General features: G+C 59.2%; 107 protein-coding genes (1 of these 107 only partly in view). 43 read left to right on the forward strand and 64 right to left on the reverse strand.

The window, feature by feature from the left end; all coding sequences use genetic code 11:
- Positions 1-921 carry the 3' portion of a benzoate 1,2-dioxygenase electron transfer component BenC gene (gene benC, locus GT753_RS11145; RefSeq protein ID WP_015378324.1) on the forward strand. 105 nt of this gene lie to the left of the window's left edge, so only the last 921 of its 1026 coding nucleotides appear in the window; its start codon lies beyond the left edge, outside the window; the stop codon is at positions 919-921.
- A gap of 2 nt (positions 922-923) precedes the next feature.
- Entirely contained in the window at positions 924-1706 is a 783-nt protein-coding gene (gene benD, locus GT753_RS11150) for a benzoate diol dehydrogenase BenD (RefSeq protein WP_015378325.1), read from the forward strand.
- 22 nt (positions 1707-1728) lie between these two features.
- On the opposite strand, the gene arsC is transcribed toward benD, so the two are convergent.
- The 3 genes from arsC to GT753_RS11165 all read right to left on the reverse strand — a co-directional run bounded on the left by arsC (position 1729) and on the right by GT753_RS11165 (position 3860).
- The gene (arsC, locus tag GT753_RS11155; protein ID WP_015378326.1) at positions 1729-2160 is read right to left on the reverse strand and encodes a glutaredoxin-dependent arsenate reductase; all 432 of its coding nucleotides are present in this window, start codon (positions 2158-2160) and stop codon (positions 1729-1731) included.
- 14 nt (positions 2161-2174) lie between these two features.
- Positions 2175-3464 (reverse strand): arsenic transporter, encoded by a 1290-nt coding sequence (locus GT753_RS11160; protein ID WP_015378327.1) that lies wholly within the window; start codon positions 3462-3464, stop codon positions 2175-2177.
- A gap of 69 nt (positions 3465-3533) precedes the next feature.
- Positions 3534-3860 (reverse strand): metalloregulator ArsR/SmtB family transcription factor, encoded by a 327-nt coding sequence (locus GT753_RS11165; RefSeq protein ID WP_015378328.1) that lies wholly within the window; start codon positions 3858-3860, stop codon positions 3534-3536.
- A 151-nt stretch (positions 3861-4011) separates the two neighbouring features.
- Between GT753_RS11165 and GT753_RS11170 the strand changes: the two genes are divergently transcribed.
- From GT753_RS11170 to GT753_RS11185, 4 genes are all read left to right on the forward strand, one after another.
- A complete protein-coding gene (locus GT753_RS11170; RefSeq protein WP_004935083.1) occupies positions 4012-5121 on the forward strand; it encodes a YbdK family carboxylate-amine ligase in 1110 nt (369 codons plus the stop codon).
- 95 nt (positions 5122-5216) lie between these two features.
- Positions 5217-5396 (forward strand): hypothetical protein, encoded by a 180-nt coding sequence (locus tag GT753_RS11175; RefSeq protein WP_004935085.1) that lies wholly within the window; start codon positions 5217-5219, stop codon positions 5394-5396.
- A gap of 213 nt (positions 5397-5609) precedes the next feature.
- Positions 5610-6206, forward strand: a complete 597-nt coding sequence (locus GT753_RS11180; protein WP_015378329.1) for a hypothetical protein — start codon at positions 5610-5612, stop codon at positions 6204-6206.
- 2 nt (positions 6207-6208) lie between these two features.
- Positions 6209-6982 carry a DUF3307 domain-containing protein gene (locus tag GT753_RS11185; protein WP_015378330.1) on the forward strand — a complete coding sequence of 258 codons (774 nt, stop codon included), beginning with the start codon at positions 6209-6211 and terminating at the stop codon, positions 6980-6982.
- Positions 6983-7030: 48 nt separating this feature from the next.
- Here GT753_RS11185 and mgtA read toward each other — a convergent pair whose 3' ends face one another.
- On the reverse strand, positions 7031-9730 hold the full coding sequence (mgtA, locus tag GT753_RS11190) for a magnesium-translocating P-type ATPase (RefSeq protein WP_015378331.1): 2700 nt from the start codon (positions 9728-9730) through the stop codon (positions 7031-7033).
- A 244-nt stretch (positions 9731-9974) separates the two neighbouring features.
- Positions 9975-10673 (reverse strand): MgtC family protein, encoded by a 699-nt coding sequence (locus tag GT753_RS11195; protein WP_004935097.1) that lies wholly within the window; start codon positions 10671-10673, stop codon positions 9975-9977.
- A gap of 435 nt (positions 10674-11108) precedes the next feature.
- On the opposite strand from GT753_RS11195, the gene GT753_RS25710 reads away from it, so the two are divergent.
- Positions 11109-11270 (forward strand): hypothetical protein, encoded by a 162-nt coding sequence (locus tag GT753_RS25710; RefSeq protein ID WP_015378332.1) that lies wholly within the window; start codon positions 11109-11111, stop codon positions 11268-11270.
- 61 nt (positions 11271-11331) lie between these two features.
- The gene (locus tag GT753_RS11200; protein ID WP_015378333.1) at positions 11332-12717 is read left to right on the forward strand and encodes a CoA transferase; all 1386 of its coding nucleotides are present in this window, start codon (positions 11332-11334) and stop codon (positions 12715-12717) included.
- Here the strand turns inward: GT753_RS11200 and GT753_RS11205 are convergent.
- Positions 12714-13589: a LysR substrate-binding domain-containing protein gene (locus GT753_RS11205; RefSeq protein WP_075684965.1), complete on the reverse strand. Its 876-nt coding sequence runs from the start codon at positions 13587-13589 to the stop codon at positions 12714-12716. The two genes, GT753_RS11200 and GT753_RS11205, sit on opposite strands and share 4 nt — an antisense overlap.
- A 101-nt stretch (positions 13590-13690) precedes the next feature.
- On the opposite strand from GT753_RS11205, the gene GT753_RS11210 reads away from it, so the two are divergent.
- Positions 13691-15106, forward strand: a complete 1416-nt coding sequence (locus tag GT753_RS11210; protein ID WP_015378335.1) for a pyridoxal-dependent decarboxylase — start codon at positions 13691-13693, stop codon at positions 15104-15106.
- Positions 15107-15119: 13 nt separating this feature from the next.
- Here the strand turns inward: GT753_RS11210 and GT753_RS11215 are convergent, their stop codons facing one another.
- A complete protein-coding gene (locus GT753_RS11215; RefSeq protein WP_079007628.1) occupies positions 15120-15761 on the reverse strand; it encodes a GNAT family N-acetyltransferase in 642 nt (213 codons plus the stop codon).
- Between the two features lie 796 nt (positions 15762-16557).
- Between GT753_RS11215 and rcsA the strand changes: the two genes are divergently transcribed.
- On the forward strand, positions 16558-17187 hold the full coding sequence (gene rcsA / locus GT753_RS11220; RefSeq protein WP_004935115.1) for a transcriptional regulator RcsA: 630 nt from the start codon (positions 16558-16560) through the stop codon (positions 17185-17187).
- Between the two features lie 217 nt (positions 17188-17404).
- Here rcsA and dsrB read toward each other — a convergent pair whose 3' ends face one another.
- Both dsrB and cspE read right to left on the reverse strand, forming a co-directional pair.
- Positions 17405-17605 (reverse strand): protein DsrB, encoded by a 201-nt coding sequence (gene dsrB / locus GT753_RS11225; RefSeq protein WP_004935117.1) that lies wholly within the window; start codon positions 17603-17605, stop codon positions 17405-17407.
- A gap of 320 nt (positions 17606-17925) precedes the next feature.
- Positions 17926-18138 (reverse strand): transcription antiterminator/RNA stability regulator CspE, encoded by a 213-nt coding sequence (gene cspE, locus GT753_RS11230; protein ID WP_004935122.1) that lies wholly within the window; start codon positions 18136-18138, stop codon positions 17926-17928.
- 377 nt (positions 18139-18515) lie between these two features.
- On the opposite strand from cspE, the gene GT753_RS11235 reads away from it, so the two are divergent.
- The 3 genes from GT753_RS11235 (at position 18516) to GT753_RS11245 (ending at position 20774) form a co-directional block, all read left to right on the forward strand.
- Positions 18516-18893: a hypothetical protein gene (locus GT753_RS11235; RefSeq protein WP_015378337.1), complete on the forward strand. Its 378-nt coding sequence runs from the start codon at positions 18516-18518 to the stop codon at positions 18891-18893.
- A 510-nt stretch (positions 18894-19403) separates the two neighbouring features.
- Positions 19404-19613: a hypothetical protein gene (locus tag GT753_RS11240; RefSeq protein ID WP_004935132.1), complete on the forward strand. Its 210-nt coding sequence runs from the start codon at positions 19404-19406 to the stop codon at positions 19611-19613.
- A gap of 153 nt (positions 19614-19766) precedes the next feature.
- Positions 19767-20774, forward strand: coding sequence for an NAD(P)H-quinone oxidoreductase (locus tag GT753_RS11245; RefSeq protein ID WP_015378338.1), 1008 nt, complete (start codon positions 19767-19769; stop codon positions 20772-20774).
- A 44-nt stretch (positions 20775-20818) separates the two neighbouring features.
- On the opposite strand, the gene GT753_RS11250 is transcribed toward GT753_RS11245, so the two are convergent.
- Entirely contained in the window at positions 20819-21871 is a 1053-nt protein-coding gene (locus GT753_RS11250; RefSeq protein ID WP_131164871.1) for an SDR family oxidoreductase, read from the reverse strand.
- A 110-nt stretch (positions 21872-21981) separates the two neighbouring features.
- On the opposite strand from GT753_RS11250, the gene GT753_RS11255 reads away from it, so the two are divergent.
- The gene (locus tag GT753_RS11255; protein WP_160125586.1) at positions 21982-22914 is read left to right on the forward strand and encodes a LysR family transcriptional regulator; all 933 of its coding nucleotides are present in this window, start codon (positions 21982-21984) and stop codon (positions 22912-22914) included.
- Positions 22915-22917: 3 nt separating this feature from the next.
- Here GT753_RS11255 and GT753_RS11260 read toward each other — a convergent pair whose 3' ends face one another.
- From GT753_RS11260 to GT753_RS11270, 3 genes are all read right to left on the reverse strand, one after another.
- Complete coding sequence (locus tag GT753_RS11260) at positions 22918-23310, reverse strand: YidB family protein (RefSeq protein WP_004935144.1); 393 nt, start codon at positions 23308-23310, stop codon at positions 22918-22920.
- Positions 23311-23405: 95 nt separating this feature from the next.
- Positions 23406-23654 carry a GlsB/YeaQ/YmgE family stress response membrane protein gene (locus GT753_RS11265; RefSeq protein ID WP_004935146.1) on the reverse strand — a complete coding sequence of 83 codons (249 nt, stop codon included), beginning with the start codon at positions 23652-23654 and terminating at the stop codon, positions 23406-23408.
- Positions 23655-23668: 14 nt separating this feature from the next.
- Positions 23669-23866, reverse strand: a complete 198-nt coding sequence (locus tag GT753_RS11270) for a hypothetical protein (protein WP_004935148.1) — start codon at positions 23864-23866, stop codon at positions 23669-23671.
- A gap of 628 nt (positions 23867-24494) precedes the next feature.
- On the opposite strand from GT753_RS11270, the gene GT753_RS11275 reads away from it, so the two are divergent.
- Both GT753_RS11275 and yjdN read left to right on the forward strand, forming a co-directional pair.
- Positions 24495-25415, forward strand: coding sequence for a Kdo(2)-lipid IV(A) acyltransferase (locus tag GT753_RS11275; RefSeq protein ID WP_075685127.1), 921 nt, complete (start codon positions 24495-24497; stop codon positions 25413-25415).
- 176 nt (positions 25416-25591) lie between these two features.
- On the forward strand, positions 25592-26011 hold the full coding sequence (yjdN, locus tag GT753_RS11280; protein ID WP_021505787.1) for a VOC family metalloprotein YjdN: 420 nt from the start codon (positions 25592-25594) through the stop codon (positions 26009-26011).
- Between the two features lie 15 nt (positions 26012-26026).
- Here yjdN and GT753_RS11285 read toward each other — a convergent pair whose 3' ends face one another.
- Positions 26027-26221, reverse strand: coding sequence for a hypothetical protein (locus GT753_RS11285; RefSeq protein ID WP_015378344.1), 195 nt, complete (start codon positions 26219-26221; stop codon positions 26027-26029).
- A gap of 160 nt (positions 26222-26381) precedes the next feature.
- Between GT753_RS11285 and GT753_RS11290 the strand changes: the two genes are divergently transcribed.
- Positions 26382-27935, forward strand: a complete 1554-nt coding sequence (locus GT753_RS11290) for a sensor domain-containing diguanylate cyclase (protein WP_160125587.1) — start codon at positions 26382-26384, stop codon at positions 27933-27935.
- Between the two features lie 479 nt (positions 27936-28414).
- The gene (locus GT753_RS11295; RefSeq protein ID WP_015378346.1) at positions 28415-29308 is read left to right on the forward strand and encodes a Kdo hydroxylase family protein; all 894 of its coding nucleotides are present in this window, start codon (positions 28415-28417) and stop codon (positions 29306-29308) included.
- A 43-nt stretch (positions 29309-29351) separates the two neighbouring features.
- On the opposite strand, the gene paaZ is transcribed toward GT753_RS11295, so the two are convergent.
- A complete protein-coding gene (paaZ, locus tag GT753_RS11300; protein ID WP_015378347.1) occupies positions 29352-31418 on the reverse strand; it encodes a phenylacetic acid degradation bifunctional protein PaaZ in 2067 nt (688 codons plus the stop codon).
- A 317-nt stretch (positions 31419-31735) separates the two neighbouring features.
- Between paaZ and paaA the strand changes: the two genes are divergently transcribed.
- From paaA to paaY, 13 genes are all read left to right on the forward strand, one after another.
- A complete protein-coding gene (gene paaA, locus GT753_RS11305) occupies positions 31736-32674 on the forward strand; it encodes a 1,2-phenylacetyl-CoA epoxidase subunit PaaA (protein WP_015378348.1) in 939 nt (312 codons plus the stop codon).
- Between the two features lie 21 nt (positions 32675-32695).
- Positions 32696-32983 (forward strand): 1,2-phenylacetyl-CoA epoxidase subunit PaaB, encoded by a 288-nt coding sequence (gene paaB / locus GT753_RS11310; protein ID WP_004935173.1) that lies wholly within the window; start codon positions 32696-32698, stop codon positions 32981-32983.
- 8 nt (positions 32984-32991) lie between these two features.
- Positions 32992-33750 (forward strand): 1,2-phenylacetyl-CoA epoxidase subunit PaaC, encoded by a 759-nt coding sequence (gene paaC / locus GT753_RS11315; protein ID WP_015378349.1) that lies wholly within the window; start codon positions 32992-32994, stop codon positions 33748-33750.
- A gap of 9 nt (positions 33751-33759) precedes the next feature.
- Positions 33760-34257 carry a 1,2-phenylacetyl-CoA epoxidase subunit PaaD gene (gene paaD, locus GT753_RS11320; protein WP_015378350.1) on the forward strand — a complete coding sequence of 166 codons (498 nt, stop codon included), beginning with the start codon at positions 33760-33762 and terminating at the stop codon, positions 34255-34257.
- A gap of 13 nt (positions 34258-34270) precedes the next feature.
- Positions 34271-35329 (forward strand): 1,2-phenylacetyl-CoA epoxidase subunit PaaE, encoded by a 1059-nt coding sequence (paaE, locus tag GT753_RS11325; RefSeq protein ID WP_021505789.1) that lies wholly within the window; start codon positions 34271-34273, stop codon positions 35327-35329.
- Between the two features lie 8 nt (positions 35330-35337).
- Positions 35338-36111 (forward strand): 2,3-dehydroadipyl-CoA hydratase PaaF, encoded by a 774-nt coding sequence (gene paaF / locus GT753_RS11330; protein WP_015378352.1) that lies wholly within the window; start codon positions 35338-35340, stop codon positions 36109-36111.
- 3 nt (positions 36112-36114) lie between these two features.
- Entirely contained in the window at positions 36115-36906 is a 792-nt protein-coding gene (gene paaG, locus GT753_RS11335) for a 2-(1,2-epoxy-1,2-dihydrophenyl)acetyl-CoA isomerase PaaG (protein WP_015378353.1), read from the forward strand.
- Between the two features lie 2 nt (positions 36907-36908).
- Positions 36909-38441, forward strand: coding sequence for a 3-hydroxyacyl-CoA dehydrogenase (locus GT753_RS11340; RefSeq protein WP_103085442.1), 1533 nt, complete (start codon positions 36909-36911; stop codon positions 38439-38441).
- Entirely contained in the window at positions 38438-38878 is a 441-nt protein-coding gene (gene paaI, locus GT753_RS11345; RefSeq protein WP_015378355.1) for a hydroxyphenylacetyl-CoA thioesterase PaaI, read from the forward strand. Before GT753_RS11340 ends, paaI begins: the two co-directional genes overlap by 4 nt.
- Positions 38875-40080 carry a 3-oxoadipyl-CoA thiolase gene (pcaF, locus tag GT753_RS11350; protein ID WP_021505792.1) on the forward strand — a complete coding sequence of 402 codons (1206 nt, stop codon included), beginning with the start codon at positions 38875-38877 and terminating at the stop codon, positions 40078-40080. Before paaI ends, pcaF begins: the two co-directional genes overlap by 4 nt.
- A 15-nt stretch (positions 40081-40095) precedes the next feature.
- Positions 40096-41403, forward strand: a complete 1308-nt coding sequence (gene paaK / locus GT753_RS11355) for a phenylacetate--CoA ligase PaaK (RefSeq protein WP_015378357.1) — start codon at positions 40096-40098, stop codon at positions 41401-41403.
- A 78-nt stretch (positions 41404-41481) separates the two neighbouring features.
- Positions 41482-42420, forward strand: a complete 939-nt coding sequence (paaX, locus tag GT753_RS11360) for a phenylacetic acid degradation operon negative regulatory protein PaaX (RefSeq protein WP_042784929.1) — start codon at positions 41482-41484, stop codon at positions 42418-42420.
- 12 nt (positions 42421-42432) lie between these two features.
- Positions 42433-43029: a phenylacetic acid degradation protein PaaY gene (gene paaY, locus GT753_RS11365; protein WP_004935205.1), complete on the forward strand. Its 597-nt coding sequence runs from the start codon at positions 42433-42435 to the stop codon at positions 43027-43029.
- A 38-nt stretch (positions 43030-43067) separates the two neighbouring features.
- Here the strand turns inward: paaY and GT753_RS11370 are convergent, their stop codons facing one another.
- The 5 genes from GT753_RS11370 to GT753_RS11390 all read right to left on the reverse strand — a co-directional run bounded on the left by GT753_RS11370 (position 43068) and on the right by GT753_RS11390 (position 47961).
- Positions 43068-44465, reverse strand: coding sequence for an amino acid permease (locus GT753_RS11370; protein ID WP_004935209.1), 1398 nt, complete (start codon positions 44463-44465; stop codon positions 43068-43070).
- A 20-nt stretch (positions 44466-44485) separates the two neighbouring features.
- On the reverse strand, positions 44486-45673 hold the full coding sequence (locus GT753_RS11375; protein WP_075685139.1) for an amino acid aminotransferase: 1188 nt from the start codon (positions 45671-45673) through the stop codon (positions 44486-44488).
- A 58-nt stretch (positions 45674-45731) separates the two neighbouring features.
- Positions 45732-46103 carry a RidA family protein gene (locus GT753_RS11380; RefSeq protein WP_021505797.1) on the reverse strand — a complete coding sequence of 124 codons (372 nt, stop codon included), beginning with the start codon at positions 46101-46103 and terminating at the stop codon, positions 45732-45734.
- A 1-nt stretch (position 46104) separates the two neighbouring features.
- Positions 46105-46902, reverse strand: coding sequence for an alpha/beta hydrolase (locus GT753_RS11385; protein WP_160125588.1), 798 nt, complete (start codon positions 46900-46902; stop codon positions 46105-46107).
- Positions 46903-47049: 147 nt separating this feature from the next.
- Positions 47050-47961, reverse strand: coding sequence for a LysR family transcriptional regulator (locus GT753_RS11390; protein ID WP_049240732.1), 912 nt, complete (start codon positions 47959-47961; stop codon positions 47050-47052).
- A 98-nt stretch (positions 47962-48059) separates the two neighbouring features.
- On the opposite strand from GT753_RS11390, the gene GT753_RS11395 reads away from it, so the two are divergent.
- Together GT753_RS11395 and GT753_RS11400 are read left to right on the forward strand one after the other, a co-directional pair.
- Entirely contained in the window at positions 48060-48677 is a 618-nt protein-coding gene (locus GT753_RS11395; protein WP_075685143.1) for a glutathione S-transferase family protein, read from the forward strand.
- 4 nt (positions 48678-48681) lie between these two features.
- A complete protein-coding gene (locus GT753_RS11400) occupies positions 48682-49596 on the forward strand; it encodes a pyridoxamine 5'-phosphate oxidase family protein (protein ID WP_015378363.1) in 915 nt (304 codons plus the stop codon).
- A gap of 37 nt (positions 49597-49633) precedes the next feature.
- Here the strand turns inward: GT753_RS11400 and GT753_RS11405 are convergent, their stop codons facing one another.
- A complete protein-coding gene (locus tag GT753_RS11405) occupies positions 49634-49849 on the reverse strand; it encodes a glycogen synthase (RefSeq protein ID WP_004935234.1) in 216 nt (71 codons plus the stop codon).
- 211 nt (positions 49850-50060) lie between these two features.
- Here GT753_RS11405 and gabD point away from each other — a divergent pair, with 211 nt between their 5' ends.
- The 3 genes from gabD to GT753_RS11420 all read left to right on the forward strand — a co-directional run bounded on the left by gabD (position 50061) and on the right by GT753_RS11420 (position 52431).
- Positions 50061-51536: an NADP-dependent succinate-semialdehyde dehydrogenase gene (gene gabD, locus GT753_RS11410; protein ID WP_088381726.1), complete on the forward strand. Its 1476-nt coding sequence runs from the start codon at positions 50061-50063 to the stop codon at positions 51534-51536.
- Between the two features lie 90 nt (positions 51537-51626).
- A complete protein-coding gene (locus GT753_RS11415; RefSeq protein WP_021505800.1) occupies positions 51627-52040 on the forward strand; it encodes a GyrI-like domain-containing protein in 414 nt (137 codons plus the stop codon).
- A 22-nt stretch (positions 52041-52062) separates the two neighbouring features.
- Positions 52063-52431, forward strand: coding sequence for a glyoxalase/bleomycin resistance/extradiol dioxygenase family protein (locus tag GT753_RS11420; protein WP_025159860.1), 369 nt, complete (start codon positions 52063-52065; stop codon positions 52429-52431).
- Positions 52432-52437: 6 nt separating this feature from the next.
- Here the strand turns inward: GT753_RS11420 and GT753_RS11425 are convergent, their stop codons facing one another.
- Positions 52438-52833 (reverse strand): cupin domain-containing protein, encoded by a 396-nt coding sequence (locus tag GT753_RS11425; RefSeq protein WP_015378368.1) that lies wholly within the window; start codon positions 52831-52833, stop codon positions 52438-52440.
- 173 nt (positions 52834-53006) lie between these two features.
- Between GT753_RS11425 and GT753_RS11430 the strand changes: the two genes are divergently transcribed.
- Positions 53007-53900, forward strand: coding sequence for a LysR family transcriptional regulator (locus tag GT753_RS11430; protein WP_160125589.1), 894 nt, complete (start codon positions 53007-53009; stop codon positions 53898-53900).
- Here GT753_RS11430 and GT753_RS11435 read toward each other — a convergent pair.
- Entirely contained in the window at positions 53897-54886 is a 990-nt protein-coding gene (locus GT753_RS11435) for an aldo/keto reductase (RefSeq protein ID WP_160125590.1), read from the reverse strand. The two genes, GT753_RS11430 and GT753_RS11435, sit on opposite strands and share 4 nt — an antisense overlap.
- A 305-nt stretch (positions 54887-55191) precedes the next feature.
- On the opposite strand from GT753_RS11435, the gene pqqU reads away from it, so the two are divergent.
- From pqqU to GT753_RS11455, 4 genes are all read left to right on the forward strand, one after another.
- Positions 55192-57330, forward strand: a complete 2139-nt coding sequence (gene pqqU / locus GT753_RS11440) for a TonB-dependent receptor PqqU (RefSeq protein WP_370456263.1) — start codon at positions 55192-55194, stop codon at positions 57328-57330.
- A gap of 147 nt (positions 57331-57477) precedes the next feature.
- Positions 57478-59850 carry a glucose/quinate/shikimate family membrane-bound PQQ-dependent dehydrogenase gene (locus GT753_RS11445; protein ID WP_004935255.1) on the forward strand — a complete coding sequence of 791 codons (2373 nt, stop codon included), beginning with the start codon at positions 57478-57480 and terminating at the stop codon, positions 59848-59850.
- Positions 59851-60075: 225 nt separating this feature from the next.
- Entirely contained in the window at positions 60076-60261 is a 186-nt protein-coding gene (locus GT753_RS11450; RefSeq protein ID WP_049240746.1) for a hypothetical protein, read from the forward strand.
- On the forward strand, positions 60258-60437 hold the full coding sequence (locus GT753_RS11455; protein WP_015378373.1) for a hypothetical protein: 180 nt from the start codon (positions 60258-60260) through the stop codon (positions 60435-60437). Before GT753_RS11450 ends, GT753_RS11455 begins: the two co-directional genes overlap by 4 nt.
- 30 nt (positions 60438-60467) lie before the next feature.
- On the opposite strand, the gene GT753_RS11460 is transcribed toward GT753_RS11455, so the two are convergent.
- The 19 genes from GT753_RS11460 to GT753_RS11550 form a co-directional block, all read right to left on the reverse strand.
- Positions 60468-61901: an EmmdR/YeeO family multidrug/toxin efflux MATE transporter gene (locus tag GT753_RS11460; protein ID WP_021505806.1), complete on the reverse strand. Its 1434-nt coding sequence runs from the start codon at positions 61899-61901 to the stop codon at positions 60468-60470.
- A 114-nt stretch (positions 61902-62015) separates the two neighbouring features.
- Complete coding sequence (gene gspS / locus GT753_RS11465; RefSeq protein ID WP_160125591.1) at positions 62016-62414, reverse strand: type II secretion system pilot lipoprotein GspS; 399 nt, start codon at positions 62412-62414, stop codon at positions 62016-62018.
- Positions 62415-62490: 76 nt separating this feature from the next.
- A complete protein-coding gene (locus tag GT753_RS11470) occupies positions 62491-62691 on the reverse strand; it encodes a hypothetical protein (RefSeq protein WP_015378375.1) in 201 nt (66 codons plus the stop codon).
- Positions 62692-62807: 116 nt separating this feature from the next.
- Positions 62808-64943: a peptidase domain-containing ABC transporter gene (locus GT753_RS11475; protein ID WP_021505808.1), complete on the reverse strand. Its 2136-nt coding sequence runs from the start codon at positions 64941-64943 to the stop codon at positions 62808-62810.
- The gene (locus tag GT753_RS11480) at positions 64930-66225 is read right to left on the reverse strand and encodes an HlyD family secretion protein (protein ID WP_075686604.1); all 1296 of its coding nucleotides are present in this window, start codon (positions 66223-66225) and stop codon (positions 64930-64932) included. Before GT753_RS11480 ends, GT753_RS11475 begins: the two co-directional genes overlap by 14 nt.
- Positions 66226-66298: 73 nt before the next feature.
- Entirely contained in the window at positions 66299-66658 is a 360-nt protein-coding gene (locus GT753_RS11485; RefSeq protein WP_004935280.1) for a hypothetical protein, read from the reverse strand.
- A 138-nt stretch (positions 66659-66796) separates the two neighbouring features.
- Positions 66797-67738 (reverse strand): fimbrial protein, encoded by a 942-nt coding sequence (locus GT753_RS11490; RefSeq protein ID WP_004935283.1) that lies wholly within the window; start codon positions 67736-67738, stop codon positions 66797-66799.
- A gap of 42 nt (positions 67739-67780) precedes the next feature.
- Positions 67781-70357: a fimbria/pilus outer membrane usher protein gene (locus GT753_RS11495; protein WP_160125592.1), complete on the reverse strand. Its 2577-nt coding sequence runs from the start codon at positions 70355-70357 to the stop codon at positions 67781-67783.
- A gap of 54 nt (positions 70358-70411) precedes the next feature.
- Positions 70412-71095 (reverse strand): molecular chaperone, encoded by a 684-nt coding sequence (locus tag GT753_RS11500; RefSeq protein WP_160125593.1) that lies wholly within the window; start codon positions 71093-71095, stop codon positions 70412-70414.
- Between the two features lie 56 nt (positions 71096-71151).
- Positions 71152-71691 carry a fimbrial protein gene (locus GT753_RS11505; RefSeq protein ID WP_004935293.1) on the reverse strand — a complete coding sequence of 180 codons (540 nt, stop codon included), beginning with the start codon at positions 71689-71691 and terminating at the stop codon, positions 71152-71154.
- Between the two features lie 302 nt (positions 71692-71993).
- Positions 71994-72170, reverse strand: a complete 177-nt coding sequence (locus GT753_RS11510; protein ID WP_154612866.1) for a hypothetical protein — start codon at positions 72168-72170, stop codon at positions 71994-71996.
- Between the two features lie 160 nt (positions 72171-72330).
- The gene (locus GT753_RS11515) at positions 72331-73839 is read right to left on the reverse strand and encodes a PhoPQ-activated protein PqaA family protein (protein WP_160125594.1); all 1509 of its coding nucleotides are present in this window, start codon (positions 73837-73839) and stop codon (positions 72331-72333) included.
- A gap of 70 nt (positions 73840-73909) precedes the next feature.
- Positions 73910-74308, reverse strand: a complete 399-nt coding sequence (locus tag GT753_RS11520) for a hypothetical protein (protein ID WP_160125595.1) — start codon at positions 74306-74308, stop codon at positions 73910-73912.
- 84 nt (positions 74309-74392) lie between these two features.
- On the reverse strand, positions 74393-74626 hold the full coding sequence (locus tag GT753_RS11525) for a hypothetical protein (protein ID WP_004935304.1): 234 nt from the start codon (positions 74624-74626) through the stop codon (positions 74393-74395).
- A gap of 131 nt (positions 74627-74757) precedes the next feature.
- Complete coding sequence (locus GT753_RS11530) at positions 74758-75585, reverse strand: Cof-type HAD-IIB family hydrolase (RefSeq protein ID WP_004935307.1); 828 nt, start codon at positions 75583-75585, stop codon at positions 74758-74760.
- Between the two features lies 1 nt (position 75586).
- Positions 75587-81373: a non-ribosomal peptide synthetase gene (locus tag GT753_RS11535; protein WP_160125596.1), complete on the reverse strand. Its 5787-nt coding sequence runs from the start codon at positions 81371-81373 to the stop codon at positions 75587-75589.
- A 34-nt stretch (positions 81374-81407) separates the two neighbouring features.
- Positions 81408-82277, reverse strand: coding sequence for a hypothetical protein (locus GT753_RS11540; RefSeq protein ID WP_004935313.1), 870 nt, complete (start codon positions 82275-82277; stop codon positions 81408-81410).
- A gap of 108 nt (positions 82278-82385) precedes the next feature.
- Complete coding sequence (locus tag GT753_RS11545; protein WP_004935315.1) at positions 82386-82961, reverse strand: LuxR family transcriptional regulator; 576 nt, start codon at positions 82959-82961, stop codon at positions 82386-82388.
- A 706-nt stretch (positions 82962-83667) separates the two neighbouring features.
- Positions 83668-83958, reverse strand: a complete 291-nt coding sequence (locus GT753_RS11550; RefSeq protein ID WP_088381730.1) for a hypothetical protein — start codon at positions 83956-83958, stop codon at positions 83668-83670.
- A 245-nt stretch (positions 83959-84203) separates the two neighbouring features.
- Between GT753_RS11550 and GT753_RS11555 the strand changes: the two genes are divergently transcribed.
- The gene (locus GT753_RS11555) at positions 84204-84431 is read left to right on the forward strand and encodes a hypothetical protein (protein ID WP_004935320.1); all 228 of its coding nucleotides are present in this window, start codon (positions 84204-84206) and stop codon (positions 84429-84431) included.
- 265 nt (positions 84432-84696) lie between these two features.
- Here GT753_RS11555 and GT753_RS11560 read toward each other — a convergent pair whose 3' ends face one another.
- From GT753_RS11560 to GT753_RS11645, 18 genes are all read right to left on the reverse strand, one after another.
- Positions 84697-85050, reverse strand: a complete 354-nt coding sequence (locus GT753_RS11560) for a DUF6277 family protein (protein ID WP_033632662.1) — start codon at positions 85048-85050, stop codon at positions 84697-84699.
- Positions 85051-85075: 25 nt separating this feature from the next.
- Positions 85076-88555: a type VI secretion system membrane subunit TssM gene (gene tssM / locus GT753_RS11565; protein ID WP_031300672.1), complete on the reverse strand. Its 3480-nt coding sequence runs from the start codon at positions 88553-88555 to the stop codon at positions 85076-85078.
- A 35-nt stretch (positions 88556-88590) separates the two neighbouring features.
- Positions 88591-90102: a type IVB secretion system protein IcmH/DotU gene (icmH, locus tag GT753_RS11570; protein WP_004935328.1), complete on the reverse strand. Its 1512-nt coding sequence runs from the start codon at positions 90100-90102 to the stop codon at positions 88591-88593.
- Positions 90099-91457: a type VI secretion system baseplate subunit TssK gene (gene tssK, locus GT753_RS11575; RefSeq protein ID WP_044030911.1), complete on the reverse strand. Its 1359-nt coding sequence runs from the start codon at positions 91455-91457 to the stop codon at positions 90099-90101. The genes icmH and tssK overlap by 4 nt, the downstream gene beginning before the upstream one ends.
- Position 91458: 1 nt before the next feature.
- Positions 91459-91944, reverse strand: a complete 486-nt coding sequence (locus GT753_RS11580; protein ID WP_099982554.1) for a type VI secretion lipoprotein TssJ — start codon at positions 91942-91944, stop codon at positions 91459-91461.
- Between the two features lie 30 nt (positions 91945-91974).
- Complete coding sequence (locus tag GT753_RS11585; protein WP_031300673.1) at positions 91975-92340, reverse strand: PAAR-like domain-containing protein; 366 nt, start codon at positions 92338-92340, stop codon at positions 91975-91977.
- Between the two features lie 6 nt (positions 92341-92346).
- Complete coding sequence (locus GT753_RS11590; protein ID WP_021505818.1) at positions 92347-92961, reverse strand: DUF3540 domain-containing protein; 615 nt, start codon at positions 92959-92961, stop codon at positions 92347-92349.
- The gene (locus tag GT753_RS11595) at positions 92954-94108 is read right to left on the reverse strand and encodes a pentapeptide repeat-containing protein (RefSeq protein ID WP_015378387.1); all 1155 of its coding nucleotides are present in this window, start codon (positions 94106-94108) and stop codon (positions 92954-92956) included. Before GT753_RS11595 ends, GT753_RS11590 begins: the two co-directional genes overlap by 8 nt.
- The gene (locus GT753_RS11600) at positions 94098-96323 is read right to left on the reverse strand and encodes a DUF2169 domain-containing protein (RefSeq protein ID WP_031300674.1); all 2226 of its coding nucleotides are present in this window, start codon (positions 96321-96323) and stop codon (positions 94098-94100) included. The genes GT753_RS11595 and GT753_RS11600 overlap by 11 nt, the downstream gene beginning before the upstream one ends.
- 12 nt (positions 96324-96335) lie before the next feature.
- Positions 96336-98597, reverse strand: coding sequence for a type VI secretion system tip protein VgrG (vgrG, locus tag GT753_RS11605; protein WP_004935351.1), 2262 nt, complete (start codon positions 98595-98597; stop codon positions 96336-96338).
- A gap of 64 nt (positions 98598-98661) precedes the next feature.
- Positions 98662-101247, reverse strand: a complete 2586-nt coding sequence (tssH, locus tag GT753_RS11610) for a type VI secretion system ATPase TssH (RefSeq protein WP_004935356.1) — start codon at positions 101245-101247, stop codon at positions 98662-98664.
- Positions 101248-101263: 16 nt separating this feature from the next.
- On the reverse strand, positions 101264-102292 hold the full coding sequence (gene tssG, locus GT753_RS11615) for a type VI secretion system baseplate subunit TssG (RefSeq protein WP_004935359.1): 1029 nt from the start codon (positions 102290-102292) through the stop codon (positions 101264-101266).
- Positions 102285-104126: a type VI secretion system baseplate subunit TssF gene (tssF, locus tag GT753_RS11620; protein WP_015378390.1), complete on the reverse strand. Its 1842-nt coding sequence runs from the start codon at positions 104124-104126 to the stop codon at positions 102285-102287. The genes tssG and tssF overlap by 8 nt, the downstream gene beginning before the upstream one ends.
- Before the next feature lie 11 nt (positions 104127-104137).
- On the reverse strand, positions 104138-104584 hold the full coding sequence (locus GT753_RS11625) for a type VI secretion system baseplate subunit TssE (protein ID WP_015378391.1): 447 nt from the start codon (positions 104582-104584) through the stop codon (positions 104138-104140).
- Positions 104585-104665: 81 nt separating this feature from the next.
- On the reverse strand, positions 104666-105190 hold the full coding sequence (locus tag GT753_RS11630) for an Hcp family type VI secretion system effector (RefSeq protein ID WP_004935369.1): 525 nt from the start codon (positions 105188-105190) through the stop codon (positions 104666-104668).
- 231 nt (positions 105191-105421) lie between these two features.
- Positions 105422-106948: a type VI secretion system contractile sheath large subunit gene (gene tssC, locus GT753_RS11635; protein WP_004935371.1), complete on the reverse strand. Its 1527-nt coding sequence runs from the start codon at positions 106946-106948 to the stop codon at positions 105422-105424.
- Entirely contained in the window at positions 106945-107502 is a 558-nt protein-coding gene (gene tssB / locus GT753_RS11640; protein WP_004935376.1) for a type VI secretion system contractile sheath small subunit, read from the reverse strand. The genes tssC and tssB overlap by 4 nt, the downstream gene beginning before the upstream one ends.
- Positions 107503-107526: 24 nt before the next feature.
- Positions 107527-108492, reverse strand: a complete 966-nt coding sequence (locus tag GT753_RS11645; protein ID WP_004935378.1) for an ImpA family type VI secretion system protein — start codon at positions 108490-108492, stop codon at positions 107527-107529.
- Positions 108493-110101: 1609 nt separating this feature from the next.
- Here GT753_RS11645 and GT753_RS11650 point away from each other — a divergent pair.
- On the forward strand, positions 110102-110536 hold the full coding sequence (locus tag GT753_RS11650; RefSeq protein ID WP_015378393.1) for a DoxX family protein: 435 nt from the start codon (positions 110102-110104) through the stop codon (positions 110534-110536).
- Positions 110537-110586: 50 nt separating this feature from the next.
- On the opposite strand, the gene GT753_RS11655 is transcribed toward GT753_RS11650, so the two are convergent.
- From GT753_RS11655 to GT753_RS11670, 4 genes are all read right to left on the reverse strand, one after another.
- Complete coding sequence (locus GT753_RS11655; RefSeq protein WP_075686662.1) at positions 110587-111549, reverse strand: hypothetical protein; 963 nt, start codon at positions 111547-111549, stop codon at positions 110587-110589.
- A 283-nt stretch (positions 111550-111832) separates the two neighbouring features.
- Positions 111833-112465 (reverse strand): helix-turn-helix domain-containing protein, encoded by a 633-nt coding sequence (locus GT753_RS11660; protein WP_075686664.1) that lies wholly within the window; start codon positions 112463-112465, stop codon positions 111833-111835.
- Between the two features lie 119 nt (positions 112466-112584).
- Positions 112585-113055: a MarR family winged helix-turn-helix transcriptional regulator gene (locus GT753_RS11665; RefSeq protein ID WP_015378395.1), complete on the reverse strand. Its 471-nt coding sequence runs from the start codon at positions 113053-113055 to the stop codon at positions 112585-112587.
- Positions 113045-114532 carry a UbiD family decarboxylase gene (locus tag GT753_RS11670; RefSeq protein WP_131164897.1) on the reverse strand — a complete coding sequence of 496 codons (1488 nt, stop codon included), beginning with the start codon at positions 114530-114532 and terminating at the stop codon, positions 113045-113047. Before GT753_RS11670 ends, GT753_RS11665 begins: the two co-directional genes overlap by 11 nt.
- Positions 114533-114944: the final 412 nt, after the last annotated feature.

A 114944-nucleotide genomic window follows, 5' to 3' on the forward strand; every position in this document is an offset into this window, starting at 1 on the left:
CTGCCGATGGACTGTTCGGACGGCGTATGCGGCACCTGTAAATGCCACTGTGAACAAGGAGAGTATCAGCTGGGCGATGACTATCTGGACGAAGCGCTGTCAGAGCAGGAAGCCGCACAGCGGCGAGTGTTGACCTGTCAGATGGTGCCGCTCTCGGACTGCGTCATCGAGGTGCCGATGCCTTCGACGATGTGTAAAACCGCCAGCGAAATGTTTACCGCCACCGTCGCCTCCGCCACCGCCCTGTCGGACAGCGCCATCGAGTTCTGCCTGACGCTGGATGATGAACGCGGCATCGCGTTCCTGCCGGGACAATATGTGAATATCGACGTTCCCGGCAGTGCGGCCAGCCGCGCCTATTCGTTCAGTTCGCCGCCCGGCAGCCGGCAGCTCTCTTTTCTGCTGCGCAACGTGCCCGGCGGCATGATGAGCCGTTATCTGACAGAACGGGCGAGCCCCGGCGACGCGATCCGTCTGCGCGGCCCACAGGGCAGTTTCTATCTGCGTGCGCCGGTGCGGCCGATGTTATTTTTGGCCGGCGGCACCGGGCTGGCGCCGTTCCTTTCCATGCTGGAATATCTGGCGCTCGGCGGCAGCGAACAGCCGGTGCATCTAATCTACGGCGTCACCCATGACCACGATCTGGTCAAGCTGGAACAGCTGGAGGCGTATCGCCAGCGTCTGGCGAATTTCAGCTATCTGACCTGCGTGGCCAGTGAAACGTCGTTTTCGACGCATAAAGGGTATGTCACCCAGCATCTCGACGAAAGCCTGCTTAATAACGGTGACCTGGATGTGTATCTGTGCGGGCCGCCGCCGATGGTGGAAGCGGTGCTTGGCGATTTCCAGCGACGCGCCTTTATCCCGAATAGCTTCCATTATGAGAAGTTCGCCCCCAGCCAGGCCGATCAGAGGAGTTGACCATGGATAAGTCACGTTTCAGCGGCCAGGTAATGGCGATAACCGGTGCCGCTCAAGGCATCGGCAAAGCGGTGGCCGAACGCGCGGCTCGGGAAGGGGCGAGTTTGGCGCTGATCGATCGCTCCCCCTATCTGGAGGAGGTCGTAGCCGTTTTACGCGAGCGCGGCACCGATATCATCGCCCTGCAGGCCGATTTGGAGCATTGGGAAGAAGCGCGCGATGCGCTGGATCAGGTGCAACAGCACTTTGGGCGCGTGGATATTATGGTGAACAATGTGGGCGGCACCATCTGGGCGCGACCATTTGCCGACTATGCGCCGCAACAGATTGAGGCGGAGATTCGGCGTTCGCTGTTCCCGACGCTATGGGGTTGCCGCGCCGCGTTGCCGCATATGCTGGCGCAAGGGAGCGGAGTGATCGTCAACGTTTCTTCGGTCGCCACGCGCGGCGTCAATCGCGTTCCCTACTCCGCAGCCAAAGGCGGCGTCAATGCCCTGACCCAGTCACTGGCCTTTGAATACGCTGGAGCCGGCATTCGCATCAACGCGACGGCGCCGGGCGGCACCGAAGCACCGCCGCGGCTGACGCCACGCAACCGCGAATCCCCGACGCAGCAGGAAGAAAGTTGGTATCGGCAGGTGGTTGAGCAGACTATCGACAGCAGTCTGATGCACCGCTACGGCAGCGTCGATGAACAAGCCGCCGCTATTCTGTTCCTCGCCAGCGCCGAAGCCAGTTACATTAACGGAACGGTGCTGCCGGTCGCCGGCGGCGATTTGGGATAAAACAGGCGCAGGGCCGCAGCGATCAGCCTTTGGTTATCCTGCGGCCCTGCGCGTCGATCACCGGCTCGCCGTCCTCTTTGCTGAAGGCGCCGCGCTGCGGATCCGGCAGAATCTCCAACACCGCCTCCGACGGACGGCACAGGCGCGTGCCAAGCGGCGTCACCACGATGGGGCGATTGATCAGGATCGGCTGTTGCACCATGAAGTCGATCAGTTGATCGTCGCTCCAGGCACCGTCGTCCAGCCGCAGCTCGGCGTAAGGCTCGACGTTTTTACGCAACAACGCGCGCGGCGTCATGTTCATGTCGGCCAGCAACGCAATCAACCGTTCGCGGCTGGGGGGCGTTTCCAGATACAGAATCACCTCCGGCTCAGCGCCGCTGTTGCGGATCAGCGCCAACGTATTGCGCGACGTGCCGCAGGCCGGGTTGTGATAAATTTTGATGTCGCTCATGTCAGTTGCTCCGGTTATGGCAAAACGGACAGCCGCAGCGCCAGCGCGGCCAGGGTGACGAACAGAATTGGCAGCGTCATCACCAGTCCCACGCGGAAATAATAGCCCCAGGTAATGACGATGTTTTTCCTTGCCAACACATGCAGCCACAGCAACGTGGCCAGGCTGCCGATCGGGGTGATTTTGGGGCCGAGATCGCTGCCGATGACGTTAGCGTAAATCATCGCCTGCCTGATGACGCCTTCCGCGCTGCTGCCGTCGATCGACAGCGCCCCTACCAACACCGTCGGCATGTTATTCATGACGGAAGAGAGAAACGCGCTCAGGAAGCCGGTGCCGAGCGTCGCCGCCCACAGCCCCTGCCGCGCCAGCGCATCCAGCACGCCGGACAGCAGATCGGTCAAGCCGGCATTGCGCAGCCCATAGACCACCAGATACATGCCCAGCGAGAAAATCACGATCTGCCAGGGCGCCCCGCGCAGCACTTTGCCGGTATCGATCGCCCGCCCGCGTTTCGCTACCGCCAGCAGCACCAGCGCGCCGCAGGCGGCGACCAAACTCACCGGCACGCCGAGCGGTTCCAGGGCGAAAAAGCCGATCAGCAACAGCGCCAATACCGCCCAACCGGCTCGAAACGTCGCGCGATCGCGGATCGCTTCCCGCGGTACCGGTAAACGCGTCAACGCGTAGCCCGGCGGAATATCCTTGCGGAAGAACAAATGCAACATCACCAGCGTCGCCGCCACGGCGACGAGGTTGACCGGCACCATCACCGCCGCATACTCCGTAAAACCCAAGTGGAAGAAATCCGCCGAAACGATATTCACCAGGTTGGACACCACCAGCGGCAGGCTGGCGGTATCGGCGATAAAGCCCGCCGCCATGACGAAAGCCAGCACCGCCGCAGGACGAAAACCGAGCGCCGACAGCATGGCGATCACGATCGGCGTGAGGATTAACGCGGCGCCGTCATTGGCGAACAGCGCCGCCACCGCCGCGCCCAACAGGAGCATATAGGTAAACAGCCAGCGGCCCTTGCCGTTGCCCCAGCGCGCGACGTGCAAGGCGGCCCAGGCAAAAAAGCCGCTTTCATCCAGCAACAGGCTGATGATGATGACGGCGATAAAGGTCGCAGTCGCATTCCAGACTATCTGCCATACCACGGGGATGTCGCCGACGTGCACCACGCCGCTCAATAATGCCAATCCCGCCCCGATCGACGCACTCCAGCCAATACCCAGCCCCTTCGGTTGCCAGATGACCAAGATCAACGTCAGAATAAAGATCGCCCCTGCCACTATCATCGCTGTCCTTCCGCCCCTTTAAGTTTACATATTCGATTTTTCATATGTGTTTGCGTAAATTTTTTACCGTTACGGGCAACCTTTCGCCACGCGTTGTGCTAACTCCGTCATCTGTTCTGGCCGGCACTGATAAGCCTGCTCAATAATCGCCGCCGCCCAGGCCGGCATATGCGGCGACAGGCGATAATGTATCCATTTACCCTCGCGCCGATCGAGCAGCAGCCCGCTTTCACGCAGCATCCCCAGATGCCTTGAAATCTTGGGTTGCGGCAGCGCCAGTGCGCCTGACAGCTCGCACACGCACAGTTCACCGGCGTGGCGCAACAGCAGCACCAAGGTCAGACGCGTCTCGTCAGACAGGTTTTTAAACAGCTTCAGCGGCGTCAATGACGGCATGTCACACTCCCGTTAACCTTTCTCTTCACCACAACTCGCTCGTGAAGATACCAGCTTCACATGCGAAAAAACAAATATAAAATGCAAAACGTTGCCCCCCTCACCGAGACATATACTTATCTTTATGCCGTTCTTGCAGGAAGGAGGTACCATGCCGCTCACATTCAAACGTTCGGAAAGGCTCTCCATCGGCACCGAAATAGAGTTACAGCTGGTCGATGCCGAGCACTACGATCTTACGGATCGAGCCGATCGGGTGGTCAGCGCGGTCGGCGACCGCCGGCGCGTCAAGCATGAGCTCACCAAATCGATGGTGGAGCTGAACAGCTCGGTGCACCGCGATCTCGATGAGCTGCACACCGAGCTGCGCGCCCTGACCCATACCGTCCGGCGCAGCGCGCAGCGCCTGGGCTGTGACGTCTGCGGCGGAGGCCGCCACCTGAGCAACGACTGGCGCAAGCAGGTCATCAGCGACAACGCGCGCTACAGGCAGTTGGCCAGCCGTTTTGGCTATCTCTCCAAGCTGGCCTGCGTGTTCGGCCAACACATTCACCTCGGCGTCAACGACGGGGACGAAGCGATGTACCTGTGCCATGCGCTGACGCCCTACTTTCCGCAATTGATCGCGCTCAGCGCCTCGTCGCCGCTGTATCAGGGGGTCGACACTTGCTTTGCCAGTTCCCGCTTCAGCGCCCAGAACTCCTTCCCCAACTACGGATGCCTGGAACACATCTACAGCTGGCATGAATTCAACGCCTACTACGAACGGTTGAATGCCGCAGGCGTGATTGAAAGCGTCAAGGATATTTACTGGGATGCGCGGCCAAAACCGGAGCTGGGCACGGTAGAGATCCGCATCTGCGATACGCCGCTGCGCCTCACCCACGCCGTGCTGCTGGTCGGTTACTGCCGCCTGCTGGCCGATTTTCTGTTGCAGCACCGCTCACCGATCGCGCCGGAATACGATGCCTTCACCAATTACAACAAGATCAACGCCTATCGCAGCGGCTTTGCCGCCGAATACGTCGATCCCGCGACGCTGCGCCGCAGCAGCCTGACCGCCCACATCCTGCACACTCTCGAAGCGCTGAGCGGTTTTGCCGAGCGACGGGAGGATCGTGCCCTGCTGCAGGCCGTCGAGCGCCATGTCCGCCAGGGCATCAGCGATTCGGAGCATATCCGCCAGATGTTGCACAACGGCCTGCCGCAAGCTCAGGTGATCAAGCGCCTGTGCGATGAGCTGTTGCAGCCTGCAAGTTAAGTTTCGGCTATCGATTCCATACGCCAAAGCCGCTGTTCATTATGTGCTCTTTCGCTACAATCGTGAGCACTGACATTCACCGTATCGAGGACACCATGTACAACTTCTCCCGCTATCAGGCAAAAGAACTGGCGCTGGCTTACATGAGCGGCAAAAAACACGATCTGTCGCCGCAGGAATTTTTGCAGCAGCTGAAAAGCAGCGAGCGATCGTTTGAGCATCTGCTGAAACACGGCAGCGAAATGCCGCGTGACGTGCTGGTTAAAAGCTTCTGAACAGCCGGTTGCCGGCCATTTTCCCTCTACGTCGCCGGTGGCGAGCCTGGCAGGCCCGCGCATTCCCGGCCGTTCATCCCACGTTCCTCATCCTGCCTCGTTTCGCCCTCACAGGCGAAAACCCCATAAATTCGCACCTAGAGGCGAATTATTGACATATTCGTATCCAGGTGCGAATTTATAGTCATCCCTCCGCAAATAATGGAACACGCCATGCCGACGCCAATCAGCGTAATCAGCGGCGATCTGGTCGATTCCCGCCGATCAGACACCGTCAACTACCTCAATGGGCTGCATAACCTGCTCGATCGGCTGCGGCGTGACGGGCGGCTGCATCAGGTGGAAATCTTTCGCGGCGATGCCTTCCAGGCGCAGGCCGCGCCGGAGGACGGGCTGTTGCTGGCGGTGTACATACGCCTCGCGCTGCGGGCGATGGGCGCCGCGCACTGGGATGCGCGCATCGCCGTCGGGCTGGGTAGCCAACGGCCCGACGCCGCCGGTTACGGCAGCGCCTTTATCAACTCCGGCAGCGCGCTGGACGCCATGGCAAAAAATTGCCGGCTGGCTCTGAAAACCGACAACGATCGGACAAACGCCATTGTCAGCGATCTGCTGCCGATGTTAGATCATGTAATTGGCCGCCTGTCACAGGCCGAAGCGCGCATCGTTCAGGCGAGAATGTTCGCCGACAGCGGCGCCGCCGTGGCGGACCAGCTGCAAAAAGCCGCCTCCACGGTCTCCGCCGCGCTGAAACGCGCGGCCTATGAGGAAATCATGCGGTTTATTCACGCCATTAACAGGATCGTCTGACCATGGATCTGACCTATGCGCCTTTGCTGGCCTGGCTGTTGCTCGTCCATCTGCTGGCGGATTTTCCGCTGCAGCCGCTGAGTTGGGTGGAAGATAAAATCCAACATCGCGCGCGTTCGCGTTTTCTGCTGTTGCACGCGTTGCTGCACGGGGTGCTGACCGCCTGGGTAGTGGCCGGTTTCGGCCTGCTGCACGGCGGACTGTCTTCACTGCAGGTGCTGGCCAGCCTGCTGGCCATCGCCGTCAGCCACTACCTGATCGATTTGCTGAAAGTCACCGCGATGAACCGCCTGAGCCCGGCCCGCAGCTTTCTGCTCGATCAGGGATTGCATCTGGCGGTGATCGCCTTACTGTGGCTGGGGCTGACGCCGAATGCCGGTGAACTGCTCGCGGCGTTGGGACGGCAACTGGGGAGTTGGCAAACCGGCCTGGTGCTGGTGGCCTACAGCCTGATTTATCTGCCGATGAGCCTGCTGATTGGGCAACTGCTGGCGCGCTGGACGCCGCAAATGCCGCCTTCGGCCAAGGCCGACAACGACTCGCTGCTGCGCGCGGGCAAACAGATTGGCTACCTGGAAAGAACGCTGATCCTGACCTTCGTGCTGCTGGGGCAAATTCCGGCGATCGGTTTTTTACTGGCGGCCAAATCTATCTTCCGTTTCGGCGATCTGCGCCAAAGTGACGATAAGATGCGTACCGAGTATGTGCTGCTCGGCACGCTGTTTTCCTTCACGCTGACCATCATGCTCGGCCTGCTGGTCAACAAACTGCTGTAGCGGTGCGGGGGCGAAAAATTTCGCCCCCGAAGTGAACGCCGAGGCGGCTTACAGCCACTCGCCGAAGCGGCGGATATAGAAACGCTTCATCAACTGCGCGACCACGCAGTAGCTGACCAGCGTTGCGGCCAACCACGGGAAGTATTCCCACGGCAGCGGCTGCAGGCCAACCAGGGCGCCGAGCGGCGAGAACGGAATGTAGATGCCGAGCGCCATCACCAGCCCGGTGGTCAGCAACACCGGCAGCGCCGCGGTGCTCTGAATGAACGGGATCTTCTGGGTGCGCAGCATATGCACCACCAACGTTTGCGACAGCAGCCCCTCAATGAACCAGCCGGACTGGAACAGCGCCTGGTGTTCTACGCTGTTGGCGGCGAACACGTACCACATCAGCGCATAGGTCGTAATATCGAAGATCGACGAGGTCGGCCCAATCCACAGCATAAAGCGCCCGATGTTTTTGGAATCCCACTTGCGCGGCTTGCGCAGGAACTCTTTGTCCATCTTGTCCCACGGCAGCGACAGCTGGGAAATGTCATACATCAGATTTTGAATCAACAGGTGGATCGCCAGCATCGGCAGGAACGGGATGAAGGCGCTGGCCACCAGCACCGAAAACACGTTGCCAAAGTTGGAGCTGGCGGTCATGTTCAGGTACTTGATGATATTGCCGAAGGTCTCGCGCCCTTTGATCACCCCCTCTTCCAGCACCATCAGATTCTTTTCCAACAGGATGATGTCCGCCGATTCCTTGGCGATGTCGGTGCCGGTGTCGACCGAAATGCCGACGTCGGCATCGCGCAGCGCCGGCGCATCGTTGATGCCGTCGCCGAGGAAGCCGACGGTATGGCCGTTGCTCTGCAACATTTTCAGCACCCGCGATTTTTGCAGCGGCGTCAGCTTGGTGAAGACCGTGCGTTGTTCCACTTCGCGCGCCAACTCTTCGTCATCCATCTGTTCAATCTGCAGCCCGGAGAGCGGCTCGCCCGGCTCCAGCCCGACATCGCGGCAAATCTTGCAGGTGATCACCGGGTTGTCGCCGGTCAGCACCTTCACCGTCACGCCGTTTTCCTGCAGTGCGGCGATCGCCTGCTGCGCGCTCTCCTTCGGCGGATCGAGGAAAGTCAGCAGCCCTTGCACCACCATGTCGCGCTCGTCGGCCACGCTCAGCGGTTCGGCCGGGCGCTGCGCATCCAGCTCGCGCGTCGCCAGCACCAGCACGCGGAAACCGTCTTCGTTATACTCGCGGGCCAGCGCCTGCAGCGCCGCACGGCGCGCGTCGTCCAGTTCCAGCGTTTTGTCGCCTTCGCGCACGTGGGTGGCGATCTCGAGCATCTCCTCTACCGCGCCCTTACAGATCAGCTGCTGCTTGCCATTTTCGTCCGCCACCACGATCGACAAACGGCGGCGCACGAAATCGAACGGCAGCTCATCCACCTTGCTGAAACGGCCCAGGGCTTCGATCCCCGGTTTGCCGCGCCCGAAACGGATCACCGCCTGGTCCATCAGGTTCTTCATGCCGCTCTGATGGAAGCTGTTCAGCCAGGCCAGGTGCAACACCTCGTTATCCCTGGCGCCAGTGACGTCGATGTGGTGCTCGAGAATGATGCGATCCTGGGTCAGGGTGCCGGTCTTGTCGGTGCAGAGCACGTCCATGGCGCCGAAGTTCTGAATGGCGTTCAGGCGCTTCACCACCACCTTGCGGCGTGACATGGCGATCGCCCCTTTCGCCAGGTTGGAGCTGACGATCATCGGCAGCATTTCCGGCGTCAGGCCGACCGCCACCGCCAGTGCGAACAGCGCCGCCTCGCTCCAGTCGCCCTTGGTGAAGCCGTTGATCAGCAACACCACCGGCACCATCACCAGCATGAAGCGAATCAGCAGCCAGCTGACGCTGTTCACCCCGCGATCGAACGCGGTTTGCGCCCGCGAACCGACGATCGACTTGGCCAACGAGCCGAAGTAGGTGCGCCCGCCGGTCGCCACCACCACCGCCGTAGCGGTACCGCTGGCGACGTTGGTGCCCATCAGGCAGATGTTGGACAGCTCAAGCAGCGCGTTCTCGCTGGACACTTCCCCTTCGCTCGACTTCTGCGCCACGTTGCCCATCGCATCGTATTTCTCGATCGGGATCGCCTCGCCGGTCAAAATCGCCTGGCTGATGAACAGATCGCGCGAGGCGATAAGACGCACGTCGGCCGGCACCATGTCACCGGCGGAGAGCTGGATGATATCCCCCGGCACCAGTTCGCGGATCGGCACTTCCAGCGTCAGCGGATGCGCGCTGTAGCTGCTGCGGCGCAGCACCGTGGCGGTAGTGCGCACCATCGATTTCAGCGCTTCCGCCGCTTTGTTGGTGCGGTATTCCTGCCAGAAACGCAGCAGCCCGCTCAGCGTGACCATGGTCAGAATGATGATGACGCCGGTGAGTTCAGTTTCTTCACCGCTCTGGAGCGGCAGCCAATAATCGGTAAAGAAACTGATCGCAGCCAGCACCATCAGCACGAAGATAAACGGGTTGTTAAAGGCCTTGATCAACTGAATCAAGGCATGCGGCGCCTTGTCGTGGGCGACCTGGTTGGCGCCGAACTGCTCCAGCCGCTCATCGGCATCGTCCTGGGTCAAGCCGTTGCGGTTGCACTTCAGGTTCGCCAGCGTTTGGGCGATGCTGTTGGTCGCCTCTTGCGCAATGGCGTAGGTCACCGCGTCTTTATCACGGCGACGCATTCTTTCATTAATCTGAGTCATAACGCTATTCTCTTATTTTCGTTCTGCGCACAGGGAGATCCCGCCCGATAAACAGGTGACTCTGCGCAGAGTGGAATTTTTTAATTAGCGTGACTGAATAGCGTGATTACCCTGTCAGCCACGCAAGAATCATTTCCCTTCCGGGGTCATCGTCCATAACGCCTCCTTAATGTTCCGCGTTATTCAAGGCACTCATGAATAAAACCGAACATATAATAAAGTTAATCAATATTTATATTATTACTCAGACCGGTAATTCGGACGCGACGCGCCAACGCACGGCACTCACGCTTTTTTCCAGACTGACGCGGCAAACAATACCCTCAATTTCTTTTTGCGCGGCCGGCGTAGCGGTAATTTCCGCGCACACTTCCAATTGCCCCGGGCTGGCAATATCGGCGCTGCGCAAGGATTGCAGCCGCAAGGCGACGCCGTTCAGCGCCTGCAGAATCAGGGTGCGCACCAGAATTTCATCCTGCTCGCCGCAGGTCACCTGAATGCGATAGCACAGTTCCAGATCGGTCGCCTGCTGGTGCGGCTGCAGGTTGATGCGCTGCGCGGCCTCGCGCAGCAGGATATTGGCGCACAGGATCACCAGCGTGGCGACCACCGCATCCCAATGCTGGCCCAGGCCGCACAGGACGCCGATCCCCGCCGAACACCACAGCGTGGCGGCGGTGTTGAGGCCGCGAATGTTCAGCCCTTCACGCATGATTACGCCGGCGCCGAGGAAGCCGATACCCGAGACGATCTGCGCGGCCACCCGGCCGGCGCTGGCCGGATCGGTGGACATGGAGCTGAGAATGAAGACCGCCGCACCGGTCGCCACCAGCGCATTGGTGCGCAGGCCGGCCATGCGTTGGCGCCACTGGCGCTCGGCGCCAATCACCGCGCCCAGGCACATCGCCAGCAATAAATTCAAAACGAAAGGAGTCATAGCCATGACTGTCCCCTTAATTAACCGCAGGAGATAAAATCATGTGCTGTTTAGCACACGCGAAATCGCGCTGAAAATAAATCAGCGAATCAGCGTGTCATGCCTGGAGGGAAAAGGCTGTGGCTGCAGAATACCATAATAACGTCCAACTCAATTCGCCTGAAGCCACCTGGCATCAGGAAACGTTTTCTTATTCGGGTATGCACAGCTCAGAAATAACTGGAGAGGGGTGCTGCCCGCCGATAACGGCAAGCAACAAATCAGAAGAGAATTGGTCAGCTTGCCTTATTTATTTTATTACAACTACAACTGTCCAATTGGGTTTCTCCACCGAAATTTTGGCTGAGTATAGTGACGTCGGGTAATGAAGTAAAGGCTAATTTATTAAACGAAAAATAAACTGGAATACCCGCAATGATATTTCGATGTCACAAATAGAAGATGGCGACATTGGGCGCCGACGCCGCCTTCCGGCCGCTGCATCAGGCCCTGTGGGACAAAGCGCTGACCGCCAACTTCAGCGCGCAGCCATTCGCCGGCGTAGCGGCCCGCAGCCTGCGCGCCAAACGGGCCGATGGCCGCACGTTCGACGTTGCGCCTTAGCAAGGTCGCCGGCGGTGGGCTACGCTAGGCTATATTTCCGACGACCCGCAAGGAGTGGCCGATGACGCCTCTGATCCACACTCTGCTCGACGAAATTTGGCAAAGCCTGGGGCAGCGCCCCGCCCCCGCCGACCGGCTAACCGTAAGCGGCACCGGCGCATTGCCTTCGGCTTTTCCCGTAACCGAATTGGCTACCGCCGCCTGGAGCGCCGCCGGTTTGGCCTGCGCCGAGTTGCTTCGCCGCGAGGCAGCCGACGCGCCGCAGGTCTGGGTCGATCAACGCCTGGCCTCGCTCTGGTTCGGCTGGACGCTGCGTCCGCTGGGGTGGACGCTGCCTGCGGCCTGGGACGCGCTGGCCGGCGACTATGCGACGACGGATGGCTGGATACGCCTGCATACCAATGCGCCGCACCATCGGCGAGCGGTGGAGCAGGTGCTGGGTTCGGCATCGGATAAAGGCACGCTGGCGGAACGCGTGCTGGGCTGGAAAAAAAGCGAGCTGGAGGAAGCGGTGATCGAAGCCGGCGGCTGTGCGGCCCAAATGCGCTCGGCGGCCGCGTGGCGACAACATATTCAGGGCAAAAGCATAGCGCTCGAACCGCTGATCCACGCCTCGCTGCAGCCGGAAGCGCCACCGCCGGGCTGGGCGCTACCCATCGCCCGGCCGCTGCACGGCGTACGGGTGCTGGATCTGACGCGCATTCTCGCCGGGCCGATCGCCACGCGTTTTCTTGCCGGTTTGGGTGCCGACGTGCTGCGCATCGATCCCTACGGTTGGGATGAGCCCGGCGTTGAACACGAAGTCATGCTGGGCAAGCGCAGCGCGCGCCTCAACCTGACCAATGCGCACGATCGCCATACGTTTGAACATCTGCTGAGAAACACCGACGTGATCGTGCACGGCTACCGTGCCGGTGCGCTGGAGAAATTGGGTTATGGCGCGGAGGAAAGGCGCGCGCTGGCGCCGGGCCTGATAGACGTCTGCCTGAATGCCTACGGTTGGAGCGGGCCGTGGCGCACCCGGCGCGGTTTCGACAGCCTGGTACAGATGAGCTGCGGGTTGGCGGAGGCGGGCATGGTTTGGCGTAGCGCCAGTTTGCCGGTGCCGTTGCCGGTACAGGCTCTGGATCACGCCACCGGCTATTTGATGGCGGCGGCGGTGCTGACCGGTATGGCGCAGCGCCTGAGCCGCGGCACCGGCTACCACGCGCGGCTGTCGCTGGCGCGTACGGCGCAGCTGCTGCTGGCGCATCCCTGTTCGGCAGATTATCGGCCGGAACCGCTGGCGCCGGCCGGCCCCGCCGACGAGAACCCGGAAACGGAATTGACTTACTGGGGGGGCGCGCAACGCCTGCGCGCCCCGTTAAGCCTGCAGGGTACGACGCTGCAATGGGCGCTGCCGGCGACCACGCTCGGCACCTCGCAACCGGAATGGCTGCGCCGTTAAATCGCCGCCAACTGTTGCTGCAGCCACTGCAGCAAGCGGGTGACCGCCGGCGTCAGCCCGGCGGTCTGCGGCCACACCAGATAAACGTCGTCATCGCTCAGGCGACAGGGCGCGGCCAACGCCACCAGTCTCCCGGCGTCGAGGGCATCCTGCACCAGCAGCTTTTTCGCCAGCGCGATGCCAAACCCTTGCTCCGCCGCGCGAATCAACAATCCGGCATCGTTGAACAACGCCTGTTGCCGCCCGCACAGCGAGCGCCCTTGCGCATTGAACCAATCGCGCCAGGGACTGACGTCGTGCTCGAGCAACGGAATATCGCCACCGTTCTCGAACGCCGCCCCCCATTCTCGCGCCATATCCGGCGAAGCGACCGGCAGCACGTCACCCGACGCGATGCGCTGCGCCTGCAGCCCCGCCCATTGACCGCTGCCGATGCGGATCGCCGCATCGAACCCTCGCTGCGACAGATCCTGCAGCGCCAGCGACGCATCGATATCCAGCGCAATATCGGCGCAGGCCTCATGAAAAGCAGGCAGACGCGGCAACAGCCAATAATGGGCAAAAGACGGCAACACGCTGATGCGCAGCGTCTGGCTTGTCGCCGCACGTCGGGCGCGGGCGACGCCCTGCTGCAGCGCCTGCAGCGCCGGTTCCACCGCCGCCAGCATCTCTTTCCCGGCCGCATTCAGGCGCACGCCGCGCCCGCGCCGTTCAAACAGCGGATAGCCGACCGCCTGCTCCAGCAACTGAATTTGCTGGCTGACCGCACCGTGCGTCAAATGCACCTGCTGCGCCGTGGCGCGCAAATTTTCCAACCTGGCGGCGATCGCAAAGGTCGGCAAGACATGCAGGGGAATGCGTTCATTCATCATTGGTTAACCAGGCTATCCAAAAAGGTTATTTTTCATCGATTTTGACCGGCAGGCAAATGTTCTATGTTTACCCCATCATCCCTGACGCTTTCGGAGCCGCCATGCACCCACGTTTACAACAAGACCTCGCACAGTTTCCGCAGATCCTCGACCACACTCGCCAGTTGGCGGAAGATTTTCTGACCGGGCTGCAGCAACGCTCGGTCTGCCCACCGCGCGATCAACAGCAGCTGCATCCGGGAGACGATCGGCTGGCGGAAAACGGCGAAGGCGCCCTGGCGGCGCTGGATAACTTTTGGCAACGCTATCAGGCCGGCATTTCCGCCAGCGCTGGCCCGCGTTATTTCGGCTTCGTCACCGGCGGCGGCACCCCGGCGGCGGTCGCAGCGGACTGGCTGGTTAGCGTGACAGACCAAAATAGCTTGCTCAGCCATGATACCATCGCAGCCACGATCGAGCTGGCGGCCGTGACGCAGTTGAAATCCCTGCTGGGCCTGCCGGAAACGTTCAGCGGCAGCCTGGTCAGCGGCGCGACCATGGCCAATTTCACCGGGCTGGCCATTGGCCGGCAGTGGCTGGGACAACAGCACGGCGTGGATATCGCCCAACAGGGCCTGGCGGCGCTGGGTTCCATCCGGGTATTGTCGGCCAATCCACATTCCAGCAGCGTGAAGGCGCTCAGCATGCTCGGTATCGGCCGCGAGGCGCTGACGACCGTCGCCAGCCTGCCGGACTCGGAAGCCATGGATATGGAAGCACTGGAACGGCAGCTCGCCGCCGGCGCCGGCCAGCCAACGTTGGTGCTGGCCAGCGCCGGTACGGTCAACACCGTCGCGTTCGACGATCTGCCGCGTCTGCTGACGTTGCGGGAGCGTTATCCGTTTTGGCTGCATGTCGATGCGGCATTTGGCGGCGTGGCGGCATGCTCACCGCTATACGCTCCAAGGCTTGAGGGTTGGCAGCATGCCGATTCCATCACTGTCGACGCACACAAGTGGCTGAACGTGCCTTATGACAGCGCGATCCAATTTACCCGCCATTTGGATCTGCAAATGCAGGTATTTCAGAACCATTCGGCCTATCTGGAAGCACCGACATTGCGGCCAGACAACTATCTGCATCTGACGCCGGAGAATTCGCGCCGCTTCCGCGCCCTGCCGCTCTGGCTGACGCTGAAAGCCTATGGCCGCAGCGGCATACGGGATATCGTCGAGCGCAACGTCCGATTGGCGCAGGCGCTGGGGGCGGCGCTGGCAGCCGATGACGGTTTCCAGCTGCTGGCGCCGGTGAATTTGAACGTGGTCTGCTTCGCACTCAGCCATCCACAGGGCGACAGCGAGGCGGCGCGCGATCGTTTTCTCGAGCGCCTGAGCCGGCACGGCGTGGTGTGCTGCACCCCTACGCGTTATAACGGTCAGCCGGGGATCCGCGCCGCACTGGTCAACTGGATGACGGAGGAACAGGACATCCGGCTGGCGTTGGACTCGTTGCGCCATTGCCTGGCGGAAACGGCCTAACGCGCGCGGCGTATTACCCGAGTTGGAAGGCCTGCAAACGCCGTTCTTGCCGCCCGTCATCGCCGATATTATCCGGCGACAGCCAGGCGGCAAACGCCGCGCGCCGCGCCGGCCATTCCCCGTCGACGATCGACAGCCAGTCGGTGTCGCGCGTGCGTCCTTTGACGACGACGGCCTGGCGGAAGGTGCCTTCATAGCGGAAACCCAAGCGCTCGGCGGCCTGGCGTGAAGGAAGATTGAGGCTATCGCATTTCCATTCGCAGCGCCGGTAGCCAAGATCGTCGAACAGATGCCGCAGCATCAGGAAAATCGCCTCGCTGCCCAGCGCGCTGCGCTTCATCAGCGGCGACCAGTTGATGGTGCCCAGTTCGGCCACGCCGTTGGCAGGATCGATGCGCAAAAAAGCGCAGCTTCCCACCGCACGCCCGTTTGACTGATCGATCACTACCATCGTGTTTCTGTCAGCGCTGGACGCCTGAGCCTGAAGATAACGCTGGAAATCTGCGCGCGACTGCGGCCGCTCCCAAAACAGATAAGTCCAGTCGCGATCGTCCTCGGCGGATTGATAAGCCTGATAAAGCGCCTCCCCCCAGCGCTCGAGGTTAAGCGGTTCGAGGCGGCAAAACCGCCCTTGCAGTGGCGAGTGCCCGGGCATGCCTGCCGGCTGCCAATGAGGGAGGGCTTCGCCTATCGGCTGCCCATACTGATTCCGTCTCACCGCGACATCCTGTTTTTGAAAGGTGGAGAGGCAAGTTAAAACCAACGCGGGCCAGAGACAACTCCGACCTGCCATTCCTCCCCTGCGGATCGGGCAGCAGGATGATAGTTTAGAGAAATCACTCAATCACCGTTAAACATTCACGAAAATTATTTCATTTAAAATAAATATCCAGATAACTCATTGTAAAACGGTGATTTATAGCAACAAATAAGCTACACATTCCGGCCATAATGTTAACTTTCGTTTGCCGTTATGATAAAAAAAGAAGTGCTAATCATTAGCATGTAAAGCATGAAATCAACACAACTTAATGATTTTTAAACAAAAAAATAAAATAACCTCAGAGAGGGTATTTTTTAATCACTCAAAAAATGCGCTGAAAGACTTCAAAAAAACGACACATGAATTTTTTTTAAGACTTTTCCTAGCAAACTAAAATTTTGTTTCGTGACATGATGAACAGATTCGCGGCAAGCAATGCCGGCAGGCGCGGGCGCCAAGCGCAGATCAGGCTCAACATGCCGAAGCTGGACGAGCAGCAGATCGCTCTGACTTAAGCCAAACTTATAGATTCATGCAATTAATAAGTTTAGTATGAAAATATCATTGAGTGACGCCGTGTTTATTGATAGAACACTCGCTACACTGAATTATTGCTCCATTTTGCCTTTCGGCTTTTTAGGCTTTTTTCATATTACCGCAGTAAAACGGATTTAAGTGGGGGTGCGATATGCCAACGATTATCATGGATTCATGCAGCTATACCAGATTGGGGTTAACCGACTATCTGACTTCGCATGGCGTGAAGAAGCGCCATATTAATGCCATCGAGGACATTGACAGCCTGCATGAAAAATGCAGCAAGTTGAATCCAAGCCTGGTGTTTATTAACGAGGACTGCTTCATCCACGAAGCAAACGCCACCGAGCGAATAAAACGGGTGATTTCACTGCACCCGGATACGTTATTCTTCATCTTCATGGCCATTACCAACGTACATTTCGACGATTATTTATATGTTCGCAAGAACGTCATCATATCGTCAAAATCCATCAAACCAGAGACTATGAATCAGCTACTTAGCCACTATCTCGAGAGAACGTCCCTCCGTACGGAGAAATCCTCTCTGGATCAAACGCCGGTAACGCTGAGCCAGACTGAATCAAACATGTTACGCATGTGGATGTCCGGTCAAGGCACCATCCAGATATCAGACCAGATGCAAATAAAGGCCAAAACGGTCTCTTCCCACAAGGGAAACATCAAGCGGAAAATAAAAACGCACAACAAGCAGATCATTTATCACGTTGTTCGTTTGACCGATACATTGACCAGTGGAATATTCGTCAATAGCCGCTGAACCACAGAGAACGCCCCCGCTCTGTTTTACCAGCCGTTAAATACCCGATGATAATGTCATCTGGATAGCAGCCGCTGGAACCACAAAAAAATACCTGTTGCGTTATCCCCCGCTAGCGCAACGGGTATTTTTTTGCCGTCGATAAAAAAAATCTTACCGCAATGAAATAATCTCAAAATGGACAATTTCATTAGCAAATTAATGAGATTAGCCTAAGTTACTGCCCGTGCTCGCGACAGGGCTCCACAAACGTGCCGTCACGGCTGTCGATCTCATTAAAAAACCATACGCCCGCCGGGTAGTCGTCAAGAGAAACCAGGTACATGGTGCCTTCGTTGAACACTTCTACGGCCAGAATGACGCCTTCACGCCGCGGGCCGCCGTCTGTTTTTACCGTCACTCTATCGTTAACTTGCATACCCTTCTCCCTTATTTACGATTGCCGTCAGTGTATTACAAAACCGGAGGCGATGGACACCGCTCCAGCCCTGCCGGCCTCTGCTATCAGCGTAGCAGCCGCCTGGATTTTCACTTTCTTAACGGTTTGGCCGCAGAATCTTAAGCCGGTCTCGCGTAGCCTGTCTTCAGGCGTTTCCCCCCCAGAGAAGCGCTCGCAAATGAAGAAGTAACAAGGAACTTTTGCCCGCAGACTTGCGGGCTTTTTTTTGCGCGCTGCCAAATTGCAGGCATAAAAAAACCCGCCGCAGCGGGTTCTTTTCAATCAGCGGGAAACGCCAATTAGATAGCGGTAACGTTAGCCGCAGATGGACCTTTCGCACCGTTCTCGATAGAGAACTGTACGTTCTGGCCTTCAGCCAGGGTCTTGAAGCCTTGATCCTGGATAGCAGAGAAGTGTACGAATACGTCTTTGCTGCCGTCTGCTGGGGTGATGAAACCAAAACCTTTAGCTTCGTTGAACCACTTCACTTGACCTTTGATCATGTTAGACATGTCTAATTTCCTTCAATAATAAATGTAAGCCGCCATGGGCGAGGTAGCCGGTCATCAGTTACTTATGGAGGCACTGGAAAGGAAATTCGTCAGAGAAGGGCTATCCGGGATAACGCTTTAAATTTGAACTACTTTACTCAAAATGTCGTGCATAAATAGGTCTGTACCACAGGCCGACATCATTAACTCATGAGCGAGCGGCAATAGCAACCTTTTTCGCCGCGATGGGACGCTAATCTCGGCTAAACGCACAGGATTTGACCCTGTCTGCCGATAGGGCCGCCGCCTGGCTCGCCCGTAACGCCCAAGGCAAATGATAGTAATTCTCGTTCTGCTGTTTTATAGTTGCCTGACGAAATCATTCAGGGAGATTCACCATGCCGAGATGGCTTACATTACCGGCTGTCAGTGCCGCCGCCCTGCTGGCCTTTGCCGCTTACAGCGCTCCGCAGAGTGCACTGGAGCTCAATTATCAAGCCCCCGACCCCAGCATGATTCCCGCGCCCAAGCCGCCTGCCCCCTCAGGGCCGGCCCCCAAAACGGGAAAACCGCCGATTGCCTGGACAGAGGCGAGAGATAAAAGCGGTTTTCGCGTCGATATTGAGTGCGATCATCCTGGCTGCAGCAAACCGCGCGCCAAACCTTATCCCGCGTATGAAGGCCCGGTGAAGAAAACCGATCGCCGCCGCCAGTCTGATCCCTATTCCACCAATAAGGATCCCGATTACAACATTCAGTTGGGGTATGAGTGGTAGTGGCGCTTTCGGAGTAATGCCTATATCAGCCTCCTTTGCCGCTGCATAGAATATGCCTCAGTTCACCACTCCTCCTGGTGTTGAACACAACAAGCTGTGTTGCAAATCTTTATGCGCCTCCCTATAGGCGCTTTTTTTTTGCCTATCCCTCAAAGCGTCTTCCGATTACAGATTGCTCTCATTGCCCCACAAAGTGATGAATGTCACAAATACGCCTCCTTGCCATTCTTATTCGGAGGTAACGTTCATGGCCACAGGATCCCTTGCCCTCCTGGCCGTCTTGGCCGGCATTGCGGGCTTCGCCCTCTACAAGCATTTAAAATCTCAGAAAAAAAGCACACTCGTCCGCCCGCACGATCGGTAACCGACAACGCGCTTTCACCGCGAAGGCCCGGCACATCGCGCGCCGCGCCTTCGCGGGCCGTCATGCTTTCATCACAAAATTGTCACATTATGGCCATATGATGATTCGCGTTTATCCGCTCTGGCTTAACACCAAGGATTTCGCCCATGACCATAATTAAAGCTGCAAACCATCAGGAAGCAGAAAAACTCATCCGCGCCGGCACCGCCAAGAAAATCGAACTGGCTTACGATATCGGCAGCGACGACTTCTTCCAGCTTGCCAGCCTGTGGTGCGATAAAGGCGCCAAAATCTCCAAAGGAAAAGAACACTTCATCGTCTCGTTAAAAGGGTTCCGCATCCCGCCTAACGATTAATGCCCTGCCGCCCATCGCGGCGGCTTCGCCTCTTCCTCGCAAAACCGCTCTATTCAACCACGCGCGCCTCATTCGATTTCGCTAAGCTAACAGCAGACTTTATTGCGGACGTTTCGCCTGATAACCACGTCCGCCACGATGAGGAGAGTAACCATGTCAACAAATGCAGCGCTGCCCGGCACGATGAAAGCGATTGAAATCAGCGAACCGGGCGCTCCCGACGTTCTGGTCGTTACCGAACGCCCGGTGCCCGCTCCGCAAGCGGGCGAACTGCTGGTGAAAATCGCCGCCGCCGGCGTTAACCGCCCCGACGTGCTGCAGCGCCAGGGGAACTATGCGCCGCCGCCAGGCGCCTCGGATATCCCCGGCCTGGAAATTGCCGGCGAAGTGGTGGCCATCGGTGAAGGCGTGACCCACTTCGCGCTCGGCGATCGGGTTTGCGCCCTTATCGCCGGCGGTGGCTATGCGGAATACTGCACCGTGCATGAAAGCAATGCGTTGCCGGTGCCGGCGGGGCTGAGCCTGACCGAGGCCGCCGCGCTGCCGGAAACCTTCTTTACCGTCTGGGTCAACGTGTTCCAGCGCGGTCATCTCAAAGCCGGCGAAACCGTGTTGATCCATGGCGGCACCTCCGGTATCGGCACGGTCGCCACCATGCTGGCGAAGGCCTTCTGCGCCCAGGTGATCACCACCGTCGGCTCCGAAGAGAAACGTCAGGCCAGCCTGGCGCTGGGCGCCGACGTGGCGATTAATTACCGCAGCGAAGACTTTGTCGCACGCACCAAAGACGCCACCAACGGTAAAGGCGCCGACGTCATCGTCGACCTGATCGCCGGCGATTATGTCGCCAAAAACTATCAGGCCGCAGCGATGGAAGGCCGCATCGTGCAAATCGGCACGCAAAACGGCGTGGTGAAAGAGCTCAATCTGATGCCGCTGCTGTTGAAACGTCTGACCCATACCGGGTCGACGCTACGCTCGCGCAGCGTGGCGGACAAAGCGCAGATTGCCGCCGATCTGCGCGAAAAGGTTTGGCCGCTGCTGGAGCGTGGCGTGCTGAAACCGCAAATTTTTAAAACCTTCCCGCTTGAGCAAGCCGCCGCCGCGCATACGCTGATGGAGTCCAGCGAGCACATCGGCAAGATCATGCTGACGTTCTGAGCCCATTCCCCGCGGCCGGTGCTGCGGGGAAACCAATGCCACGTTCAGGGAATGATGCCGCGGCGGCGGAACTCATCGAACAGTGAGAAAAACATGGCTTCGGTTTCGACAAACTGGTGGAAACCGAAGCGCCGCGCCTTGCTGCCATCCGCGAACATGTCATAGTCCCAGGAAAAGACGAAATCGGCGAAACGCCAGCCGGCCACCGCGCGATAGTCAGGTTCGGCCAATTGGTGCCGCTGCGCCAGCTCCCGCCACAGCGACGCTTTGTCCGTCATCATGATCTCCAGCGACATCGGCAGCGGCGGCGCGCATTCCAGCCCAAAGTAAGCGGCGATTTTCGGCCACATCTCGCTCCAGCGAAACAGATCGCCGTTGTTGATATTAAACGCCTGATTGGCCGCCGCAGGTTCGGTCGCCGCCCACAGCGTGGCGCGCGCCAACAGCCCGGCGTCGGTCATTTCCAGCAGGCTGTGGTAAGCGCCCGGTTTACCCGGGAAGCGCAACGGCAGCCCGAGCGCTTTGCTGATCGACGCGTAAACCGCGATGCTTAACGCCAGATTCATCGGGTTGCCGAGGGAGAAGCCCCCCACCACGCTTGGACGGATGGCGCTCCAACGCCAGCGTTTGCCGGCCTGCCGCTGCGCCAGATACTGCTGCTGCGCCACGTTAAACTCCGGCGGCATATGCCCGGCATCGCTTTCGCGCGCCGGCGTTTTAAACGGCCCCAAATGCGCGCCATACACCTTATAACCCTGCATCAAACTGATGTGCTCCAACGCCGGCGCGATCGGCTCCAGCCCTTCGACAACGTGTTGCAACATCTGCAGGTTCGGCGCCACCAGCCCCGCCCAGTCCGGCGCATCCTGATAGGCGGCATAGAAAACGTGACTAATCGCGCTCAGCGGCCGCAGCGCGTCGCGCGTCGCCGCCGCATCCAGCAGATCAACCTGAAGGTGGCGCACCCCCGGCGCCGATTGTCCCCCCCGGCGCGAGACGCCCACCACTTGCCAGCCCTGACCGGTCAGCTCCTCAATCAATCGGCGCCCAATCACGCCATTGGCGCCGATCACCAATGCCTGTCGCTTTGTATCCATCTTGCCACTCCTCAGGTTGTCGATACCCTGAGTGTCATTGATTAGTAATACTTGCGGTAGAAGAGACCTTCCACTAAAACTTATAAGAAAAATCTATAGGCAAGATCGACATGGATAAGCTGAACGCAATGAAAACCTTTATGCGGGTGGCGGAGCTGGGCAGCCTCTCGGCCGCCGCTCGCGATCTGCGTTTGACGCAGCCGGCGGTCAGTCAGCAAATCGCCGGTCTGGAGCAGCAACTGGGGGCACAACTGCTGTTTCGCAGCACCCGGGCGGTCACCCTGACCGATGCCGGCAGCAGTTATTATCAGCGCCTCAAACCGATTCTGGCGGCGGTCGATGAAGCGGAAGAAGTGCTGCACGGCCAGCACCACCAGTTACAGGGCAATCTGCGCATTCATGCCCCGACCGGGTTCGGGCAGTTGCACGTCACGCCGCTGGCCATCGCTTTCCAGCAACGTCATCCGAACCTCGCCATCGAGCTGCTGCTGGACGATCGTCGCGCCGACGTGATCGGCGAAGGCATCGACATGGCGCTGCGTTTCGGTGAACTGCATGCGCCCGGCATGGTGGCTAAACGTTTGGGCGAGCTGCAACGCCTGCTGGTGGCGTCACCGGCCTACCTGGCCAAGTATGGCGCTCCACGTTCGCCGGCGGAGCTGGCTAAACATGCGCACATTCGTTACAGCGGTTTGAACGACGGCGATACGCTCACTCTGTTCGGGCCGCACGGCCCCGAGATGGTCGCTCTGCGGCCCACGTTCCGCGCCAACAATACGCTATCGCTGCTGGCCGCCATTGAGGCTGGAGCCGGTATCGGCGGCGCCCAACGGCCTTTAATCGCCCAGCAGCTGGCGACGGGGGCGCTGGTGCCCGTTTTGCCGGAATACCGCTACCCGCCCATGGCACTGCACGCGGTCTATCCCGCTTTACGTTTTATTCCGGAGAAAGTGCGCGCCTGGGTGGCGCATCTGCAGCAGGCGTTGACGGCGATCGAGGGAATTAGCGGAGTGAATGCTCCCGGCCAGACGCCGGGAGCCTAATCATTATTTGAACAGTTTACCGACCATATCGCCCAGCTCGTTGCTGTCTTGCTGCACTTCACCGTTTGGTGAGGCGGCATCCGCGACCGTTGGCAAGAACTGTGCAATGGTGCTGGACGCCTGTGCAGGATCGATGCCCAGCTTTTCAGCCAGTTGGTTGATGGCGTCGCTACCCAACGCCTGCTGCACATGGTCGCCGGTAATCGGCTGATTTTCGCCATTGCCGAGCCAGGAACCGACGATATCGCCGAACTGCCCCTGACGGAACTTGTCCAAAATGGCCTGCAGGCCGCCTTGTTGCTCGACCCACTGCATAATGGCGATGTAGTCGATACCTTTACCACCGTTGGCGCCGCCGCCCAGAATGTTACCCAATACGCTATCGAACAGACCCATGATATTCCCCTTTCAGCGGGTACGGCCCGCGCCGCACCGCCGGATTGATTTCACGAAAAAGGGCCGCCGCGGCGACCCTGTTGAGCAACGGCTGCTTAGCCTTTGATCTTCCTGTAGACAAAAAGCACCACCAGGGCACCGATGACCGCCACCACAAAGCTGCCCAGGTTAAAACCGTCAACGCGGCCCATACCGAAGAAGGTGCTGATATAGCCGCCGACGACGGCGCCCACGATCCCCAATATAACGGTCACAATAAAGCCGCCGCCGTCTTTGCCCGGCATAATCCACTTGGCCAGGATACCGGCGATTAAACCAAAAATGATCCAGGAAATGATGCCCATCTTTACTCTCCCTATTACCTTTTGCCTAACAGAAATCCTATTACCAGGCCCACGACGGCGCCGGCGCCTATCCCCGCCCAAGGGTTATCCTTGAGGCAGGCACATGATTGCTCGAGCGCTGCTTTTACACCGCTGCTCACTTCGCAGGCGGTGGTTTTCACGTAGTCGCTCGGTTGCTCAACACCGTTTAGATCGTCATTTTCATATGACATGTCAAATCCTTACAGACCAACCCTCTGAGAATTTCGTCACATGTTTCGCGCCAGGCGCCATCCGCTCCGCGATCTTGCTCTGGGCAATCTGCCCGCTGCCGCTCAATGCGGAGGCTTCCGGCGGCAAACGCACAACTTCACACTATGACTATAGTAAAAAATCAGCGGTTTACCTATTTCCGTCCGTCTGAATTTCACCATACAAAAAACGATCTGATTTCATCCCGCTGTCATCTTGCAAGGCTAAACTTTAAACATATCCTCCGGGAGGAAACGCCGATGTTCAATGCACCTTTTGTCCTGATCCTCGCGCTACTGTACGCACTGGCCGCCGCTTGGGACGGTTCCGTAGCGTTACTGTTTCATTAAGGTTACATAGCCGTTGTCACTTTTGCGATGCGCTTAATTGTGTCTTTATTTTTCAATTTCGCCAGCCGATTGAAATAGCGGAAAACATCCCCTCCTCCCTCGGTAAAAATCCTATTTCGCTTCGTTTTTCGCCTGCGTTTAAATAAAGCGTAAAAAAAGCATTAATGGAAAATTCTGTTTAGCACAAAATATTCTATCATCTTCCTCATGACAATTTGGGTTAAGGTCCCATTGGCAAAGAAAAGGAATGACAGGAAAAATGCTTTATAACCAACGCTTTGAGCGCGAATTCTTGCGCCCTCGTTATTGGTTGTTGTGGATAGGACTGGGAATACTCTATCTCTTGGTATTACTGCCCTACCCGCTCATTTATCGGCTCGGACACGGCCTTGGCAGAATAGCCATGCGCCTAATGAAACGCCGGGTAAAAATAGCGCGCCGCAATTTAGAACTCTGTTTCCCCGCAATGCCCACCGCCGAGCGCGAGGCGCTGATCGTCAAAAATTTTGAGTCCGTCGGCATGGGCCTGTTCGAAGTCGGCATGGCCTGGTTCTGGCCCGACTGGCGCATCGCCCGCTGGTTCAAGGTGAGCGGCATGGAAAACATGCGGCTGGCGCGTCAGGACGGCAAAGGCGTTCTGCTGATCGGTCTGCATTTCCTGACGCTGGAACTGGGCGCACGCATTTTCGGCATGCAAAACCCCGGCATCGGTGTGCATCGCCCGCACAACAACAAGCTGATGGAATGGGTACAGACCCGCGGCCGGCTGCGCTCGAATAAATTCATGATCGATCGTAAAGATATCAAAGGCATGATCCGCAACCTGAAACAGGGCGAAATCCTGTGGTACGCGCCGGATCACGATTATGGGCCGCAAAGTAGCGTATTCACACCGTTCTTCGCCGTGGAAAATGCCGCCACGACCACCGGCACCTTTATCCTGGCGCGCATGGGGCGGCCGTCGATCGTGCCTTTCGTGCCGCGCCGCCTGCCAAATGCTCAGGGCTATGAGCTGATCGTGCAGCCGCCGTTGACGGACTTCCCGCTGGATGATGAAACGCGCGCGGCGGCCAAGATGAACCGCGTGGTGGAAGAACAGGTGCTGCTGGCCCCCGACCAATACATGTGGCTGCACCGCCGCTTTAAAACCCGCCCACCCGGCGAACCGTCGCTGTATTGACCCCCACGCGCCTTTGCCCGTCACACCGCCGACGAAGGCGCGCTCACCTCGCACAAGCATTCTGCGCCAGGGGAACTACACTAGTAAGTCACCGACGGCAATTATTGCCGCCAGCAATCATTTCGTCCGCCCGAGAGTCGGTCGTTGCCTGTCGGGCCATAATCGAGGTCAATGTCATGCTGGTACAACCCTATCTGTTTTTCAGCGGTAACTGTGAGCAAGCGATTAACTTCTACGTACAGCAGTTGAATGCCAAAGTTGAAATGGTCATGCGCTTTAAAGACATGCCCGAAGAAGCCCGGCAAGGCGGATCGCAGGACGTCAATCCGGAAGCGATCATGCATGCGCGCCTGCTGATCGGCGAAGGCGTGCTGATGGCCTCCGACGGCTGTCCGCAGGATGACAGCGGCGGTGCTTCTCACAAAGGTTTCTCGCTGTCGCTGAACCCCAGCGATGCGGAACAAGGACGCAAACTGTTCGACAATCTGGCGCAGGGCGGCCAGGTGACGATGCCTTACCAAGCCACCTTCTGGGCCAAAGGTTTTGGCATGCTGACCGACAAATTCGGCGTCAACTGGATGATCAACGTCGAATAACCCCGCATGGCGCCGCTAGCCATAGCGGTGCCAGTCATACGCCGCCTTGGCGAACAGCACGAACAGCAGCGCCAACAGCACCAATCCCAACCGCCAATAGGGCGACCGGCGGCGGCGCCAGGCGAAGTACATCATCACCGCCAGCGTTCCCAGCGTAAGGGGGTAATACACCGCCAGCGTCAGTAAAGCGATAATGATGTAATCAGACATGGCTCTTTCACTCCGAGGTGTTCACACCGCCGCTGATGCGGGCAGCGATCGACCTTTCGCCTTATCGCCTCGTTAAAGGCTAGAGGTCTGGCGCATTTATGCATAAAATATAAGATTGCTCTTAACTCAAACTGAATAGTAATCAAACAACAAGGGTGACATGACTCAGCAGCAACCCATACAGGATGCCGTGCCGGCGCGCAGCGTTAAAAGCTCCCCATTATTATTTCAGGCCGGCGTGTTTGTCATCATCGTTGCCGCCACGCTGATCCTCTTTAACAGCTGGCAAATCTGGAACGCACACCAGCGCGATCTGCGCAGCGCCGAGCATGAATCCGCCAACCTCGCCCGCTCGCTGGCACAGCATGCCGACGATACTTTCATGCAGGTGGACGGCAATCTGCTCGATCTGACCGAACGTCTCCAGAACGACGGACTGGGGCCATCGCAATTGACCCGGCTGCAGCGGGTGATGCAAACCCAGGCCGGCAACCTGCCGCAGCTGCATGGGCTGTTTCTCTACGATGCGCGCGGCCGCTGGCTGGCGACCTCCTCGGGCAAGTTCATCAAGAACGCCAACAACGCCGATCGCGAGTACTTCATATACCATCAAAACCGCGATGGCGGCGGTCTGTACATCGGCAAGGTGATCCGCAGCCGCACCACCGGCGATCTGATCATTCCCGTTTCGCGGCGTTTCAACAACCCGGACGGCAGCTTTGGCGGCGTGGTGCTGGCGACGCTGTACATCGATTATTTCCGCCAGTTTTACGATAGCTTCGCCCTCAACACCGACGCCTCACTGAACCTGCTGCTGGCGGACGGCACCATCCTTTACCGCCGCCCTTACTCGGCGGCGTCGATCGGTAAAAACATCGCCAAGGGTGTGCTGTTCAGCGAAATTTTGCCGCATTCGGAATTCGGTAACGCCACCATCACCTCGCTGTACGACAAAGTGGAGCGCATCTACGGCTATTCGCGGGTCAACCGCTTTCCGCTGGTGATCGCCGCCGGGCTGTCGAAACGCGACGCGTTGGCGGACTGGCGCACCGACGCCGGCCTGTTCGCCGTCGGCGGCCTCTCGCTGCTGATGATCCTGTTGGCGATGGGCATGGTGCTGCTGCGGCAAATCAAGCACAGCATGCAAACCGAAGCCGAGCTGATGCGCACCCGCGATCAGCTGACCAGCATCAACCAGATGCTCGAAGAGCTGGCGCTGCTGGACGGCCTGACCGGGCTGGCCAACCGCCGCCAGTTTGATATCGCGCTGAAGAACGAGCTGGCACGGGCTTCGCGCAACTACCGCAGCGTGGCGCTGCTGATGCTGGATATCGACTATTTCAAACAGTACAACGACAGCTATGGCCACGTCGCCGGTGACCAATGCCTGCAGCAGATCGGCCAAACGCTCAAAGGGTTGGCGTGCCGCAGCAACGACGTTCTGGCGCGTTACGGCGGCGAAGAGATGGGAATTATCCTGCCGGATACCGACGTCCAGGGCGCACTGATTTTCGCCGAACGCGTCATCAACGCGGTGCGCGATCTGAAAATTCCGCATCAGGGTAATCCGCACGGCATCGTCACCATCAGCATCGGTATCTGCGCCAAAGTGCCGCATATGTATAACGATACGCCGATCAGTTTTATCAATGAGGCGGACAGTGCGTTGTATCAGGCCAAGAAAAAAGGCAAAAATTGCATTTACGGCGCTTAATCATCAATCGGGCCACCAAATTTTGGCGGCCCGATTTATTACCAACCAAAATGAAATAATTCCTCTCCGCAACATTATTTCCCCGGTTTACCCTGCGCTCTGAATAAAATAACGCCAATAATAAGCATAATATTTATTTCCATTAAAATTCAAAAAGATAAAAAATCGCCCTTCCACAGACAATTCGTGCCATTTTTGATTATTCGTGCCTACGCGCAGTCCCGTTTAGCCCTCGTTTACTTTTCATTGGTATTGCCGGTGATATCCTTATCAGGACTATTCTCTATATCAGGAAGCCATCGCACGCTTCGGCGCACTGCGCCCTGCTGATACATCCATAATAGAACCCACAAATTTCACGTTGCAATTGAGCGGCCTGTTGACGCCGCTCCAGCCAGCCACTGCGCAAGCCAGTGCAGCCAATCACGCGGCAACCTGAAAGACGGGAATAAAGCGATATAGATTTGCGAGGAGATCTCATGCCTACTGGCGATATTATGCGTGAACAGGCCGTCCTGACGCTGCCGTTGCGACAATGGGCGGCAGCGGAAGCATCCAGCGCGGTCAGCGAACTGGAACAGGGCAAGGTACTGTTTCTGCCCGAACTGGCCTTCCCCCTGTCTGAACAGGAAATGCCGCTGCTGGATCCGACGTTGGTCGATCCGAAGCGCAAAAACATCAGCTATCAGCCGCTGTCCGGCAAACTGAGCGGCGTCGCCGTTGCGGAACGCCGGCAACAGGTTCAGCAACTGCTGGAGCGCTATTATCAATCTTGCCGCCAGCTGATCGCCGGGCTGTTGCCCGAGTATCAGGAGGCGCTGCACCACCCGACCGGCAGCCTGCGTTTGCACCCGGTTTCCGCCTGGCGGGCGACCAGTTCCTGGCGCAAAGACGACAGCCGCCTGCACGTTGACGCTTTCCCGTCGCGCCCGAACTACGGCGAACGCATTCTGCGCATCTTCACCAACATCAACCCGCACGGCGAGCATCGCCAATGGCGCGTCGGCGAGCCGTTCCCTGAGCTGGCGGCACGCTTTATGCCGCGCCTCGCACGCTACTCCGCCCTCAGCAGCTGGCTGCAGCATCAGGTGCGCATCACCAAGACCCGCCGCAGCCATTATGACCACCTGATGCTGCAGTTGCATGACGCCATGAAGGCCGACGGCGATTATCAGCAACGGGGTCCGCAGCTGGCGCTGGAATTCCCACCGGGCAGCAGCTGGATTTGCTTCTCGGATCAAACGCCGCACGCCGCAATGGGCGGCCAGTTTATGCTGGAACAGACCTTCCTGTTGCCGGTGAACAAGATGCAGGATCCGCAGCGTTCGCCGCTGAAAGTGCTGGAACAGCTGCGCGGGCAGCCGCTGATCTGAATGGCTCGCCGCCGCCGGGATGCCGGCGGCGGCGAAACGCGCATTATGCCTCGAAGTCCCCTTGCTGGCGCGCCACCAGCGTCAGAATGCTGTAGAGCGCCACCGGTTGCTGTTCCTGATTCAACACCTGAACATCCCACACCACCACGCCGTGCGGCCGATCTTCGGCGGTTTTTTGCGGCTTGCGGATTTTCTTTTTGCAGGTCAGCCGCACCTGAATGGTGTCGCCGATCTTCACTGGTTCGATAAAGCGCAGATTCTCCATGCCATAGTTGGCGATCACCGGCCCGACGGCGGCGTCGACAAACAGCCCGGCCGCAGCGGACACCACAAAGTAACCGTGCGCCACCCGCTCGCCGAACAGCGAATCGGCGGCGCCGATCTTGTCCATGTGCGCGTAAAAATGGTCGCCGCTCAGGCAGGCGAAGTTGACGATATCCGCTTCGGTCACGGTGCGGCGCGCGGTCAACAGGCTGTCGCCCAGCTGCAGCTGCTCGAAGTATTTCCGGAACGGGTGCACCGGATGTTCGGCGACCGGCGCACCGCGCACCCATTCGCCGCCGATGGCCGCCAGCATCGCCGGGCTGCCCTGGATCGCCGTGCGCTGCATATAGTGCTTCACCGCGCGCAGTCCACCCAGCTCTTCACCGCCGCCGGCGCGCCCCGGGCCGCCGTGCACCAGCATCGGCAACGGCGAGCCGTGGCCGGTGGATTCCGCCGCCGCCTGCTCATCCAAAATCAGCATACGTCCGTGAGCGCAGGCCGCCGCGCGGATAAAGCGCTTGGCCACTGCCGGATCGGCGGTCACCAGCGATCCCGCCAGGCTGCCCTGCCCCAGCAACGCCAACGCGATCGCCTGCTCGGTATCCGCATACGGCATCAGCGTCGCCACCGGGCCGAAGGCCTCAGTGCCGTGCACCGCCTGATGGGTGAACGGATCGGCGCAATACAGCAGGGTCGGCGGATAAAACGCCCCACCGCGCGCGCCGTCGCCCATCACTTCCAGCTTATCCAACGACGCGCCGCACAGCGGTTCGCAGCCGTTGCGCAGCAGGAACTCCACCTTGCTTTGCACATCATCACGCTGCTCGTGGCTGACCAGCGCCCCCATGCGCACCTGCTCCAGCTGCGGGTCGCCCACCGTCACCCCCGCCAGACGCTGCAACAAGGCCTGACGCACCGCCGCCACCTGCGCCGCCGGCACGATGATGCGGCGGATCGCGGTGCACTTCTGCCCCGCCTTGGCGGTCATTTCACGGCACACCTCTTTGATAAACAGAGCAAATTCCGGCATCTCCGGCGTCACGTCTTCCGCCAGCACGCAGCAGTTGAGCGAATCAGCCTCCATGGTGAACGCGATCGATTTTTCCAACAGGCGCGGATGCGCCCGCAGCCGCTGGCCGGTCTGCGCCGAACCGGTGAACGTTACCGCATCCTGATAATCCAGGTGCGCAAACATGTCGCCGACGCCGCCGCATACCAACTGCAGCGCGCCTTCCGGCACTAGCCCGCTGTCGACGATCAGCCTGACCATCGCCTGCGTCAGCTGCGCGGTGGCGGTGGCCGGCTTGATGATAGCCGGCATGCCCGCCAGCCAGGTCGGCGCCAGTTTTTCCAGCATGCCCCAGCAAGGGAAGTTGAAGGCGTTGATATGCAGCGCCACGCCGGGGCGCGAGGTCAATACGTGGCGGGCGGCGAACTGCGCCTGCTTCGACAGCGGGATCAGCTCATCTTCCGGCCACAGCGTATCGTCCGGCAGATCGCGGCCGGCCATGCCGGCATAGGCGAACAGCGTGGCGATGCCGCCTTCGATATCGACCCAGCCGTCGCTGCGCGTCGCCCCGGTTTGATAGGAAATCTGATACAGCGCCTCTTTATGCGCCAGCAGGTGTTTCGCCACCGCTTTCAGCATCTGGGCGCGCTGCTGGAATGTCATGTGCGCCAGCGCCGGGCCGCCGTGGCTGCGGGCATAGCTCAGGCTGGCCGCTAACGGCAGGCCGTCGGAGCAAACCTGGTACAGCGCTTCGCCGGTTACGGCGTGACGGATCTCGCGCGCCTCTCCCTGCCCGTACACCCAGGCGCCAGAAAGATAACTGTGTAACTGCTGCATGTGCCCTCCGGAATTCATAAATTTTCACCATACAGCTTAATTACGTATCACATAAATGCCAGTCGACGCCAAACTCAATTTTAACAAAAAGAGAACAAGAAGCGCTTTCAAGCCGTTTACCCTGGCATTAATACGGAGTCACTTTTTATATTTATAAAATAAAATCAAATGATTAACAAAAACACTTGTGAGTGCGCTCGCAAAACCACATAAATCTCGTTTGATCTTTTTGTTATCAGTTTGTAGCCTTATGGTTAGTTAAAGTGATTCACATTTTTATATTTAGTGTGAAAAACACGAATCACCAAGAGGCAAGCATGACAACTGACGCACAGTATCAGCAGCATTTCGACGACAAGATCGCGGCGGATATCGCCATTGAGGCTAAAGACTGGATGCCGGACGCCTATCGTCAGAACCTGATTCGGCAGATCGGCCAACACGCCCACTCGGAAGTCATCGGCATGCTGCCGGAAGCCAACTGGCTGACGCGCGCCCCCACGCTGCGCCGCAAGGCGGTGCTGCTGGCCAAAGTGCAGGATGAGGCCGGCCACGGTCTGTACCTCTACAGCGCCGCCGAGACCCTCGGCTGTTCGCGCCAGGACATCTACCAAAAGATGCTCGACGGCAAGATGAAATACTCCTCTATCTTCAATTACCCCACGCTCAACTGGGCGGATATCGGCGTGATCGGCTGGCTGGTCGACGGCGCCGCCATCGTCAACCAGGTGGCGCTGTGCCGCGCGTCCTACGGCCCCTATGCGCGGGCGATGGTGAAGATCTGCAAAGAGGAGAGCTTCCACCAGCGCCAGGGCTACGAGGCGGTGATGGCGATGGCCAACGGCAGCGACACGCAGCGCGCCATGCTGCAGGACGCCATCGATCGCTTCTGGTGGCCGGTGCTGATGATGTTCGGCCCGAGCGACGCCGACTCCCCCCACAGCGCCCAGAGCATGGCGTGGAAAATCAAACGCCACAGCAACGATGAGCTGCGGCAGAAGTTCGTCGACAACACCGTACCGCAGCTGGAAGCGCTGGGCATGACGGCGCCGGATCCGGATCTGCACTGGGATGCCGCTGCCGGCCACTATCGCTTCGGCGAGATCGACTGGAGCGAGCTGCATGAGGTGATCAAAGGGCGTGGCCAATGCAACCACGAACGCCTGCAGGCCAAACGCCGCGCCTGGGAAGACGGCGCCTGGGTGCGTGACGGCGCCATGGCCCACGCCGCGAAAAACGCCGCTTCCGCCGCATAGCCAACATAAGGAACCGAGATCATGAGCCACGTTGAATGGCCGCTGTATGAAGTGTTTATCCGCAGCAAACAAGGGCTGGCGCATCGCCACGTTGGCAGCCTGCACGCCGCCGACGACCAAATGGCGCTGGAAAACGCCCGCGACGCCTACACGCGCCGTAATGAAGGCTGCTCGATTTGGGTGGTGCAATCCCGCCATCTGATCGCCTCGCAGCCGGAAGATCGCGGCGCCTTCTTCGATCCTTCCGAAGACAAGATCTACCGTCATCCGACGTTTTACACCATTCCCGACGGCATCAAGAACATGTAGAGGCGACCATGACGGTTAACGATCCGCGCATCAGCTATTTGCTTCGCCAGGGCGACACGCCTCTGATCCTCGCCCAGCGCCTGTGTGCCTGGTGCGGCCACGCGCCCGAGCTGGAGATCGATCTGGCGTTGGCCAACATCGGGCTCGATCTGCTCGGCCAGGCGCGCAACTTCCTGGGCTACGCCGCCGAACTGGCTGGGCCGCCCTGCAGCGAAGACAGCCTGGCCTTTGGGCGCGACGAACGCCAGTTTCATAACCTGCTGCTGGCGGAACAGCCGAACGGCGGTTTCAACGACACGTTGGTGCGCCAGTTCCTGCTCGACGTCTACCACGTGCAGCTGCACCAGGCGTTGAGCCGCAGCGGCGATGCGCAGATCGCCGCCATCGCTGCCAAGTCGTTGAAGGAGGCCGATTACCACCTGCGCTTCAGCCGCGGCTGGATGATCCGCCTCGGCGACGGCAACGACATCAGCCACCGCAAGATCCAGCAGTCGCTGGATAACCTGTGGCGCTTCACCGCCGAGCTGTTCCACGCCGACGCGCTGGAGCTTGAGCTGGCGGAACAGGGCATTGCCGTCGATCCGCGCGAGCTGCAGGCTCCCTGGCAAGCGCAGGTGGAAGAGACACTGCGCCAGGCGACATTGACGCTGCCCGCCGAGCAGGCGTTCCGTCACGGCGGCAAACAAGGCCGACACAGTGAACACCTCGGCCCGCTGCTGGCGGAGATGCAGTTCCTGCAACGCGCCTATCCAAACGGCCAATGGTAGGAGGCCGCGATGAACGTCACTCGTTTGCAACCTGCTGAAATCCCGCAGATTTGGCACTGTCTGCAACAGATCAGCGATCCCGAGCTGCCGGTGCTGTCGATCACCGATTTGGGCATGGTGCGCGACGTGGCGCGCGACGGCAACGGCTGGCGCGTGACCTTCACCCCCACCTACTCCGGCTGCCCGGCCACCGAATTTCTGCTCAACGCCATCGAGCAGCGGCTGACGGCCGCCGGCTTCAGCCCGGTGCAGGTGGACATTCGCCTCAGCCCGGCCTGGACCACCGATTGGATGAACGCCGACGCCCGCGAACGGCTGCGGCAATACGGCGTAGCGCCGCCGCAGGGCCACACCTGCGATCGGCCGCACGCCCACGGCCCGGTCGCCTGCCCGCGCTGCGGCAGCACCCACAGCGAGAAGATCAGCGAGTTCGGCTCTACCGCCTGTAAAGCGCTGTACCGCTGCTGCGACTGCCGGGAACCGTTCGACTACTTCAAATGCATATAGGAGCGCTGACACCATGACGGTCTTTCATCGCCTGAACGTCGCCGCCATCGAGCGCGAAACGCCGGACGCCGTAGCCATCACCCTGCGGGTACCCGAAGAGCTGCAAAACCAATACCGCTACACCCCTGGCCAGCACCTGACGCTCAAGGCGCTAGTCAACGGCGAAGAGCTGCGGCGTTGCTATTCCATCTGCAGTTCACCGCAGGAAGGCCTGCTGCAGATCGGCGTAAAAGCGATTGATCAGGGCCGTTTCTCCGGCTTCGTCAACCGCATGCTGAAAGTCGGCGATGCGCTGGAAGTGATGGTGCCGCAGGGGCGCTTCGGCTATCAGCCGCAGGCGGAGCGCCGCGGCAACTATCTGGCGATCGCCGCCGGCTCCGGCATCACGCCGATGCTGTCGATCATCAAGGCGACGCTGCAGCTCGAACCGGGCAGCAGCTTCACCCTGATCTACGGCAACCGCAACAGCCGTTCAATGATGTTCAAAGAGGCGCTATCGGATCTGAAAAACCGCTATCCGCAGCGTTTTCAGCCGCTGTACCTGTTCAGCCAGGAGAGCCTCGACAGCCCGCTGCTCAGCGGCCGCATCGACCGTGAACGCCTGGCGGCGATCGGCGGCGCGCTGCTGGATTTCCGCGACTATGACCACGCCTTCATCTGCGGGCCGGAATCGATGATGGACGACGCGCAGACCGTGCTGGAACAGGCCGGCGTTCCGGCCAACCACATCCACAGCGAACGTTTCAACACCAGCGGCCTGGTCGCCCGCCCGCGCCACAGCGTTGATCGCAATGCCACCCGGGTGGCGATCCTGCTCGACGGCCGCCGATTGGATATCGAGGTCGGCGAACAGGACGACAGCATTCTCGATGCCGCGCTGCGCCAGGGCGCCGATCTGCCCTACGCCTGCAAAGGCGGCGTGTGCGCCACCTGCAAATGCCGGCTGAAGGCCGGCCAGGTGGAGATGGGCGTCAACTACAGCCTGGAGCCGGATCAGCTGGCGGCGGGCTACGTATTGAGCTGCCAGTCGTGGCCGAAAGGCGACGGCGTGGTGTTGGACTTCGACGTCTAGGAGCCGCGATGGATACCCCCTTTATTTTGCATCAGCAGCAACACCGCGTGGTCACGCTGACGCTGCATCGCCCGGAGGCGCGCAACGCCCTGAGCACGCCGTGCCTGGAACAGCTGGTTACCCGGCTGGAGCAGGCTGACGCCGACAGCGGCGTGGGCGCCGTGGTGATCGCCGGCGCGGCGCGCTTCTTCGCCGCCGGGGCCGATCTGCGCGAACTGCAACAACAGGATCTGCCGGCCGCGCTGGCGGACAGCCGTCCGCAGCTGTGGCAGCGGCTGGCGCAGTTCAGCAAGCCGCTGCTGGCGGCGGTGAACGGCTATGCCCTGGGCGCCGGCTGCGAGTTGGCGCTGGCCTGCGACATCGTTATCGGCGGCGAAAGCGCCCGCTTCGGCCTGCCGGAGATCACCCTCGGCCTGATGCCGGGGGCCGGAGGCACCCAGCGCCTGATCCGCTGCGTCGGCAAGTCGCGCGCCAGCCAGATGGTGCTGACCGGCGAAGCCATCGACGCCCGCACCGCGCTGCACTCTGGCCTTATCAGCGAAGTGTGCGTCGATGCCCTGACGCTGGAGCGCACGCAGCAGATTGCCGATCGCATCAGCCGTCAGGCGCCGCTGGCGCTGCGCGCCGCCAAACAGGCGCTGAAACAGGCCGAGGAGATCGGCCTTAGCCAGGGGCTGGCGATGGAGCGTCAGCAATTTGTCACCCTGGCCGCCACCGACGATCGCCGCGAAGGCATCGCCGCCTTTTTCGAAAAACGTACGCCAAACTATCAGGGGCGCTGATTTATGGATAACGCATTGATTCTCAGCCATCTCGACGCCGGCGTGTTGACGCTGACCCTCAACCGGCCGGATCGGCTCAACAGCTTTAATGACGAGATGCATCGCCAGTTGAGTGAAGCGCTGACGCAGGCCGAGCGCGACGACAGCGTGCGCTGCCTGCTGATCGCCGGCGCCGGCCGCGGTTTCTGCGCCGGGCAGGATCTCAACGATCGCAACGTCAGCGCCGATCAACAGGCGCCGGATCTCGGCCTGTCGGTCGAACGTTTCTACAACCCCCTGATCCGCCGCCTGACCGCCCTGCCGAAACCGGTGGTATGCGCGGTCAACGGCGTGGCGGCCGGCGCCGGCGCCGCGTTGGCCCTGGCGTGCGACATCGTCATCGCCGCCGACAACGCCGGCTTTATTCAGTCGTTCTGCCGCCTGGGGCTGGTGCCGGATTCCGGCGGCAGCTGGTTCCTGCCGCGGCTGGCCGGCCACGCCCGCGCCATGGGCATGGCCTTGCTGGGTGACAAAATCAGCGCCCAACAGGCGCTGGAGTGGGGCATGATCTGGCAGGTGGTGCCGGCGGATGAATTGGCCGACCGCACGCAAACGCTGGCGCGCCATCTGGCCACCCAGCCGACTTACGGTCTGGGTCTTATCAAGAAAGCCATCTACAGCTCGGCCACCAACAGCCTCGATCAGCAGCTCGATCTGGAGCGCGATCTGCAGCGATTGGGCGGCCGCAGCGACGACTACCGCGAAGGCGTCAGCGCGTTCTTCGCCAAACGCACGCCAAACTTCAGCGGGAAATAGCCATGAACGCGCCCCTTCTTAACGGCCAGGTGGCGGTGATCGGCGCCGGCACCATGGGCATCGGCATTGCGCAGGTGGCCGCCGCCGCCGGTCACCCGGTGCGGCTGTTCGATATCGCGCCCGCCGCCGCCCAGCGCGCGATCGATGAACTCACTCGCCGCCTGCGCCAGCGGGTCGACGGCGGCAAGGCCGACGCCAACGCCACCGAGGCGCTGCTGGCACGCCTCGAACGCGCCGATTCGCTCGAGCAACTGGCCAACAGCGCGCTGGTAATTGAAGCGGTGGCGGAAAATCTGGCGATTAAGCAGAGCCTGTTCCGCGATCTGGAAGCGGTCTGCTCGCCCACGGCGCTGTTCGCCAGCAATACCTCCTCGCTGTCGATCACCGCCATCGCCGGCGCCTTGCAACACCCGGCGCGCATGGCCGGGCTGCACTTCTTCAATCCGGCGCCGCTGATGAAGCTGGTGGAGATCGTCAGCGGTCTGGAGACCGGGGCCGAGACCCTCGCGGCGCTGCAGGCCCTGGCGCAGCGCTGGGGTAAGCAGAGCGTCGTGTGCCGTTCGACGCCGGGATTCATCGTCAACCGCGTGGCGCGGCCGTTCTACGCCGAAACCCTGCGCGCGCTGGAAGAACGGGTGGCCGACGCCGCCACCCTGGATGCAGTCATGCGCGACGCCGGCGGCTTCGCCATGGGCCCGCTGCAGTTGACCGATCTGATCGGCCAGGACGTCAATTACGCCGTGACCGACTCGGTGTATCAGGCCTTCTACCAGGATCCGCGCTTCACCCCCTCTCTGGTGCAGCAGGAATTGGTGGCCGCCGGACATCTCGGCCGCAAATCCGGCCGCGGCTTCTACCGCTACGACGCGCAACGCCCCGCCGCAGAGATGATCGCCTTTGCGCCGCCGGCGCAGGCCGCGCCGCCGCAACGCGTCACGCTGCACGGCGACTGGTCTTCGCTGGCCGATTTAGCGGAACTGTTGATCGAAAATGCGGGGGCGATCAAACAACCTGGCCAGACCAGCCCGTACCTCACGATCGACGACGTTACACTGATGTTAACCAATGGTAAAACCGCCGGCCAACTGGCCGACGAACGTGGAACGCCTGTGGTGCTGTTCGATCTCTGTGCCGACTATGCGCATGCCTCCGCCATCGCCATCAGCTGCGCGGCGCAAAACGGTGCGCAACACAATGCCAACGCGATTCGCCTGCTGCAGTCCCTCGGCAAGCAGGTCATTCAACTGCCGGATTATCCCGGCCTGCTGACGATGCGCACCCTGGCCATGCTGGCCAACGAAGCGCTCGACGTGGTGAACAAAGGCGTCGCCGGCGCCGAAGATACCGATCTGGCGATGCTGCGCGGCGTCAACTATCCGCGCGGCCCGCTGGCCTGGGGCGCCGCACTCGGCTGGCGTCACATTCTGACGACGCTGGAAAACCTGCAACGCTATTACGGCGAAGCGCGCTATCGCCCGATGCCGCTGCTGCGCCGCTACGCTTCCCCCGCCTCTTTCCCAGGAGCCGAACGATGAACGCCAATACGCCGCGCGCGCTGGCTCAGCGCTGCGCCGAACAGATGTTCCAGCAAGATACCTGCGCTCAGGCGATGGGGATGCACATCGACGCCGTCGACGCCGGGTACGCGCAGGTCAGCATGACCGTCGGCCCGCAGATGCTCAACGGCCACCAAACCTGCCACGGCGGCCAACTGTTCAGCCTGGCGGACACCGCCTTCGCCTACGCCTGCAACAGCCAGGGGTTGGCGGCGGTAGCCTCCGGCTGCAGCATCGACTTCGTCCGCCCGGCGCTGGCCGGCGATCGCCTCACCGCCAGCGCGCAGATGCGCCATCAGGGCAAAGCCACCGGGCTGTATGACGTCGAAATCGTCAATCAACAGGGCAAAACCGTCGCCTGGTTTCGCGGCCGCGCGCACCGCCTTGGCCACAGCATTTTAGGAGATCAGGCATGAATCAGGCATTTATCTGCGACGGCGTGCGCACCCCGATCGGCCGCTACGGCGGCGCGCTGGCGCAGGTGCGCGCTGACGACCTCGCCGCCCTGCCGCTGCGCGTGCTGCTGGAGCGCCATCCGCAGGTGGATTGGGCACAGCTGGACGACGTGATCCTCGGCTGCGCCAACCAGGCCGGGGAAGACAACCGCAATCTGGCGCGCATGGCGCTGCTGCTGGCCGGATTGCCGGTCGGCGTTTCCGGCACCACGGTGAACCGCCTGTGCGGTTCGGGCCTGGATGCGTTGGCAATGGCCGCGCGCAGCATCAAAGCCGGCGACGCCGGGCTGCTGCTGGCCGGCGGCGCGGAGTCGATGACCCGCGCGCCGCTGGTGATGGGCAAGGCCGACAGCGCCTTCAGCCGCCAGGCGCAGCTGTACGACACCACCCTCGGCTGGCGCTTCGTCAACCCGCGCATGCAGGCCGAGTTCGGCACCGATTCGATGCCGGAGACCGCCGAAAACGTCGCGGCGCAGTTCAATATCAGCCGCGCCGATCAGGACGCCTTTGCGCTGCGCAGCCAGCAGCGCGCCGCCCGGGCGCAGGCGCTGGGCCACCTGGCGCAGGAGATAGCCCCGGTCAGCCTCACCGGTAAAAAAGGCGTGGTCACCCTGTTCAGCCAGGATGAACACCCGCGCGCCGACACCACCTTCGAGCAGCTGCAGGCGCTGAAAACCCCATTCCGTCAGCCCGGCAGCGTCACCGCCGGCAACGCCTCGGGCCTGAACGACGGCGCGGCGGCGCTGATCGTCGCCTCCGAAGCAATGGCGGTGCGCCAGGGGCTGACGCCGCGCGCGCGCATCGTTGCCACCGCCACCTGCGGCGTGGAGCCGCGGCTGATGGGCATCGGCCCGCTGCCGGCCACCCGCAAGGTGCTGGAGATCGCCGGGCTGAGCCTGGCGCAGATGGACGTCATCGAACTGAACGAAGCGTTCGCCGCCCAGGCGTTGGCGGTGATGCGCCAGCTTGGCCTGCCGGACGATGCCCCGCAGGTTAACCCCAACGGCGGCGCGATCGCTCTGGGGCATCCGCTGGGCATGAGCGGCGCGCGCCTGGCGCTGGCCGCCCTGTTTGAACTGGAACGGCGAGCCGGCCGCTACGCGCTTTGCACCATGTGCATCGGCGTCGGCCAAGGCATCGCCATGATCATTGAGCGTGTCTGACCCCTGAGGCTAACCATGACAATAAATCCACAGCCCCTCGAAACGATCGAATTCGCCTCGCGCGATGAGATTGAAGCGTTGCAGTTGGCGCGTTTGAAGTGGACGCTGCACCACGCCTACAACAATGTGCCGATGTACAAGCGCAAGTTCGATCAGGCGGGCGTACACCCCGACGATCTTAAGCAGCTGAGCGATCTGGCGCGCTTCCCCTACACCACCAAGCAGGATCTGCGCGACAACTACCCGTTCGACACCTTCGCGGTGCCGATGGAGCAGGTGGTGCGCATCCACGCCTCCTCGGGCACCACCGGCCGCCCGACGGTGGTGGGCTACACCCAGCGCGACATCGATAACTGGGCCGATATCGTCGCCCGCTGCCTGCGCGCCGGCGGCGCCACCGCCAAAGACAAGGTGCACGTCGCCTACGGCTACGGCCTGTTCACCGGCGGCCTGGGGGCGCACTACGGCGCGGAGCGGCTCGGCGCGACGGTGATCCCGATGTCCGGCGGGCAGACGGAACGCCAGGCGCAGCTGATCCTCGACTTCAAACCCGACATCATCATGGTGACGCCGTCCTATTGCCTGACGCTGATCGACGAACTGGAGCGCAAGATGGGCGGCGACGCGCGCGGCTGTTCGCTGCGGCTCGGCGTGTTCGGCGCCGAACCCTGGACCGAAGCCCTGCGCCACGAAATCGAATCCCGCATGGGCATCAAGGCGCTGGATATCTATGGCCTGTCGGAAGTGATGGGGCCGGGCGTGGCGATGGAGTGTCTGGAAAGCGGCGGCGGCCCCACCATCTGGGAAGACCACTTCCTGCCGGAGATCATCTGCCCGGAGACCGGCGTCGCCCTGCCGGACGGCGAGCACGGCGAACTGGTGTTTACCACCCTGACCAAAGAGGCGCTGCCGGTGATCCGCTACCGCACTCGCGATCTCACCCGGCTGCTGCCGGGCGACGCGCGCCAGATGCGCCGCATGGGCAAGATCACCGGCCGCTCCGACGACATGCTGATCATCCGCGGCGTCAACGTCTTCCCGTCGCAGGTGGAAGAGCAGATCATGCAGTTCGAGCAGCTGTCGCCGCACTATCAGCTGCAGGTCAGCCGCAGCGGGCACCTGGACACGCTGGCGGTGCGCGTCGAGCTGAAAGAATCGGCGCTCAGCCTCAGCCACCAGCAGCGTTGCGACATCTGCCACCAGCTGCGCCACCACATCAAATCGATCGTGGGCGTCAGCACTGACGTCAGCATCGCCAACTGCGGCGATATCCCGCGCTCGGAAGGCAAGGCGCAGCGCGTGGTCGATCTGCGGCCGCGCTGAGGCGCACGGCGTCACGGATGACGCCGCCCCAAATTATGTTAATGTTGTGGCTCATCGAAGGCTAACCCATGGAAAAATATGGAACATAAACTGGATGAGTTCATTCGCCATGCCGTCGACGCGCAGCCGATCAGCGGCACGTCGCTGATCATTTCGCTGTACGGCGACGCGCTCAGCCACCGCGGCGGCGAAGTGTGGCTCGGCAGCCTGAGCGCGCTGCTGGAGGCCTTCGGCTTCGGCGATCGTTTCGTGCGCACCTCGGTGTTCCGCCTGCAAAAAGAAGGTTGGCTGGCGGTGGAGAAAATCGGCCGCCGCAGCTTCTACCGCGTGACCGAGCAGGGGATGCGCCAGTTCCGCCACGCCGAATCGAAGATCTATCTGCGCGAGCAGCCCGCCTGGGACGGCAAGTGGGAGCTGCTGCTGCTGGAATGCGCCGAAAAAAACGCGCGCGCGCGGCTGAAAAAAGAGCTCGGCTGGCTCGGGTTCGGGCAGATCGCCAACAACCTGATGGCCGCCCCCACCCATGCGCAGACCGACGTGACGGCGCTGCTCGGCGAACTCAACGCCAGCGAACAGGTGATCTACTTTCGCGCCGATTACCCCTACAACCGCTCCGAGCAAACGCTGCAGAAACTGGTGGCCGACTGCTGGTCATTGAGCGAGGTGGCGGCCGGTTATCATGAGTTTATCGTCTCTTTCCGGCCGCTGATGGCGCTGCTGCGCGAAGTCGACCCGGCGGCGCTGACGCCGCTGCGCTGTTTCCAGATTAAGCTATTATTGATTCACTTCTTCCGTCGCGTGGTGTTGAAAGATCCGCTGCTGCCGGACGCGCTGCTGCCCGCGCAGTGGGAGGGCCAAATCGCCCGCAACCTGTGCATCAATCTCTACCAGCAGGTCGATCGCGCCGCGACGGACTACGTCAGCGCGCTGGCGGAGACCACCATCGGCGCCCTGCCCGCGCCGGCCGCCGGTTACTATCGGCGCTTCGGCGGCCTGCCGCGCGACCCTACATATTAAGGAACTCACGCTATGCCTGTGTATCAGATTGACGGCCTGACGCCGGTCGTTGACCCCAGCAGTTACGTGCACCCGACGGCGGTGCTGATCGGTGACGTGATCGTCGGCAAACACGTGTATATCGGCCCGAACGCCAGCCTGCGCGGCGATTTTGGCCGCCTGGTGATCTGCGACGGCGCCAACATTCAGGACAACTGCGTAATGCACGGCTTCCCGCAGCAGGACACGGTGGTAGAAGAAGATGGCCATATCGGCCACGGCGCCATCCTGCACGGCTGCCGCATTCGCCGCAACGCGATGGTGGGCATGAACGCGGTGGTGATGGACGGCGCGGAGATCGGCGAGAACACCATCGTCGGCGCGATGGCGTTCGTCAAAGCCGCGGCGACGATCGAAGCCAACAAGCTGGTGGTAGGCAGCCCGGCGCGCGTGCTGCGCGATCTGACCGAACAGGAGCTGGCCTGGAAGATTGCCGGCACCCGCGAGTATCAGGATCTGGTGCAGCGCTGCAAATCCTCGCTGCACGAAGTGGCGCCGCTGACCGAAATCGAACCGGGCCGCCAGCGCCTGAGCTTCGGCGATCACCTGATCCCGAAAAGCCAGCTTTAATCCCCAGGGCTGAGGTGCGCCTCAGCCCCTCCCCCGCATTACTCCACTTCCGGCGCCTTGAGCGGCGACGGCGCAGCCGCGCGGCGGCTCTGGAAGTGATAAGCCACCACCAGCAGCAGGGTGAACGGAATACCGAACCACAGCGTCATGCGGAAAAATTCGGTAAACGCGGTCGAGATCATCAGCGCCGCCATCAGCCCGCCACCCAGTAAGGTGGTATAGGGGAATCCCCACATGCGGAACTTCAGATGGGTCTGCCGGTGCCGGCGGCGGAAGAACAGATGGGTGACGAAGATCATCAGCCAGGTAAAACAGGCGCCATACACCGAAATGGACATCATGGCGGCGAACGACGTTTCCGGCGCCACCAAGCTCAGGACGATGGACACCACGATACCGATGCACGACATCGCCAGCGCATTGACCGGAATGCCGCGCCGGCTGACGCGCCCCAGCGCCGCCGGCGCTTGCCCGGCGCGCGACAGCGAGAACATCATGCGGGTGGTGATGTACAGCTGGCTGTTCATCGCCGACAGCGCCGCCACCAGCACGATAAAGTTGAAAATACCGGCGGCGGCGGGCAGATGGATCACGTTCATCGCCATCAGGAACGGGCTTTCGCCGGTGCCGGACTGGCGCCAGGGCACGATGGCCAGCATCAGGGCGATCGACAGCATGTAGAAGATGAACAGCCGCACGATGGTGCCCTTGAACGCCGCCTTCACCGCAATCACCGGATTTTTCGCCTCGCCGGCGGCCACCGCGATCATTTCAATGCTCAGGTAGCTGAAGATGGACACGATCACCGCGAACCACATGCCCTTGACGCCAAACGGCATGAAGCCGCCGGCGGTCAGGTTGCGCAGGCCATAGGCCGGGTTGCCCGAGAACGCCAGAATGCCGATGCCGATCAGAATAAACGCCACGATAGCCGTTACTTTGACGGTAGACAGCGCGTATTCCACCTGGCCGAACGATTTCACGCCGATCACGTTAACGACGATCACCGCCGCCGAGAACAGCAGCACCCACGGCCAGGTCGGCGTCGCCGGGAACCAGAACTGCATGTACATGCCGATGGCGGTGACTTCGGTGCCCACCGCCAACACCACGCAGGACCAGTAAGAATAACGCACCAGAAAACCGAACAGCGGGCCGAGATAGAATTCGGCGTAGTCGCCGAACGAGCCGGGCGTCGGGTGTTCGGAGGTCATTTCCGCCAGGCTGCCCATCAGCAGCAGCGCAATGACGCCGCCGATCAGGTAGCTCAGCAATACCGACGGCCCCGCCATCTGAATGGCGTAGGCGCTGCCGAGAAACAGCCCGGTGCCGATGGCGCCGCCGATCGCCAGCATCGACATCTGTCCGGCGGTAAGATGCTTGTTCAACCCGCCCTGACGGCGGGCGATATGCTCAAAATCATTCATCTGTGGCATGGCTGTGCTCCCGGGCGGAGTTAGGCGGTACGGGTGACGTCGAGAATGGCGGCGGTCACGTAGTCAATGTTGCCGGGGTTAAGCCCCGGCAGACACATGCGGCCGGGCGAGACCAGATAGATGGCGTAGCGCTGCCGCAGGGTCTGCAGCTGCGCTTCGTTCAGGCCGGTATAGCTGAACATGCCGCGCTGCTCGAGAATGCGCCGGTGATCCAGCGAAGAGCCGCCCTGCGCCAGCCCGGCGGCCAGCTGTTCACGCATTTGCTTGATGCGCGAGCGCATTTCCGCCAGCTCATTGCGCCAAAGCTCGCCGAGTTCGGCGTCGCCGAGCAGGGTTTCCACGATCTGGCTGCCGTGCGTCGGCGGGCAGGAGTAGCTGCGGCGGATCAGCGTTTTTAACGCCCCTTTGACGTTGGCGGCATTTTCCGCGTCGGCGCAGCGCACCGACAGCGCGCCCAGACGCTGGCCGTACAGCGCGACGTTTTTGGAAAACGAATTGCAGACCAAAAACGGCAGATCGGTTTTCAGCGCTTGGCGCAATGCAAAGCAGTCCTCCTCCAGCCCGTCGCCGAAGCCCTGATAGGCGATGTCGAACAGCGGCAGCAGGTTACGCCGCTGCAGCACGGCGAGCGTGGCGCGCCATTGCTCCGGCGTCAGATCGGTGCCGGTCGGGTTATGGCAACAAGGGTGCAGCAAGACCACGCTGCCCGGCGGCAGGCTGTCCAGCGCGTCGAGCATGGCGGCGAAACGCAGGCCGCCCGCCGCTTCGTCAAAGTAGGGATAGGTTTTCACCCGCAGCCCCGCCCCTTCGAAAATCGCCCAGTGATTGGCCCAGGTGGGATCGGACACCCAAATTTCACCGCGCGTCAGAAAGTGGCGCAGAAAATCCGCCGCCAGCTTCAACGCGCCGGAACCGCCGACGGTCTGCACCGTGGCGATCTCGGCCGCCTGTTGCTCACCGAACAGCAGCGACTGCACCTGGCGAGCGAACTGCGGCGAACCTTCGATCGGCGGATAACCGTGCGGGCGACGCAGCGCCAGCAGCCGCTGCTCGGCGGCCTCAACCGCCTGCATCAGCGGAATATTCCCCTGCCGATCGTAATACAGCCCAATGCCTAAATTCACTTTTTTCGGATTGGGATCCTGCAAATAGGCTTCCATCAGCGACATAATAGGATCGGCGGCGGAAGGTGCAATCTGTTTAAACATGACGCATCCTTAACTCGTTATTGAATTAATATGAAGGTTGACTTAAGAAGAAATTAAATCAGGCGATGGCGCTGACGGTAATTTCTATTTTCATTCCCGGCACCACCAATTTTTCGACAATGACCGTGGAGCGATTGGGATAAGGATAATTAAAGTATTTCCGGTAAATATCATCGAGACATTTAACGTCGTTGACGTCGGTGAGATACACGATCACCTGCAGCACCTTATCGCTGTGGCTGCCCGCCGCCTTCAGCGTCTGCGCCAGATTATCGAAGGTCAGCGTAATCTGTCGCTCCGGCGCGCCGGTGTCGATGCTGCCGTCCGCCCGCACCGGGCCGTGAGCGGTAAACAGCATGCCGCCACCCCGGGTGGCCCAGGAAAAAGGCTGGCCGATCTCCGGCAGCCCGGTCTCTACGATCTCGCGCATGTCAGTGGTTCCCGTGGTGGTTAAGTTGGTGAAGCAACACGCCGTCGGCGGCGAACAACGCATCCAGAATGGTAAAATGATTGGCGCCGGGCACCGCGACCAGATCGGCCGGCAGCCCGCGTTGGCGCAGCGCTGCATGATAGTGTTGCGACTGACCTCTCAGTTCCGGCAGCTCCAATGCGCCGTAATACAGCGTAAGCGGCTTGCCGCGCGTCGGCAGGCGGCGTGCCGGGCTGAGCGTTTCAATCTGCCGCGCGCTCAGCTGCAGCGCCCGATTGACATAGCTTTGTTGCAGCGGCGCCAGCTCGAACAGGCCGCTGATGGGAAAGACGGCATCCACCAACGCATGCTGCTGCCAGAGCGCCGCCAGCTGCCCGCCGGCGGAATGGCCGCACAGATAAACCGGATGGGCATAGTGCGGCGGCAGGCGGCGCTGAATGGCATCCAGCGCCATCCCGATCTGTCGGCATATTTCGTCGAGATCCACCGCCGGCGCGAGCGCATATTCCACCAACACCACGTCAAAACCCAACGCCAGCGGCCCGGCGGCGATAAAGGCGAAATCCGACTTATCGCAGAATTGCCAATAACCGCCGTGAATAAAAATTAACGTCCCCTGATGCTGCTTGGCAGAATAGAGCCAATCAAATGTTTCGCGCTCGCCGTTGCCATAAGCAATATTATTTTCATGACGCGTCTGTTTATAAACAGCCGCGCTGCGAGTTTGAAATGAAGTCAAAATAGCCGCTTCATTGTCCACCGTGGCGCCGTTATCATAACTCCCCGCAAGTGGTTTCATATATTAAACTTCGTTTATTATTTAAAATGTAAATTAACTATTAGCACCGGCAACATTATTGTCAAGACGGGCGCATCAGCAATGCGCGCCCGGTAAAATAAAACCTGATGAATAATGAAAAAGTTTAACCCATGAAACTTTTTGCGCTTATTTCCCCCGCCCGTCCGGCTGAATTTGCGGCAAGGCGCTGAGCCGTTCAAATGCATAATCCCAAAAGGCGCGCACCTTCAGCGGCATGTGCTGCGCCTGCTGCGCCACCAGCTGTACCGGCATCGGCAACGGCTCATGATCCGTCAACAGCCGCACCAGCGTACCGGCGGCCAAATCGTCCGCCACCTGATACGAGAGCAACCGGGCGACGCCCTTGCCGGCGCGCACCGCCAGCAGTTGCGCTTCCACGTCGTTGAGCAACAGCCGGGGAGTCAATCGCACGCGCTCGCCGTTTTCCTGCGGGCCGAAGCGCCATTCGCGCAGCGACGGCCGCTGGGTGCCGACGATGGTGGCGTGCTCCGCCAGCTGCGCCGGCGATCGCGGTTCACCGCAGCGCGCCAGGTAATCCGGGCTGGCGACCGTCACCCGGCTGACCTGCCCCAGCCGCCGCGCCACGCGGGAAGAGTCCTGCAGATGACCGATGCGCACCGCGATATCCAACCCTTCGTCAATCAGATCGAGATTGCGATCGTTCAATACCATTTCGATCTGCATCTGCGGGTAGTCATCGAGAAACGCCATCACCACCGGCGCCACGTAGCGGCGGCCGAACTGCACCGGCGAAGTAACGCGCAGCAAGCCGCTCAGCTGCGCTTCTGCGGTATCCTGCACCACCGCCTGATAATCCTGCAGCAGCTGTTGCGCGCGCTCCAACAGCCGCGCGCCCGCTTCGGTAGGCGCCAGCCGCCGGGTCGTGCGCTCCACCAATCGGGTGCCGAAACGCTGTTCCAATGCGGCGATCGCCCGGGTGACCGCCGGCGCCGAACGCCGCAGTTTGCGCCCGGCCGCCGCCAGGCTGCCCTGCTGCACCACCGCCACGAAGATGGCCAACTCGTCTAGCCGATCCATAGATTCTTCCGAAAAGTGAAATTATCAATTTCCACATTGCCGGATTTCGCTCGTTCAACGCAAGAGTATGCTGACAAAAAGCACTGAGGAGAAACGCCATGTCCACCATCACACTCTACGGCACCCCGCTTTCCGGCCACGTTCATCGCGTGGCGTTGCTGCTGCGCATGCTGGCGCTGCCCTATGCATGGGTCGAAGCCTCGGCGGAGGTGCGGCAGAGCGCAGCCTTCCGCCGGCTCAACCCGTTCGGCCAGATCCCGGTCTTGCAGGATGGCGATCTGACGCTGGCCGACAGCAACGCCATTCTGGTCTATCTGGTGAAGCGCTATGCGCCGGACAGCCACTGGCTGCCGGAACAGCCGGCGGCGGCGGCGCGAGTGCAGGCCTGGCTTTCCAAAGCCGCCGGTGAAGTCCGCTACGGCCCGGCCTCTTGCCGACTGATCGCCCAATTCGCCGTGCCGGAGGACTATCAGGCGGCGCGAGCAATCAGCGATCGTTTTCTGCCGCAGATGGAACAGCACCTGAGCGAGCGCGACTACCTGGCCAGCGAACACCCGACCATCGCCGATCTGGCCTGCCACAGCTACGTGGCGGTCGCGGCCGAAGGCGGCATTTCGCTGTCGCCTTACCCTGCGATACGTCGCTGGGCGGCGCGCATCGCTGCACTGCCCGGCTTCTTTGCCATGCCGGCCCTGCCGGAACCGGCGGGGAGCTGACGCCATGATCCCGCAACTGTTCCATCCCGATGAGCTGCGCGCGCAGACGCTGGCCGGGTTTGGCGGCGTAGGCGGTGGCATCTACCCTGCGATGCCGGATCAGCACCGCGCGTTTTTCGCCGCGCTGCCCTACCTGTTCGTCGCCACGCTGGATGAACAAGGCTGGCCCATCGCCACCCTGTTCACCGGCCCGCCCGGATTTTTACGCACGCCGGACGACACGCACCTGCGTATCAGCGCACCGCGTCGCAGCGACGATCCCGCCCAGGCGCTGTTGCTGCCCGGCAAACCGGTCGGCGCGCTCGGGCTGGATTTCAGCAACCGGCGGCGCAACCGCGCCAACGGCACCGTCGGCCGCACCGACAAAAACCGGGTGGAGATCGTCGTTCAGCAAAGCTTCGGTAACTGCCCGCAGTACATTCAGCGCCGCGAACTCTACCCGGTGGACAGCCGGCCACAGCCGGTTGAGCATTTAGCCTCGCTGGATGCGGCGGCGCAGGCGCTGATCCGCACCGCGGATACCAGCTTCGTTGCCAGCTGCGCGCACCTGGCACTGGCGCAGGGCGGCGTCGATATTTCCCATCGCGGCGGCCGCCCCGGCTTTATCCACCTGGAAGGTGACACGCTGTGGATGCCGGACTTTCGCGGTAACCGCTATATGAACACGCTGGGCAATCTGCTGGCCGAACCGCGGGCGGCGCTGCTGTTCATCGATTTTGAACGCGGTGACGTGCTGCATCTGCAGGGGGAAACGCAGATCCTCTGGCAAGCAGAGGGGCATCCCGGCGTTGAAGGCGCAGAACGCTATTGGCGGTTTGACGTTCGCCGCGCCTGGCGTTTTACGGCGGCGTTGCCGTGGCGGGGGCGTAATCTGGAGTATTCGCCGGCGACGCTGGCGACCGGGGTGTGGCAGCGCTGAAATGAAAAGCCCCGCTGCGGCGGGGCTGGTTCGGAAATTACAGGCTGTGTTCGGCCGCCGATGCGGCCTGATAAAGCTGACGAAAATAATTCAACCGCGCAAAGAACAGGCGGCTTTGCTGCTCCGACATATTGCCGGCCACCTGCCCGGCGTCAATCTGCCGCCCTTGCCATTCCATCAGAGCGATGCTCGACGCCAAAAAATCCATTTCGCTGCCGTAGGCCGCGAGATGTCTGTCCACTGATTTCATCATTCGCACACTCCTTTTAATTACATCGAAAAGGGTCATATGCCTGCTCTTTCAGTATCGGCCCGGCGAAGGATATTTTTTGTACAGAAGGTGCGCATAAAGAAAACCACCATCTTGTTGCCGCGTGGGCAAACGGCGGCGGCAAAATTTGCTAGGGTAAAGGGTAGCCGTATGGGATAGACCACTCTGTTGAACTCAGCAAAGGAAGAGACTCATGAGCACCAGTATCTGCGCTACCCTCAAGGATCCCACGCTGTTCCGCGAGGCCAACTACATCGACGGGCAATGGTTGCCGGCCCAGGAAGGCCGTTCGATCGCCATTCATAATCCCGCCAACGGCGAACGGATCGGCCACGTCCCGGCCTTCGGCGCCGAAGAAACCGCACGCGCCATCGCCGCCGCCAAAAAAGCGCTGCCCGCCTGGCGCGCGTTAACCGCCAAAGAGCGCGCCGGCAAGCTGCGCCGGCTGTTTGAATTGATGATGGAAAATCAGGAAGATCTGGCGCTCATCATGACGGCGGAACAGGGCAAACCGCTGGCCGAAAGCCGCGGTGAAATCGCCTATGCCGCCTCCTTTATCGAATGGTTCGCCGAGGAAGGCAAGCGGGTGTATGGCGACACCATTCCACAGCCCCAGGCCGGTCGCCGCATCATCGTGCAAAAAGAGCCGATCGGCGTGTTCGCCGCCATCACCCCGTGGAACTTCCCGGCGGCGATGATCACCCGCAAAGCCGGCCCCGGCTGGGCCGCAGGCTGCACCGGGGTGATCCGCCCCGCCAGCCAGACCCCGTTCTCGGCGCTGGCGATCGCCGTGCTGGCGGAGCGCGCCGGGCTGCCCGCCGGGGTATGCAACGTGATAACAGGCCCCAGCAAAGGCATCGGCGGCGAACTCACCGCCAACCCGGACGTGCGCAAACTCTCCTTCACCGGCAGCACCGAAGTCGGTGCGCAGCTGCTGGCCCAGTGTGCGCCCACCATCAAGAAAACCAGCATGGAGCTGGGCGGCAACGCGCCGTTTATCGTGTTTGACGACGCCGATCTGGACGCCGCCGTGGCCGGCGCTGTCGCCTCGAAATACCGCAACGCCGGCCAGACCTGCGTCTGCACCAACCGTTTTCTGGTGCAGGACGGCGTATACGATGCCTTCGCAGCCAAACTGAAAGCCGCCGTCGCCAAGCTGAAAGTCGGCAACGGCCTGGATGACGGCGTCACCATCGGCCCGTTGATTAACCCGGACGCGGTGGAAAAAGTGCGCGAGCATATCGCCGACGCCGTCGAGCACGGCGCCTCGGTGCTGCTGGGCGGCAAGCCTGACGCGCTGGGCGGCAATTTCTTCACCCCGACTATCCTGACCGATGTGCCGCGCACGGCGAAAATCTTCCGCGAGGAGACGTTCGGCCCGGTGGCGCCCCTGATCCGCTTCAGCCAGGAGGCCGACGCCGTCGAACTGGCCAACGACACGCCGTTCGGCCTGGCCGCTTACTTCTACAGCCGCGACATCGGCCGAGTGATGCGCGTGGCCGAAGCGCTGGAGTACGGCATTGTCGGCATCAACGAAGGGTTGATTTCCACCGAGGTGGCGCCGTTCGGCGGCATGAAACACTCCGGTTTGGGCCGCGAAGGATCGAAGTACGGCATCGAGGACTATCTCGAAATCAAATACCTATGCCTTGGCGGCGTGGATGCCTGATGCGTTCGGCCCCCGCACCTGCGGGGGTTCTGTCTGGCGTTTGCTATCTTTAGGTTAGGCATCTTTGTGCGGTTAAAAGGGATTGTCTCTATGCGGCCCATCTCGGTACATCTGCCCGGCTTTTACGTCGCCGGCCAAACAGTCAGAACCACCAACCAGAACGAAACCCAAGCCGAAACGGCAAAGATTCCCGCGCTGTGGTCGGATTTTTTCGCTACCTCACCCGCCCTGCCGGTATACGGGGTCTATTCCAATTACGCTTCCGACGCCAGCGGGCCGTTTGACGTCACCGCCGGCAGTGAGGCACAGAGCGGTTTACACATCCAACCCGGCCGCTATCTGGTCTTCTCCGCCCGTGGCGCGATGCCGGCGGCGGTCATCGCAAGCTGGCAGCGCATCTGGGCCTACTTCGAACAACACCCTGAGATCGAACGCCGCTTCCTGACCGACTTCGAAGCCTATACCGGCCCCGACGCGGTCGATATCCACATCGGCTGCCGCTAACGCGACAATGAGGTCAACGATGATCGCCTTCTCGCCCGCCATTCCGATCCTGCGTATCTTTTCGGTCGACAAGGCCAAAGAGTTTTACCTGGATTTTCTCGGTTTCACGCTGGAATGGGAGCACCGTTTCAGCGAAGACCTGCCGCTGTACATGCAGATTGCCCGCGCCGGGCTGACGCTGCACCTGAGCGAACACTACGGCGACAGCACGCCCGGCGCCGCCATTTTCATTCCGATGCAGGACATCGATGCGCTGCACCGGGAGCTCACGGCCAAAAACTACCGCTATGCACGGCCGGGCCTGGAGATTGTCGATTGGGGCAAGGAACTGAACCTCACCGATCCGTTCGGCAACCGCCTGCGGTTCTGCGAACAGAACCGCAGATCCTGAGCGCCGTTATTGCCGGTACTCCGCCTCGCTGACCGGCTCCAGCCAGGTCACCGGAGTGCCGTCCAGCGCTTCGGCGATGGCGATATGAGTCATGGCGGAGTCCGGCGTCGCACCGTGCCAGTGTTTGACGCCAGCCGGGATCCAGACGATATCGCCGGGGTGCATTTCCTGCGTGGCCTCGCCCCACATCTGGATCCAACCGCGCCCCTGAGTGACGATCAGCGTCTGGCCGAGCGGATGCGTATGCCAGGCCGTGCGGGCGCCGGGCTCAAAGGTGACGGTTGCGCCGCCCACTCTGGCCGGCGCTTCGCCGGCGAACGGCGCGTCGATGCGCACCTGCCCGGTAAAATAATCCGCCGAACCGCGCTGTGATGGGATCGAACCGCTGCGTTGTATTTTCATCTGTTTTATCCTCCGCGCCGGCTCTCACAACCGGCGCTGATAGTCATAAGTGAGTGATGCCAAGATAGCGCCATGCTTTTCCGCCGACTAGCGGGTAAAATGCGCAAGGAGCTATGAGCTAAATTCATAAATCTACGCGCAGCCGCGCCCTAACCTTGCTCTTCGGTGCCGATATGTTGAAAGAAAACGTTAACGACCTGATCGCTTTCCTGATAGTGGCCAGAGAACGCAGCTTCACCAAAGCGGCGGCGCAGCTTGGCGTTTCCCAATCGGCGCTCAGCCACGCTATACGCGGGCTGGAAGAGCGCCTGGCGCTGCGCTTGCTCACGCGCACCACCCGCAGTGTCGCCCCTACAGAGGCCGGTGAGCGGCTGCTCAACAGTATCGGTCCGCGCTTTGCGGAGATAGAAAACGCGCTGAACGCGCTGGGTGAAATGCGCGATCGCCCGGCCGGCAACATCCGCATTACCGCCGGCGAACATGCAGTGGATGCGGTGCTGTGGCCGGTGCTGCGCACTTTCCTCATCGATTACCCGGACATCAACGTGGAAATCACCGTCGACAATAGTCTGGCCGACATCGTCGCCGGGCGTTTCGACGCCGGCATCCGGCTGGGGGAACAGGTGGCGAAGGACATGATCGCGGTGCGCATCGGGCCGGACATGCGCATGGTGGCCGTCGCCTCACCCGCCTATTTCGCCCGTCACGGCCTCCCCGCCACGCCGCAGGCATTGCAAAACCACCGTTGCATCAACATGCGTTTGCCCACCCTCGGCGGGCTGTACGCCTGGGAATTTGCCCGCGATGGCCGGGAGATCAAAGTACGTGTGGAGGGGCAACTGACCTTCAACAGCCTGCGCCAGCGGATCGACGCTGCGCAGCTCGGCCTCGGTATCGCCTTTGTGCCGGAAGACAGCGTCGCCGAGCCGTTGGCCGACGGGCGGTTGCAGATGGCGCTGGACGACTGGTGCCCGCCGTTTCCCGGTTATTACCTCTATTATCCAAGCCGCAGGCAACACACCACCGCCTTTGCGCTGCTGATTGAGGCGTTGCGGCGCGGGGCTTAACGCCCGACGTTTTTCTGCAGATGCGCCGGGTAACGATCGCCGATCACGTCGATAGCGGAGAGCGCGCGCTCAATCTCGCCCAGTTCGTCCGCCGCCAACACCACCGACGCCGCCGCGAGGTTCTCTTGCAGCCGATGACGCTTGGTGGTTCCCGGAATTGGCACGATCCACGGCTGTTGCGCCAACAGCCAGGCCAAGGCGATCTGCGCCGACGTCACGCCCTTGCGCTGCGCTATCTGCCCCAGCACGCTCACCAGCGCCTGATTGGCCCGGCGTGCTTCGGCGCTGAAGCGCGGCACCAGGTTGCGAAAATCGCCGCTGTCAAAGGCGGTGTCTTCGGTGATGGCGCCGGTGAGAAAGCCCTTGCCGAGCGGGCTGAACGGCACCAGACCGATGCCCAATTCCGCCAGCGTCGGCAAGATTTCACGCTCCGGCTCGCGCCACCATAGCGAATATTCGCTTTGCAGCGCCGTAATCGGCTGCACCGCATGGGCTCGCCGGATGGTTTGCGCTCCGGCTTCCGACAAGCCGAAGTACTTCACTTTCCCTTCGCGAATCAGTTGCTGCACCGTACCGGCCACCTCCTCGATAGGCACTTCGGGATCGACGCGATGTTGATACAGCAAATCGATCGTCTCTACCCGCAGGCGCTTCAACGAACCTTCCACCGCCCGGCGAATATGCTCCGGACGGCTGTTCAACACCTGTTGCCCCGCCGGCTGCGGCAGATCGAAACCGAACTTGGTGGCGATGACGACCCGATCGCGCACCGGCGCCAGCGCTTCGCCCAACAATTCCTCGTTGGTGAACGGACCATAAATCTCGGCGGTATCGAAGAACGTCACGCCCTCGTCAACCGCGGCGCGGATCAGATCGATCGCCTGCCGTTCGTCGGTGGCCGGGCCGTAGCCAAAACTCAGCCCCATACAGCCCAGACCCAACGCCGATACTTCCAGCCCTTCTCGCCCTAACTTGCGTGTTTGCATCTTCACTCTCCCACTGAATGATACCGGCTCCGCCTGACGCGGCGCCGCTCCGGTGTGGTGACTGTAAAAGGCGGCTGCCGCCATGACTATGGGGCAAAATACGCTTGAGCTTATGAACCAGGCTCATGAATCCGTTAACCGTTGCTGGGACCAGCGTTTTTGCGGGAACGTTCCTGCCCGAGATACTCTATACTGATGTCAGGATGCCTTACCCTTTTCGTTTAGCGTCATGTAGATGGAGCGACAGATGGCTAACTCTGAATCGACCTGCGATTCCCTTTCAATACCAGTGGCAGATTTATTCCATGACCAATAAGAAAAGCGCCGTGCTTACCCCGGCTGCAATGCTATTGCTACAACCCATGTTTGCCAGCCAGGCACTGGCGGCAGAAAATAATGAAGAGAAAAGCGACACCCTGGTGGTGATGGCGCAACCCATCGGATTGACCGAGCTGGGATCGCCGGTGTCCGTCAGCGTGATCGACGGGCAAGACCTGCGCAACGCCGCCCCGCAGATTAACCTGTCGGAAAACCTCGGCAGCGTGCCGGGCCTGCAGCTTCAAAACCGGCAAAACTATGCGCAGGATCTGCAGTTGTCGATACGCGGGTTCGGCAGCCGCTCGATGTTCGGCGTGCGCGGGGTGCGCATGTACGTCGACGGCATTCCCGCCACCATGCCCGACGGCCAGGGGCAAACCTCCAACATCGACATCAACTCCGTCGAGCGCATCGAGGTGCTGCGCGGCCCCTATTCCGCGCTGTACGGCAACGCTTCGGGCGGGGTGATCAACGTTGACACCCAGACCGGCGCCCAGCCGCCAACGCTGGAGGCCGGCAGCTATTTCGGCAGCGACAACACCTGGCGCTACGGGGTGAAAGCGACCGGCGCCACCGGCGACGGCACCCAGGCCGGCGACGTCAACTACGCCATCTCGGGCACCCGCTTCACCACTCAGGGCTATCGCGATCACAGCGCCGCGCGGAAAAACCTCGGCAACGGCAAGCTCGGCGTGCGGCTGGACGACGTCAGCACCCTGACGCTGATGTTCAACAGCGTCTCCATTGACGCCGGCGATCCGGGCGGCCTGACCGAAGCGGAATGGAAGGAAAACCCGCGCCAGGCGCCGCGCGCGGATCAATTCAACACCCGCAAATCGCTCGATCAGACCCAGGCCGGCCTGCGCTATCAGCGCCAGATCAGCGAGCGCGACGAACTGACGCTGACCGCCTACCACGGCGAGCGCCACACCACGCAGTACCAATCCATTCCACGCGGGCCGCAGCTCAACCCTACCCACGCCGGCGGGGTGATCGTGCTGGAAAGAAAATATCAGGGCATTGACACTCGCTGGAAGCATGAGGATACTCTCGCCTCGTTACCGGTAACACTGATCGGCGGTCTGGATTATGAAACCATGACCGAACGCCGGCAGGGGTTCGAAAACTTTATTCTGCGAGACGGCACAGTGGACTACGGCGAGAAAGGCGACCAGCGGCGCAACGAGAAGAACCGCATCTGGAACCTGGATCCTTACCTGCAAACCTCCTGGCAACTGACGCCGCACTGGACGCTGGACGCCGGCCTGCGCTACAGCACGGTCAGCTTCGACTCGACCGACTATTACATCACGCCGCGCAACGGCGACGACAGCGGCAGCAAACGTTACCACCAGTGGCTGCCGATGGGCTCGCTCAACTATAAAATCAACCCGGCGTGGAACGTTTATCTCTCCGCCGGCCGCGGCTTTGAAACCCCGACCATCAACGAACTCTCCTACCGCCCCGACGGCCAGACGGGCCTCAATATTGGCCTGCAGCCATCCACCAGCGACACCGTCGAACTGGGCAGCAAACTGCGCCTCGGCAACGGCCTGGTGAGCGCCGCCCTGTTCCAGACCGATACCGACAACGAGCTGGTGGTGGCGGAAAGCAGCGGTGGGCGCACCAGCTACGCCAACGCCGGTAAAACCCGGCGGCGCGGCCTGGAACTGGCGCTGGATCAAGAGTTCGCGCTGGACTGGCGCCTGCATATGGCCTGGACGCTGCTGGACGCCACCTACCGCAGCGAAATGTGCGGTAAATCCGGCTGTACCCCCGCCGGCAATCGCCTGCCGGGCATCGCCCGCAACATGGGCTACGCCTCGCTGGCCTATGCCCCGCCGGAAGGCTGGCACGCCGGCGCGGAGCTACGCTACATGAGCGACATTCAGGCCAATGACGCCAACAGCGCGCAGGCTCCCTCTTACACCGTGGCCGGCGTAAACGCCGGTTATCGCTTTACCTGGAACCGCTGGGCGCTGGACGTGTTCAGCCGGGTGGACAATGTTTTCGATCGCCGATACGTCGGTTCGGTGATCGTCAACGAAGGCAACGGCCGCTACTTCGAGCCGGCGCCGGGGCGCAACTGGGGTGGCGGCGCCACCTTGTCTTATCGCTTTGAATAAGGCAAAGCACCTTAAGGTTAAAAAACGGGATGGGTTTTACGTCACCCTAGCGGCTTCTCGCTGAAATAATAGGGAGAAACCGCGTGTTTTTTCCGATTTGGCTTAATCTCTAAATCGGGGACTTTCATTTTTGGTAAGGGTATTGCTATGCAAAATAAAGCGTCACTATCGCCGCTTATCGTCATAACGGCGCTGTTTGCCGCGCTGAGCGGGCTTTATCTGCTCGGCGGCGGCATCTGGCTGGCCAAGTTGGGCGGTTCGCTGTATTACATCATCGCCGGGCTGGTGCTGCTGGCGACCTCCTGGCTGCTGTTCCGCCGCCGCGCCACCGCGCTGCTGCTGTACGCGGTATTTCTGTTGGGCACCACTATTTGGGCCCTGTGGGAAGTGGGCCCGGACTTCTGGGCGCTGACGCCGCGCCTGGACGTCACCTTCTTCTTCGGCCTGTGGCTGGTGCTGCCGTTTATCTACCGCAAGCTGGTGGCCAACGGCAAATTCGCCTACGGCGCGCTGAGCGCGGCGCTGGCGATCACCGTCATCGCGTTGGCCTATGCCGTGTTCAACGATCCGCAAGAGATCAACGGCACGCTCGACGCCGCGCAGGTACAGCCGAAAGACGCCACCGGCGCCGACTGGCCGGCCTATGGCCGCACCCAGGAAGGCACCCGTTACTCGCCGCTGAGCCAGATCAACGACAAAAACGTTGGCCAGCTGCAAGAAGCCTGGCGTTTCCAGACCGGCGATCTGAAGACCGCCAACGATCCGGGTGAGATCACCAACGAAGTCACGCCGATCAAAATCCGCGATACCCTTTACATGTGTACGCCGCACCAGAAGCTGTTTGCGCTGGATGCCGCCACCGGTAAAGAAAAATGGAAGTTTGATCCGCAGCTGAAGTACAACCCAACCTTCCAGCACATCACCTGCCGCGGCGTGTCTTACCACGAAACCGCCGCAGCCGCAGGCGCCACAGGCGATGCCGCACCGGCGATGTGCGCACGCCGCATCATTCTGCCGGTCAACGACGGCCGTCTGTTCGCACTGGACGCCGAAACCGGCAAACCCTGCCCGGACTTCGCCAACAACGGTGAGCTGAACCTGCAGAGCAATATGCCGTATGCGACGCCGGGCCACTACGAGCCGACCTCGCCGCCGGTGATCACCGATAAAGTGATCGTCATCGCCGGCGCCGTGACCGACAACTACTCCAACCGCGAGCCTTCCGGCGTGATCCGCGGCTTCGACATCAACAGCGGCAAGCTGCTGTGGGCCTTCGATCCGGGCGCGAAGGATCCGAACGCCATCCCGGCGGACGAGCACCACTTCGTGCCGAACTCGCCGAACTCCTGGGCGCCTGCCGCCTATGACGCCAAGCTGGATATCGTTTACCTGCCGATGGGCGTTTCCACTCCGGACATCTGGGGCGGCGATCGCACCCCGGAAATGGAACGCTACGCCAGCGGCCTGCTGGCGCTGAACGCCTCCACCGGCAAACTGGCCTGGTTCTATCAGACGGTCCACCATGACCTGTGGGATATGGACGTGCCGGCGCAGCCGACCCTGGCAGACATTACCGACAAGAGCGGTAAAAAAGTGCCGGTCATCTATGTGCCGACCAAAACCGGCAACATCTTCGTGCTGAACCGCACCAACGGCGAGCTGGTAGTGCCGGCGCCGGAGAAACCGGTACCGCAGGGCCCGGCCAAAGGCGATCGCCTGTCGCCGACCCAGCCGTTCTCCGAGTTGACCTTCCGTCCTGAGAAGAAACTGACTGGCGCCGACATGTGGGGCGCGACCATCTATGATCAGCTGGTCTGCCGCGTGATGTTCCACAGCCTGCGTTATGAAGGCACCTTCACTCCGCCTTCCGAGCAGGGCACGCTGGTGTTCCCGGGCAACCTGGGCATGTTCGAGTGGGGCGGCCTGGCCGTCGATACCGATCGCGAAATCGCCATCGCCAACCCGATCGCGCTGCCGTTCGTCTCCAAACTGATCCCGCGCGGCCCAGGCAACCCGATTGAGCCGCCGGAAGGCGACAAAGGCGGCAGCGGCACCGAGTCCGGCGTACAGCCGCAGTATGGCGTGCCGTTCGGCGTTACCCTGAACCCGTTCCTGTCGCCGTTCGGCCTGCCGTGCAAACAGCCGGCCTGGGGTTACATTTCCGCCGTGGATCTGAAAACCAACGACATCGTGTGGAAAAAACGCATCGGCACCGTGCGCGACAGCTCACCGCTGCCGCTGCCGTTCAAAATGGGCATGCCAATGCTGGGCGGCCCGGTGACCACCGCCGGTAACGTGTTCTTCATCGGCGCCACCGCAGACAACTACCTGCGCGCTTTCAGCGTGACCAACGGTGAAAAACTGTGGGAAGCGCGCTTGCCGGCCGGCGGCCAGGCGACGCCGATGACCTATGAGGTCAACGGCAAGCAGTACGTGCTGATCTACGCCGGCGGCCACGGTTCCTTCGGCACCAAGCTGGGCGACTACGTGGTCGCTTACGCTCTGCCCGATCAGAAGTAACCACCGCCGTTAGTACCCCGCAAAGCACGCCGCAAGGCGTGCTTTTTCTTTTCCCGCCCGCCGGCTGTCCCCTCGCAATACCCTTAATTTTTTCACTCGCATTATTGATAATGGTTATCATTCGCAATATTATACCTCTGCGGCCCCGGCAGCGGCTGCGATCCTCTCCAGCTTAATGGGCAATACAACGATCGGCCGCCTTCGGGCGGCCCTATTCGGAGGCGCATGGTCGACCATACTCGGAAGCATCGAAAGAAGATCCTGCAAGCGGCGGTGAAGACACGGCGTGCCGGTCTGCCGTTCACGGCGGACTCCCCAGCCACCCCGCCCTTTATTGGTTTGCCGCATCAGCCGAAGGCGGTGCTGGTGCATCTGGTCGGCCATGATAGCGCACAGGAGGAACATGAATGAATCTGCAGCCCTTTACCGCCATGCTGATGTTCGCCTATGTGCTGCTGATGGTGCCGCTGCTCTACGTCATCGACAGCCGCCTGAGCGCCAGCAAGCTGGTGCGCAAAGCCACGCAAAACCTCATCATCATCGCGTTGACGCTGCTGTTCTTCAGCGCGATGACGCTTTTATACTGAGGCCATCTCGCCGGTGCCCCGCGGCCGACGTTACCCGGCCTCCCGGCGTTTGGCCCGCGGATATTTCCACAGCCAGCGCCCGCTGACCATGCGCCAGTAGAACAAGGCGCCGCGCACCGCCCAATCGAGGAACATCCCCAACCAGACACCCACCACGCCCATGCCCAGTTCGATACCCAGCACGTAGCCCGCCACCACGCGGCAGCCCCACATGCCAAGCATCGTCACCCACATGGCGAAGCGGGCGTCGCGCGCGCCTTTCAGCCCGGCGGGCAACACCCAGGAAGCGGCCCAGATCGGCATAAAGGCGGCGTTGAGCCAAATCAGGGTTTTCACCACCGTTTTCACGTCATCCTGCGAGGTATAAAACGCGGCGAATACCCCAGCCAACGGCGCCGTGCCCCAGGCGATAGCGGTCAACCCGAGGGTAGACAGCCAGAAAATATGGCGCAGCTGCCGTTCCGCCTGACCGATCTCGCCTTTGCCTAGCCGCCGGCCAACGATGATGGTCGAAGCCGAGCCCAGCGCGTTGCCCGGCAAATTGATCAACGAAGCGATGGAGAAGGCGATAAAGTTACCGGCGATCACGTTGGTGCCCATGCCGGCGACGAACATCTGCGTCAACAGTTTGCCGCCGTTGAACAGCACCGACTCGACGCTGGCGGGAATGCCGATCCCCAGCACTTCCCACAGGATGCTCATCTTCAGCGGCGTGAAATAGCTTTTCAGCGTGATGTGCAGCGCCGGATTAAAACCGATCGCCAGTACATAGAGGATGGCGATGGCGCCGATATAGCGGGAAATCGTCAGCCCCAGCCCGGCGCCGACGAAGCCCAGGCCATGCCAGCCCAGCATGCCGTAAATCAGGATGCTGCTGATGATGATATTGAGGATATTCATGCCGCCATTGATAAGCAGCGGGATCTTGGTGTTGCCTGCGCCGCGCAGGGCGCCGCTGCCGATCAGCGCAATCGCCGCCGCCGGGTAGCTCCACACCGTGGTTTGCAGGTAAGAGAGCGCCAGCGCTTTCACCTCAGGCGAGGCCGCGCCGGCGATCACATCAATGATCGGTTCGCCCGCCAGGTGAATGCCCGCCGCCAACAGCAGCGCCACGCCGGTCATCAGCACCAGCGACTGACGCGCCGCCGCCCGCGCCCGCCGGCGATCGCGCTTGCCGAGGCTGAAGGCCACCACCACGGTGGTGCCGAGATCCACCGCGGCAAAAAAGGCGATGATCACCATGTTGAAGCTGTCCGCCAGCCCCACCCCGGCCATCGCCTCTTTGCCGAGCCAACTAACCAGAAAGGTGCTCAGCACCCCCATCAACAGAACGCAGGCGTTCTCCAGAAAAATCGGCACCGCCAGCGGCGTGATTTCGCGCCAGAACAGCACGCGGTAGCTTTTCCGTTTGGCGTACCAGGGCGTATTTTCCACGCGCTGACGCAGTGCGGCATACAGGTTCAAGGTGGGCTCGATGGATAAAAGTGAAACATCATTTCAAATGATGAGCGATAAATCGTTATCCTGCAAAGAATTTTTGGGCGCCCGTGGCGAGCGCCCGACAGGCACACCGTAGCGCTACTCCATGTAGTCTTCCTGATCGGCCTGCGCCGCCGCGATAAAGCGCGCGGTGCTGCGGCTGAGCATGGCGCATTTGTCCGTCAGCAGTTGACTATCCTGTTGCAGAGTCAGGTAACGCGCCTGGGTGAGCGCCGGCAACTGCCGATACCCTGCCGCCTGCGTATCCCAGCCGCGGTGCTGCGCTGCACGCATCGCGGTGCGTTGCAATTTCACGTCGTCCGGCACGTCGCTTCGCCCGCAGTCCACGCGCAGGAAATGCCCGCCGGCCAACATCAAAGCGATGTGATCCAATTGCGCCTGCAGCGGCGGCGCCGGTTGATGCGCCGTCTGCTGACAACCCGCAAGCAGCAACAACGCCGCTACGCCGCAAAGAGACGTGCGAAACAGAGTAGACATGGACGCTCCCGGAAACCTGTGGGTGATGCAATGATCTTAGGTGAGCGGATGCCGGGCGGCAAGGCGGGCAGCACGCTTAGCGCCGGCCGCTGCTGACCTTGGTGGCGCGGGCGGGGTTGCCGGCGACGAATTCCAGCGTGGGGGAATAGTAAAACGGCAACCAGGCGTTATAGCCGCTCTCCCACTCCCATTTAACCGGGCAAGGCCACAGCATGTCTTCATGCAGGATGTAATAGATCCACCGCCCGGGCGGGCGGCGCGGTTTGCGCGTTTTCATAGCGGGTTCGACGGCCTGATGGAATGCGATAGGGTCAACTGCTGCATTTTACCGCGATTTGGGTCGCGGGGACAGCCTGCGTTGCCGGCTTCGCCCCCGGCGCCGGCAAGCGCCCTTTATTCACCGCCGCCTGCCGGCGCACCGCTCCCGGCCCCCAGCACCACCACCCTGTCGGCCGAGTCGATGGTCGACTTTCTGTGGGCGACGATCACGCGCGTAATATTCAGCGAAGATATCGCCCGGTTGATCGCCGACTCATTCTCAACGTCCAGATGGCTGGTCGCTTCATCCATAAACAGCACGCTCGGGCGGCGATAGAGGGCGCGCGCGATAAACAAACGTTGCTTTTGCCCGCCGGAGATGCCGTTGCCCAACTCGCCGATCAGGGTTTCGTAGCCCATCGGCATCTGCATGATTTCATCGTGGATATTGCTGTGTATCGCGCAGGCCATGATCAGCTCTTTATTGGCATTGACCTCAAACCCGCTGATGTTTTCCGCAATGGATCCGGAGAACAGCCGGTCGTCCTGCAGCACGCAGGCGATCGCGTTACGGTAGTTATTCACCCCGACTTTATGGATATCCATCGCGTCGGCCAAAACCTGGCCGGAAGTGGGGCTGAGCAAACCGCACATCACCTTCAGCAAGGTGGTCTTGCCCGCGCCGGAGGCGCCCACGACGGCCACGCTTTCACCGGCCGCAATGCGCATGTTCAGGTCTTTGAAGATCGGCCGCGACAGCGCGTCATATTGATACGTAAGATTTTTTACCTCAATGGCAATCCCCGTGCCCGAGGGGAAAACCTGTCGCGGCGCGGACTCCGTCTCCGCATCGGTAAAGACGATGTCGGATATCCTCTCATTGTGCAGCGACAGCATGCGCAAGCCGATCGCCAGGTCGATCAGGCTCGAGGCCCGCTGAGAGAACTGGCCGCGATAGGCATTGAACGCCATGAACATGCCGAGCGTCATGGAATTGTCGATGACCATCATGGCGCCAAGCCACAGGATCGCCACCTGATCGAGCGTCGTGATAAAGGTATTGATCCCGCCGAACATCATATTGAATCGGGTGATTTTGATATTGGTATTGGCGGCGTCGACGTTCAGATTGAGCCAATAGCTGGAGCGCGTTTCCTTGATGCCCAGCGCCTTGACGGTCGAGATGCCGTACAGCGTCTCCATGAAATGCGAGTTGGCCTTGGCCGCCTTGACGATCTGCTCCTCCGAGAATTGACGGTAGGTTCTGTAAGTCATCATCCTGATGAGGATGTAGATCAGAGTGAAGCCCGCCACGACCCAGACCAGCCAGCCGCCGTAGACCATCATCATCGCGAACAGCCCGACCGTCATGATGCCGTCGATGATCCCGCTGACGATATTATTGGTAAAGGTGGTTCTGATCGCATCCAGCGAGGAAAAGCGCGATTGAATGTCCCCCAGGTGCCGTTTTTCGAAAAAATCCAGCGGCAGCTTCATCAGGTGTTCAAACAGCGTCGTCTTCCACTGAATATCGGTCAGCGTCCCGAGCACGATGGAGATCCAGGCCCTGGCGATGCTGACCACCGCGCGGAACAAGGTGAAGAAGATCAGCCCCAAACAGATGACCGTCAGCAGGCTGTAGTCATGCGCCTGAATGACATGGTCGGTCACCAGTTGCGTTCCCACCGGCAGCAGCAGGTTGACCGATTCGATGACTATCGATAACGCAAAGATCTTGAGCAGCGTCCCCGGCAGGCCCTCGATGTTTTTCATCAAATCCAGCAGGCGCAAACGGGTCTTGAGGGTCTCTTTTTGAAATGCCCTGTCGGGCCACAGCTCCAACGCGATGCCGGTAAAATGATTCGACATCTCCTGCAGCCCGATCACTCGGCGCCCGAAGGCCGGATCGTGAATGACAAAACCGGCGCGCTGCACCTTAACCAACACCACGAAGTGGTTCATATTCCAGTGCAGTATGCAGGGCGTTTTCAGCTGATTGATTTCGTCGATGTCCAAGGACAAGGCGCGCGTCTTCAGCTGGATTTGCGACGCGATTTGAGAGATCGTCCCCAGGGTCGCGCCCTGGGTGGAAATGCCGAATCGCTGCCGCAGGCTCAGCATATCCACATTAAACCCGTAATAGGAGGCGATCATGGCGAGGCACGCCAGGCCGCATTCCGATGATTCCGACTGCAAGATGCTCGGCACCCGCTTGCGCAGTGAGAAGGTTAACTTCTCGTTGATCCGTTCAAAGAGATTATTGTCCTTCATCGACTCGCCCCACAACGCTGTTTTTTATGTCATACAAAGGCGCGACCGCCCACTGATAAAGCGGTTTCTTATCCAGGAAGACGATGACCCTGGCCTGCAGCCCGCTGCTGATTTCGAGATATTTGCCTTTATCGCTGAATTGCGTGTCGCTGATGGACGCCAGCACTTTGTAGTAGGCGTTCCTTTCCCTTTTATTTCCGCTGCTGTATTCCGACATTTCCTGCGGGGAGGCGGGGACCGACGAGATGGATTCTATTTTTCCCGGAAACTGACCGAATTTATCCGACGGGAAGGCTTCATAGCGAATGTTGATGCCATCGCCGATTTTCACGTAGGGCAAACTGTTATTCGGCAGCCATAAAACCAGATAATATTTGATGTTATCAATCGGCTTGATTTGCGCCAGACTGCTGCCGCTCTCGACCACCTGCCCGGCGGTCACGCTCAGCGACTCGATTTTCCCCTTGAGCGGCGCTTTGATAATGACCTGGCCGCCGGCATTGGACTCCGCCAGCTGGCGTTGTAAATCACTGCGTTGCGATTCGCTTTGCGATATCTGATTGTCGTAATCGGCGGCGCGAATCAGCAAATCGCTGCGCAACTGCGACAGCTGAATATTTTGCTGGATCTTTTGGCTGTAGAGCGCCTGATACGAGCTTTGCTGTTGTTGAAAGAGCGAACGCTGATAATTTAACTGATCTTTGGTGATCAGGCCTTTCGTCAAATAGTGTTCGTAATTTTTCAGGCTATCCCGCATTTTATCCATCCCCTCTTTGGCGCTGAGGTTCAGTTTCTCGGTTTCTTTATAGGCGTTTTCATAGCTATTGATCTGTTTGCGCAAATTATCCAGCATGGCGGTTTTATTTTTATTCAGCTTGCTGATTATCGAATCCAGATTGCTAATCTGTTTGCTTATTTCGCTGGCCGCGATATGGCTGACATTGCCGGACGTGGTGCTTCTCGAGACATCAATCACATACAGCGGCTCGTCCTTTTCCACGATGTCACCGGCTTTATGGAATGCCTGGCTCACGTAACCGTATTGGGAGGAAAACACATTGGTGGAATGCGGGATGCTGATCACCTCGCCTTCAACATCGACCCGGCGCGTGTACTCGCAAAAATAGAGTGCGCCCGCCAGGATCAGAATAAAAGTGAAACAGGTGGCGGCAATCACATGGCTCGACGCGCCGGAAATTAACAGCGCTCTGCCGGTCCATCTTTGACGTTGATAATTGACCGCCTCCTGGCGGAAAATATTCCTGCTCTTATTATCACTCATAGGAAGAACCTGCGCTTGCCTGACCGGGAGACAGCCGCAGCGAGAACGCTGCGGCTTTGGACCGCATATGGATTTAGCTGATGGTGCCGTTAATCAGCCCATCGAGGCCTTTTTTGGAGTATTCCAGCGTGGTGTCCCAGCCAATAACGGCTGCGGCCACGCCGCTGGCTACGCCGCCCAGGATGCCGCCGGCGACCATGCCGACGCCCTGGCCAATCGAGCCGACGCCCAGCAGGCCGCCGCCGTCGCCGCCGTGCTTACCGCCGATGACGGCGCCCGCCATGCTGCCCACGGAGGCGCCCAGAGCGATGGATGAAACGGCTTCCGCGGCATTGGAAACGGCGCTGCCAATCAGCCCCGACAGTCCATTGCTCATATCCCAGGAATAAGCGCCTGACACTTCATTCATTTCGATAACAGACAGTTCTTTCATTGGTTAATCTCCATATTTAAACGGACAAACACGGCCATACATGCGTGTTGTCATTGCATTGGCATCGGCCTGCAGCGCCTGATGCCACCAATAATGTCGTGCGAACAGACGACATTATATTTTTAATGGGGGGTCTCTTTAATTCTGCGTAATGGTGAATGTCATCACCGCGTCGGCCTGCCCGGGGCTAATGGCTCCCGTTTGCTTATAGCGCGCCATCAAGGGGATCCTGATCTCTTTTTCAGCCGCGGTGTGGTAATTGATCGGTCTGGAAAACGTTAATGGATTACGGTTCTCATCCAACACTTCCACGGCGACGCCCTTCGCCGCATCGGCGCCGTCGGCGATATCAATCATTCCCACGCCTGGCGAATTTCCGGCCGCCTCGAACGTGACCTGAACCGGAATATTGTCCTCCTGACATTGCAGAACCACGGAAAAATTGCGTTCGGAAGACGCCGCCGTGCTGCCGACGCCGTTAAACTCGCTGCGTTTAGGGCTGCCCAGATTCACCGTTTGATTTTTATAGTTCAAATCAACCAGGCAACTTTTCTGAATGACCTTCATGCCGGAAATACTGAGATCCAAAATGGAGGTCGAATCCAGATAATATCTGGCGATAATTTTCCCGCCCATATCGCCGCCGGTTTTGATCGGGCCGGTTTTAATAAACGTCAGCCGAACATCGTTTCGATTGATCCACGGCGTCAGCAAGTTGGGCGAAATCGCCGTGTTGACGGGCACGTTCTTATTGCTCTGCCATAAGTCTGAAATCGTCACCCCCACGCCCTCGATGCCCGTTTCAAATACGCCGGGCAGCGCGCTCGGCGTCAGCGGCGACATGGAGCGATAGGCGACCGAGCCGGAACAAAGAAAAGAAAACGTCGTGCCGTTCATACTGTTCTCGGTTCGAACAGCCAGCTGCTCGCCGACTTCGATGCGCGGATCCACGGCCAGCGTCAGCAACCCCATACGGGCGGTTTTCGCGTTGGTGGTACAGGTGCCGGCATAAACCGCCGTCGTGAGCGTCGCCAACCACACCAGGGCGCCGTAACCGAATATCCTGAGAAAAACGTTCATTTTCACTCTCACTTAAAAGTCATGATGGAAATAGAGCGAGATCTATTGGCAAACGCCGTTTAGGGTTTGGAGACCCGCTGACGGCGGCTCCGCCGGCAACTGATAACGGATGCGGCATTGGTTCTCGCCATTCCTGCCCCACTGCGCGATGAGCAGGCCCTTTTCCGCCATGCCGGTCAGATAGACCACGCCGTCGCCGCCGACCAGGAACGGCTGAGTCGCCCCCTCGGCAAGACGCAGGCTGGCGCCCAGCGGCAGGGGGGCCCCCTGCGAGTCCGTCACCTTCATCAAAATCCGTCTGCCGACGTTGGCTTTGAAATTCGCCCGGCTCACCGCGCCGCGAGTCGGCGTGACCGACTGGTTCGTCAACTCGAGATCGACATCATCCGGCAAGCTGTCGACATCGAGGCGAATCGAATTGTTGCGATAAGGTGTGGCGTAAGGAACGATCGCGTAGCCGCGCCAGTCGGTTTTCACCCCGACCTGATTGCCGACCGCCACATCGCTCGCGCCGGCTGCCTGTACCAGGGCGACGGTTTCGCCGAACGGTTGACCGAAGGTCACGCCGTCTTCATGGGCGATCACCCCGCCCTTCACCCCGTAGTTGACGCGCTGTTGACTGCGATCGTAGGCGTAGCCCGCCGTGAGTTCGCCGTACGTCGCGCGCCAGTCGGCGTTGGCGTTGCCGCTGTTGCCCTGGCCCTGGCTGCCATACCCTTCCTGTACGCTCCAACTGAGGTTGCCGCCGGCCAGCGCCGTGCCGTTGAGGCCCGCCGTATGGCTGGTATTGCCTTTTTTGCTGGTGTTGAGGTTGTAGGTGGCGTAGGTGTTGCTCAGCCATTTCTCTAATGGCACGCTGATGTTGAAAGCGAAGATCTGATCGCGATCGTAAATGCGCCCGCGGTTCGAATCGCCGTAAATAGCCTGTGAATTCCGGCTGTAGCTGTAGTTAAAACCGTAGCTGATGCCATTCCAACTATTGTTGTAACCCGCGCTCAGCGACTGCATATTGCGCTCGGAGCCCCAATAGTCTTCGGAGACCGCGCTGAGTGAAAGCGACCCCGCCCCTTCCCATAAATTCTGGTTCAGCGTGATTTCGCCGCGATTTTTGCGGCGGTCTATCGGGGCGTAACGGTTGCCGCTGCGATAGGTGTCCAGCACTTCCTGCAGCCCATAGTAGCCGCTGGTCGAATAGCGGTAGCCGGCGATGGCGAAGTTCGTCCCCGTCTCGACGATATTTTTGCTGTAGCGCACACGCCACGACTGACCATCGCTTTTCGGCTGATGCTCCTGCTTTGCCCACGCCTGGGTGACGTCGGCCGACAGGGCGCCGAACTCGCCCAGGTTCTTGCCCAGACCCAATGCCAGCGATTGATACGGCCCGGCGAATTGGCCGCCGCCATACAGGGTGAAACCGGCGGGCAAGCCATAAATCAGGCTGGCCTGCGAGAAGATCTTTTTATCCACGCTGTGATCGTAAGTGCGGTATTGCCCCGAGGTCAGCGCATATTTCAGCCGCCCTTCGCGTTGCAGCACCGGCAGGCTGGCGAAGGGAACGGTCAGGTGCTGTTCGCTGCCGTCCGCCTCCTTGATAGTCACCTCCAAATCGCCGCTGCCGCCGGTCGGGTACATGTCCGAAATTTCAAACGCGCCCGGCGCAACGTAACTCTGGTAGATGACATAGCCGTTTTGGCGAATGACCACTTGCGCATTGCTGCGCGCGATGCCGCGCACCACCGGCGCATAACCACGCAGGCTTTCCGGCAACATGTCGTCATCGGAAGCCAGCTGCGCGCCGCGAAACGACACGCTGTCAAACACATCGGACGGGCTGCTGCTTTCGCCGAGCGTCAGCAAGCTTTTCAGGCGAATAATATTGCGCTGGGCGTAGGTATAGACGGAGTCCCAACGATCCTCCGACGCTCGCCCGCCGCCGGCGCTGTTGTAGCTCCAGGTGGTGTAGTTCCGCACTCGCCAGGCGCCCAGGTTGAAGCCCGGCCGCAGGTTGAGGTAATAACTGCTTGCGCTCTGGGTGAATCGATCGCGCCCCTTGCTGTTGCTGCCGGTGAAGCCGTAGTTCAGCAGCATCGCCGGCAGGCCTTCATCCCATTGTTCCGGCGGAACGTATCCGCGCACCTTATTTTCCAACGCCGCCTGGGGGATACTCAGCATCAGGCGTTGGCGGTTAAATTGAAATTGCGCCGAGGCCTGTGGGATCGCGGCCAAATTCGCGCAGCGATCGGCGCCGGCCAAACCGGGAAACAGCTCAACTTTCACCCCAAGCCGTTTCAGATCTTCCCGCGTCAAACAAGGCTGCAGATCGGCCTTCTCGTCGCTGCCGGCCCGCAGAGCGAACGACACGTCGCGCGTTTCCAGCAGCATGTCGTTCACCCAAATATCGACCCGATACGTGCCGGGAACCTGCTGGCCATTTTCAAAAATCGACAGATCGACGTGCTGCTGGCCTGAGCGCCCAGTTTCCAGCAACGCCGGATTAAAATAGTCACGAGAGAAGGCGGGTTTAGCCATATTGCCGCATACCGCCGTTGTTACCGTGAATAAGGCTATGCGTTTCAGCCAAGCATCCCGCTTCGCTAATATACGCTTTTGAGTTATCATTCATTAGCTCCATTATTGAAATGTTTTATCCCTTTTTCTGCCTTCCCTTACAGATTAAATACCTGACTGATGTTCTTTACCTGTGCCGCCATAATCATTAATTAATTTCCAGCTTACCGACGTTGCGCCCGCCACGGGCAATACAAACATTTCGCTGCTCATCGGCGCGATATATGCCACCTCTTTCATTTCCCGTCCCCCGATACGGACATAATGGAAGTTCATATAATAAGGCGTTGGGTTGGTGAGTTTTAATTCTGAACCGACACGCTGCCATTTCAGCTGCTGCGTCACTTCTTCGGGTACCTGGCGGAGCAGCGGCGCCGGCCGATAAATCAATTTAATGCGGGTCTTGACCGCTATTTGCAGCGTATTCGATTTACCCGTCTGGGTTGTTGAAGGAATGGATTTAATATTCATCCAATACAAGCTTTCTTTATCTTTCGGTAAGTCATCGCCCACTTTCACGATGCGCAGCATATTTTCCTGGTTGCCGTCCAGCCGAAATAAAGGCGGCGTAACGATAAACGCGATTTTATCCACCCCGCTTTGTTGATTCTCCAGCCAGGACTGAATCAAATACGGTTCTTTATCCGGATTCTCCACGCTGATTGACGCTTCTTTTTTTTCGCCGTTGAATATCACCCGCGTCCCGCCAATCACCACGCCGGCGTGAACCGTAGACGCAAACAATAAAATAATGAAAGCCGCTAAGGCGCCGTAGCGATTAAAACGCATAATATTATCTCCGAGGCAATACAGCCCGCTGTGAACCAGCGGGCAAGAAAATATTATCAGTTATAATTCAGCGTAAAGGTGGCGACGCTATTGGCTTTACCGGCGGTCACATCTGCCTGCGTGGAAATATAGCGGGCGGTAAAATCGAGGTTATTTTTCACGCCGCTGCCGGAAGCCAACGGATAAGCCGTCGACGCCGTGTAAAGCGGCAGAACACTGTTAGAAATATCAGACAGTTGGATACCGACGCCGGTAGCGACATCCGTTTCCTGAGTCAGCTGTAATACGTTGCTGTCGCCGTTATCGGCCGCGCCGTCAAACTTAACGGTGGCGCTTTTTACCGTATCCGGACAATCGGTGACTTCCAGCGTGAATTTTGTCGCGCTGGACGTTGATCCCTTGCCACCCGCAAATGCCGTTCGGGCCACATCACCCAAAACAACATTTAATGGATTACTCAAGTCATTCGTGACCTTGCACGCAGCATCGACAATATTCCCGGTAAAATTAACCTGACCATCTGCTGCCAGAGCAGGTAAAGCGCTTGAACACGCTGCCGCGACAAATGCCAACATAATCACTTTTTTTTCCATCATGGGTACTTCTCCTTTTGATTAGACAGACTTCAAAATATCCCCACCACGGAGAACCCGGACAGGGAGAATAGGAGCCCCGCTCCTTTCATAGTTAATTATGCTTAGCTTTCCCCCTTTAGCAATACATAAAATCAATGTAAAGATGAGAAAAGATAATTACCCCAAATAGAATTAGCATCATTCTTAATTTTATTTTGAAAAAACCGCCAAATCGGCGTTTCTTGATTCATTCATCTGGCCGCAAGGGAATTTATTATCGCGCTACTCGAAGGCGCTTTCGCCAGATCCTCCTCATTTCCCCCTCAGCCGGAAAATCGGGCGACATCGCCGTAAAATGAAAGCCTGGCGATAAAACCCGCCTTGAAATAAATGACATTTATATTACGAAAGACATCACGACGCGGCGGCAGCGAGAGGGGCGGCAGAATAGCAAAAGCATGGCGATAACGGTTTATAGAACAGGAGGGAGAATAAGGCATTCGCCGTTCGTGAAACCGGCGCGGTCATGTGACAACGAGAAAATGGCGTTACGCAGAAATATTCTGTCTGGCGCCGTTCACTATTTCTAAAATAAGGCAGCAATGCGCTCTGTCGCGCAGAATAACGCATTGCCGCCTTATTGTTTTTCGGCGCCGCTAATTAATCGTCATGGCGATAATCTTCACCCAACCCTCTGCCGGGTAGGGTTTCACACGCCAGGCCATCGCCCGCGGGAACGGCGGACGGATAGTTATCGTCCGGCGTGATAAAGACCGGTGTGGTCGCGATAAACCCATCGTTGAACACCGCCTCGATAAAGGTGGCCTCCCAGCCTTGCGCCGGGACGGCCAGACGAAACTCGCCGCGATCGGCCTCCGCTGCGGCCAACGGCTCCGGGGTAAAGCGTACGCCGCACGAATAACGAAAATCTCGCGCCGTGCGGTTGTGCGCGCTCCAGCGCCGCACGGTGGCCGGCGGTTCGGAAAAACGCAGCGTGCGCACCGCAGCATCCGCGGCGCTGCCTTGCACCTCGATCGTCGGCAACGCGATATCGCGCTGGCGGCGCTTGATCATCGCCAGTATGGCGCGTTCGGCGGCCGGCCGACTTGCCGCGCGATCCCCGTCGGCAATCGCGCGCAGCGAAGCCTCTCCCGCTGAGGCGCTGAAATAGAATCGCGTGCTGTCCGGCGGATAACGTTCGTCGCCGCTGGCGATGATGACATATTTCGGTACAGCTGGCCGCGCTCCCGCCGTCGGCGGCGGATAAGCGGTGGGATCCGCTATTTGCATCAGTTTGTCGAACGCCGGCGTCTCTATGCGCCGATCGATGCCGAGTTGGTAATAAGGATGAAACGCCAACGGCCAACGGCCGCCATACGTACGATAGGTATGCTTCAAGACCTGCCGCGCCGCGACCCCATCCGGGAACATGGCGACGACGGCATCGATGCGCTCATCCGACAATGACGCCAGCCACGCCGCGGTTGCGCCGCTCGCCACGCCCGCCACGATGAATTTATCTATCCCCCACCGGCTCAATTCGCGCTGCGCCAGCGTCATGGTTTGCGACAAGGCCGCCGTCATGGGGATCGCCAGCGGCATCATCAAGTATTCATCCGCATCGTCCAGGAACAAACGCCAGCCTCTGGCCTGGCTGTCCTCCCCCGTACGACGCCGCCCCTCATTTTGATATTCCAGGTACGGATAAGGCAGCCGGTTGACGACAATCACGACGGTGTGACTTTCCGCCGCCAATGCCGCCGGCATAGCGACGGAAAACGTCGCATTTTGCTTGCCTGCCCCGCTCGCCCCTGCGGCGGCGCAAGCGCAGTCATCGCTCATCAGCACCAACGCTTTACGGGCAAGCGCACCGTTGGGGATATAAATATCCACATCGTGCCACCATTGCGTCGGCCGGATGGCGTCTTGCGGCGACCAGGATTGCGACATCAACCGATAATGGCGTATCGACACGTCATGGCCGTTATCCACGCCCTTTAACGAATATGACAGAGGCAATATCGCCAACTGATTGTTATAACAAGGAATAACGGTGTGCAAGGCGGGATGTTCGTCCGCAAAGCAGCGATCTTCCTCTGCCGCCATGGCCTGCCGGCCGCCGATTAAGGCCAGGCAAATCAGCGCGATGTATCCGATGCGTTTTAGCATTTTTTCCTCCCCCCTTTGTCCGTGGCAAATCCCTTGTACGCCGCCTGGCGGCAGGAAACCTTCCGCGCGCCTAGAGCACCTGATGAAAGCGTATCGGATAGCCAAAGCTGTCCTTTTCGAACGCCACGTCCCTGTCGTTCTCGCCCAGCAATAGGCTGTAAACGCCGTTTTCCTCATAACGGCTCACGGCGATATACAGCACGACCTCCCGATGGTCAGCGATCGTAAACTGTTTGCGCCTGGCGTTGATTTCCAACGTAAACGCCACCACAGGATTGTTGTTCAGAAATACCGAGGTCTGCTGCATGGAGACGATCCTGCCCTGCGCTTTCTCGGTCACCTGAAAGGGCGTGGCGTCATTGGGGGCGCGTATATCCACCTTCTTTTGGATATAGATAAAGTTAAACACCGCCAACGCCACCGCCACGAACAGATTGATGGCCATGATCAAGATGATTTTATTCGCCATGAACTCTCCCTTTGCCGTTCTTGCGGCTCCCGACATGTGCGAGGTAAAAGTGCCCTTGCGGGCACTTTTCATTAAGGGCCGGGCTTATGACGATTTACGGCCAAACAGCTGCGAGAAGGCGCTAATACCGGCATCGATGACGGCGCCAATGCCCTCACCGAGTTTGGCGCCGGCGCCCGCCGCATCCGCGTGGATCCCGAATAGACCGGTACCGGCATCTACGATGGCGCCAATGCCATTGCCCAGGATTTTGCCGGCATCGGAAGCGATGCCTGCGCCGGAAACCGCCATGACTTCTGCTTCAGTCAGTTCTTTCATACTGTCTCCTTTGTATTTATCGACATGTTTAGTAATGAAAAAATGAAACCCTCACTGTTTGTTCACCTCCTTGTTATCTGCCCACGAAAGACCCTGTTGCCAATGCGTTCACCCGCGCGGCGGTGACAATGTCAGAACAGGCCGAACTCACGGCAGAGATAATCGGCAACGCCATTGCGGCTGTTGGGCAACGCAATCGGGTTAAACGGTAGCGCGCGCTTCAATTCGCCCATGGCATTGCCCATCACCACCCCCGTTCCGGCCCAGCGCAGCATGTCCAAATCGTTCATCGCATCGCCGAAAGAGAGGCAATCGCGCATCGCTATCTGTTTGGCGCTCAGATAGTCGGCCACGCTCCTGGCCTTGGAAATATGCTTATCCATGATGTCTATCGTTTCCGCAGAGGACTTACAGATGGACAGCGTTTTTCCGAAAGCCTGACTGACCTCGTCGTAAAACCGCTCGATCAGCGCCGCTTCCCCCTGCAGCAGCACTTTCAGGATCGGTTGCCGTTTCATCGCCTCCGGCTCGACATAGCGGCAAGCGACGCCCGAGGTTTTGATATAGTCGGCAAAATGCGGATTCTCTTCGGCCATCATCCATCCTTCCTGGGTGAACAACGTCACGTGGAGCGGACAGGCGAAGAGGTAATCCATCAACATCATTTGGCTGTCGCGAGGCAGGAAATAGCTTTTATCCGCCACCGGCCGCCCCTCGATATTGACCATCGCGCCATTGCAGGAGACGATCGCCGGCGAGAACCCCAAGCCATCCACAATCCCGCGCGCATCCGCATCGCAACGGCCTGTCGCGATGACGATTTCCAGTCCGCGGGCATGCAGGATATTGAGCGTTTCCACCGTCAGATCAGACAGATTTCCGGCAGGATCCAGCAAGGTTCCGTCAAGATCGCTCACGATCGCCCGGTATTTTATTTTGCCGTCGATAGCAAGCCACATATCACGCCTCCTCCGCCTGGATAATCCCGTCTTCGGCGCGGATTTCGCTGTCGGGCGGAAGGTGGGCGATCGCGAGCGCAATGGCCTGAAAACGGCGTCCTACCGCAACGATGGTCTCCTGAGCTATCTCGTGAGAATCATAAAACAGTGAAATGGCGAGCCGTTCCGCTTCGGGGAACAAGCACAGCACCGTCTGGTGGTTGCTGCCGCTGACGATATCCGTCACCTGGAACGTAAACGGCAAGCGCGGATCCTTCTGCGGTTGCGGCATGTTTTCAAACACAAACAGGCTGCCGAACGGCGAAGTGGGCACCCATTGTTCGTCGTAGCGGTTCAGTTCGGAAAAGGCGTACTTCTGCCTCAGCGTCTGGGAATCCGCGATATCGGCCAGCAATGCATAAATGGGCCGGCGGCGAATCGCCTGCAGGCGCAGCACCGGGCTGGCGACACACAGGCCAAACAGCGTCTGCACCTGCTCAATGTCCGCCGGGCGCTCGCTCATGGTCGTGCCGATCGCGATATCGTCACAGGCCAGCGCTTCGGCCAGCGCCAGCATCCAGGCCAGCTGCGTCAGTTGATTGACCGTGATCCCCTGGCGCCGGCAAAACGCAGTGAGGCTTGCCACCTGTTCCGCGCTGAATTCCGCGCCATATTGCCGCATGCGTCGCCCCTGCGGCGCGGCAGCCGGCGAAGCGCTCAACGGCAAACGTTGGTTGACCGGCGCCCCGCGCAAATAGTCCGCCCAGAACGCCTGCGCCTCGGGATCGTCGCCGTGCGCGCGCACATAAGCGGCGAAAGGCTCAAATCGGTTAATTTCCAGCGCCGGCGCGCCCCCTTCCAGCAAGGTGAGATAGTCGTTGAACCAGTGTTCGAACAGAACGCCGAGGGACCAACCGTCGAACAAGATATGGTTAAAGGTCTGCACCAGATAGTGCTCATCGGCGTTCAACTTGATCAGGCGCCAGCGGATCAACGGCGGCGCATCCAGCTCAAACGAGGTTTCTCGTTCCCGGGCCAACAGCGCTTCCATCCTTTCTTCCAGCGAGGACGGCGGCGCGTCGGTCCAATCCTCGATCGCGATCGGCGCCTGCAGCGTCTCGCAGATGAAGACGTTGGGCCGCCCACGGCGGGTTTGATCGCCAAACCCTGCGCGCAGCATTTCAAATCGCTGCAGCGCCAGCGACCAGGCCTGGTTCAACACCTCCGGCTGCAGCGGGCCGGCCACCTCATAAACGGCCTGATCGATCTGATACTCGCGGTTAAGCCGGTTGAAATACATCAATTCCCGCTGCGTGACCGTAGCCTCGAAAACGGCGGCGATGCGATGACGTTGCTGCCAGCGGTCCAACTCGGCGAGGCTGACGTTGGCATGGGGGAAGTCCCCCGGGCTGGCGAGGCGAACGCCCTGGCTCGCCTCGTGGCAACAGTGTGCGACCAGCGCCGACAGGCTCTCCCGATAGTGCGAACCGATCCGGGCCAGCGTCGCCTGCGGCAATAAGCCCGACATCACGATGCTCAGCCGGTCGCCGTGCACGTAGAGCACCAGATCCAGCACATTGTCGCTCGCCGGCAGCGCGCCGTTTTCCAGATCCGCCGTTTGGTCGATCAAGGCCCACAAGGCGTCGTCAGTCTGTTCGTTAAAGACCCCGAGATAGTTGAATGAAATGGCCGGCAAGCGGTGGCGCCGCAGGCAGGCTATCGCTTCGTCGTCCGACGCTGAACCGTATTTCAGCGCCGAATAGCCGATGCCGTGATCCGGCATCTTTCTTAATGCGTCCTTGATGGCGCGCAGCGTGTGTTTTGGGCTCTGATGCGCGGTGATGCGCAAAGGCAGTAAGGCGGTGAACCAGCCGACGGTGTCGTCGAGCTGGATCTTATCGTCATTGATATCGCGGCCATGGTGTTCGAGCGTCAGGTAACTGTCCGCACGGCCATGCCAGGCCTGCAACACCGGCGCCAGCGCCGCCAGCAACACATCGCGGGTCGAGGTGCGGTAGGCCTGATGACAGCTGTCCATCAACAGCGTCGTCAACGCCGCGTCGCACTCGAAGCGGCAAAACGCCGGACTCTGCGCCCCCTCGCTGAGCGTGGCGTAATCGGGTTGCCCGGCGATCATCGCCAACCAGTAAGCGCATTGGTCATGCCGACTCGCCGCGTAGTGCCTTAACGTCTCGCCCCACTGCCGGTAGCTGGTGCCTTTCGCCGACAGCGATTCCCCCTGATGCAACCGTCGCATGTCTCTGACGATGATGCGCCAGGACACCACGTCGATGATCAGATGATGGAATGCGCAGAACATCAGCGCGTAGCCGGGCGCGCTGCTGTCGAAAATGTAGACGAAGCGGCACAGCGGCCCTTCTACCGGATCAAACCCCGATTGCCATTGATGCAGAAGTTCGGCGCGGCTTTGGCGACAAAGCGCCAGGTCATAGTATCCCCACGAAGGGCCGCCGTCGGCCACCGACAGATAGCGCTGCGCGACCAGCGCGCCAGCATCGTCGGCGCTAAACCGCGCGCGCAGCATGTCATGGCGCGACGCCAGCCCGTTCACCAGATCGGCCACGCGCTCGGCGGACATCGGTGGCACCCGCACCAAAAAAGTCTGGTTGAAGAAGGCGCGATGTTGCGGCGGCTGCTCGTTGTACCAGCGCTGAATCGGCAGCAATTCGAATTCGCCCTGCAGCTCGCCCTGTTCATTGAGCGGCGCAATCGCCTCCCGTTGCTGCAAGATGCGCTTGGCCAGCGCCCGCGCATTCCGGGTTTCGAACACCGCACGCGAGTTGCTGTGATAGCCCGACTTGCTCAATTCGCTGGTGAACACGATGCTTTGGATCGAATCGCCGCCCAAACGAAAGAAGTCGTCATCCACCCCAACCCGTTCAACGCCGAGGATCTCCGCCCACAGGGCGCAAATCAACGCCTCCAGTGCGTTCTGCGGCGCGGCATATCGCTCGCCTTGCGCGAATTGCGGCGCGGGCAGCGCCGTGCGATCCAGCTTGCCGTTCACCGTCAGCGGTATCTCGTCGAGCGCGACATAGCTGGACGGCACCATGTAATCCGGCAGGATCCGCTCCAGCCGGGCGCGCAAATCGGCAGGATCCAGCGGCTCGCCCCGCGCCATCAGCACATAAGCGGCAAGGCGCTTGCTATCGCGATGGACGACATCCACCACGACGCATTTCTCGACGCCCTCCAGCGCATTGATCGTATTTTCTATTTCGCTGAGTTCAATTCTGAAACCGCGGATTTTTACCTGGCAATCGTTTCTGCCGAGATACTCCAGATTGCCGTCGCGCAACGCTCGCACCCGATCGCCGCTTTTATACAAGCGTCGCCCGTTCAGCGTAATGAAACGCTCTTGCGTCTGCTGCGGCTGGTTGAGATAGCCGCGCGCCAGCGCGTCTCCGCCGATATACAGCTCGCCGGCCAGCCCTGGCGGCAACGGCTGCAGCCAGCGATCCAGCACATGAAGTTCGCGTCCCGGTATGGCTCGCCCAATCGGGATGCTGCTGCGGGTTTCGTCGGCCGCGATGGCGTACATCGTGGTGAACGTGGTGCATTCCGTCGGGCCATAGCCATTGATGACCTGCTGCGGGCGGTTGGCTTGCCGCACCAGGCGCTGCATCAGCGTGGCGGTCAGCGCCTCCCCGCCCACCAGCAGACAGCGCAGCCCGGCGAACAGGTCGGGGTGACTGAGGTAAAGATGATCGAACAGGCTGCGCGTCGCCCACAGAATCGATACCTGCTGCCGACGCAGCAAGGCTTCCAACTGCGGCACATCGCCGGCGATATCCTCCGTGTCGCGCACGACGACCAATTTGGCGCCGTTGAGCAATGCGCCCCACACCTCGAACGTCGCCGCATCGAACGCCGGGCTCGAGAGGAAGAGCAACGCGTCATCGGGCGTGACAGCGATGCCGGACGCGGTCGCCAACCCGCACATCGCGTGTTGCTCGAGCATCACGCCTTTCGGGGTCCCCGTCGATCCCGAGGTATAGATCACCGCGCCGAGCCGGTCGGCGCCGGTGACGGCCGGCAGATTCTGCCGCTCGTGCGGCAGGCGGTTCAGATCGCCCAGCGTGAGGACGGACACGGCGTGCGGCATCATCGCCGCCAGCGCCTCGGCGACCGATTGCAGGCTTTCCCCGGCGATGAGCACCGGCGCGCGCGTTTCTTCGAGAATATGCCGAATGCGCGCCTGAGGATAATTGCAGGAGAGCGGCACATAGGCCGCACCGGTTTTCAGCACCGCCAGCAGCGCCACCACCATTTCCAGGCTTTTCTCGCTGTACAGCGCAATCAGCGTGTCCGCCTGGGGAGCGCCCCCGGTCAGCGCTTGGTAGCGGAGCGTAATTTCGCGCGCCAGGCTATTCGCCATGCCGTTCAGCTCACGGTAGCTGACATACAGCCCCTCAAACTCCAGCGCAATCTTATCCGGATAACGCAGGGCGATCGCCTCAAACCGGGCGCTGAGGGTTTCTCTCGGCAACGCGGGGGCCGCGTCGTCATCTGGCGGCATGTCGGCGGCGGGATAAAAGGCGAGGTGGCGTAAAGGCGCGTCAGGCGCGCGCATCGCCGCTTGCATCAAGCGCATGAAATGTTCCGCGCAGTCGCGCATATCTTCTTCGTCAAACATGTCCTGACGAAAACGCAGCCGGAACTGCAAGGCATCGCTGTCGGCCCGATCCTCATATTCCAGGGAAAGCGACGCACTGGCCATATCGTGGTTGGCTTCAAACAGCGGCGAAGTGGCGCAATCGGCCAGCGCCAAGGCCGCATCGCGCAGGTTGGTCTGGGCAAAGGAAATCGGCAGCGCGCGGATCCCCAGCGCCTGCACCACCTGTTGCGTGGGCAGTTGGTTAAACCGTTGGCGCGAGTGCGGCGCCGCGGCGGTAATAAACGCCAGCGCGCGTTGATAAACGGCGGCGAAGCCTTCGCCGTCACGCAGCGAGAGGGGCATCACGCTGGTGTTTACATGCCCGCCAAGCGCAAATCTTTGCCCCTTTTTTATCGACACCGGATAGCTGATATAGACCGTTTCCTGATTGCCGCTGCGCGCCATCAAGATGCCCCACAGCACCAGCAACGCCAGAAAGTCATTCATTCGCCGTATTCCCGCGCCCTGCTTCAGCGCTTTCCATTGCGCTTTGGGCACCTGGAAACGCAGCTCGGCCGCCTCATCGCTTCGCACGGCGCCGCTTTTCTCAAAGGGCACGTCTATCGCGCCCAAATTTGCCGCTTCGGCCTGCCAGTGCGCCAGCGCTCCGTCGGCGGCCAGTTGTTCCACCTCGCGCTGCAGCTGCCGGTTGATGGCGGCAATCTCGGCCGCCTCGAGGCGTGTCGATAACCGCTGTTGACCATAGTACTGTCTCACCAATGAGAAAAACTCGTCGGAAGACGCGCCGTCGATCACCAGATGATGGCCCACCAGCGCCAGGGTATAGCGCCCCGCCCCCTCGGCGAAAAGCGCCCAACGATAAAGCGGCCCGCGGTAAATGTCGAAGGGCTGGCGAATCACTTGGGTCAGCAGCGTGCGGTCCGTGTAATGCTGCAAAGGATGGATTGCGTCATTGCGACGCCAATACAGCTCGCCATTCTGTTCATGAATATGGCTGTTCAGCAGGACATGATCTTGCACCAGCGCATTCAGCGCAGCTTGTAATCTGATGGGATCCAGCGCGCCCTCAATACGCTGCAGCACCAATACGTTGTAATTACAGCCTTCTGGATGGCGGTCATATTCATCGATAAAAACTTTTGAATAGGGTGATACAGGAATCTCTTCCATGACAAACACTCCATTTAGAATACACGTGCCCTGCTTAACGGCGATCCATGCGGCATACCCAAACCTCTTTCGGCATCAGCTCGCTTATCTTTTCTGAGTAATAACCGATCAGCATGTTGATGCGCTTTTCTGCAATGACCTCCGCCGCCTGAGCGCAAATCGACTTGTAAAAACCAATAGGGATCATCACTTTGCAACGGCTATGCAGGTGCCGACAAACGCCGATGGCCCAGGAAAAACACTCCCTGGAAGGATTGGAAATATCCAAAAGTTCGGCACACTCACTGGAACAGCCAATCACAGCGTAGAGATTGCCTTTATTGATATAATGAATTTTATGATACAGAGGATGTTTTTCAATATATTCAAATGCGCGATGATCTTTTTCTCGCCCCAGATTATTGATAAAACTGGCCTGCCGCGCTTGGCCACCCTCGGTAAAACGAAAGGCCATAAACTTATCAGGCTTTAAGGTTAATTCGACGAAGGGATAGATTTGCGTATTGGTGGTTAAATACTTTCTGAAAATCTTTTCATAAACCCTGATCTTCCTGTCATCGGAAAAGCAGATATCCGCCGCCACATCCGAACGCTTAGCCTGCAGGAAAAAATCTTTCAAGACGGTGGAAGATTTGACCTGACGGTGGATCCCAAGATCGCCAAGCATATTGACATTAAAAGACAATTCATTGATTTTAAAAGGATAAAAACTGGATACAAACATCCCGAGATAACGTTCTTGATCCTTGTAAAATATGCCCGTTTTTTCCATCGGCGCCCCACAATGCGGATCGAGCAAATGCTTCCAGTGCAGGAAACGCTCCCCGCCCAAATCTCTGCCATAAAGCTCCTGCAATAATTTGAAATGATTATGAGAAACCGCTTCCCTCACAAAGACAGCCATGTTTTATCTCCCTATAAAACCGATTCCATGCTAGGCGGAAATCAATAAAAGATGACCGCTCAGCGCCGCTTATAATACGGCGCCGGACCGTTCGCTTCCTTTCCCTGATTAACAAGAGTCGCTGTGCATTTTTAACCAGCGCAAGAATTCAATATTATTATCGATGTTCAGTTTTCTCATGGCCGAACGTTTATGAATACTCACCGTTTTCGGGCTGATGCCGAGCAACATCGCCGTTTGGTTTTGTGAATAGCCCAAATGGATCAAACGGCACACTTTCCCCTCGCTAAAGGTCAACTGGGTACGACAACGCGGGCAATAGCTTGAAACCAAACTATTTTTCTTGCGATAGCAGAACATGACCTTGTCCACGATCGCCGCCACGCTGTCTTTGCGCGTAATACTTCCGGCTTCCAAATTGCAATGAATTTTAGGGAATGTCTTTTTATGCTCCAATATTGAAAAATAGAGCGGAATAGAAGAAAAGTTGCCCTGCAAAAGCTGGGTATGGCAAAAATTTATGGACACCCGCTTGTCCGGCGCCCTGAATATGATGTTGGCACGTTCTTCTCCCGTGATCTTGGCCTTAATGCCATTCGTGAGAAAACCTTCTTGCAAGGCAAGACTCAACCCCAGCTTGAAGAATTGATTTTTATCCACAATAGCGATATTGACGCGCTCCATTAACAAACCTCCCTTTTGACTACGCTTGCTCACTCTCCTTACTGCAATATCATTGCTGTGATTATTTTTTGTTTTAACGTGCTTTTTAATAAAAAAGCGTTATAGGCGAAGCAAAAAAGACCTTGCCTCGCAAAGGTGCATTTTATATATAGGGTTATATAAATCATCTGCCCTGGAGAGCATACAAAAGCAAGACGCGGTAAGCTGCCGCGCTTCGCAAGGGAAATTGTTATCGTAAGATATATTTATAAGGCATCATTGCCATCAGCATCACGGTGCTAAGATTTTTCTCTGATACGTTAATTTTACTCCAAGAGCGCAATATATCCAGATAAATATCGAAAAAACACATAATATAGAACATAACATTGCGCGGCATTGATTGTTAAGAGAATCCGTTTATGCATTAGGAATTTACTTATGATAAAGGCAGGATAATGCTTTTTTCGCCCGTGGCGGCGGGATCATCGCAGACCCTATTAAACAGAGTATAACCATATTCATTTTATTGTAAAAAAATTGCATAAAAAAAAGCTACACTTTATGGCAGTAAGTGATTCCCGCCCTTTCATGTAGACGGCAACAAAAAAGAAGAAGGCGAACCCATCGGCCGCCCACGCAAGAAACGCCAGGTAGGATTAAAGATTTTTCAGGAGTGATGCGCAGCGCAGAGAGATAACGCGGCATCGTTGACGAGCAGGATGAATTATATTTTTTTGATCCTCATCAGCTTTTTGGCCTCCAGGCAGGAAACCAATCCGAGGTGATCTTTTTTTAGCTGCTCGTCGCTCCCAAGAGGAAGAATGACTTTGAACGTTTGCAACTTACCGTGATTATTATAGATATCAAAGACTATCACCGGCGGGCCATAACCCAGGATCATGCAGTCTAAAAACCGCAAAACGGCGCACCCCAAGCGGCTCCTGGCCTCGCGGATAATTTTATCCGCAAGCTCATCATACCGGAAAGGTCTTTCCGGTGTCGTCAATACCTTCATAAGGTCTCCCTTCTGGTATATATCATTCCGATTTAAAATAATAACCTCATAAAACCGCCGCCGTTCAAGGCGAGTGAGATATAACAATCCAGACTTCGGCAATATATAATCTAACGCTGCAAAATCAATCTAACAAAAAACACAATAGTATAAAAAAACAACGCGAGTTTTATTGAAAAAATGACCTGATTTGCAATAATGAAATGGCCTGAAGTAAAGGGCTAACTGAAAAAGGAGTTTCAATCATGAAAGAACTATCCGCAGTAGAAATTGAACAAGTTAACGGTGCTGGTTTTTTTGGTGACGTAGGCACACTGATTGGCAGTGCGGTAGGTACAGGTATTGATACCATTTCCGCGATTGCCGGTGTTAACCCGGATGCCAAAACCGTTGTCGGCACCATCGGTAAAGGTATTGGTCTGGCTGTCGATGCGCTGATTTCCAGCGGATTGCAGATCATCTCTAAACTGTAATAACAACTCATAATCATCCCTTCCTATTTTTTAATTCGCTTCATTTTAAGCACCTTCGCGGGTGCTTTTTTTTACTTCAAAGAATCAAAAAATAGATAAGGTCAGAAAAACCAATATCCAAAAAAACAAGCTGGGTATCACCATGATAAAAAAACCCATGCGTTTATTGGCGTTTTTGAGCATCCAGTCATAGATCATCGCACCACTCCTTGTGAATACCAGGAGGCATTTCCGCCTCCCGGTATTTTATCCATCAAGTTGTTGATTACAGTTTCGGCACTTTGGAAAAGAAGTCCGCCATTTCGTGCGGGAACCCTTTCGCAATCGCCGGACGAAGATCGTCCATGGAAACATTAAAATCTTTCGGCTGCTCGCTGGTTTGCATTTTTTGGTGTGCGTTCACATTCGATTGCAGACCATTAAAAATGCCCTTCATATTGCCGAACATATCATCGCAAGATTTTGTCACGTTACTCATGACCGACTTGGCCGCATCCGGCCCCGACATTTGAATATTGCTGACGCCTTGCATAAACGGTTGACTCAGCGACGATTGGGAGTTGGTGCCCAAATTGCCGCCGGCCTTCATGGTTTCTAAAATTTTGGCTGGATCTAACATGTTTATCACCTCTTTACGGTTGTGTTTACATCGCTTTCGGGCACGAGAATCCTCGCAACGCCCGTGACCAAAGTGGGAAATCTTTCATCGTCGAGCGCAATTCCAGTTTGAGCACGCCCACCACCGACGACATCGACATCGTCAGCTCTCGCCTGTCGCTGGCGAGCGGCACGGGATTGCTGGCGTCGAACATCCGGAACAAGGCCCAGGGCCCGTCGAAACTGGCGACCTGGATCTGGCCGGTGCCGGTGCGGAAGGTCAGTCGAACATAGCTGCCGCCTTTCGGACCCGGCCAATCGATACGGGTAGGCTGGCTGAAACCATGGCTGTAGTTAATCACCTGCCCGTCGATATCCAGGGTCGCTTCCGTAATAGTCGGCGTCAGGGACAACGGCCTGATGAACATGGAGAAAGACAGCTTGTCGCCGGCAGTGAAGAAGGTATCGCGGATCAGGCGGGCATTTTCAAACGCGCCCAGCGTGCTGGCATTGACGATCCCCTCTGAACCCGGTTTGGCATTCCATTTCTGCGCGTTGACGTCCACATAAGGGGCCAGGTTCTCATCAAAGAACTGCTGCATCGCGCCGCTTTGGCCAAACATGCGCGAGAAGTCCTCGATGCCGACCTCCGCTCTGGCGTTGCGCGAGAACGGATAACGCCCGCTGATGCTGCTCTTGCACAAGCCGGAGGCCAGCGACGAAGCGCCTTTGCTCAGGTTCTTTTGGCTCTGCTGAATCGTCTGGCTGTCCCCGACCTGCAACAAGTCCATCATCACGCTGCGCACCGGTTCCGGCTGGCGCGCCGCATCCAGCTGCAGGCGCTTCAGCGTGCCTCCGGCGGGCACCACCTGGCCGCCGCGCAGCGAGGTGGACAAGGTGGTCAACTGGCTGTACAGCGCTTCGAAACTGCGGCTCAGCGGATCGTTGCTGGCGTTGGTGGTCTGCAACAGCTGATAGCCCAGACGGCGGAGCAGCTCGAAGCGATCTTCCACCGCGCGCTCCGGCGTGAGACGAAAACGCGCGCGCTCGCCGGAAATCTCGCCCAGGATGTCGCGCCGCTGCTGCTCGATGCGGTTGCGCTGGCGATCGAACCAGCTTGCCGCATCGCCCTGGTTGGTTCCGGTCATGCTGGTTTCGCGTGCGGCGAAGCGCACCAGATTGGCCAGCGGAGAAGAAGGGTCGGACAGTTGACGCGCCAGGATCGCCGCATCCTCAAGCCCGTTGACCGGCCGGGCGCGCACGTCGCGCATGAACGCATCCCATTTGTCGGCATACTCGATGAGGTAAAGCTTCCTCGCCTCGTCGGCCAGCTTCTGCGCCGAGGCCAGCGAGTTCACCGCGTTTTTCCCTTCCCCACTGTCGCGCAGCACCCAGGACTCTTCTTCGATCATGTCCTTGGCGGCGTCATCGAGCTGCGCCAGGAAAACGTCGCGATAGCTGGCGCGGGTATAGAACCCCGGCACGGCGGTATCGGTGACCGTCGCCTGGCTCTTGCGGCGTAGCATCAAGGAGACGTTCGGTCCGGCGGCGTCGGCCAACGAAATATCGTTGATCGCCGCCGGCAGCGGTTTCTCTTCGATGCGGCGCACCACTCGCACCTGCATCGGAATGTTCATCGCTTTCACCCGCGCCAGGCGCAGCAGATCGCCGTTCATCTTCATGACCGGCGCGTCCGGCAAAGAGAACATCTCCCGCAGATGGTAAGCAAAGATGCCTTTGTTCATGTCGGTGTAACCCTGCGGCATAAAGGTTTCCCAGCGCGCCATGAACCAGTCGACCAAGGCTTCGGCGGAGCGATGCGAAGGTTCGCCCATCATCAGGTACACTTTCAGGGTGCCGTAGACGTCCTTGTTGGACGCCGAGACGTCATTCTTGAGTTCGTCCGCGATATAGTTTTCCACCGCCGGCCAGAAGATCTGCAGCAAATGGCGTTGGTAGGTTTTTTGCGCCGCGCTGTTGATCAGCTTGTGCTCGAAATAGGGATTCGGCACCGGCGACACTTCGCCGCCCAATTGCGCGTTCATGTAGCCCAGCTGCTCATAGGCGGAAATGACATCGTCGCTGACGCGGTTAGTCACCGGAATTTCCCGCACGATGCGTTTTGTCTCATCGAAGCGCGCCGCAATGTAGGAGATGTAATCGCTCTCCCACAGGTAACGCATCGCCAGCAGATTAAACGAGACCGCCAACAGAATGAGCACCAGCACATAGCGGCCCAGGGAGCTCATGCGGCTGCCGAGCGGCCTGGCGTGCGAAGACTGCTGCATCACCCCGCGTTCTTGCCGGGCGTAATCCAGCTCCGGGTGATAAATGCGCCCGGTCGGGCGAGCTTCATAGATATCCGCCGCTTCCGCGTTGTAGATCGCCCCCTGCGGCGACAAGGCGATGGTGCTGCCCAGCCACACCTGCTGCAGATGGCAGGCGTAGCCCACCGGCGTTTGCGGGAAGATCTGCTCTAACAGGGAATACAGCGGGTTGCCCAGCGACCCCAGCGACTCGGTGAAGAACAGCAGCTGCTGGCGGTTTTGGCCGTCCGGCGCATCGTGCAACAGTTCGAGCACGTGATGGCTGACGCGCGCCACCATCTCCCGGTAGAGGGTTTCATACTGTTCGAAGGGGGTTTCTCCCTGTTCGGCGCGGTTCAGGCTGAACCCCATGCCTTTTTGCAACAGATCGTCGCCCAGCATCGACAGGAAGGTCTCGCCGCCGACCAGTTGATCGAGGTGGCTGATGGTAAGATAGACCGGCAGCTCGCTGCGGAACCACGAGGCCATCTCCAGCAGGCGCACGCGCAGCGCGTCGGCGACCGACTTTCTCTCCGTCAGCGAGGCGTGCAGCAACCAACGCGCATCCAGACACAGCATGATGCCGTCGATGCCCGGATGGCGGCGATGGCGGCGGATCAGTTTGAACAGGGTGTCGCGCGCCCTGGCGCCCTCTTCCCCCAGGCCGTTCAACTGCAGCCATTCGCCGGAAGTGTCGACATACACCGAATTCTCCGCCAGCCACCAGTTGCAATCCTGGGTCGGCCCGACGTCCACCGTCTGCTGCAGGCCATAGTGCTCGGCCAGCAAGAAGCGTTCGCCGCTTTCGCCGATCAGCGAGGTTTTGCCGCTGCCCGGCGGCCCGATGACCAGAAACCACGGTTTTTCGCTGACGTAACGGCGCGTCAGGCGGTATTTGAAGCGCTGCCAGGGGGTGCGCTGCTTCGCCGTGCCGACGTACTGCAAGGTGCGCAAGGCGTCGTAAAAGCGCGAGGTCACGCGATCTCGCTGGGCGGTCTTGCGTTTGGCCGGGGCCGGCGCTCGCGCGTGGCGGAACACCCAGGATAAGAACGTCGCCACGAACGGCCACAGCGCCCAGCACAGGATCAGCGCGATGATGATGCCCCTGACCCAGACCGACAGCAGCGGCCGATAGGTGCCGATGGCGATCAACGGCCCAATCCACCACACCACCGCACACAGCAGCAAGGCAATCACCAATATGAATGATCTACGTATCATATAATTTCCTTATTATCTCTACGCCGGCGGATGTCTTAGTTATCCTCGGGGACCTCGGCGGCTACCCCTGCCTGATTTAACGTTGCAGACGGTGAAGCCATCTCCCTCTCGCCGATTTTCCAAAGGATGTCCACGCGGCGGTTGCGGCGGCGCCCTTCTTCCGTCGCGTTGTCGTCCAGCGGCTCCTGATCGCCCTTGCCGACCGATGTCACGGTGCGGTTGTATTTACTGTTGGCCAAGGATTCGCGCAGCTTGTCGGCCACCGTCTGCGCGCGCGCCTCGGACAGTTTCAGGTTGGAGTTGTTGGAGGTGTTGCGATACGGTTTGTTGTCGGTATGCCCGATGACCTCCAGATCGCCCGGCCACGGCGCCAGCGCTTCCCCCAAACGCTCGATGTTGCGTTTCTTTTTAAACTCTTCCGACAGCTTCGACTGCCCGGTGGCGAACGCGCCGTCGGAGGTGAAGATCAACAGCCAGCCGCGCGGATCGGCGCGCACCTCCAGCCACCCTTCGCTGAGGATTTGCGGCAGCGGCTGCGGCAGCGTCTCCATGATGTTGATTTTGCGCGGCTGCGGCGGCGTCCAGGCCAAAATGGCGTTGCGCAGCGCGCGGGACTGATCGTGCAGATACCAGGCGGCCGAGGCATACGCCAGCAGCGCGATGGCCAGGCCGTAGCACAGCAGCTTCAGCGGCGTGATGCGGGTCGCCTTGCGCACCACTTTGCTCGGCTCGGCATCGGCCAGCGTCTGCGTCGGGTTCTGGCTGTACAGATAGCCGTCAAGACGGTTGCGCACATCGGCCAACAGCACCGCGCCGCGTTCCATCACGTGATATTGCCCTTCGAAGCCCAGCGACAGGATCAGATCGTAAAACGCCAGGATCTCCTTGTTGCGCGGCGAGGCGGCCAGATAGGCCTGCAGATGCTCGAAGCACTTTTCCCCGCCCCAGGCGTCGCGATAAAACTCCACCAGCAGGCTGAGATTCAGTTCGCCGGATTCGAGCGTGCTCATGCAGCACTCATCCACGTAGGAGCACAGCAGATAGGCCAGCTTGTCCACATCGCTCGGCGCGATGTGATCCGCCAGCAGCGTCTGCTGAAATTGTTGGATCTCGCGTACGATCTGCGCGCGCACCGCGCCCGGATTCAGCTGTTTCTGATCGCGCACCCGCTCCACCTGCAGCAGGACTGGGATAGCGGCGGCGATCAGCGGGTTGTCCCAATGGCCCATCATCACGCCGGGCTTGCTCAGCGCGGCGCGGCCAAACAGCCCGCTCGAGGTCGGCGCCGCCTCGGCCGGGCGCTCGCCCGGCGCGGGCTCGCTGCTTTCCGGCGCAACGCTTTCCGCTTCATAAGGCTTGGGTTCGGGGGGCGTCGCCACCCCGGCGCTTCCCGGCCGCAGCTTGGCGGCCAGCGCCCGCGCGCCGAAGGACAGCGCGGCGATCTCCGCCGTCGTTTTGCCCACCGAGCCGGACGCGGGAAGGCGCGGCGTCGCGTTGTTGCGCGTTACCGCCATCGCCTCGCGTATTTTTCTCTCGAATTCGTTCATCCCACCCTCCCTTGCCTTAATCCCCAGACGTCAAAACGCAGGTCGGGGAAATCACCCACGATGCTGAGCGCCATCGCCGAGCCGGCCATCATTTCCTTATAAATCGGGTCGGCATGATCAACCTCGAAATAGATGCTGTTCGGGTAATACGGTATGTGCCGCGGCGGCGAAGCCATCGGCAACAAGCGAGCGCCCGGTAATTGCAGATCGATCAGCTGAATGATTTTCTCGACCGGCCCCAGTTTGACCTGTGCGGGGAAATACGAGCGCAGATGCTCGATGGACAAACCGCAGCTGACGGCGAACACCAGTTTTTCCAGGCGCAGCTGCGAGTCGTTCGGGCACAGATAAATGCTGTCGCCGCGATCGGTAAACGGCAACGCCACCGCCGGCGCTTCGATCACCAGCGACAGCGCGCGGCGAATCGAGGCGAACAGCTGGAAGTAGCAGTTGTGCGGCTCATCGTGCAGATACACCAAATCGGCCCGATCCCAGAGGCGTTCGCCGCCGGGAATGATGCTGAGCCGCCCCAGCAGGCTCAGCAACGTGTCGAACAGGGTTTCAGGATGCACCTGCGGGCTGGCCAGCAGTTGGCTGATGCGCAAATTGAACTCGCTCAAGGTTTGCAGCAACAGCAACTCCAGCAGCTCGGAAAGCCCGCCGATCGTCATATGCACGTCCGGGCGGAAAACCGACTCCAGACGCTGGCTGATCAGCCCAAGCAATTCGGTGGTGAAAGCGGGCAGCCAGCCGATGGCGCGGAAATCCAGCATCGGCGGCAAGGCGCGCTCATCCAGCAGCACCCGACGATCGCTGGTCAGCTCGCGCACGAAACCGACCGGCAGCACGCTTTCCGCGCTGCTGACCGCGTCCTCCAGGCTTAGCCGCGTCACCAGGCTGCCCAGTTGCATCGTGCACACGCGCGGCGTTCCCTCCAGGCTGACGCCGTGGTTGCGATCCGGCACCTCGGCGTCCATGGTGCGAAAACGGCTGCTTTTTCGCGCATCCTGGATAAGATCGATCTGGGCGTTGCCGGCGATGTCCATCAGCACGGACAGGCACACCACTTTCCCCTGGCAGCCTTCTCCCAGCACCAGCGGCGGCGGCAGCGGTATATCCTCAGGCATGCTGAACGCCGTGCCGTCGGGGAAAACGCCCTTGGCTTTCTTCAGCGCAAACTTGCCCTGTTCCAATAGCCCGTTGTCGATCTCCAGCGTCAGGAACCCCCAGGTGAAGGTTTCGACGCTGCGCAAGCGCGCTTCAATCAAGTGCTCGAAAAAACGTTCCTGCTGCTGGAAATGCTGCGGTTCCATCAACATGCCTTCTACCCAGGCGACGCGTTGTTTAGGTAACATGTCATTCATCCATTTTGTCGTTAGTCACTATGCTGAGTGACGTCATCCCCACCATCACCTTCATTTGCGAATCAGCCTGCGCAGGGGACTTTTGCTCGGCGAGCGGCAACACGCCGCTGATTTGCTGAAACTCCGCCCCGACGACGACCCATCGCTCTTGCCCCGCCGGCACCTCGAAGCGATAACGCAACGTCTCCCTCGGTTGCAAAATGCTCTGCTGCCGGCTCAGCGCCCCTTCCGACGGCGCCGTCTCGCGGCAAGGAGCGCCGTCGCCAATCCCCTCGGGCATCCACCCCGAGCGATTGGTTTCTATCACGCATACCTTGACCGGCTGCGCCTCCCCGGCGGCATTCGGGTTCACGTTGTCGTTGGCGGTCACCTCGACGTCGATAAACCGCAACCGGCGCCCCGCATCCGCAGCCTCGTCGTGAGAAAACCAGCTGCATCCGCCGAGCATCCCCACCGCCAACAGTCCCCCTGTCGCCATCCCCCGGAGCGTTTTCACCATGCTGAACTCCTATGCATTAACGAAACATTTGGTCTGGCTCGGCGCGACCTGAGTGGCGACCATGTTGTTATTGTTCGTCGTGCTGGAATCGCCTAGCCGCGTGACCGGCATGCCGCCGGTGAAATACTTGCCCGATCCCTGCACCGGCTGCATCTGGGCCGAATGCGTCCCGGAGGCGGCGCCGATCACCCCGCCCGAATCGACGGTGGCCGCGCGAATGCTGCCGAGATTCTGTTCATTGCCGCCGCAAAGGAAACAGTTAGGCACGTTCGGTATGCCGGTGTTGTTGGGCGCGGTGTTCGGGCCCGGCGCCGGTATCATCGGGTCACAGCCGGCAAAGCTGATCCCGGCCATGTTGTTATTGGCTGCAGTCATGGTGGTTTACCCCATATGTATCTGGCCGCCGTCGATCTTCAGCACCGCCGAAGACTTCAGAGAACCAATTTCACTGTTGATGACGAGGGATTGCCGCGCATCCTGAATGATGTGCTTCGCCAGCACCTCGTCGGTTTCCTCCACCCGCCGGCTCGCGTGCTTGCTGCGCACAAACAGGCGTTGAGAGATTTGGTGCAGCGTTTCGGCCACCCAACGGCTGCTGCGCGTCAGCAGCGTGAAGTGCGGGCTGCGCAACGTCAGCCGCTTGCCGCCCTGCAGCTCGATCTCCGGCGCCACGATGCGCAAGTTGGCGCAGCGGCTGTCCAGCGTCATGACGGCGTGCGCCTGTTGCCGCGACAAGATCTCGGTGATGACCAACTTGTCGCCGTCGGCGATGACGCAAACGCGATCGCCCGCCAGCGGCTGAACCAGGCAGCTGGTGGCGACCGCCAGACAATGGGCTCGCATGCCGTCGACATACAGACTGCCGTTGGCGTCGGCCGCCAGCGTCACTACCTTGCGCCCCCCTTGTTCGGGAAGCGGAGCGCTGCGCACCAACTGCAAAGGCGTCACCCTGGCGTTGGCATAGACCTTCTGATGCTCTCTTCTGGATTTATACATATCTGCTTACTCCTGTTGGCCGTTGATACGACGGTTGCCGCGGCCCCGGTTGTTGATGCGCATACCAGGCGTCGATCGCACTCAAGAACGGATCGGCGGTAAGCGGCACGTTTTCGGCGCGATGACGCTGCGCGCCATGCAGGCGAGCACTCTGTTGCTGAGCGGCGGTCAACGGCTGTTCGATCAGGTTCGCTTCCCGCAGTTCGGCCTGCTCAAGATTGGCTAACGCCAGATCGCACGCCCTGAATTCCGCTTGCGGCAAGATGGCGCGCCCCCAGTTGGCGCCGCCCATCGCGCATTCGCTGAACCGGGCCTTCTGCCCCTGCGCCAGGGTCAGCGTCGCGCGTTCGAAATCGCAGCGCTGTACCTGCGCTTCGGCGAAGATCGCCGAGGTCAGATCGCTGTCGGCGAACGAACACCCCTCCAGCTCGCTGCGGTGAAAACTGGCGCCCTGCAGCTGTAGCTGCGCCAAAGTGCAGCCCGACAGGCGGCAGGTGAACCAGATGCGCGCCTGCCCCGCGATCGTCTGCCAGCTGCACGTCTCCAGCTGACAACTGCCCATCACCTGACGATCCAGGGTCGACGCCTGCCACAGGCACTGCGTGAGTTGGCAGGCGTACCAGTTGGCGTCCTGTATCACGTCCTGATGAAACATCAGGTTGGTCAGGGTGCTGGACTGCACCGCCAGATGCCCCAGGCTGCTGCGTTCAATTTCCGCGCCGTTGACCTCGCACCGGATCAAACCGCAGTCATCCAGCAGACAATCGCCGACGTAACACCCCTGCAGCGCGGTGTCGTTACACGCCAAATTGCACAGCAGCCCCTGTTGCAGCGTCAGGTTGTCAAACCGGCATTCGTTGAACGACAGGCGCATCAGGCTGCCACCGACCACGTTGACCTGCTGCAGGGTGCAGCCCTCAAAGCGCACCGCCCGCAAATCACAACCTTCAAACGTGACACGTTCGAAATGACAGTCGATGAAAAAGCAGTCGCTCAGCGTCAACCCTTTCAGCTCGCGATCGTGGAACCGGCGTTTCTTGAAGATCCGCGGCATGGGCGGCGTCTGCGCCACCGCCTGGGCGACCTCCAGTTCGATCGCCTCTCGGTCAGGCAGCGCCTGTTGGATCACGCGGCTTTCAGTTTTCATGCGCATAGTCCCCATGAATGATTCTGCGCGGCACCCAACACGCGCGCTCCAGCAGACAACCGCTGAACCGCGTGCCGGCGTCCTGCCAGGTCATCGCCAGATGCGCCGCCGCCAGATTGCACTGGTCAAATGCCGCATCGCGCAGATCGGCGTTATAAAACAGGCCTTGCTGAGCGCTGCTGTTTTGCCAACGCGAGTGCGTCAACAGGCTGTCTTTAAACCGCACGCCGGCCAGATCGCAGCCGGCGATCGCGCAGGCCGTCAGATCGGCCTCGTCAAAGTTGCATTCAGTGAAAACGCTGTACTGCAGTTGGCACCTCTCCATACGCGCCGCTTTCAATCCCACTTTGGTGAAACAGCTATCACTGAACACGGCGTGGGAAAAGTTCGCCTGCATGCCCGCCGTCAGGCTCTCGACACGGCAGCGTTCGAACCGCACGCCGCGCCAGTTGCCGCCAAGGAACGAGTTTTTGGTGAGCGTCATCTCCAGCGCAACCGCCTCTTCGGCGAGGCAGCGGTTAAACACGCACGCGTCCAGCTCGCCTTGCAGAAACTGCGCGCGGATCAGCGTTGCGCCATTAAACATGCCGTTGCCGATCGCCGCGTGTTCAAAGCGGCTCGCGGTGAAATCGCCCCGCTCGAAAACGCAGTTATCCAGCTTCACGTGGTCGGCGCGCAGGCCTTGCCCCTGAGGCTCCGCCAGCGTCACCCGTTCGAAGACCGCCTCTTGCCACACGCTTTCCGCCAGCAACGGCTTTTGCAGCGTGCACGAGATCATGCGGATCTGGCGCAGCGCCGCCTGCGTCAGGTTGACCCCATCAAAAACGCAGTTTTCGAAGGTGCAGTTCTCAAAAGAAGCCTGCGAGAAATCGCAGCGCTCAAAGCGGCACTGCAGAAAATGCCTGCCCGACAGCGCCTCGCAGCGCAAACCGCTGAAGGTCTTTCCTTCCACGGTCGCGCTATCGGGGAAAAACGCGTCATTGCCGTCTTCGGCGGGAAGATCCGGCAAATCGGGCAGCGTCACGGAAGCCGGCTCCGCCGACGTTTGTTGCTGGTGCAAGGCGATCGCCTCGCGGATGCGTCGATAGAACACGGCGGAATCGCCCAGAGAGGTGGGCGACGGATCGTAACGCAAGTCGCTGGGGTGATCCGACACCGCCTGGATGACGTTCAACCCCATCTCCGCCGGCATCAGATCCGGATCAAACAGAAACTCAAAGGGCGAGGCGTCATCGTCGCTGCGCTTGCGGAATACCTGTTGGAAATAGTCGAACGAGCGCGGCGCATCGCAGCGATCCAACGCCAGCATGACGGACTCGATGGACTCGTCCAGCAGATGCGTCAACGGCGCATTGCCGGTGAAGATAAGCAAAGCGATGTCGCTGTCGGGCAGGAACCACAGCGTTTTGCGCTGCAGCTCGATTTCCTCGAGGCTGTCGCTATCGTGACGGCGGATGAACGCCCGTCCGCGCACCGCCGGCAGCTCGCCGCGAATCGCCTCGCTTTGCGCGCCGACGCCCTGCAGCTCGAAGGGCACCCGATCCGGCCACGCCGCTTCCGGCAACCACTGCGCCGGCGGCGCCATCTGGAAATAACGCCGATCGATATTGGCCGGCAGCCCGGGGAATACCGTCTCGAGATAGGCTTTGCCGGCGATCTGGCCCGCCACCTTATCGATGTGCGCCTTGCGCAGCGCAAACTCGTGCGGCACCGGCGCCGGCGCCGCCAGCGGAGAGCGCTCCTGCGCTGTCCCCTCGGGAGACAGCGTCATCAGCAGCGGCCGCAGCCCGTCATTGCAGCCGCGGCCAAACGGGTTCTCCTTGTTGTCTTTGCCGCCCCAGGCGGAGGTGTGATCCAGCGGCACGCTGAGGAAGGGTTCCACCTCCATCGCGCCGCGCCGTCCCTCGCCCTCGACCCGCCAACGGCGCTTCAGCCCGCCGATGTCGGCGCTGACATTCAGCGTTTTCACCGGCTGACCGATACCGGCATGGCCGGCGATCAGGTATTCGGCGAACGGCTTCGGCTCGGCAACATCCAATATCGGCAGGCTGAGCGGCACGCGCTTCCACGCCTCCCAGATTTCGGCTTCGTTCACGAAGTGTTCAGGCCGGGACAGGTAGCATCCGGCCACGACGCTGATGCCGAGCCGGCTGTCTGTCCCGATCTGGTAACTTCCTTTAATCGCCACCAATTGCTGTGGCCGTATGATTCTCATTGCCGCGCCTCGTTAGTTTTTGCTTTGCATCCCGACTTTTTTCAAATCGACGCCGGTCTCGGACAGTGACGCGCCGGTATAGCTGATCGACACCCCTGTCGTGCTGGTGCTGCTGCCGGTATTGCTGACGCTGCTGCCGGTGTTGCTGACGCTGCTGCCGGTGCTGCTGACGCTGCTGCCGGTGGTGCCGACGCTGCTGCCGGTGGTGCTCACGCTGCTGCCGGTGGTGCTGATGCTGCAGCCGGTGGTGCTGGTCGACGATCCGGTGGTGCTGATGCTGCAGCCGGTGGTGCTGGTCGACGATCCGGTGGTGCTGACGCTGACGCCGGTAAAGCTGGTGCTGCTGCCGGTCTGGCTGGTGCTGACCGTGGTGTAGCTGTTGCTTTCGCCGGTCATGCTGTTGCTGATGCTGGTGAAGGAGTTGCTTTCGCCGGTCATCGAGTTTGATACGCCGGTGCAGCTGGTGCTCTGCCCGGTGAACGAGGTGCTCAGCCCGGTGAACGAAGTGCTCACGCCGGTAAATGACGTGCTCACGCCGGTGAACGAGGTGCTGACGCCGGTGAACGAGGTGCTCACGCCGGTGGCGGTGAGGCTGACGCCGGTCATCGACGCGCTGACGCCTTTAATCGAGGCGTCAAACCCGGTAATGCTGAAGACGTAATCCTTGTAAGAGACGTGGTTGGTAAACCAGTCCGTAAAGGTGCGGCGGATGATGTCGAACTTGTCCATTCCCACCTCGGTGGCCTGGTTGCGCTCCACCGTGGTTTGCAGATCGCGTTCGGCATGCAGCATGACGCGTTCGTTGTTGCGGTTGTCATCGAAGGTCAACTGGCTGGCATGCTGCGGCTTGCCGAAGCGCAGCGAACGCGACACCATGCCCGAGTAGTTGATGTATTCAGGTAACTGATAAGGCGGCGGGTTGTCGCCGTTATACACAATCCCGGTCACCATCGGACGATCGAGATCGCCGTCGACATAGGTCACCAGCACTTCCTGGCCGACGCGCGGCATGGCGATCACGCCCCAGCCTTTCCCCGCCCAGGCCTGCACCACGCGGATCCAGCAAGAGCTGTCTTCCTCGGTGGTTTTGTAGCGATCCCAGTGGAAATGCACGCGGATGCGCGCAAATTTGTCGGTATGCACTTCGGAGTTGGGCGCGCCGACCACGGTGGCGCTCTGGATGCCCGGCATCTGCGGTTTTGGCGTTTCGCGCAGCGGGCGGAACGGCACGTCGTCGTTCAACGCATTGAAACGGCAGGTGACGTTGCGGCCGTCGCTGCTGCTGTCCGGGCCGTCTTGCACGAACACATAGTCGCAGCGAGTCAGCTTGAAGCGGCGGTTGCGGTTGGCGTCCGGATGCAAAATCAAGGAGAAATCCTTGCCGGCCATCAGCCCGACGGCGTTGCTCTCGCCAAACAGCAGATGGCCGTCGCTTTGCATTTCTTCCAGGCGCAGCCGCGCCAGGTTTTCACCGCGTTCGGTATCCACATAACCCGCCGCGTAGTCGTACCACTCCAGCGGGGTGTTCTGCAGGCCGAGGCGGCTCTCTTCCACCTTGGTTTGCAGGTTCTTGCGCGGGTTCTGGAAGTCAAAGTCGCGCAGCACGATTTCATTCGGGCGCACTTTGCGGGAGCGCTGGATGCGCTGGATCCCTTCGCGGATGGCGCGGTTTTCTTCGCTGTCCGGCATGAACGGCAACACGGCGTAACCGAAATCCAGATCGTCGAAATTCTGCCGGTCGGTGATCACCAGCGTGTGTTTATCCTCGGCGTGATCGAAGTAATACCAGATGCCTTCGTCTTCCAGCAGGCGGCTGATAAACGCGAAATCCGTTTCGGAAAACTGCACGCAATATTCACGCGTCGGATAAGTGCCTTGAATATCCAGACGGTAGTCGGCAAAACCGTAGCGCGAGAAGATTTGCTCGATGATGTCGAGCACGTTCAAATCCTGGAAAATGCGGCTGTTGCGGTTCTGCATCAAAAACCACAGCCAGGTGCTCAGCTCCAGCTTATAAACGAACTTATCCTGATGCTGCCCTGAATCGGAAGCGCCGATCACGTAAGCGTAAAACGGCCGCGCGCCGAAATCCGGCCTTTCTATTTGAATGCTGATCCCTTGACCCAGCAGAGATTCATAATCAACGTCCGCCTGTTCACATTCGAATTCGAGCGTATATTGCGAGTTGCTCGACAACCCTTCTTTGGTGGTGAAGCTGAGTGGAAACGCATTTAATTCGGCTAACACCGGGTTATCAATTTCGATTAAAGGCATAACAACCTCTCTGATCCGATATCGAACCCCGCCCCGCGTTTACGGGCCGGCGGCAAATTAAAAATCAGTCGAAATAAACACTTAAACTATCGTTCTCGACCATGAGTTGGATATTCTGCAGTTCCTTTCCCGTCCGTTTGCGCTGCAGCACTTCATTGCTGATGGGCGGCAAAATCGCCTGCTGCAGCAGCGACTCGACCGCTCTGCCGCGCGAAGGATGGGCGCTGATGCGTTTGGCTATCCAGCCTGGAATGTCGCCTTCCAGCACCAGCGACACGCCCACTTCTTTGTGCAAACGCTGTTGTAAACGCGAAATCTGTTTGGTGGCGATATGGGTTATCGCTTCGGTAGAAAGCGGCACGTAGGGAATGACGTTCATGCGCGCCAACAGCGCCGCCGGGAAGAAGCGCGCCAGCACGTCGTGCAGCATCGGCCGCAGCGCTTCGGTTTTCAGATCCGGCGTTTCCGCCAGCGTGGCTTCTATTTCGCCGGCGCCGATATTGCTCGTCATTAAAATGAAACACTGGCGGAAGCTGATCATGCGGCCCTCACCGTCTTCCATCACGCCCTTGTCGAAGACTTGATAAAACGCCTCGTGGATGTCGGGATGCGCCTTGTCGAATTCGTCGAGCAAGACGATGGAATAAGGTTTGCGGCGCACCGCCTCCGTCAACTTGCCGCCCTTGCCGTAGCCGACATAGCCCGGCGGCGCCCCTTTCAGGGTGGAAACGGTATGCGATTCCTGAAACTCGCTCATATTGAAGACGATCAGGTTGTGCGCGCCGCCGTACATCGCCTCCGCCAGCGCAAACGCGGTCTCCGTTTTGCCGACGCCACTCGGGCCGGACAGCATGAAAACGCCCAATGGCCGATCGTGCGCCTGAATGCCGGCGCGGGAGATGCGCACCGCCTGCGCGATTTCATCGATCGCCGTCTGCTGGCCGAATATCTGGCGGCTCAGCAGTTGATTGAGATTGAGCGCATTGTCCAGATCGCTTTGCAGCATGCGGCCGGTGGGGATGCCGGTCCAATCCGACAACACCTCCGCCACGACGCGGTCATCCACCCACGGATACACCAACGGCAGGCCGCCGTCTTGCAAGGCTCCCAGTTCGGAGGCCAACTGCGGCAAGCGCTCCGGCGACTGCCGCTCCGCGTCGAGCAAGGTGGTGACCGCCTGTTGCTCCTGCGCCTGCCGCTGACGCAGCGCAGCCAGTTCGCCTTCCATGTCGCTGAGGGTCTGCTGCAATTCAGTGATGCGGCTGAGCGCCAGATCGTCGAATTTGCTTTCCTCCTGCAGGCCGTTCATTTCGGTGCGCTTCACCGCCAACCCGGCCTCGAGCGACTCGATTTTTTCAGGCAGCGCATGCTGGCTCAGCGCCACCCGCGCGCAGGCGGTGTCCAGCAAGCTGATGGCTTTGTCCGGCAGTTGCCGCGACGGCAGATGGCGCAGCGACAAATGCACCGCCGCCTGCAGCGCCGACTCGCGGATCTTGACGCTGTGGTGCTGCGCAAAATGCGGGGCGATGGCGCGCATCATGTTCACCGCATTCTCTTCGTCGGGTTCAGAAACCAACACGTACTGGAAACGGCGCGTCAGCGCGGCGTCCGGCTCAATGAACTGTTTGTATTCCGACCAGGTGGTCGCCGCCACCATGCGCAGCGCCCCCCTGGCCAGCATCGGTTTCAACAGGTTGACGGCGTCGCCGGTGCCGGCCTGCCCGCCGGCGCCCACCAGCGTATGCGCCTCGTCGCAAAACAGGATCACCGGCACCGCCGAATGCGCGATGGCGTCGATCAGCGCTTTCAGGCGCGATTCGAATTCGCCCCTCATGCTCGCCCCGGCCTGCATGCGCCCCAGATCCAAAGACAGCAGCCGGGCGCCCTGCAGCAGCGGCGGCACCTGCCCCTGGGCTATCTTGCAGGCCAGCGCTTCCGCCACCGCCGTTTTGCCGACCCCGGCTTCGCCCACCAAAATCGGGTTGTTCTGCCGGCGACGCAGCAAGATGTCGATCACCTGGCGCAGCTCCGCTTCGCGGCCAATCACCGGGTCGATTTCACCGTCGCGCGCCTGGCGGGTCAGATCGGCGCACCATTTATCGAGAATATCGACCGTCTCGGACGCCTCCGGCGCATCGCCGTGGGCGCTGTAGACCTCTTCTTCCTCTTCCTCATGCTCGACGGACTCCGCCAGAATCGCCGGATAATCGTCGAACAGCTGCGGGATCGGCAGTTTTTTGAACTCGTCGCTCAGCCGGTACAGGCTGCGCTGCAACGTGGGATCCTGCAGAATGCCGACCAGGATATGAATGGTGCGCACCCCGCCGGACGGCGTTTCGGCGAGCTGGCTCATCAGCAGCCCTCTTTCCACCACCGTTTCCAGTTGCGTCGACAGATCCACCACCGCATTCGTGCGGTTCGGCAAGGTATGAAGAATGCGATCCAACGCATCGCTGATGCGCTGACTGTTGATGGCGTAGTGCGCCAGGATCAGCGGCAGGTCGCCGCGCTCCTTGTCCACCAGGACTTTCAGCCAGTGTTCCAGCTCCACGTATTCGTGCCTGAAGGTTCGGCACAGCTTGGTCGCTTCGACGAACGACTGATAGGCAAAGTGGCCCAATCGCGAAAAAAGACGTTCTCGTTGATACACCTTAAATTTCCTTATATTAAGTTGTTGATTGATAAACCAGCTGCCTAAACGTCCCTGTCTTAGGTTTCAGCCAGCTGTCTTTACTCAGCGACTTGCCGCCCAGCTGCGCCGCCATGCCCGGCTCCGTGGCGATCAGCAGGCTTACATCCAGCATCAACTGATGGCTCGTAAAGTCATGACAGATGCTCACCAGCGCCTGCAGCCGCCGGCTGCCGCGCTGATACTGCTGATACTGCGGGGCCCCCAGCGGGCCGATCTGAATATGCGCGCCGTACTGGGCATCGAAAAAGCGGCTGCCGATGCGCGTGCTGCCCAACTTGCCCAGCTTTTGGCTGCCGCTTTGCTTGCCGTCGTCGATCCACTTGGCGTAGCGCGGCGTAATCGTGATGGGAACGGCGAAATAGGCCGCCAACATCTTGTTGAGCTGCCGCAGCGAGCGGCGACCGGGCAGATAAGTGCCGGGGTACGCCTCGCGCAGGCGCTGGATATGTGGGTTCACCGTCAGCGCCGTATCGACGCCCACCGTCTGGCGCAAATGGCGCAAGAACGGGTTTTTGTCATCGTCATGCTCATGGCCGATCATCGCCTTCAGCTGCGCCCATGCCCGGTAGTGCAATACGGCGAAGCGCTGGCTGACGATGCCGACGAACTGCTGGAACGCCTGGTTGCGTCTGGCGATGACTTCGGTGCGCGCGTGCTCGGTCACATGGATCGGCAGTGGGCCGTAGGGGGCGAACATGCCGAAATGCCGCGCCTGGATCAGCACTTGCTTAGGGCGCTGCACGATAGAGGCGATTTCACGCGAAGCGAACGCCATATCCGCCGGCTGGGTAATGCAGAGCCTTTCGCGACTGCGATCGTTGGAGACGCCGAGCCGCGGCGCATCCGGCTGCGCGCGTTCGATACGCCGCAGCAGCTCGAAAAAATCCTGTCGATTGGACAGCCCGCGGATTTCGGCCTGGCCCGCGCTTTCGCTCTGCGCCCCCGGCGTTGGCGCCTGTTCCAACGAGAGCGCCGTTTCACGCATCAACGACATATCAGCCATAGTAGAGCGCCCCCCAGTCGGCGTGGGTTTCCCCATCCAGCAACAGCTTCATGCTTAACGTTTGGTTCAGGTCGCCGTATTGGCTCAACGCGTGGTGCAATATTTTGCCGAACAGATAGGCGCCGTGGTCGGCATGATGGTTGGCGCTTAAGTTGACGGCGATCTCGGCCCCGCGGATCCAGGCCAGCGGCCCCGGCCCCTGATTGCGTTCGAAGTGGTGCTCCACCCAGGCGTTTTTGATGCTGGCGATGCGCTTGCGCTGGCTGGAGTCATCCTGATGGCAGAACAACGACAGCCAGTCGCGCAACAGCGCCGAACAATCCTGAACGTCGGGGCGCGCATGGCGCAGAGGATTGGAGGCCAGCATCTGAATCGCCTGCCACGCCTGGCTGATGTTCGGTACCGCGACCGGGTTGCTCGGGTAGCGGACGATCTCCACCTGGTGGATCGGCATCGCCGTTTCCAGCTGGAAATGCGGCTGCTGAAGGTGCGCCGGCACCAGATGCCGTTCGCAGACCAGCGCCTCGACGCTGAGCGACGTGATGTCGTCGATATCGATGCCACTTTTGCCCGGCGAGATGGCGATGAAGGTATCTTCGTTGGGCAGGTGCGGATTGTTGTACTTGGAGGGCGACGGCTCCCGACGACGGTGCAGCGTATAACCGGCCGGCTCCCGCTCGCAGTCGTACTGCACGTCGGCCTGCAGCGAAGAGAAAATCACCGGGTTGCCGTCGGGCAGCATGCCTTTCACCTGTTTTACGCTGTGTATCTCATACAGCGAGGTGTTCAAACGATCGACCACCAGCTGGTGCTCCGTGCGCTCATCCGTCAGCAGCACCGGCGAGCAATGGCGGCGATACAGGTTGATGACCGGGGTCGCGAAAAGATGAAAATCCCTGGCGTTGACGCGACCGATCAGAGTGAGTGGGCGTTGCTCCAGCGCGAACAAGATCTCGAACTCGTGAACGCGTTCACATTGGCGCAGAAAATCCTGCACGCCATGCAACTCCAGGCTGAAGAAGCGGCTTGGCGCGGCGAAGTATTCACGCATCAGCCGGTTGCCGGGCAATTCCCCCACCACGGTGGGCAACAAGGCTTCTTCATCGCTGACGCCGCCCAGGCGCAAGCTGCCCGGCGGCAAGACTTTGACGATTGGCCGGTCGTCGCTTTTCGCCCATAGCACGATGCGCAAGGTGCGATTAAGCAACGCGGCCAGCAGTTGATTGGCCCGCACCGTATCTTCCGCCAGCGTCAGGTGCAGCGGCTCGAGATCCAGCTCCGAGACGGGAAGCACGCCGTGCGTCGTCAGGCATATCCTGACGTAGGCCGAGCAATCCTGCATGTGTCTGGCGGCGCCGTCAGGCAAATGGTGCGGCGGCAAAATCTCGCATTCCGCCAGTGAAATCTCAACGGGCTGCACTTTAATATGCCGCGCCGTGGTGAACGTGGCGGGTTTGTTGTTCAGCGAGATATCGTTGAGGGTCATGCGGCTCCCGCGCGGCAGGTCAACCTGGCTGTGCCACTGGGGAAAAGAGAGATCGGGCTTAATCGCGACGGTGGCGATTGCGGGAACCGGCGTATACCACAGCGGCGCCAGGCGTGAGAGCATTTGCAGGGCAAATTCCGGCTGCTCATTGTTCAGCTTTTCCTGGATGCGGGTGCAAAGGAACGCGGAGCCCTCCAACAGACGCTCAACGAAAGGATCCAGCACGCCGTCGATATGCATGCCTAAATGCTGGGCGACCTGGGGATGAGAAGAGGCGAACTGACGACCGGCCTCGCGAAAATAACGCAGCTCATCATTATATAATTGGAGAAAGCGCTCACTGAACATAGTCACCCCTATTAATCAAATACGTGTACGGCGCCACAGGAATAATCAAGAGCGATGCGCAAATTAACCAGCATTTCGTCACCCGGTAATGAGCAGGTGCCATAAATATCGAATAAAATCGCCAGCACATACGATTGGCGTTCATTCACTACAGGCACCACACGAATCGTTTTCGGATCCAGACGCGGCTCAAACGAAGTAATGATTCTTTGTATATGTCTCGCCAGCGTTAACGGATCGGTATTAATCGGTATGCGTTGGCTCAGCGACGGCAGGCCATAATTCAATACCGAACTTTCGCTGTGCGCATAATCATGAAGTTTCAAATCAGCGCTGCGCGATGCGTCATTCAGTAAAAATTCGATATCACGCACCAAAACACGCCGCCAATTATCGGCGCTGGCGCTTTGATGTCTCACGCTGAGCTTATCGAATAGCATGGGCAATGACGCTTTCATTTAACACCTCGCGATAAGGCTTATGTCTGCCCGCAATCGCTGCGGGCAGACAGCCTGCAATTAGTGTTGTGACATCAATGATCAGATACGGGCATTAAGCTTGAGGTCATACCCCGTCTTAATTACCGCGCCCATGGAGCCATCATTGTTTTGCTCTTTGTACTCAACTTCGATACGTGCGAAATTCAGCTTGATAACGTCGGTTGGCAGCACGGTATCGATTTCAGTACCGATGGTGGAATTCAGCGGCATATTACCCACGGTCTTGAATGAGGAAACCAGGCAGTTGCTGAAGGTCACGGCAATGAAGTCTTGCTGACCCTGGCCTGATTTACGGCAAACAAGTTTTGCCTGAGGAATATGCTCGCCGGTGGCGCACATCAGGAACAGTTTCGGCGAAGCCTTGTTGCTCACCATGCGAAACTCAAAGTCTTTCATCTCGACTTTGCCTGAACCGCCGCCGCTCCCGAACCCCCAACGGCCGGCGTTTTCTTCCGCCCATTGCCAGGCTTGCAGCTGAATCCAGCCAGGGTAGGTTTGGTCGGGTGATTCACCATCAACACCCTCAATTTTCAAAAAATAGTCTACTAAAGCTTTCGTGCTCATTTTTTGTCTCCTTGACTGATAGGTCTACTTCGTTAATTGAAAAGTCTATTCAGATAAGTCGTTATATTGCCTACGCGATCATTGAAATAGCGACAATGAGAACCCATTAGCCATTAATAAATAGCAATAGCGTAAAAAACAGCGCCACTAAATTTCAATGAAATATCAATTCCCACCAACGCCATTTAATAATTAACGTCGGCAATATCCAAACCAATGACCAGCCGTAACTTATCTGCTCCCATCTTTTTTGGCTGACGGAAGTTTTGATACAAGTCGCAAGGACACGGTCATGCCTTCCAACTGGTAATGCGGGCGCAAATAGAAATGCGCGCGGTAATAACCCGGATCGTCTTCCACATCCTCAACGCGCACCTCGGCGGCGGCTAATGGACGACGCGCCTTGGTCGCCTCGGTCGATACGGAAGGATCGCCATCGACGTAGTTCATCAGCCAGTCATTCAGCCACAGCTGCATATCGTCTCTGGAACGGAAAGAACCGATTTTGTCGCGCACGATGCATTTCAAATAGTGCGCGAATCGGCACGTGGCGAAAATATAAGGCAAGCGCGAAGACAGCTTGGCGTTGGCCGTCGCGTCGGGATCCTCGTATTTCGCCGGCGCGTGCATGGTGCAAGAACCGATAAAAGCGGCGAAATCGGAATGCTTGCGATAGACCAGGGGCAAGAACCCGGCGTCGGAAAGCTCTTGCTCGCGCCGATCGGAAATGGCCACTTCCGTCGGGCACGTCAGTTCATATCCGCCCTCATCGGAAGGAAACGCGTAGGCGGGCAGTTCTTCCACCGAGCCGCCGGATTCGATGCCGCGAATCTTCGAACACCAGCCGTACTCATGGAACGCGCGGTTGATGTTGACGCCCATCGCATACGCCGAGTTGGCCCAGGAAAAATCATCATCCACATCCGGCCTGACGGACTCCTCGAAAGCGAACTCTTCGATCGGGTTGGTTTTCGCCCCGTAAGGCAAACGCGACAGGAAACGCGGCATCGTCAACACCAGGTAACGCGAGTCGTTGCTTTCGCGCAGGCGGCGCCAGGACGCATATTCCGGCGTGGTGAAAATCTTGCCGATATCCCGCGGGTTGCCCAGTTCGTTCCACTTGCTCATCTGCAGCAGCGACGGCGACGCGGCGGAAATGAACGGGCAGTGCGACGCCGCGGAAATTTTCGCCAACTCGGTCAGCAGCGTGACGCTCATCGGGCTGTGATCGAATTCAAAATCGCCGATGATGCAACCGAACGGCTCGCCGCCGAACTGACCATATTCCTGTTCGTAAATCTGTTTGAACACCGGGCTTTGATCCCAGGCGGAGCCCCGATAGCGGCGCAAATTGCGCGTCAGCTCATCCTGACTGATGTTCAACACCCGGATCTTGAGCGTTTCGCTGACGTTGGTGTTATCGACCAGATAACTCAGACCTTGCCAGGCGGACTCCAGCTTCTGGAACTCCTTGTGGTGCAAGATATTGTTCATCTGTTGCGAAAGCTGTTCGTCGATCTGGGCAATCAACGATTCAATGGTCAATACGACATCCTGGCTGACCTTGACCTTGCCTTTGTTGGCATATTCGGACAGCGTGCCGATAGCCCGACGAACCGCTTCCGAAGCCTCGTTCGTTCTGGGCCGGAATGAACGCTTGAGCAAACCGTCAAGCTCATTTTCCGTGTCCTGCGTTTCAACTTCAGCGACTGCCGTAGCCTGCTGCTTAGCCGAATAGCGTCGTTGCCTCGCTCTCATTCCTCATCTCCTTTATTGCCGGGATCCTGCACATCCTGTTCCGCATCCGCGACCGTTTTACGCGCATCCGTCACCAAACGATGCAGAAAATCGGGTTTCTCCAGCAGATTCTTCACCACTTCTTCCGCGCTGGATTTACCATCCATATAGGTGATCAGCTCCGTGAGATGCTCCCGGGCTTCAAGCAGGCGTTGCATCTGCGGAACCCGTTTGGCGATGGCGCCAGGCGTGAAGTCATCCATCGATTCAAACTCCAATTCCACGTCCAGCAACGCATCGTCTTCGCTCAGGGTGTTCTCTACGTAAAATTGCAGACGAGGCTTGATGGCGCGCATGCGATCGTTGAAGTTGTCCTGATCAAAGGTCAGGAATTTCCGCTCTTCGATCGGCAGCAAAGGCTTTTTCCGATGCCCAGAGAGATCGGACATGACCCCCGTAACAAAGGGCAACTCCACTTTCTTTTGTGAACCGTAAAGCTCTACGTCATATTCAATTTGCACGCGCGGCGCGTTATTTTTACCGATAAATTTCTGAGAGCTTGAGTCCTTAGCCATTGGAAAACTCCTTTGTGATAAAAATTACTTCCCGGACAATTGATTTAACGAGGCCAGAGATTCCGGCAAAAGCTCCTCAACAATCGTCGCGAAGTCCATACCGATCATTTTTTGTGAACGTCGAATAAGAATGGGGGCCGGATGGCTGGGCTCATAGTTTTGGAAATAGTCCAAAACCTGATCCAACAGCAAGATGACATCCTGCCGGGAACGGATATATTTGCCGGGCATGGCGACAGGCGCGTCAGCATCCGGCGAGTCAATCTCCGCGTCATCCCGTTCAGCCGGCAATTCCTGCTGTTCCAGTGAAGCCAGCTGGCGGCTGAACTGTTTCAAATAGTCGCGTACCTGCCGGCAGTCCAAACGATAATCTTCAGCCTGCAGATTGGCGTAATTCTCGACGCGCTCCAGCGCATCGATTTCCAGCGCCAATTGCTCTTTCAGCGAAGGCAGATTTCTGCCGGCAAAATAACTGTCGGCTTGCCCCAGCACCTTTACCACCTCCGAAAAATGCAGGCTTTTGCCTTCCTGCTCGTCAAGCCGCATATTCAGCAGCTCGTCGGTAGTTAACGGCGTGTCGGGAAAAATCTTGCTGTTCTTGATTTCGTGCAGACAGGACGATGTGGCGAGCCACCCTAATGCGGCCGCATGAAAGCTGTCCGATGAGGGTTCCATGTCCGCCTGAGGGAAAATGGTGGCGCCCTCCTCGGCATATTTGGCGTCAATATCCTTAATGCCCTGGTAGAAGGCCGAAAAACCGTCGATATGAAGATTGGCGCGCATAAACCACAGCACGACATGTAAATCGAAGCACTGTTCCAGCAACGCGGCAGACTGCTCGCGAATGGCGTGCCAATTGATATCACGCGCATTGTCTACGGCATTAAGCGGATCGGTTTGGCTGTCATATTCCGAAAGCGTGAATTCAATTTCACTGTATCGTGGATCAAATTCGACGCCATTCACTTCCGTTGAGATGACTTCATTCATGGCCTGATATCCTTTTCAATCAGCACTAGAAACATAAAGCCTAATAAAGCGGGCTTTTACGTTCGCCAGTCTTTCCCAGAGTCCTTTTAGCGTAAGTTAGTCGTCACCAAGCTCGCAAATTGTTTAGATGTATTAATATTAACAACAATAATAGATTGAACCTATCAATAGAATCACAGTGATCGGTTTAAACTATTTTACATTTACATATTTATTTTTTCCTTTTAAAATCAATAAATTGCAAACGATAATTATGCAAGCTAAGAATAGGAAAAAAATCAAAAACTGCCCTAAAAACAACGTTTCATCCTTGGTAGGATAATTCCAGTAATACCACTGGATACAAATAATTTAATTAGCAAATGATAACTACAGTAAATAGTGAAATTTTTTCATAAAACCATGACAGCCAGTCGTTTCTTGCAAGCGGGTAGCACGCAATGATCAATAGAAGACGATGGCAGTGTGACTTTCATTTCCAGCACTCAGTACTTACACATGCGAAACCTGGTGTGAAAATAAACAATTTGGCGAGAGTTTTGATTATTAATTTTAAAGCTAAAGCACAGATTAACATTCCGCCGTGGTGCACCGAATACCTATTGGTACACAAACAGCCTGGTGGATAAAGCATCATTCTTTTATAGTTAACTCAGGGTAATGATCAGAATAATTTAAGATTCAATTCCCCTTCATGTGTGTTCTCATACGGCTTACCGCGGCAAAAGCACCACTGCGGTAAAGAGTCTCGCAGACTAAAGTGGCATTAGAGATATCATTTACTATAACGGCAAAATAACCACGTAAGCGCTGCAACGACAGGAACCGTGTTAAGACCAGCGATCTGTTCCATATACAAGAAATGTTTCCCTAACTGATAAGACCACTAATTTGATACTAGCAAAGGCAAACCCAATATCAAGAAAAAATATTATTTTTTTAATAAAAAAATAACAAATCAATATACATAAAACAAACAATTCAATAACTTAAAACAGTGCTGAATCGATTACTTTTACGCCAGGAAAAATAGTTCATGGAAATTTGCCCCCCCTCACAACCCCCTCAGTCAATCTCCCTCATTCTCTTCGGCATTGAATTGTCATCAAAAAATAAGAAAATCTATAAAAATAAAACCCGCCACTGGCCGTACGCCCCACAGGATCAACTTTCGCAAGGCAAAATAAGCAAGATAATTCCCAATAAAAAGGCCGAAAAAAAGCGTTAATGATTTAGCGGTTCAAAATAAAAATAAAGGTAACTCTATTGGGTTATTAAAGCGAAAACGCGCACCTTTTCATTGCTGCAAAAAAACCTTATGAATCTTTACGTTGCCTGTCCTTTGACAATCCTTAATGAAAACGCAAATCGGGTAGCCAACACATACAGAAAAGAGATGGGCTACACGGCGGGCCACCTCTGCCGATGACTTTTCTCATCCCCGGTTCGGCCGGTGCGCACAGGTCATTCCACCTAAAAATCAGGCCGCACCGCCGGCCTCGCCCGGCTATTTAACGCCAAGCCCGCCGTTTTCCTGATCCAGAACAGCTTTCGCATTCATCCGACTGATATATTGATTGAAAATCATTCCTATTCAGGAGAAAAAGCCATGGTTAAGTCACTCAATGCGGCATTCACTCGCTTTTTTGACCACCCGGACGCCGGCAAATTGGCGCTCAGGCTAACCTTCGGCGGGCTGATGCTGTTTCACGGCGTGGCGAAGATTCAGCACGGCGTCGGCTGGATCGCCGGGGCGTTGCAGGAACAGGGGCTACCCGCCTTCATCGCCTATGGCGTGTATGTGGGGGAGATCCTGGCGCCGATACTGATCATTTTGGGGCTGTTCACCCGCCCCGCCGCGCTGGTTTACGCCTTTACGCTGGTGGTGGCGTTTTTGATGGTGGGCACCGGCAAGGTCTTCACCGTCACCGACGTCGGTGCCTGGGGCATTGAAAACGAGCTGGTGTTCTTTATGGGCGGACTCGCCATACTGCTGCTGGGCAGCGGGAAGTATGCCATCGCGCGGAATGAAGCCTATCGGTAAGCCGTGCAATCCATAAGGAGGTTCCTGATGTGAGCCTCCTTTTTGCTCGCTTAAGGTTGGGTGAGCAGCGTGTTCGCCATGAAAGACAATAAGGCGGTCGATTCGGGGAAGGCCGCGCGATTCTCGGTGACCGCGCGATCAAACCGCCAGTTCATGATGTAAACCACGGGCGCAGTCGGATATTGATTAATGAAATCCCAATACAGTTGAATTTGCGCATGCAGTTGCTGGTCGTTCATTCCTAACGATGCCGTAGAAGGCGGTACCAACACCCACTTTTGTCCGGCTGCGCTTATCGGCGCCAGGCGATTGTAGGTACTCCACATATCCGCCACCGACCAGTTGTAGTTATCCACCCCAACCCAATCTGGCGTGCTTTTTACATTGGTCGGACACGCGGTCGCGGGCGCGCCCTGCTGTATTTCGCGGATCCATTCGGCGTTGTTGGCATGTCGGTAGGACAAAATGGTGTAAATGGGGATTGCGATCCCATACTGCTGCATAGCCTGACGCAGGGTGCAAACATAGCTGGAGTATTGGTAAGCGTCATATTTTCCCCCGGTCTGTAAGGCAGGAACGTCGAACGGCTCATCGATAAAATAAATGGCGCCGGGCTTATATTTGGCTCCGGCGATCTTCTTCACCACCGTCCAGATCGCATTCCAGGAACCTGCGGCCTGGCAGCTGCTGTTCGAGACCGCCCCTGGGCAGATATCGATAAACGGCGAGCCCGATACCGCCCCCGATCCAGCCTGAATGTTCACGGCGCAAGTCCCCCCAGCGCAAACGGGCAGATTGAGGCTTTCCAGGGTGTGCACCACGTTCAGATTGGTCATACTGAAACCGGTGCCGGTAATCGCCTTAAGCGCCTCTGTGGCGCTGAAAGACGGCGTGGCGGTTTCATAAAAATCCAGCCAGTCATAGCCGTAATGCTTGATATTGGCGTTGGGGCCGGCCGCCAGAGCATGGGCACCGAACAGGCACCCGCACAGCAACGCAAAACGTTTCAACATGTTCTTCTCCTTCAAATCTTCATCGTTGTAAGCCAACGGTGGACAGCAAACGGTGCCATCAACCGGAGAGGCTATCGTGACACCCGCCATCGACGACGGCCCGCCGTTTGCGTTGTGCTGCAGCCGATCGAACGGTGAGGAGGGTTTGAGAAGAAATCGCGCCTATTTTCTTATCGAGCGACGAGGAAATGAGGGTAGAAAAAGAGGAAGCCACCGCGGGGTCAGACTGTCCCCGCCGGAAATCAGGTTTAAACCAGCATAATGAATCGCCAGTCATCGGCCATTAACGGTCGGCCAGCCGGTAAACCGGAACCTTGCGCGTCGTGCCGGTCAGGGTGTCGAAAATCTCCGTTTCCGCCGTCACGATCGTCATGCCGGTTTTTCTTAGCCTACGCACTTCTGCGGCGATGCGCTGTATGCCGAACCAGAACAGTCCGTCCAGCGCCGTGACGCGCAGCCCCTGCTCCAGCGCCAGCTTAAGCCGCTCACGCGGCGCCTTGAGCGCTTTGGCGATTTCCCGGTAAGGCAGCGCGTCCACGCCCGACGCCGAAGTTCGGTGAATACGGGTCGACAGGCCATATTGGAAGGCCTCAGGCACGTCGCTTAAATCGCTTTTCAGGCTGTAAACGCAGCCAAAGCGCTTGCCGTTGAACACCACATTTTTTTGACTGATCGACAGCTCATCGCGCAGGCCGGCAATCAGCTGCGGCGCCCGCACCAGCAATAAGCGAAACGGCAATTCGAAACTGGTCACATAGTCCACGTTGAGCAGCGCAATGCGCAGACGCTGTTCCGCCCCGGCCTGCGTCTGGCGACACTCGTTCAACACCTCGCTCCACTGGCGCGCAAGCCGCGGGGCTTCATCCAGCGGTGCGAAGTGGTATTTATCGATGTGGTAGTCGATCCTTTCATTCATGTCCGTTGGCCCCTGCCTCAGTCATCATGCCCTCAGCAAATTACCTTACCCGCGGGCAACAGTACAACACCGCGATGAGGTCACTCGGGAAATACGGCGCTGGCTTTCGCCGGAACGGACTACGCGGGCTCGATGAACAGCATCATGCGTTGCAGTGCGTCATCCAGGGCACTGAGCCCGGCATCATCCAGACAGGCCATCAGCTGTGCGTCATAATCCGCCACCCATTGCCTCGCCTGGTCAAAAATGGGACGAGACGCCGGCATGACACGCAGATATACCGCGCGCTTATCTTCCGGATCGGGGAAGCGCGCGACCCACCCCCGATTAACCAGTTGGGTGATCGTACGGCCTAGCGCGGTGCGATCGGTCTGCGAATGCGCTATCACCTCGCTCATGGCCACGTCGCCCGGAAAACTGTAGAGAATGCGCAACGCGCGCCACTCATGGAGGCTGAGTCCTTGCAAAGCGAGTAACGCAGACAGCCGTTTTTCGCGGTGACGCACCACCTCCGTCATCCTGTAAAGCGCACCATTGGGCAATCCCATTCCCCGTCTGCCGCTCTGCGTGCCTTTTTTTTCAGAATCCATACTGTTTCCAATTAGCCTCGACTTTTGCCCTGACCTGTTCCGGATAAGAGTGCCTGAAAGAGGCGGTCCCCGCACGTGTTACGCCGCTGAACTGCTCGGGAAACAGGCAGTTGATGATGGCTTTGCCGCCGCTACCGCGCGCCTTGTCTTCTTCCGTCAGGTACGGCACCATCGGGAACTCGCGTACGTCCGGGAAGATAAAATGGTCGCGCGCCGGATGTGAACGCGTGGCCAACGCCCAAACCACCTGATCGATATCGACAATATCAATGTCATTGCCGACCAGGATCAGTTTGGGGATCAGGTAGCCCGCATGCGAGCCGAAGACCACCTCCGCCACCTTGCCGGCAAAATCCGCCGCGGTGGTATTCATTCCGGCCAGTTTTTCGATATCGACGGAGACCACCGCCCAACAGGTCGCCGCCTCATAGGAACACCAGACAAAGTCAACGGGCAAGGCCGCGCTCTGCAGGGTTTCCAGCAACTGAGCAGAGATCATGGTGCCCCAGATCGTATGATTTTCTTCCGGCGGCGTGCCGGCGACGCAAATCGGCAAAATGGGGTCATCGCGAAACGTCACCGCACGCACATGAAACACCGGCTGTTCATGGCCTTGCTGGTGTTGATAGCCGTGATACTCCCCCATCGGCCCCTCCAGCGCCGTCTCCGTCAGGCTGATTTCACCTTCCAGCACAATTTCCGCATTGGCCGGCACCCAGAGATCGTTGGTTTCCGCTTGGGTGAGCGTAACGCTTTTACCGAGCAGCGCGCCGACATAGTCAGGCTCACTGACGCCGGCCGGCAACGGCATCCCCGCGACCGCCACCGCGGCAGGCGGCGCCCCGAGCACCATCGCCCACGGCGTAGGTTTCCCTTCTCGGCGCCACATTTCACGGATCATGCCGATGTGTTGGGTGGGTATCGCCGGGCCGGTGAGACGATTGCGATCGAGCATCATGAGCCTGCCGACTCCCCAGCTATGCCACTTTCCGTCCGGGGATTGCACGACATGGAACCCGTAAGTGCCGAAATAGCGCCCGCCATCCCGTTCATGCAACAGCGGTACCGGGAAGCGTTCCAGATCAACCTCGTCGCCACGCCAAATATTCTCTTTCACCGGGCCGGTCGAACAATAATCCGGCGCAAACGGCTCCGCCTTCACCGCCCGGCGAATCGCCGCCACGATATCCCGCGGAGCGCTCTCCGGCGGCAGCCCAAAATGGAGGGCGAGGCGAGAATAGGCATGTTCCGCAGAAGCGAGCATGCCGGCCGGCGCGCCGAGGATGCGGGCCCCTGGCATCGCGCCCGCCACGTGATGAAATAGCGGAGCCGAAAGCCGTTGCTCATAGACCCGGCGGCAGACAGCCGCTATCTCCAGGTCGGCGGAAACTTCCTGATGCACGTCGACCAAATCGTTTCGGCGACGCAATTCCTCAATGAAGTGACGAAAATCCAGTGCGCAATCGAGCAAACTCATGGCAAGTCCTCCGGTCTCCAGGCGGTCAGCCCCTTCTGTCGCCCTCGTTTCGGGCAGGAGACTGATCATTTATGTGCATGTGCACACATATTAGTGCGCAAAAAATCGCGTGTAAATACACTCTATCCTGGAGGCGTTGGGCATGTTGTCAGTCTGGCAAAATTTTCAAGGGATAGCGGACTCAGACCGTGCACGCCCCTGCCGGCAGGCATTATCGCCGTGACGGTTTCACACCTTCAGCGTGATTGGCATGCATAGCACTGGGCTTGCCGCAAGCGCCGCACCGGGTTCAAGCGCAACGTGGCTCACAAAATGAAGAACATAATCGCAAAATGCTATTCGTTGATATTGCACGAGTTATAATGCGGGAAAGGATCTCGGCCAACGCAAACCGGTTTCATATCCAACGGTT

The sequence above is a fragment of the Serratia sp. Z4 genome, from assembly GCF_009900725.1.
Lineage (GTDB): Bacteria > Pseudomonadota > Gammaproteobacteria > Enterobacterales > Enterobacteriaceae > Serratia > Serratia nematodiphila.

Excerpts from the sequence above, each read along its gene's own strand:
- GT753_RS11265 (WP_004935146.1), bottom strand. The coding sequence starts at position 23,654 with ATGGGCATCATTTCCTGGATCATTTTTGGTTTAATCGCCGGTATCCTG.
- paaX (WP_042784929.1), top strand. The coding sequence starts at position 41,482 with ATGGAACATAAACTGGATGAGTTCATTCGCCATGCCGTCGACGCGCAG.
- GT753_RS11665 (WP_015378395.1), bottom strand. The coding sequence starts at position 113,055 with ATGGATTCTGAAAAAAAAGGCACGCAGAGCGGCAGACGGGGAATGGGA.
- GT753_RS11455 (WP_015378373.1), top strand. The coding sequence starts at position 60,258 with ATGAATCTGCAGCCCTTTACCGCCATGCTGATGTTCGCCTATGTGCTG.
- GT753_RS11540 (WP_004935313.1), bottom strand. The coding sequence starts at position 82,277 with ATGGCTGTCTTTGTGAGGGAAGCGGTTTCTCATAATCATTTCAAATTA.
- GT753_RS11415 (WP_021505800.1), top strand. The coding sequence starts at position 51,627 with ATGCGGCCCATCTCGGTACATCTGCCCGGCTTTTACGTCGCCGGCCAA.
- GT753_RS11650 (WP_015378393.1), top strand. The coding sequence starts at position 110,102 with ATGGTTAAGTCACTCAATGCGGCATTCACTCGCTTTTTTGACCACCCG.
- paaZ (WP_015378347.1), bottom strand. The coding sequence starts at position 31,418 with ATGCAGCAGTTACACAGTTATCTTTCTGGCGCCTGGGTGTACGGGCAG.
- GT753_RS11205 (WP_075684965.1), bottom strand. The coding sequence starts at position 13,589 with ATGATGAATGAACGCATTCCCCTGCATGTCTTGCCGACCTTTGCGATC.
- paaE (WP_021505789.1), top strand. The coding sequence starts at position 34,271 with ATGACGGTCTTTCATCGCCTGAACGTCGCCGCCATCGAGCGCGAAACG.
- yjdN (WP_021505787.1), top strand. The coding sequence starts at position 25,592 with ATGCTGGTACAACCCTATCTGTTTTTCAGCGGTAACTGTGAGCAAGCG.
- GT753_RS11480 (WP_075686604.1), bottom strand. The coding sequence starts at position 66,225 with ATGAGTGATAATAAGAGCAGGAATATTTTCCGCCAGGAGGCGGTCAAT.
- GT753_RS11400 (WP_015378363.1), top strand. The coding sequence starts at position 48,682 with ATGATCCCGCAACTGTTCCATCCCGATGAGCTGCGCGCGCAGACGCTG.
- GT753_RS11510 (WP_154612866.1), bottom strand. The coding sequence starts at position 72,170 with ATGCCTTATTCTCCCTCCTGTTCTATAAACCGTTATCGCCATGCTTTT.
- GT753_RS11475 (WP_021505808.1), bottom strand. The coding sequence starts at position 64,943 with ATGAAGGACAATAATCTCTTTGAACGGATCAACGAGAAGTTAACCTTC.
- GT753_RS11235 (WP_015378337.1), top strand. The coding sequence starts at position 18,516 with ATGCCGAGATGGCTTACATTACCGGCTGTCAGTGCCGCCGCCCTGCTG.
- GT753_RS11555 (WP_004935320.1), top strand. The coding sequence starts at position 84,204 with ATGAAAGAACTATCCGCAGTAGAAATTGAACAAGTTAACGGTGCTGGT.
- GT753_RS11595 (WP_015378387.1), bottom strand. The coding sequence starts at position 94,108 with ATGAAAACTGAAAGCCGCGTGATCCAACAGGCGCTGCCTGACCGAGAG.
- GT753_RS11535 (WP_160125596.1), bottom strand. The coding sequence starts at position 81,373 with ATGGAAGAGATTCCTGTATCACCCTATTCAAAAGTTTTTATCGATGAA.
- paaD (WP_015378350.1), top strand. The coding sequence starts at position 33,760 with ATGAACGTCACTCGTTTGCAACCTGCTGAAATCCCGCAGATTTGGCAC.
- GT753_RS11450 (WP_049240746.1), top strand. The coding sequence starts at position 60,076 with ATGGTCGACCATACTCGGAAGCATCGAAAGAAGATCCTGCAAGCGGCG.
- GT753_RS11340 (WP_103085442.1), top strand. The coding sequence starts at position 36,909 with ATGAACGCGCCCCTTCTTAACGGCCAGGTGGCGGTGATCGGCGCCGGC.
- arsC (WP_015378326.1), bottom strand. The coding sequence starts at position 2,160 with ATGAGCGACATCAAAATTTATCACAACCCGGCCTGCGGCACGTCGCGC.
- GT753_RS11520 (WP_160125595.1), bottom strand. The coding sequence starts at position 74,308 with ATGGCGAATAAAATCATCTTGATCATGGCCATCAATCTGTTCGTGGCG.
- GT753_RS11375 (WP_075685139.1), bottom strand. The coding sequence starts at position 45,673 with ATGTTTAAACAGATTGCACCTTCCGCCGCCGATCCTATTATGTCGCTG.
- paaI (WP_015378355.1), top strand. The coding sequence starts at position 38,438 with ATGAACGCCAATACGCCGCGCGCGCTGGCTCAGCGCTGCGCCGAACAG.
- GT753_RS11545 (WP_004935315.1), bottom strand. The coding sequence starts at position 82,961 with ATGGAGCGCGTCAATATCGCTATTGTGGATAAAAATCAATTCTTCAAG.
- GT753_RS11175 (WP_004935085.1), top strand. The coding sequence starts at position 5,217 with ATGTACAACTTCTCCCGCTATCAGGCAAAAGAACTGGCGCTGGCTTAC.
- tssG (WP_004935359.1), bottom strand. The coding sequence starts at position 102,292 with ATGGCTGATATGTCGTTGATGCGTGAAACGGCGCTCTCGTTGGAACAG.
- paaA (WP_015378348.1), top strand. The coding sequence starts at position 31,736 with ATGACAACTGACGCACAGTATCAGCAGCATTTCGACGACAAGATCGCG.
- paaF (WP_015378352.1), top strand. The coding sequence starts at position 35,338 with ATGGATACCCCCTTTATTTTGCATCAGCAGCAACACCGCGTGGTCACG.
- GT753_RS11580 (WP_099982554.1), bottom strand. The coding sequence starts at position 91,944 with ATGGCGACAGGGGGACTGTTGGCGGTGGGGATGCTCGGCGGATGCAGC.
- tssM (WP_031300672.1), bottom strand. The coding sequence starts at position 88,555 with ATGATACGTAGATCATTCATATTGGTGATTGCCTTGCTGCTGTGTGCG.
- GT753_RS11210 (WP_015378335.1), top strand. The coding sequence starts at position 13,691 with ATGCACCCACGTTTACAACAAGACCTCGCACAGTTTCCGCAGATCCTC.
- tssC (WP_004935371.1), bottom strand. The coding sequence starts at position 106,948 with ATGAGAGCGAGGCAACGACGCTATTCGGCTAAGCAGCAGGCTACGGCA.
- GT753_RS11445 (WP_004935255.1), top strand. The coding sequence starts at position 57,478 with ATGCAAAATAAAGCGTCACTATCGCCGCTTATCGTCATAACGGCGCTG.
- GT753_RS11550 (WP_088381730.1), bottom strand. The coding sequence starts at position 83,958 with ATGAAGGTATTGACGACACCGGAAAGACCTTTCCGGTATGATGAGCTT.
- GT753_RS11290 (WP_160125587.1), top strand. The coding sequence starts at position 26,382 with ATGACTCAGCAGCAACCCATACAGGATGCCGTGCCGGCGCGCAGCGTT.
- GT753_RS11215 (WP_079007628.1), bottom strand. The coding sequence starts at position 15,761 with ATGCCCGGGCACTCGCCACTGCAAGGGCGGTTTTGCCGCCTCGAACCG.
- GT753_RS11405 (WP_004935234.1), bottom strand. The coding sequence starts at position 49,849 with ATGATGAAATCAGTGGACAGACATCTCGCGGCCTACGGCAGCGAAATG.
- GT753_RS11295 (WP_015378346.1), top strand. The coding sequence starts at position 28,415 with ATGCCTACTGGCGATATTATGCGTGAACAGGCCGTCCTGACGCTGCCG.
- rcsA (WP_004935115.1), top strand. The coding sequence starts at position 16,558 with ATGCCAACGATTATCATGGATTCATGCAGCTATACCAGATTGGGGTTA.
- paaG (WP_015378353.1), top strand. The coding sequence starts at position 36,115 with ATGGATAACGCATTGATTCTCAGCCATCTCGACGCCGGCGTGTTGACG.
- GT753_RS11160 (WP_015378327.1), bottom strand. The coding sequence starts at position 3,464 with ATGATAGTGGCAGGGGCGATCTTTATTCTGACGTTGATCTTGGTCATC.
- GT753_RS11255 (WP_160125586.1), top strand. The coding sequence starts at position 21,982 with ATGGATAAGCTGAACGCAATGAAAACCTTTATGCGGGTGGCGGAGCTG.
- GT753_RS11385 (WP_160125588.1), bottom strand. The coding sequence starts at position 46,902 with ATGAAACCACTTGCGGGGAGTTATGATAACGGCGCCACGGTGGACAAT.
- GT753_RS11245 (WP_015378338.1), top strand. The coding sequence starts at position 19,767 with ATGTCAACAAATGCAGCGCTGCCCGGCACGATGAAAGCGATTGAAATC.
- GT753_RS11270 (WP_004935148.1), bottom strand. The coding sequence starts at position 23,866 with ATGTCATATGAAAATGACGATCTAAACGGTGTTGAGCAACCGAGCGAC.
- GT753_RS11250 (WP_131164871.1), bottom strand. The coding sequence starts at position 21,871 with ATGGATACAAAGCGACAGGCATTGGTGATCGGCGCCAATGGCGTGATT.
- GT753_RS11500 (WP_160125593.1), bottom strand. The coding sequence starts at position 71,095 with ATGCGTTTTAATCGCTACGGCGCCTTAGCGGCTTTCATTATTTTATTG.
- GT753_RS11630 (WP_004935369.1), bottom strand. The coding sequence starts at position 105,190 with ATGAGCACGAAAGCTTTAGTAGACTATTTTTTGAAAATTGAGGGTGTT.
- GT753_RS11200 (WP_015378333.1), top strand. The coding sequence starts at position 11,332 with ATGACGCCTCTGATCCACACTCTGCTCGACGAAATTTGGCAAAGCCTG.
- GT753_RS11515 (WP_160125594.1), bottom strand. The coding sequence starts at position 73,839 with ATGCTAAAACGCATCGGATACATCGCGCTGATTTGCCTGGCCTTAATC.
- paaY (WP_004935205.1), top strand. The coding sequence starts at position 42,433 with ATGCCTGTGTATCAGATTGACGGCCTGACGCCGGTCGTTGACCCCAGC.
- GT753_RS11655 (WP_075686662.1), bottom strand. The coding sequence starts at position 111,549 with ATGTTGAAACGTTTTGCGTTGCTGTGCGGGTGCCTGTTCGGTGCCCAT.
- GT753_RS11165 (WP_015378328.1), bottom strand. The coding sequence starts at position 3,860 with ATGCCGTCATTGACGCCGCTGAAGCTGTTTAAAAACCTGTCTGACGAG.
- gspS (WP_160125591.1), bottom strand. The coding sequence starts at position 62,414 with ATGTCTACTCTGTTTCGCACGTCTCTTTGCGGCGTAGCGGCGTTGTTG.
- GT753_RS11425 (WP_015378368.1), bottom strand. The coding sequence starts at position 52,833 with ATGAAAATACAACGCAGCGGTTCGATCCCATCACAGCGCGGTTCGGCG.
- tssB (WP_004935376.1), bottom strand. The coding sequence starts at position 107,502 with ATGGCTAAGGACTCAAGCTCTCAGAAATTTATCGGTAAAAATAACGCG.
- paaB (WP_004935173.1), top strand. The coding sequence starts at position 32,696 with ATGAGCCACGTTGAATGGCCGCTGTATGAAGTGTTTATCCGCAGCAAA.
- pcaF (WP_021505792.1), top strand. The coding sequence starts at position 38,875 with ATGAATCAGGCATTTATCTGCGACGGCGTGCGCACCCCGATCGGCCGC.
- mgtA (WP_015378331.1), bottom strand. The coding sequence starts at position 9,730 with ATGACTCAGATTAATGAAAGAATGCGTCGCCGTGATAAAGACGCGGTG.
- paaK (WP_015378357.1), top strand. The coding sequence starts at position 40,096 with ATGACAATAAATCCACAGCCCCTCGAAACGATCGAATTCGCCTCGCGC.
- dsrB (WP_004935117.1), bottom strand. The coding sequence starts at position 17,605 with ATGCAAGTTAACGATAGAGTGACGGTAAAAACAGACGGCGGCCCGCGG.
- GT753_RS11505 (WP_004935293.1), bottom strand. The coding sequence starts at position 71,691 with ATGATGGAAAAAAAAGTGATTATGTTGGCATTTGTCGCGGCAGCGTGT.
- GT753_RS11285 (WP_015378344.1), bottom strand. The coding sequence starts at position 26,221 with ATGTCTGATTACATCATTATCGCTTTACTGACGCTGGCGGTGTATTAC.
- GT753_RS25710 (WP_015378332.1), top strand. The coding sequence starts at position 11,109 with ATGGCGACATTGGGCGCCGACGCCGCCTTCCGGCCGCTGCATCAGGCC.
- GT753_RS11645 (WP_004935378.1), bottom strand. The coding sequence starts at position 108,492 with ATGAATGAAGTCATCTCAACGGAAGTGAATGGCGTCGAATTTGATCCA.
- GT753_RS11590 (WP_021505818.1), bottom strand. The coding sequence starts at position 92,961 with ATGTATAAATCCAGAAGAGAGCATCAGAAGGTCTATGCCAACGCCAGG.
- GT753_RS11240 (WP_004935132.1), top strand. The coding sequence starts at position 19,404 with ATGACCATAATTAAAGCTGCAAACCATCAGGAAGCAGAAAAACTCATC.
- GT753_RS11435 (WP_160125590.1), bottom strand. The coding sequence starts at position 54,886 with ATGCAAACACGCAAGTTAGGGCGAGAAGGGCTGGAAGTATCGGCGTTG.
- GT753_RS11395 (WP_075685143.1), top strand. The coding sequence starts at position 48,060 with ATGTCCACCATCACACTCTACGGCACCCCGCTTTCCGGCCACGTTCAT.
- GT753_RS11170 (WP_004935083.1), top strand. The coding sequence starts at position 4,012 with ATGCCGCTCACATTCAAACGTTCGGAAAGGCTCTCCATCGGCACCGAA.
- icmH (WP_004935328.1), bottom strand. The coding sequence starts at position 90,102 with ATGAACGAATTCGAGAGAAAAATACGCGAGGCGATGGCGGTAACGCGC.
- GT753_RS11390 (WP_049240732.1), bottom strand. The coding sequence starts at position 47,961 with ATGGATCGGCTAGACGAGTTGGCCATCTTCGTGGCGGTGGTGCAGCAG.
- pqqU (WP_370456263.1), top strand. The coding sequence starts at position 55,192 with ATGACCAATAAGAAAAGCGCCGTGCTTACCCCGGCTGCAATGCTATTG.
- GT753_RS11530 (WP_004935307.1), bottom strand. The coding sequence starts at position 75,585 with ATGTGGCTTGCTATCGACGGCAAAATAAAATACCGGGCGATCGTGAGC.
- tssK (WP_044030911.1), bottom strand. The coding sequence starts at position 91,457 with ATGTTACCTAAACAACGCGTCGCCTGGGTAGAAGGCATGTTGATGGAA.
- gabD (WP_088381726.1), top strand. The coding sequence starts at position 50,061 with ATGAGCACCAGTATCTGCGCTACCCTCAAGGATCCCACGCTGTTCCGC.
- GT753_RS11670 (WP_131164897.1), bottom strand. The coding sequence starts at position 114,532 with ATGAGTTTGCTCGATTGCGCACTGGATTTTCGTCACTTCATTGAGGAA.
- paaC (WP_015378349.1), top strand. The coding sequence starts at position 32,992 with ATGACGGTTAACGATCCGCGCATCAGCTATTTGCTTCGCCAGGGCGAC.
- GT753_RS11600 (WP_031300674.1), bottom strand. The coding sequence starts at position 96,323 with ATGAGAATCATACGGCCACAGCAATTGGTGGCGATTAAAGGAAGTTAC.
- GT753_RS11560 (WP_033632662.1), bottom strand. The coding sequence starts at position 85,050 with ATGTTAGATCCAGCCAAAATTTTAGAAACCATGAAGGCCGGCGGCAAT.
- GT753_RS11260 (WP_004935144.1), bottom strand. The coding sequence starts at position 23,310 with ATGGGTCTGTTCGATAGCGTATTGGGTAACATTCTGGGCGGCGGCGCC.
- tssF (WP_015378390.1), bottom strand. The coding sequence starts at position 104,126 with ATGTTCAGTGAGCGCTTTCTCCAATTATATAATGATGAGCTGCGTTAT.
- GT753_RS11625 (WP_015378391.1), bottom strand. The coding sequence starts at position 104,584 with ATGAAAGCGTCATTGCCCATGCTATTCGATAAGCTCAGCGTGAGACAT.
- GT753_RS11660 (WP_075686664.1), bottom strand. The coding sequence starts at position 112,465 with ATGAATGAAAGGATCGACTACCACATCGATAAATACCACTTCGCACCG.
- GT753_RS11585 (WP_031300673.1), bottom strand. The coding sequence starts at position 92,340 with ATGACTGCAGCCAATAACAACATGGCCGGGATCAGCTTTGCCGGCTGT.
- GT753_RS11380 (WP_021505797.1), bottom strand. The coding sequence starts at position 46,103 with ATGCGCGAGATCGTAGAGACCGGGCTGCCGGAGATCGGCCAGCCTTTT.
- vgrG (WP_004935351.1), bottom strand. The coding sequence starts at position 98,597 with ATGCCTTTAATCGAAATTGATAACCCGGTGTTAGCCGAATTAAATGCG.
- GT753_RS11490 (WP_004935283.1), bottom strand. The coding sequence starts at position 67,738 with ATGAACGTTTTTCTCAGGATATTCGGTTACGGCGCCCTGGTGTGGTTG.
- GT753_RS11485 (WP_004935280.1), bottom strand. The coding sequence starts at position 66,658 with ATGAAAGAACTGTCTGTTATCGAAATGAATGAAGTGTCAGGCGCTTAT.
- cspE (WP_004935122.1), bottom strand. The coding sequence starts at position 18,138 with ATGTCTAACATGATCAAAGGTCAAGTGAAGTGGTTCAACGAAGCTAAA.
- benD (WP_015378325.1), top strand. The coding sequence starts at position 924 with ATGGATAAGTCACGTTTCAGCGGCCAGGTAATGGCGATAACCGGTGCC.
- GT753_RS11275 (WP_075685127.1), top strand. The coding sequence starts at position 24,495 with ATGCTTTATAACCAACGCTTTGAGCGCGAATTCTTGCGCCCTCGTTAT.
- GT753_RS11185 (WP_015378330.1), top strand. The coding sequence starts at position 6,209 with ATGGATCTGACCTATGCGCCTTTGCTGGCCTGGCTGTTGCTCGTCCAT.
- GT753_RS11525 (WP_004935304.1), bottom strand. The coding sequence starts at position 74,626 with ATGAAAGAACTGACTGAAGCAGAAGTCATGGCGGTTTCCGGCGCAGGC.
- GT753_RS11195 (WP_004935097.1), bottom strand. The coding sequence starts at position 10,673 with ATGGCTATGACTCCTTTCGTTTTGAATTTATTGCTGGCGATGTGCCTG.
- GT753_RS11430 (WP_160125589.1), top strand. The coding sequence starts at position 53,007 with ATGTTGAAAGAAAACGTTAACGACCTGATCGCTTTCCTGATAGTGGCC.
- GT753_RS11180 (WP_015378329.1), top strand. The coding sequence starts at position 5,610 with ATGCCGACGCCAATCAGCGTAATCAGCGGCGATCTGGTCGATTCCCGC.
- GT753_RS11470 (WP_015378375.1), bottom strand. The coding sequence starts at position 62,691 with ATGAAAACGCGCAAACCGCGCCGCCCGCCCGGGCGGTGGATCTATTAC.
- GT753_RS11370 (WP_004935209.1), bottom strand. The coding sequence starts at position 44,465 with ATGCCACAGATGAATGATTTTGAGCATATCGCCCGCCGTCAGGGCGGG.
- GT753_RS11495 (WP_160125592.1), bottom strand. The coding sequence starts at position 70,357 with ATGATAACTCAAAAGCGTATATTAGCGAAGCGGGATGCTTGGCTGAAA.